Origin of the sequence: Anaerobutyricum hallii (assembly GCF_900209925.1) — a bacterium.
Classification (GTDB): Bacteria; Bacillota; Clostridia; order Lachnospirales; family Lachnospiraceae; genus Anaerobutyricum; species Anaerobutyricum soehngenii.
The window spans coordinates 1,203,874-1,319,216 of the sequence record NZ_LT907978.1 but is presented as its reverse complement, the minus strand read 5'-3'; the positions used below and the strand labels follow the sequence as shown (position 1 = coordinate 1,319,216).

The 115,343-nt window shown below is 38.6% G+C and carries 102 protein-coding genes, 10 tRNA genes, 3 rRNA genes, 7 pseudogenes and 1 riboswitch (1 of these 123 running past the window's edge); of the genes and pseudogenes, 19 read left to right on the top strand and 103 right to left on the bottom strand.

Annotated elements, in window-relative coordinates; genetic code table 11:
- Window positions 1-181: 181 nt before the first annotated feature.
- Window positions 182-1,042: an Rpn family recombination-promoting nuclease/putative transposase gene (locus EHLA_RS06100; RefSeq protein WP_096239768.1), complete on the top strand. Its 861-nt coding sequence runs from the start codon at window positions 182-184 to the stop codon at window positions 1,040-1,042.
- A 123-nt stretch (window positions 1,043-1,165) separates the two neighbouring features.
- Window positions 1,166-2,026 (top strand): Rpn family recombination-promoting nuclease/putative transposase, encoded by an 861-nt coding sequence (locus tag EHLA_RS06095; protein ID WP_096239766.1) that lies wholly within the window; start codon window positions 1,166-1,168, stop codon window positions 2,024-2,026.
- A 186-nt stretch (window positions 2,027-2,212) separates the two neighbouring features.
- Here EHLA_RS06095 and EHLA_RS06090 read toward each other — a convergent pair whose 3' ends face one another.
- The 22 genes and pseudogenes from EHLA_RS06090 to EHLA_RS05985 form a co-directional block, all read right to left on the bottom strand.
- On the bottom strand, window positions 2,213-3,367 hold the full coding sequence (locus EHLA_RS06090; protein WP_162290854.1) for a tetratricopeptide repeat protein: 1,155 nt from the start codon (window positions 3,365-3,367) through the stop codon (window positions 2,213-2,215).
- Window positions 3,368-3,441: 74 nt separating this feature from the next.
- Window positions 3,442-4,116 (bottom strand): hypothetical protein, encoded by a 675-nt coding sequence (locus EHLA_RS06085; RefSeq protein WP_123864845.1) that lies wholly within the window; start codon window positions 4,114-4,116, stop codon window positions 3,442-3,444.
- Window positions 4,117-4,333: 217 nt separating this feature from the next.
- Complete coding sequence (locus tag EHLA_RS06080; protein WP_096239760.1) at window positions 4,334-5,164, bottom strand: uroporphyrinogen decarboxylase family protein; 831 nt, start codon at window positions 5,162-5,164, stop codon at window positions 4,334-4,336.
- A gap of 43 nt (window positions 5,165-5,207) precedes the next feature.
- Window positions 5,208-5,390 (bottom strand): hypothetical protein, encoded by a 183-nt coding sequence (locus EHLA_RS06075; RefSeq protein WP_278277473.1) that lies wholly within the window; start codon window positions 5,388-5,390, stop codon window positions 5,208-5,210.
- 10 nt (window positions 5,391-5,400) lie between these two features.
- Window positions 5,401-5,631 (bottom strand): annotated as a pseudogene (locus EHLA_RS06070) (alcohol dehydrogenase catalytic domain-containing protein); the annotation flags it as partial.
- Between the two features lie 64 nt (window positions 5,632-5,695).
- Window positions 5,696-5,893: pseudogene (locus EHLA_RS06065) on the bottom strand (PfkB family carbohydrate kinase); the annotation flags it as partial.
- 221 nt (window positions 5,894-6,114) lie between these two features.
- A tRNA-Gln gene (locus tag EHLA_RS06060) sits at window positions 6,115-6,186 on the bottom strand.
- Between the two features lie 21 nt (window positions 6,187-6,207).
- Window positions 6,208-6,281: transfer RNA gene (locus tag EHLA_RS06055), tRNA-Arg, on the bottom strand.
- 15 nt (window positions 6,282-6,296) lie between these two features.
- Window positions 6,297-6,383: transfer RNA gene (locus EHLA_RS06050), tRNA-Leu, on the bottom strand.
- A 5-nt stretch (window positions 6,384-6,388) separates the two neighbouring features.
- Window positions 6,389-6,461 (bottom strand) — tRNA-Val (locus EHLA_RS06045).
- Window positions 6,462-6,468: 7 nt separating this feature from the next.
- Window positions 6,469-6,542, bottom strand: a tRNA-Met gene (locus tag EHLA_RS06040).
- Between the two features lie 30 nt (window positions 6,543-6,572).
- Window positions 6,573-6,646, bottom strand: a tRNA-His gene (locus EHLA_RS06035).
- 22 nt (window positions 6,647-6,668) lie between these two features.
- Window positions 6,669-6,742 (bottom strand) — tRNA-Arg (locus tag EHLA_RS06030).
- 3 nt (window positions 6,743-6,745) lie between these two features.
- Window positions 6,746-6,816 (bottom strand) — tRNA-Gly (locus tag EHLA_RS06025).
- A gap of 5 nt (window positions 6,817-6,821) precedes the next feature.
- Window positions 6,822-6,896, bottom strand: a tRNA-Pro gene (locus tag EHLA_RS06020).
- Between the two features lie 5 nt (window positions 6,897-6,901).
- Window positions 6,902-6,973, bottom strand: a tRNA-Gly gene (locus EHLA_RS06015).
- 62 nt (window positions 6,974-7,035) lie between these two features.
- Window positions 7,036-9,927, bottom strand: a 23S ribosomal RNA gene (locus EHLA_RS06010).
- A gap of 269 nt (window positions 9,928-10,196) precedes the next feature.
- Window positions 10,197-10,314: ribosomal RNA gene (gene rrf, locus EHLA_RS06005) — 5S ribosomal RNA — on the bottom strand.
- Between the two features lie 199 nt (window positions 10,315-10,513).
- Window positions 10,514-12,043 (bottom strand): 16S ribosomal RNA (locus tag EHLA_RS06000).
- Together the 16S, 23S and 5S rRNA genes with 10 tRNA genes alongside form the textbook arrangement of a ribosomal RNA operon.
- A gap of 697 nt (window positions 12,044-12,740) precedes the next feature.
- A complete protein-coding gene (locus EHLA_RS05995) occupies window positions 12,741-12,971 on the bottom strand; it encodes a DUF6718 family protein (protein ID WP_096239755.1) in 231 nt (76 codons plus the stop codon).
- A 248-nt stretch (window positions 12,972-13,219) separates the two neighbouring features.
- Entirely contained in the window at window positions 13,220-13,399 is a 180-nt protein-coding gene (gene rpmF / locus EHLA_RS05990) for a 50S ribosomal protein L32 (protein WP_096239753.1), read from the bottom strand.
- Between the two features lie 78 nt (window positions 13,400-13,477).
- A complete protein-coding gene (locus EHLA_RS05985; protein WP_021907342.1) occupies window positions 13,478-13,996 on the bottom strand; it encodes a YceD family protein in 519 nt (172 codons plus the stop codon).
- Window positions 13,997-14,117: 121 nt separating this feature from the next.
- On the opposite strand from EHLA_RS05985, the gene EHLA_RS16065 reads away from it, so the two are divergent.
- On the top strand, window positions 14,118-15,077 hold the full coding sequence (locus tag EHLA_RS16065; protein ID WP_123864844.1) for a hypothetical protein: 960 nt from the start codon (window positions 14,118-14,120) through the stop codon (window positions 15,075-15,077).
- 53 nt (window positions 15,078-15,130) lie between these two features.
- Here EHLA_RS16065 and EHLA_RS05970 read toward each other — a convergent pair whose 3' ends face one another.
- The 14 genes from EHLA_RS05970 to EHLA_RS05905 all read right to left on the bottom strand — a co-directional run bounded on the left by EHLA_RS05970 (window position 15,131) and on the right by EHLA_RS05905 (window position 27,303).
- On the bottom strand, window positions 15,131-15,748 hold the full coding sequence (locus tag EHLA_RS05970) for a hypothetical protein (RefSeq protein ID WP_096239747.1): 618 nt from the start codon (window positions 15,746-15,748) through the stop codon (window positions 15,131-15,133).
- A gap of 77 nt (window positions 15,749-15,825) precedes the next feature.
- Entirely contained in the window at window positions 15,826-16,308 is a 483-nt protein-coding gene (gene coaD, locus EHLA_RS05965; protein ID WP_096239745.1) for a pantetheine-phosphate adenylyltransferase, read from the bottom strand.
- Between the two features lie 70 nt (window positions 16,309-16,378).
- Window positions 16,379-16,933 (bottom strand): 16S rRNA (guanine(966)-N(2))-methyltransferase RsmD, encoded by a 555-nt coding sequence (gene rsmD, locus EHLA_RS05960; protein ID WP_096239743.1) that lies wholly within the window; start codon window positions 16,931-16,933, stop codon window positions 16,379-16,381.
- Window positions 16,934-17,104: 171 nt separating this feature from the next.
- Window positions 17,105-17,827 (bottom strand): tyrosine-protein phosphatase, encoded by a 723-nt coding sequence (locus EHLA_RS05955; RefSeq protein WP_096239741.1) that lies wholly within the window; start codon window positions 17,825-17,827, stop codon window positions 17,105-17,107.
- A 77-nt stretch (window positions 17,828-17,904) separates the two neighbouring features.
- Window positions 17,905-19,926: an ATP-dependent DNA helicase RecG gene (recG, locus tag EHLA_RS05950; protein ID WP_096239739.1), complete on the bottom strand. Its 2,022-nt coding sequence runs from the start codon at window positions 19,924-19,926 to the stop codon at window positions 17,905-17,907.
- Between the two features lie 185 nt (window positions 19,927-20,111).
- Window positions 20,112-21,821: a DAK2 domain-containing protein gene (locus EHLA_RS05945; protein WP_096239737.1), complete on the bottom strand. Its 1,710-nt coding sequence runs from the start codon at window positions 21,819-21,821 to the stop codon at window positions 20,112-20,114.
- A 115-nt stretch (window positions 21,822-21,936) separates the two neighbouring features.
- Window positions 21,937-22,293 (bottom strand): Asp23/Gls24 family envelope stress response protein, encoded by a 357-nt coding sequence (locus EHLA_RS05940; RefSeq protein WP_021907350.1) that lies wholly within the window; start codon window positions 22,291-22,293, stop codon window positions 21,937-21,939.
- 582 nt (window positions 22,294-22,875) lie between these two features.
- A complete protein-coding gene (rpmB, locus tag EHLA_RS05935; RefSeq protein ID WP_021907351.1) occupies window positions 22,876-23,061 on the bottom strand; it encodes a 50S ribosomal protein L28 in 186 nt (61 codons plus the stop codon).
- 100 nt (window positions 23,062-23,161) lie between these two features.
- Window positions 23,162-23,605 (bottom strand): GerW family sporulation protein, encoded by a 444-nt coding sequence (locus EHLA_RS05930; RefSeq protein ID WP_021907352.1) that lies wholly within the window; start codon window positions 23,603-23,605, stop codon window positions 23,162-23,164.
- A gap of 15 nt (window positions 23,606-23,620) precedes the next feature.
- Window positions 23,621-24,553, bottom strand: a complete 933-nt coding sequence (locus tag EHLA_RS05925; protein ID WP_096239735.1) for a DUF2953 domain-containing protein — start codon at window positions 24,551-24,553, stop codon at window positions 23,621-23,623.
- Between the two features lie 15 nt (window positions 24,554-24,568).
- A complete protein-coding gene (locus EHLA_RS05920; protein ID WP_021907354.1) occupies window positions 24,569-24,889 on the bottom strand; it encodes a hypothetical protein in 321 nt (106 codons plus the stop codon).
- Window positions 24,890-24,910: 21 nt separating this feature from the next.
- Window positions 24,911-25,726 carry a hypothetical protein gene (locus tag EHLA_RS05915; protein ID WP_096239733.1) on the bottom strand — a complete coding sequence of 272 codons (816 nt, stop codon included), beginning with the start codon at window positions 25,724-25,726 and terminating at the stop codon, window positions 24,911-24,913.
- A gap of 67 nt (window positions 25,727-25,793) precedes the next feature.
- The gene (locus tag EHLA_RS05910) at window positions 25,794-26,732 is read right to left on the bottom strand and encodes a magnesium transporter CorA family protein (protein WP_096239730.1); all 939 of its coding nucleotides are present in this window, start codon (window positions 26,730-26,732) and stop codon (window positions 25,794-25,796) included.
- 193 nt (window positions 26,733-26,925) lie between these two features.
- The gene (locus tag EHLA_RS05905) at window positions 26,926-27,303 is read right to left on the bottom strand and encodes a LysM peptidoglycan-binding domain-containing protein (protein WP_021907357.1); all 378 of its coding nucleotides are present in this window, start codon (window positions 27,301-27,303) and stop codon (window positions 26,926-26,928) included.
- Window positions 27,304-27,510: 207 nt separating this feature from the next.
- Here EHLA_RS05905 and EHLA_RS05900 point away from each other — a divergent pair, with 207 nt between their 5' ends.
- Window positions 27,511-31,737, top strand: a complete 4,227-nt coding sequence (locus EHLA_RS05900; protein WP_096239729.1) for a 2-hydroxyacyl-CoA dehydratase — start codon at window positions 27,511-27,513, stop codon at window positions 31,735-31,737.
- 136 nt (window positions 31,738-31,873) lie between these two features.
- Here EHLA_RS05900 and EHLA_RS05895 read toward each other — a convergent pair whose 3' ends face one another.
- The 4 genes from EHLA_RS05895 to EHLA_RS05880 form a co-directional block, all read right to left on the bottom strand.
- The gene (locus EHLA_RS05895; RefSeq protein ID WP_096239728.1) at window positions 31,874-33,772 is read right to left on the bottom strand and encodes an ABC-F family ATP-binding cassette domain-containing protein; all 1,899 of its coding nucleotides are present in this window, start codon (window positions 33,770-33,772) and stop codon (window positions 31,874-31,876) included.
- 2 nt (window positions 33,773-33,774) lie between these two features.
- A complete protein-coding gene (gene moaC, locus EHLA_RS05890) occupies window positions 33,775-34,263 on the bottom strand; it encodes a cyclic pyranopterin monophosphate synthase MoaC (RefSeq protein ID WP_096239727.1) in 489 nt (162 codons plus the stop codon).
- Between the two features lie 70 nt (window positions 34,264-34,333).
- Complete coding sequence (locus tag EHLA_RS05885; protein WP_096239725.1) at window positions 34,334-35,353, bottom strand: molybdopterin-binding protein; 1,020 nt, start codon at window positions 35,351-35,353, stop codon at window positions 34,334-34,336.
- A 41-nt stretch (window positions 35,354-35,394) separates the two neighbouring features.
- A complete protein-coding gene (locus EHLA_RS05880; protein WP_096239723.1) occupies window positions 35,395-36,417 on the bottom strand; it encodes an XdhC family protein in 1,023 nt (340 codons plus the stop codon).
- A gap of 395 nt (window positions 36,418-36,812) precedes the next feature.
- Window positions 36,813-36,910: riboswitch (glycine riboswitch) on the top strand.
- A gap of 236 nt (window positions 36,911-37,146) precedes the next feature.
- Here EHLA_RS05880 and EHLA_RS05875 point away from each other — a divergent pair.
- Entirely contained in the window at window positions 37,147-38,547 is a 1,401-nt protein-coding gene (locus EHLA_RS05875; protein WP_096239721.1) for an alanine/glycine:cation symporter family protein, read from the top strand.
- Window positions 38,548-38,953: 406 nt separating this feature from the next.
- On the opposite strand, the gene hisF is transcribed toward EHLA_RS05875, so the two are convergent.
- Together hisF and hisH are read right to left on the bottom strand one after the other, a co-directional pair.
- Entirely contained in the window at window positions 38,954-39,712 is a 759-nt protein-coding gene (hisF, locus tag EHLA_RS05870; RefSeq protein ID WP_021907363.1) for an imidazole glycerol phosphate synthase subunit HisF, read from the bottom strand.
- A 12-nt stretch (window positions 39,713-39,724) separates the two neighbouring features.
- Window positions 39,725-40,330: an imidazole glycerol phosphate synthase subunit HisH gene (hisH, locus tag EHLA_RS05865; protein ID WP_096239719.1), complete on the bottom strand. Its 606-nt coding sequence runs from the start codon at window positions 40,328-40,330 to the stop codon at window positions 39,725-39,727.
- A gap of 199 nt (window positions 40,331-40,529) precedes the next feature.
- On the opposite strand from hisH, the gene EHLA_RS05860 reads away from it, so the two are divergent.
- Window positions 40,530-40,742: a DUF6465 family protein gene (locus tag EHLA_RS05860; protein WP_096239717.1), complete on the top strand. Its 213-nt coding sequence runs from the start codon at window positions 40,530-40,532 to the stop codon at window positions 40,740-40,742.
- Window positions 40,743-41,307: 565 nt separating this feature from the next.
- Here the strand turns inward: EHLA_RS05860 and EHLA_RS05855 are convergent.
- The 12 genes from EHLA_RS05855 to EHLA_RS05800 form a co-directional block, all read right to left on the bottom strand.
- Entirely contained in the window at window positions 41,308-41,889 is a 582-nt protein-coding gene (locus EHLA_RS05855) for a DUF2284 domain-containing protein (RefSeq protein WP_096239715.1), read from the bottom strand.
- A 315-nt stretch (window positions 41,890-42,204) separates the two neighbouring features.
- On the bottom strand, window positions 42,205-43,770 hold the full coding sequence (locus EHLA_RS05850; RefSeq protein ID WP_242970679.1) for a HAMP domain-containing sensor histidine kinase: 1,566 nt from the start codon (window positions 43,768-43,770) through the stop codon (window positions 42,205-42,207).
- Window positions 43,771-43,829: 59 nt separating this feature from the next.
- Window positions 43,830-44,507, bottom strand: a complete 678-nt coding sequence (locus tag EHLA_RS05845; RefSeq protein WP_021906264.1) for a response regulator transcription factor — start codon at window positions 44,505-44,507, stop codon at window positions 43,830-43,832.
- Window positions 44,508-44,687: 180 nt separating this feature from the next.
- Entirely contained in the window at window positions 44,688-45,089 is a 402-nt protein-coding gene (locus EHLA_RS05840) for a hypothetical protein (protein ID WP_096239713.1), read from the bottom strand.
- A 138-nt stretch (window positions 45,090-45,227) separates the two neighbouring features.
- Window positions 45,228-46,262 (bottom strand): glucosaminidase domain-containing protein, encoded by a 1,035-nt coding sequence (locus EHLA_RS05835; RefSeq protein WP_162290853.1) that lies wholly within the window; start codon window positions 46,260-46,262, stop codon window positions 45,228-45,230.
- A gap of 216 nt (window positions 46,263-46,478) precedes the next feature.
- The gene (locus EHLA_RS05830) at window positions 46,479-47,762 is read right to left on the bottom strand and encodes an O-acetylhomoserine aminocarboxypropyltransferase/cysteine synthase family protein (protein ID WP_096239708.1); all 1,284 of its coding nucleotides are present in this window, start codon (window positions 47,760-47,762) and stop codon (window positions 46,479-46,481) included.
- Between the two features lie 31 nt (window positions 47,763-47,793).
- Window positions 47,794-48,480, bottom strand: coding sequence for a hypothetical protein (locus EHLA_RS05825; protein WP_096239706.1), 687 nt, complete (start codon window positions 48,478-48,480; stop codon window positions 47,794-47,796).
- A 1-nt stretch (window position 48,481) separates the two neighbouring features.
- A complete protein-coding gene (locus tag EHLA_RS05820) occupies window positions 48,482-49,345 on the bottom strand; it encodes a chorismate mutase (protein ID WP_096239704.1) in 864 nt (287 codons plus the stop codon).
- Between the two features lie 308 nt (window positions 49,346-49,653).
- On the bottom strand, window positions 49,654-50,529 hold the full coding sequence (locus EHLA_RS05815) for an adaptor protein MecA (RefSeq protein WP_157908555.1): 876 nt from the start codon (window positions 50,527-50,529) through the stop codon (window positions 49,654-49,656).
- Window positions 50,530-50,612: 83 nt separating this feature from the next.
- A complete protein-coding gene (locus tag EHLA_RS05810; RefSeq protein WP_096239700.1) occupies window positions 50,613-51,242 on the bottom strand; it encodes an SGNH/GDSL hydrolase family protein in 630 nt (209 codons plus the stop codon).
- Window positions 51,239-52,849, bottom strand: coding sequence for an AAA family ATPase (locus EHLA_RS05805; protein ID WP_096239698.1), 1,611 nt, complete (start codon window positions 52,847-52,849; stop codon window positions 51,239-51,241). The genes EHLA_RS05810 and EHLA_RS05805 overlap by 4 nt, the downstream gene beginning before the upstream one ends.
- Before the next feature lie 104 nt (window positions 52,850-52,953).
- Complete coding sequence (locus EHLA_RS05800) at window positions 52,954-54,138, bottom strand: AAA family ATPase (RefSeq protein WP_096239696.1); 1,185 nt, start codon at window positions 54,136-54,138, stop codon at window positions 52,954-52,956.
- Window positions 54,139-54,372: 234 nt separating this feature from the next.
- Between EHLA_RS05800 and EHLA_RS05795 the strand changes: the two genes are divergently transcribed.
- Window positions 54,373-55,311, top strand: coding sequence for an Rpn family recombination-promoting nuclease/putative transposase (locus EHLA_RS05795; protein ID WP_242970678.1), 939 nt, complete (start codon window positions 54,373-54,375; stop codon window positions 55,309-55,311).
- A 581-nt stretch (window positions 55,312-55,892) separates the two neighbouring features.
- On the opposite strand, the gene EHLA_RS05790 is transcribed toward EHLA_RS05795, so the two are convergent.
- From EHLA_RS05790 to EHLA_RS05780, 3 genes are all read right to left on the bottom strand, one after another.
- The gene (locus EHLA_RS05790; RefSeq protein ID WP_096239692.1) at window positions 55,893-56,927 is read right to left on the bottom strand and encodes a DnaJ C-terminal domain-containing protein; all 1,035 of its coding nucleotides are present in this window, start codon (window positions 56,925-56,927) and stop codon (window positions 55,893-55,895) included.
- A gap of 170 nt (window positions 56,928-57,097) precedes the next feature.
- The gene (locus tag EHLA_RS05785) at window positions 57,098-58,057 is read right to left on the bottom strand and encodes a calcium/sodium antiporter (RefSeq protein ID WP_096239690.1); all 960 of its coding nucleotides are present in this window, start codon (window positions 58,055-58,057) and stop codon (window positions 57,098-57,100) included.
- A 113-nt stretch (window positions 58,058-58,170) separates the two neighbouring features.
- Window positions 58,171-58,932, bottom strand: a complete 762-nt coding sequence (locus EHLA_RS05780; RefSeq protein WP_021906905.1) for a GTP pyrophosphokinase — start codon at window positions 58,930-58,932, stop codon at window positions 58,171-58,173.
- Window positions 58,933-59,241: 309 nt separating this feature from the next.
- Between EHLA_RS05780 and EHLA_RS05775 the strand changes: the two genes are divergently transcribed.
- Both EHLA_RS05775 and EHLA_RS05770 read left to right on the top strand, forming a co-directional pair.
- Window positions 59,242-60,489, top strand: coding sequence for a hypothetical protein (locus EHLA_RS05775; protein WP_096239688.1), 1,248 nt, complete (start codon window positions 59,242-59,244; stop codon window positions 60,487-60,489).
- Between the two features lie 102 nt (window positions 60,490-60,591).
- Window positions 60,592-61,416, top strand: a complete 825-nt coding sequence (locus tag EHLA_RS05770; protein WP_096239686.1) for a hypothetical protein — start codon at window positions 60,592-60,594, stop codon at window positions 61,414-61,416.
- Between the two features lie 248 nt (window positions 61,417-61,664).
- Here the strand turns inward: EHLA_RS05770 and EHLA_RS05765 are convergent, their stop codons facing one another.
- Genes EHLA_RS05765 through EHLA_RS05745 form a run of 5 tightly spaced genes read right to left on the bottom strand, consistent with a single transcriptional unit; the run spans window position 61,665 to window position 65,985 of the window.
- Window positions 61,665-62,921 carry a glutamate-5-semialdehyde dehydrogenase gene (locus EHLA_RS05765; protein ID WP_096239683.1) on the bottom strand — a complete coding sequence of 419 codons (1,257 nt, stop codon included), beginning with the start codon at window positions 62,919-62,921 and terminating at the stop codon, window positions 61,665-61,667.
- Window positions 62,918-63,691: a glutamate 5-kinase gene (gene proB / locus EHLA_RS05760; protein ID WP_096239681.1), complete on the bottom strand. Its 774-nt coding sequence runs from the start codon at window positions 63,689-63,691 to the stop codon at window positions 62,918-62,920. Before proB ends, EHLA_RS05765 begins: the two co-directional genes overlap by 4 nt.
- A 57-nt stretch (window positions 63,692-63,748) precedes the next feature.
- On the bottom strand, window positions 63,749-64,492 hold the full coding sequence (locus tag EHLA_RS05755) for an amino acid ABC transporter ATP-binding protein (protein WP_096239679.1): 744 nt from the start codon (window positions 64,490-64,492) through the stop codon (window positions 63,749-63,751).
- Window positions 64,492-65,160, bottom strand: coding sequence for an amino acid ABC transporter permease (locus EHLA_RS05750; RefSeq protein WP_005346457.1), 669 nt, complete (start codon window positions 65,158-65,160; stop codon window positions 64,492-64,494). Before EHLA_RS05750 ends, EHLA_RS05755 begins: the two co-directional genes overlap by 1 nt.
- A gap of 33 nt (window positions 65,161-65,193) precedes the next feature.
- Entirely contained in the window at window positions 65,194-65,985 is a 792-nt protein-coding gene (locus EHLA_RS05745) for a transporter substrate-binding domain-containing protein (protein WP_096239677.1), read from the bottom strand.
- Between the two features lie 267 nt (window positions 65,986-66,252).
- On the opposite strand from EHLA_RS05745, the gene EHLA_RS05740 reads away from it, so the two are divergent.
- The 3 genes from EHLA_RS05740 to EHLA_RS05730 all read left to right on the top strand — a co-directional run bounded on the left by EHLA_RS05740 (window position 66,253) and on the right by EHLA_RS05730 (window position 68,489).
- A complete protein-coding gene (locus EHLA_RS05740) occupies window positions 66,253-66,489 on the top strand; it encodes an HPr family phosphocarrier protein (RefSeq protein ID WP_157908554.1) in 237 nt (78 codons plus the stop codon).
- Between the two features lie 135 nt (window positions 66,490-66,624).
- Complete coding sequence (locus EHLA_RS05735; RefSeq protein WP_096239673.1) at window positions 66,625-67,950, top strand: alpha-amylase family glycosyl hydrolase; 1,326 nt, start codon at window positions 66,625-66,627, stop codon at window positions 67,948-67,950.
- Window positions 67,951-68,018: 68 nt separating this feature from the next.
- Complete coding sequence (locus EHLA_RS05730; RefSeq protein WP_021906896.1) at window positions 68,019-68,489, top strand: HD domain-containing protein; 471 nt, start codon at window positions 68,019-68,021, stop codon at window positions 68,487-68,489.
- Between the two features lie 109 nt (window positions 68,490-68,598).
- Here the strand turns inward: EHLA_RS05730 and hydF are convergent, their stop codons facing one another.
- The 3 genes and pseudogenes from hydF to EHLA_RS17005 form a co-directional block, all read right to left on the bottom strand.
- The gene (gene hydF, locus EHLA_RS05725) at window positions 68,599-69,825 is read right to left on the bottom strand and encodes a [FeFe] hydrogenase H-cluster maturation GTPase HydF (RefSeq protein WP_096239671.1); all 1,227 of its coding nucleotides are present in this window, start codon (window positions 69,823-69,825) and stop codon (window positions 68,599-68,601) included.
- Between the two features lie 422 nt (window positions 69,826-70,247).
- Window positions 70,248-71,273 carry a threonine aldolase family protein gene (locus EHLA_RS05720; RefSeq protein WP_096239669.1) on the bottom strand — a complete coding sequence of 342 codons (1,026 nt, stop codon included), beginning with the start codon at window positions 71,271-71,273 and terminating at the stop codon, window positions 70,248-70,250.
- Window positions 71,273-71,458, bottom strand: a pseudogene (locus tag EHLA_RS17005) (DUF6783 domain-containing protein); the annotation flags it as partial. The gene EHLA_RS05720 and the pseudogene EHLA_RS17005, both read right to left, overlap by 1 nt.
- On the opposite strand from EHLA_RS17005, the pseudogene EHLA_RS17000 reads away from it, so the two are divergent.
- Window positions 71,396-71,629, top strand: a pseudogene (locus EHLA_RS17000) (DUF6783 domain-containing protein). The pseudogenes EHLA_RS17005 and EHLA_RS17000 overlap by 63 nt on opposite strands.
- On the opposite strand, the gene EHLA_RS05710 reads toward EHLA_RS17000, so the two are convergent.
- From EHLA_RS05710 to EHLA_RS05690, 4 genes and pseudogenes are all read right to left on the bottom strand, one after another.
- On the bottom strand, window positions 71,554-73,026 hold the full coding sequence (locus EHLA_RS05710; protein ID WP_096239664.1) for an ATP-binding protein: 1,473 nt from the start codon (window positions 73,024-73,026) through the stop codon (window positions 71,554-71,556). The pseudogene EHLA_RS17000 and the gene EHLA_RS05710 overlap by 76 nt on opposite strands.
- Window positions 73,027-73,048: 22 nt before the next feature.
- Window positions 73,049-73,746: pseudogene (locus EHLA_RS16995) on the bottom strand (DNA alkylation repair protein).
- 60 nt (window positions 73,747-73,806) lie between these two features.
- Entirely contained in the window at window positions 73,807-74,454 is a 648-nt protein-coding gene (locus EHLA_RS05700; protein WP_096239662.1) for a helix-turn-helix domain-containing protein, read from the bottom strand.
- 459 nt (window positions 74,455-74,913) lie between these two features.
- On the bottom strand, window positions 74,914-76,500 hold the full coding sequence (locus tag EHLA_RS05690) for a hypothetical protein (protein ID WP_096239660.1): 1,587 nt from the start codon (window positions 76,498-76,500) through the stop codon (window positions 74,914-74,916).
- A 171-nt stretch (window positions 76,501-76,671) separates the two neighbouring features.
- Here EHLA_RS05690 and tnpA point away from each other — a divergent pair, with 171 nt between their 5' ends.
- Together tnpA and EHLA_RS05680 are read left to right on the top strand one after the other, a co-directional pair.
- The gene (gene tnpA / locus EHLA_RS05685) at window positions 76,672-77,106 is read left to right on the top strand and encodes an IS200/IS605 family transposase (RefSeq protein ID WP_096239658.1); all 435 of its coding nucleotides are present in this window, start codon (window positions 76,672-76,674) and stop codon (window positions 77,104-77,106) included.
- Window positions 77,107-77,288: 182 nt separating this feature from the next.
- Window positions 77,289-77,516, top strand: coding sequence for a type II toxin-antitoxin system MqsA family antitoxin (locus tag EHLA_RS05680; protein ID WP_096239656.1), 228 nt, complete (start codon window positions 77,289-77,291; stop codon window positions 77,514-77,516).
- A 67-nt stretch (window positions 77,517-77,583) separates the two neighbouring features.
- On the opposite strand, the gene EHLA_RS05675 is transcribed toward EHLA_RS05680, so the two are convergent.
- From EHLA_RS05675 to EHLA_RS05585, 19 genes are all read right to left on the bottom strand, one after another.
- A complete protein-coding gene (locus tag EHLA_RS05675) occupies window positions 77,584-78,021 on the bottom strand; it encodes a hypothetical protein (RefSeq protein WP_096239654.1) in 438 nt (145 codons plus the stop codon).
- 13 nt (window positions 78,022-78,034) lie between these two features.
- Window positions 78,035-78,526, bottom strand: coding sequence for a hypothetical protein (locus EHLA_RS05670; protein ID WP_096239652.1), 492 nt, complete (start codon window positions 78,524-78,526; stop codon window positions 78,035-78,037).
- A complete protein-coding gene (locus EHLA_RS05665; protein ID WP_157908553.1) occupies window positions 78,526-79,212 on the bottom strand; it encodes a HEAT repeat domain-containing protein in 687 nt (228 codons plus the stop codon). Before EHLA_RS05665 ends, EHLA_RS05670 begins: the two co-directional genes overlap by 1 nt.
- A 13-nt stretch (window positions 79,213-79,225) precedes the next feature.
- The gene (locus EHLA_RS05660; protein WP_096239648.1) at window positions 79,226-80,131 is read right to left on the bottom strand and encodes a hypothetical protein; all 906 of its coding nucleotides are present in this window, start codon (window positions 80,129-80,131) and stop codon (window positions 79,226-79,228) included.
- A gap of 2 nt (window positions 80,132-80,133) precedes the next feature.
- On the bottom strand, window positions 80,134-80,910 hold the full coding sequence (locus EHLA_RS05655) for a hypothetical protein (protein ID WP_096239646.1): 777 nt from the start codon (window positions 80,908-80,910) through the stop codon (window positions 80,134-80,136).
- A gap of 163 nt (window positions 80,911-81,073) precedes the next feature.
- A complete protein-coding gene (locus EHLA_RS05650; RefSeq protein WP_096241567.1) occupies window positions 81,074-81,733 on the bottom strand; it encodes a DUF4367 domain-containing protein in 660 nt (219 codons plus the stop codon).
- Entirely contained in the window at window positions 81,723-82,286 is a 564-nt protein-coding gene (locus EHLA_RS05645) for an RNA polymerase sigma factor (RefSeq protein ID WP_242970677.1), read from the bottom strand. Before EHLA_RS05645 ends, EHLA_RS05650 begins: the two co-directional genes overlap by 11 nt.
- A 69-nt stretch (window positions 82,287-82,355) precedes the next feature.
- Window positions 82,356-82,649, bottom strand: a complete 294-nt coding sequence (locus EHLA_RS05640) for a hypothetical protein (RefSeq protein ID WP_096239644.1) — start codon at window positions 82,647-82,649, stop codon at window positions 82,356-82,358.
- A gap of 88 nt (window positions 82,650-82,737) precedes the next feature.
- The gene (locus EHLA_RS05635) at window positions 82,738-83,241 is read right to left on the bottom strand and encodes a helix-turn-helix domain-containing protein (RefSeq protein ID WP_242970676.1); all 504 of its coding nucleotides are present in this window, start codon (window positions 83,239-83,241) and stop codon (window positions 82,738-82,740) included.
- A 77-nt stretch (window positions 83,242-83,318) separates the two neighbouring features.
- Window positions 83,319-83,648 (bottom strand): hypothetical protein, encoded by a 330-nt coding sequence (locus EHLA_RS05630; protein WP_096239641.1) that lies wholly within the window; start codon window positions 83,646-83,648, stop codon window positions 83,319-83,321.
- Window positions 83,649-83,837: 189 nt separating this feature from the next.
- On the bottom strand, window positions 83,838-85,202 hold the full coding sequence (locus EHLA_RS05625) for a PFL family protein (protein WP_021907615.1): 1,365 nt from the start codon (window positions 85,200-85,202) through the stop codon (window positions 83,838-83,840).
- 10 nt (window positions 85,203-85,212) lie between these two features.
- Complete coding sequence (locus tag EHLA_RS05620; RefSeq protein ID WP_005346363.1) at window positions 85,213-85,500, bottom strand: ACT domain-containing protein; 288 nt, start codon at window positions 85,498-85,500, stop codon at window positions 85,213-85,215.
- A 142-nt stretch (window positions 85,501-85,642) separates the two neighbouring features.
- Window positions 85,643-86,434, bottom strand: coding sequence for an MBL fold metallo-hydrolase (locus EHLA_RS05615; protein WP_021907614.1), 792 nt, complete (start codon window positions 86,432-86,434; stop codon window positions 85,643-85,645).
- A 67-nt stretch (window positions 86,435-86,501) separates the two neighbouring features.
- On the bottom strand, window positions 86,502-87,134 hold the full coding sequence (gene coaE / locus EHLA_RS05610; RefSeq protein ID WP_096239639.1) for a dephospho-CoA kinase: 633 nt from the start codon (window positions 87,132-87,134) through the stop codon (window positions 86,502-86,504).
- Entirely contained in the window at window positions 87,121-89,757 is a 2,637-nt protein-coding gene (gene polA, locus EHLA_RS05605) for a DNA polymerase I (protein ID WP_096239637.1), read from the bottom strand. The genes coaE and polA overlap by 14 nt, the downstream gene beginning before the upstream one ends.
- A 134-nt stretch (window positions 89,758-89,891) precedes the next feature.
- Entirely contained in the window at window positions 89,892-90,233 is a 342-nt protein-coding gene (locus tag EHLA_RS05600; protein ID WP_157908552.1) for an anti-sigma factor family protein, read from the bottom strand.
- 31 nt (window positions 90,234-90,264) lie between these two features.
- Window positions 90,265-91,641 carry an aminopeptidase gene (locus tag EHLA_RS05595; RefSeq protein ID WP_096239633.1) on the bottom strand — a complete coding sequence of 459 codons (1,377 nt, stop codon included), beginning with the start codon at window positions 91,639-91,641 and terminating at the stop codon, window positions 90,265-90,267.
- Between the two features lie 51 nt (window positions 91,642-91,692).
- Window positions 91,693-92,964 (bottom strand): M16 family metallopeptidase, encoded by a 1,272-nt coding sequence (locus tag EHLA_RS05590; protein ID WP_096239631.1) that lies wholly within the window; start codon window positions 92,962-92,964, stop codon window positions 91,693-91,695.
- Window positions 92,965-92,979: 15 nt separating this feature from the next.
- Window positions 92,980-96,546: a pyruvate carboxylase gene (locus EHLA_RS05585; protein ID WP_096239629.1), complete on the bottom strand. Its 3,567-nt coding sequence runs from the start codon at window positions 96,544-96,546 to the stop codon at window positions 92,980-92,982.
- Window positions 96,547-96,742: 196 nt separating this feature from the next.
- Between EHLA_RS05585 and pduB the strand changes: the two genes are divergently transcribed.
- Both pduB and EHLA_RS05575 read left to right on the top strand, forming a co-directional pair.
- On the top strand, window positions 96,743-97,531 hold the full coding sequence (gene pduB / locus EHLA_RS05580) for a propanediol utilization microcompartment protein PduB (protein WP_096239626.1): 789 nt from the start codon (window positions 96,743-96,745) through the stop codon (window positions 97,529-97,531).
- Window positions 97,532-97,621: 90 nt separating this feature from the next.
- Window positions 97,622-98,245: pseudogene (locus tag EHLA_RS05575) on the top strand (flavodoxin family protein); the annotation flags it as partial.
- A 192-nt stretch (window positions 98,246-98,437) separates the two neighbouring features.
- Here the strand turns inward: EHLA_RS05575 and EHLA_RS05570 are convergent.
- The gene (locus EHLA_RS05570) at window positions 98,438-99,052 is read right to left on the bottom strand and encodes an AAA family ATPase (RefSeq protein WP_096239622.1); all 615 of its coding nucleotides are present in this window, start codon (window positions 99,050-99,052) and stop codon (window positions 98,438-98,440) included.
- Between the two features lie 145 nt (window positions 99,053-99,197).
- Window positions 99,198-99,488, bottom strand: a complete 291-nt coding sequence (locus EHLA_RS16990) for a M20/M25/M40 family metallo-hydrolase (protein WP_278277472.1) — start codon at window positions 99,486-99,488, stop codon at window positions 99,198-99,200.
- A gap of 226 nt (window positions 99,489-99,714) precedes the next feature.
- Between EHLA_RS16990 and EHLA_RS05560 the strand changes: the two genes are divergently transcribed.
- Window positions 99,715-100,368 (top strand): helix-turn-helix transcriptional regulator, encoded by a 654-nt coding sequence (locus tag EHLA_RS05560; protein WP_173854268.1) that lies wholly within the window; start codon window positions 99,715-99,717, stop codon window positions 100,366-100,368.
- Window positions 100,369-100,419: 51 nt separating this feature from the next.
- Here EHLA_RS05560 and EHLA_RS05555 read toward each other — a convergent pair.
- The 12 genes and pseudogenes from EHLA_RS05555 to EHLA_RS05500 all read right to left on the bottom strand — a co-directional run.
- Window positions 100,420-100,710, bottom strand: a pseudogene (locus tag EHLA_RS05555) (solute carrier family 23 protein); the annotation flags it as partial.
- Window positions 100,711-100,950: 240 nt separating this feature from the next.
- The gene (locus tag EHLA_RS05550) at window positions 100,951-101,874 is read right to left on the bottom strand and encodes a bifunctional riboflavin kinase/FAD synthetase (RefSeq protein ID WP_096239618.1); all 924 of its coding nucleotides are present in this window, start codon (window positions 101,872-101,874) and stop codon (window positions 100,951-100,953) included.
- Window positions 101,875-101,923: 49 nt separating this feature from the next.
- Window positions 101,924-102,856 carry a tRNA pseudouridine(55) synthase TruB gene (gene truB, locus EHLA_RS05545; RefSeq protein ID WP_096239616.1) on the bottom strand — a complete coding sequence of 311 codons (933 nt, stop codon included), beginning with the start codon at window positions 102,854-102,856 and terminating at the stop codon, window positions 101,924-101,926.
- Entirely contained in the window at window positions 102,837-103,874 is a 1,038-nt protein-coding gene (locus EHLA_RS05540) for a DHH family phosphoesterase (protein ID WP_242970675.1), read from the bottom strand. Before EHLA_RS05540 ends, truB begins: the two co-directional genes overlap by 20 nt.
- Window positions 103,871-104,257, bottom strand: coding sequence for a 30S ribosome-binding factor RbfA (rbfA, locus tag EHLA_RS05535; protein WP_021907625.1), 387 nt, complete (start codon window positions 104,255-104,257; stop codon window positions 103,871-103,873). The genes EHLA_RS05540 and rbfA overlap by 4 nt, the downstream gene beginning before the upstream one ends.
- A gap of 16 nt (window positions 104,258-104,273) precedes the next feature.
- Complete coding sequence (gene infB, locus EHLA_RS05530; RefSeq protein WP_096239614.1) at window positions 104,274-106,754, bottom strand: translation initiation factor IF-2; 2,481 nt, start codon at window positions 106,752-106,754, stop codon at window positions 104,274-104,276.
- Window positions 106,755-106,757: 3 nt separating this feature from the next.
- Entirely contained in the window at window positions 106,758-107,051 is a 294-nt protein-coding gene (locus EHLA_RS05525; protein ID WP_096241561.1) for a L7Ae/L30e/S12e/Gadd45 family ribosomal protein, read from the bottom strand.
- A gap of 10 nt (window positions 107,052-107,061) precedes the next feature.
- The gene (gene rnpM, locus EHLA_RS05520; protein ID WP_096239612.1) at window positions 107,062-107,337 is read right to left on the bottom strand and encodes an RNase P modulator RnpM; all 276 of its coding nucleotides are present in this window, start codon (window positions 107,335-107,337) and stop codon (window positions 107,062-107,064) included.
- A 22-nt stretch (window positions 107,338-107,359) separates the two neighbouring features.
- A complete protein-coding gene (gene nusA, locus EHLA_RS05515) occupies window positions 107,360-108,574 on the bottom strand; it encodes a transcription termination factor NusA (protein WP_096239610.1) in 1,215 nt (404 codons plus the stop codon).
- 32 nt (window positions 108,575-108,606) lie between these two features.
- Window positions 108,607-109,068 (bottom strand): ribosome maturation factor RimP, encoded by a 462-nt coding sequence (gene rimP / locus EHLA_RS05510; RefSeq protein ID WP_021907629.1) that lies wholly within the window; start codon window positions 109,066-109,068, stop codon window positions 108,607-108,609.
- Between the two features lie 157 nt (window positions 109,069-109,225).
- Complete coding sequence (locus EHLA_RS05505) at window positions 109,226-111,703, bottom strand: hypothetical protein (RefSeq protein WP_162290852.1); 2,478 nt, start codon at window positions 111,701-111,703, stop codon at window positions 109,226-109,228.
- 30 nt (window positions 111,704-111,733) lie between these two features.
- Window positions 111,734-113,818 carry an efflux RND transporter permease subunit gene (locus tag EHLA_RS05500; protein WP_242970674.1) on the bottom strand — a complete coding sequence of 695 codons (2,085 nt, stop codon included), beginning with the start codon at window positions 113,816-113,818 and terminating at the stop codon, window positions 111,734-111,736.
- 194 nt (window positions 113,819-114,012) lie between these two features.
- On the opposite strand from EHLA_RS05500, the gene EHLA_RS05495 reads away from it, so the two are divergent.
- Window positions 114,013-114,624 carry a TetR/AcrR family transcriptional regulator gene (locus tag EHLA_RS05495; protein WP_021907632.1) on the top strand — a complete coding sequence of 204 codons (612 nt, stop codon included), beginning with the start codon at window positions 114,013-114,015 and terminating at the stop codon, window positions 114,622-114,624.
- A 227-nt stretch (window positions 114,625-114,851) separates the two neighbouring features.
- On the opposite strand, the gene EHLA_RS05490 is transcribed toward EHLA_RS05495, so the two are convergent.
- Window positions 114,852-115,343, bottom strand: partial view of a 5-formyltetrahydrofolate cyclo-ligase gene (locus tag EHLA_RS05490; protein ID WP_096239608.1) — the 3' portion only. 84 nt of this gene lie beyond the right edge of the window; 492 of the gene's 576 nt are visible here — the last part of the coding sequence; its start codon lies off the right edge, out of view; the stop codon is at window positions 114,852-114,854.

Below are 115,343 nucleotides of genomic sequence, written 5' to 3'. Positions count from 1 at the left end.
TCCTGCTGAATTGTAAAGAAACTATGACAAAGAAAAGAGAAAATACAATTCAGCTACATAACCTTTCTTTAGCTGTGTCTGTTCAAAATTCCGATTCAAATACTCATTGACTTTTATGTCAAATTATGTATATAATAGTCATATGATAATCGTTAATATATCATAATTGGAGGTAGCGTAAATGAAAGTTCCCACAATCTTACAGCCAGAAGGCTTAGAACAACGCTACGAAAGATATAAAGAAAAGATAAAGCACTTTACGATAATGAATGACATCTTTATGCGGAATGTTTTAAAGGAAACCGCATGTACTGAATATATTCTTCAGGTTATCATGAACAAAAAGGAACTAAAAGTAATCGACCAGACTTTACAGAAAGATTATAAAAATCTCCAGGGGCGTTCCGCCATTTTAGACTGCGTGGCAAAAGATGCAGAGAATAATTTTTTTAATGTGGAGATTCAGGGTGAGAACGATGGTGCGTCTCCAAAAAGAGCCAGATATCACAGTGGTCTATTAGATATGAATCTCCTGAATCCAGGCGATTCTTTTGACAGCCTGCCGGAAACGTATGTCATTTTTATCACTAAAAACGATGTCCTTGGATATAACCTGCCAATCAGCCACATACAAAGAAGAATCAAAGAAACCGAAGATATATTTCAAGATGGACAGTATATTTTATATGTAAACTCTAAGAAGCAGGATGATACCGAATTAGGCCGCTTAATGCATGACTTACATTGCAAAGACGCAGGCAAGATGTATAGTAATGTCCTGTCTGCAAGAGTACATCAGTTAAAAGAATCGGAGGAAGGAGTGAATCAAATGTGTCAGGAATTAGAAGAGATTTATAATGAAGGCGTTGAAAAAGGCGAGCAATTTGGATTTCTGCGAGGTGAACAATCTGGTGAACTAAAGGCCAAGAAAGAAACTACTCTTGCCCTTCTTGAAATGGGAATGTCTGCGGAACAGATTGCAAAAGCTGTAAATCTTTCTATAGAAACTATTCAGAGCTGGATATCTGAAGCATCGTTTTGATTTGTAGAAGAAACGAGCTCTCCCTCTCTATATATTCCAATCCTACAGATCAGTTGAAAAGATCTGAGGATGGCAACAGTAAGTAGCGTAACTATTGATATATCATAATTGGAGGTAGCGTAAATGACAGTTCCCACAATCTTACAGCCAGAGGGCTTAGAACAACGCTACGAAAGATATAAAGAAAAGATAAAACACTTTACGATAATGAATGACATCTTTATGCGGAATGTTTTAAAGGAAACCGCATGTACTGAATATATTCTTCAGGTTATCATGAACAAAAAGGAACTAAAAGTAATCGACCAGACTTTACAGAAAGATTATAAAAATCTCCAGGGGCGTTCCGCCATTTTAGACTGCGTGGCAAAAGATGCAGAGAATAATTTTTTTAATGTGGAGATTCAGGGTGAAAACGATGGTGCTTCTCCAAAAAGAGCCAGATACCACTGCGGTCTACTGGATATGAATCTACTGAATCCAGGCGATCTTTTTGACAATCTCCCAGAAACTTACGTCATTTTTATCACTAAAAATGATGCCCTTGGATATAATCTGCCAATCAACCACATAAGAAGACGAAGCAACGAAACCGGAGAAATATTTGAAGATGGTCAACATATTTTATATGTAAACTCGAAAAAACAGGATGATACCGAATTAGGCCGCTTAATGCATGACTTACATTGCGAAGAAGCGGATGAAATGTATAGTAATATTCTTGCAACCAGAGTACATCAACTAAAGGAAACTGCGGAAGGAGTGAATCAAATGTGTCAGGAATTAGAAGAGATTTATAATGAAGGCGTTGAAAGGGGCGAACAATCTGGATTTCTTCGAGGGGAGCAGTCTGGGGAATTGAAAAAAGCAAGAGAAACTACTCTTGCCCTTCTTGAAATGGGCATGTCCGCGGAACAGATTGCAAAAGCTGTAAATCTTTCTATAGAAACTATTCAGAGCTGGATATCTGAAACATCGTTTTGATTTGTAGAAGAAACAAACGCTCCCTCTCTGTCCTATATACAAACTGTTCATCCACAGCTTGAACTTGCTCTGAGGAGCATTTTTATATAGGGCAGAAAAGGAGTGTTCTATGTATTCCCATTCTACAAATTAGTTGAAAAAATCATAGGATAGCAAACGAAGATATTCTTTTATTTGCAGGTTATTTTATCTGATATCAAATTTATACTTTCCGATATCTTTTGTTTCTTTTTTGCTGACAAATACCCACTTTCCTTCATAATATGCAATCGTTACAATGGTATTGTATTCTAGTTTATCAAGAATCGGTACTGCCCAGCCTTGCGGGATCATTTCATATTCTTCCTGTGTTTTTATATCTGTCATTATATATATCTCATTATGCTTATGGGTATACTGTACATTTTTTAATACAACAGGAATTCTTGGATGTGGCTCATTCCAGGCTACTGTTTCATGGTTATATTCATCCTCGACCTGTGCCTGTATACTTTTTAAAGCTTCCTTACTCATGCTTCCATTATTACAATAAAGTATTGCTGTTTTGTTTTTCCCTGTAATAAGACTTACCAATGCTGCCGTATTACAGATTGCTCTTGCTTTCCCCCATCCTAGTTCTGTTTCATGATTTTCAGACTTTATTAATATGAATGGACTTTCTAACAGTTCGTCTTCTTTTAGGAAGATTGCTTCTCCTACTTTCATTTCGGAAAGGCAACGATACTTTCTGCGGTGATCTACATCTGATATCTTTACATTTCCTGTTTGTGTAAAGGATGTTTCCTCTTGTTTTATAGTAGCAGTATCTTTCTTTTCTTCTTCAATTATGGCAATTTCTTCCTCAACATTTTCTTCAGCGGCTTTTTGATACCATTCTTCCGCTTTTTCCATATCTTCCTCTACTCCGATACCATGCTCATAAAACTGTCCTAATTTATAAGCGGCATCCGGTCTGCCCTGTTCTGCTGCCAATGTATACCATCTTCTTGCCTTTTCCATATCTGCTTCTGTACCTTTACCCATCTCATAGCAGCGTCCCATATTATACTGTGCCTTTGCATAGCCTTGCAATGCAGCCTTTTCTCCCCAGTGAATCATTTCACCATAATCTTTCTCCACACCTTTCCCATAGCCATAAAAATGAGCAAGCAGGGCCTGGGCCGGCGCATATTCCTGCTCTGCTGACTGCACACAATACTCTACTGCCTTTTTCATATTCTGACTGGCACCTTTTCCGTTCGCATAGGCTCTCGCCAAATGATACTGTGCATCCATATCACCGGACTTTGCAAGCTTCTTCCATTCTTTGACCTGTTTGCTCTCAAAACTAAATAATCCCATATTCCGTCTCCCCCTATTACGGTGCATTGATTATACTTTAACAATGTTATTATAGCACAAAAAACAGAAAAAAGTTACATTTTCTTTAATATAATTCCTTTAATGTTAAATCCATACACAGATTTTTTATTCTTCTTCAATGTGAGAATTACTTTGCCAAGTGGCTGCATGCTATCTGTATAAGAGTCGTACATATTAACTTTAAAGACAACCTTCCACTTCTTCCCTTTCTTTGTCACAGACTTTAACTTATATACTGGTGACTCTTCTCCCCATTCTCCTACTGCTAATTTTACATAATTTGAATTACAACGCACCACTAATTCTTCCGGGACATCCGGCTCTGTCTTAAAAGGTAACGAGGCAATTCTCGCATTCGCACCAAAAAGTTCCTGCACTCTCTGTGAAAATGCAAAATTTGTAATACGGCTCTGTCCTTCTAAAATCTGTCTTCCTGCTGCAATATTCTGCTTTTCGAGAGAAGTAAGCTTTATCTTTTTTGATTCTCCGCTCTTCATACTGTAATTTAAACGAACACTGTAAAAAAGCTGTGTTGCTTCTAATATATTATTCATCGGTTTCTTATATTTTTCCGTCATATCTGTATTTTGAACATTCTTATTACTTTTTAAATCTGCAGAAGAGCTTTTTTTCGTCTTTGCGGCAAATCCTGTGGCAGGGAAAACAATAATCAAGATTAACACAAAAATAAAAAAGCTTCTAAAAAGCTTTGACATACTACATTTCATATCTTTCATCATCCTTTACTATCTATTGCATCTCTTTTTTATTACTTTTGCTATTTTATTCCTCTTCTGCAAAAAACTCAACCCAACGGCTTTCCTGATTTTTACTATTTACTTCCTGCTTATAAGATCTCTCTCTTTCATTTATTTCATCAAGATTTATTCAAGTCGAGCAGCCGTCACTCATCACCCGAAAGATGTTGTTCCCCTGTTAAATTAATTAAATTGTAAGAATATGAATTTTTTTTGTACTATTTTTCTTTTGATGAATACAATGCTGTCCCACAAAATGTATAGAGGGATTATGTGCCGCTTCTGTTAAACTCTCAAGATATTCTTCCCCGGTTACGAGGTATTCTTCTTCCTTTGCCATCTGTAAAGCAAGCATAGAGTTTGATAACTTACCACAAAGATGCACTACGCTGTTTTGTAGAAATCTCTCACTTTCTTTTAAAAGTAAAACTGCCGCTCTCCCACTACATTCTCTAAAATACTTTTCCCCGACCATATCTGCTGTTCCTACCGGTTCTGCTAAAGAAATTATATGGCAACCTGCATTGATGGCGGCTTCTAAATACTTTGCTTCCTCAAATGCGATTTTTTCTAATATACGATTTAAATGTTCTGTTTTTGTCTGCATCGATGCATATAGCTCCATCGGGTTAATGAGTGCCGATACTATAGAAAATGGCGCCTCTGCTTCAAGAATAACTGTTTCATTTTTTAACTGTTTTATAACCTCTATAACGGCTTTTATATGAGGATTTTTCATTAGTGTAAGCTGTTTCGGTTTTATTTCCTCTAAACTGGAAAATGGATACTCTCCTGTTGTCCAAAAGTTTTTTCTCTTTATAATACCGGCTCCAAGAACAGCTCCCTCTATATTCTGAACAAGCGGTACAACAATTTCTTTTCTGTTTTCTATCTGTTTCCATGTAAGTAAGACTCTTTTCATTGCCTCCGGCTTTGAAAGAATAGATAAATCTTCCTCCCAGATCTGTAAGGGCATCTTTCTTAAATCATTTCCACTGCATTTCCATGTTTGTTCCATATCTTTTTTCCTATAGCTGTTTCAATTACTGTATTTTACTTTTTTATAAAACGATTACCTGATTCTTCTGACATTCTTCTAAAAAATCTTCTGGCAATTTTCCATCGGAAATAATGAGATCCACATCTGAAATATCACATATTTTATAGGAACATTTTTTACCAACTTTAGATGAATCCATCAGAACAATCACCTGATCTGACTGATGCATTGCAGTAGATTTTATAAAGGATTCATACCTTTATGATATCACCGGCAAATTCATGTCCCATGATTGCCGGATGCTCTGCCACATCCTCATGAACACGTTTATGCTCTGTACCAAGAATAGCACATTTATAGGTAGACATACAGATACTATCTGAAATAACTTTTACAAGAATTTCATCATCTGTAATTTCCGGAAGTTCAAATTCCTCCAGACGAAGATCGTTAGCTCCATGAAGTCTTACACCTTTTGCTTTCATAAATAATTCTCCTTCCTATGATAACGAATAAATATAGTATTTTGCAATATATTTTTTATTTTTATTACATTGTATGCATTGCTACTTTTGAAATCAATTCACTGATTACTTCATACTCTGCAGCTTGTGTTCCACCGCACATTACATTTGCCGCCCCCGTTGCTGTAGAAAGACGAACGGTTTCTTCTAAACTCATTCCTTTTTCTTCTGAAAGTGCCAGTGCTGCAACAACACTGTCTCCTGCACCTACCGTACTTCCAACTGGTACTTTGTTAAAATAAAAAAATTTTTATTTTTCAAGAAATATACTTTTGAAACAACTATTTTAATACAAAAGAATACTCCATGTATTCCCGAAATCTTTTTTCAATATAAAATCAAAGAATGAGCATGCGTATTTTCGCAGAGTGTTTTTTCTTTATAAGAACGCAGTTTTCTTTCCTGTAAACAAAAAAAGACACTTCATGTGTCTTTTTACTAAAACAGCGCTACCAGGATTCGAACCTGGAAATGCTGGAATCAGAATCCAGTGCCTTACCATTTGGCGATAGCGCTATATTATGATATGTAATTAAACGTGGGCAAGAGGATTCGAACCCCCGACCTTTTGGTCCGTAGCCAAACGCTCTATCCAGCTGAGCTATGCCCACAAATTCTTTAAAGTATGCCGGCGATCGGAATCGAACCGATACGGGAGTATAAGTCCCGCAGGATTTTAAGTCCTGTGCGTCTGCCAGTTCCGCCACGCCGGCATATATGGGACCTACAGGACTTGAACCTGTGACCCTCTGCTTGTAAGGCAGATGCTCTCCCAGCTGAGCTAAGATCCCATGTAAGTAGCGGGAATAGGATTTGAACCTACGACACCGCGGGTATGAACCGCGTGCTCTAGCCAACTGAGCTATCCCGCCATATAAATATTTATAAAAATGGAACTACAAGGTGGGTAGAGGGATTCGAACCCTCGGCCTCCAGAGCCACAATCTGGCGCGCTAACCAACTGCGCCACACCCACCATATCAGAACCATCTGATAAACGTGCCTGGAGGGATTCGAACCCCCGACCCACGGCTTAGAAGGCCGTTGCTCTATCCAGCTGAGCTACAGACACAGAAGCGGGTGATGGGAATCGAACCCACGTATCTAGCTTGGAAGGCTAGTGTTCTACCATTGAACTACACCCGCAGATATCGGGGTGACAGGATTCGAACCTGCGGCCTCTTGATCCCAAATCAAGCGCTCTAGCCAAGCTGAGCCACACCCCGATAAAAGCACGAGACGGGATTCGAACCCGCGACCCTCGCCTTGGCAAGGCGATACTCCACCACTGAGCCACTCGTGCACATGATATGTACCTTCAAAACTACACACAAATCATCTTTTTTCTATTTCCAATCGCTTTTTAAGGTCAAGCTATCGACCGATTAGTAACAGTCAACTCCACACATCGCTGTGCTTCCATCTCTGCCCTATCTACCTCATCGTCTCTAAGGGGTCTCTCACTCTTTCGAGTCTGGATATCTCATCTTGAGGGGGGCTTCACGCTTAGATGCCTTCAGCGTTTATCCCTTCCCGTCTTGGCTACCCGGCCGTGCCATTGGCATGACAACCGGTCCACCAGCGGACGGTCCATCCCGGTCCTCTCGTACTAAGGACAGCTCCTCTCAGATATCCTGCGCCCGCGCCGGATAGGGACCGAACTGTCTCACGACGTTCTGAACCCAGCTCGCGTACCGCTTTAATGGGCGAACAGCCCAACCCTTGGAACCTGCTCCAGCTCCAGGATGCGATGAGCCGACATCGAGGTGCCAAACCACTCCGTCGATGTGAACTCTTGGGAGTGATAAGCCTGTTATCCCCAGGGTAGCTTTTATCCGTTGAGCGATGGCAATCCCACGTTATGCCACCGGATCACTAAGTCCTACTTTCGTACCTGCTCCACCCGTCGGTGTCGCAGTCAAGCCTCCTTCTGCCTTTGCACTCTCTGGATGGTTTCCAACCATCCTGAGGAGACCTTTGAGCGCCTCCGATACCCTTTCGGAGGCGACCGCCCCAGTCAAACTCCCCGCCTGACATTGTCCCCCGCCCGGGTCACGGGCGCAGGTTAGAAACCCAGTACTGCAGGGGTGGTATCCCAACACCGGCTCCCTTACGGCTGGCGCCATAAGTTCTTAGCCTCCCACCTATCCTGTACATGCAATACCGAATCCCAGTATCAGGCTGGAGTAAAGCTCCATGGGGTCTTTCCGTCCTGGCGCGGGTAACCAGCATCTTCACTGGTATTTCAATTTCACCGGGTGTGTTGTTGAGACAGTGCCCAAATCATTACGCCTTTCGTGCGGGTCGGAACTTACCCGACAAGGAATTTCGCTACCTTAGGACCGTTATAGTTACGGCCGCCGTTTACTGGGGCTTAAGTTCAAACCTTCGCTTGCGCTAAGCTCTCCCCTTAACCTTCCAGCACCGGGCAGGCGTCAGCCCATATACCTCACCTTCCGGTTTCGCATAGACCTGTGTTTTTGCTAAACAGTTGCTTGGGCCATTTCTCTGCGGCTGCTTGCGCAGCACTCCTTCTCCCGAAGTTACGGAGTCATTTTGCCGAGTTCCTTAACAACACTTCTCCCGCCGGCCTTAGGATCCTCTCCTCATCCACCTGTGTCGGTTTACGGTACGGGCCCTTGCTACACGATAGCGGCTTTTCTCGACAGGAAGGGGCCGCAGCTTCGCTACTTTGTTTCGCTCCGCATCACGCCTTCGTCTCATGCAGGACGGATTTTCCAATCCTGCGACTACTTCGCTTGCACCGGGCTTTCCATTCCCGGCTCTGCTTCCCTTCCCGTGTCCCCGCAGTTCTGATAACAAGGGGTGCAGGAATCTTTTACCTGCTGTCCATCGGATACGCATCTCTGCCTCTCCTTAGGCCCCGACTTACCCAGAGCAGATCAGCTTTACTCTGGAAACCTTGGATATTCGGCCGCAAGGATTCCCACCTTGCTCTCGCTACTCATTCCGGCATTCTCTCTTCTTAGCAGTCCACATCCCCTTCCGGTAATGCTTCCCTCCCCTAAGAATGCTCCTCTACCAACTCTTACGAGTTCCGCGGCTTCGGTGTGGTGTTTCAGCCCCGGACATTTTCGGCGCAGGACCTCTCGACCAGTGAGCTGTTACGCACTCTTTTAATGAATGGCTGCTTCTGAGCCAACATCCTGGTTGTCTTAGAGATCCCACATCCTTTTCCACTTAACACCCACTTTGGGACCTTAGCCGGCGGTCTGGGCTCTTTCCCTTTTGACTGTCCAACTTATCTCGTACAGTCTGACTCCCATACACCATCTGTCCGGCATTCGGAGTTTGATATTCTTTGGTAGGCTTTGACGCCCCCGCGGAAATTCAGTGCTCTACCTCCAGCAGACTTGTATGAGGCTAGCCCTAAAGCTATTTCGAGGAGAACCAGCTATCTCCGGGTTCGATTGGAATTTCTCCGCTATCCACACCTCATCCCCACCCTTTTCAACGGATGTGGGTTCGGTCCTCCATCGCCTTTTACGGCGGCTTCAACCTGGACATGGATAGGTCACCCGGTTTCGGGCCTGCACGTACTGACTAAACTCGCCCTATTAAGACTTGGTTTCCCTACGGCTCCGTACCTTAAGTACTTAACCTTGCCAGTACCCGCAGCTCGCCGGACCGTTCTACAAAAAGTACGCGGTCGTACCTAAGAAGTACTTCCACAGCTTGTAGACACAGGGTTTCAGGTTCTCTTTCACTCCCCTCCCGGGGTTCTTTTCACCTTTCCTTCACAGTACTATACGCTATCGGTCACTGAGTAGTATTTAGCCTTACGGAGTGGTCTCCGCTCGTTCCCACAGGGTTTCCCGTGTCCCGTGGTACTCTGGATCCTGCCAGGTCAGCTCTGACTTTGGATACGGGGCTCTCACCTTCTCCGGCCGGCTGTTCCAAAGCCGTTCTCCTGTCATTACTGAATCCCTTCTGCAGTCCGAACCCCGCGATGCACGCATCACGGTTTGGGCTCTTCCGCGTTCGCTCGCCGCTACTTACGGAATCGATGTTTCTTTCTCTTCCTCCGGGTACTTAGATGTTTCAGTTCCCCGGGTTCCCCTCCATAAGCTATGGATTCACTTATGGATGACTGTAGTCCATACAGCCGGGTTTCCCCATTCAGAGATCTCCGGATCAAAGGATATTTGCTCCTCCCCGAAGCTTATCGCAGCTTATCACGTCTTTCATCGGCTCTCAGTGCCAAGGCATCCGCCCTGCGCCCTTCTTCGCTTGACCTTTGTATGTCCATTTCCTAAGAAATGGCTGCCTCCTGTTCTTCCTAGCGTAGAGAACATTCGGCGTATGAGTTAAAACTCATGTTTTGTCTTTCGACTTGCTATTGGGAGAATTGATTTAGTCTCAATTCTTTCTTATCATAGAAATCTGATGTCGCTTTTCTTTTAAAGAAAAACTTCTCTGTGTGCAGTTTTCAAGGTACATCTTCCACTTCCGTATTGCCACACCTGCTTGGTTCCCTCAAAATCAACTAAAAGATTTTTTAAGGAACCGGGCAGCCACCTGCTCTCCCATGCCGTCTCCAGCATAGTACCATCGGCCGCTCAGGTCTTAACCATCGTGTTCGGGATGGGAACGGGTGTGTCCCCTGAGCGCATCGCCACCCGGAAGGGTTAGCTATCATTATGTCCGCCATGCCTGTCTCGAGTCCGCTGATGCTTCCTCTCGATGAAGGGCATTCACCCTATATCCACTCCTGCTTCCGAGCCGCCTTCCATGTAAACATGGGGCATCTCTCCTGCAGTCGTATCTGCATGGCTCACTTGATAACCAAATAACAAAACAACTCTCTACTTGTCTTCCTTAGAAAGGAGGTGATCCAGCCGCACCTTCCGATACGGCTACCTTGTTACGACTTCACCCCAGTTACCGGCTCCACCTTCGACAGCTCCCTCCATATGGTTGGGTCACTGGCTTCGGGCATTTCCGACTCCCATGGTGTGACGGGCGGTGTGTACAAGACCCGGGAACGTATTCACCGCGACATTCTGATTCGCGATTACTAGCGATTCCAGCTTCGTGTAGTCGGGTTGCAGACTACAGTCCGAACTGGGACGGCCTTTTTGTGGTTTGCTCCCCCTCGCAGGTTTGCCTCACTTTGTGACCGCCATTGTAGCACGTGTGTCGCCCAGATCATAAGGGGCATGATGATTTGACGTCGTCCCCACCTTCCTCCAGGTTATCCCTGGCAGTCTCTCCAGAGTGCCCAGCCTTACCTGCTGGCTACTGAAGATAGGGGTTGCGCTCGTTGCGGGACTTAACCCAACATCTCACGACACGAGCTGACGACAACCATGCACCACCTGTCTCTTCTGTCCCGAAGGAAGACTCCCATTACGGAGTGGTCAGAAGGATGTCAAGACCTGGTAAGGTTCTTCGCGTTGCTTCGAATTAAACCACATGCTCCACCGCTTGTGCGGGTCCCCGTCAATTCCTTTGAGTTTCATTCTTGCGAACGTACTCCCCAGGTGGAATACTTACTGCGTTTGCGACGGCACCGAAGCCTATACGGCCCCGACACCTAGTATTCATCGTTTACGGCGTGGACTACCAGGGTATCTAATCCTGTTTGCTCCCCACGCTTTCGTGCCTCAGTGTCAGTAACAGTCCAGCAGGCCGCCTTCGCCACTGGTGTTCCTCCTAATATCTACGCATTTCACCGCTACACTAGGAATTCCGCCTGCCTCTCCTGTACTCTAGCTATGCAGTTTCAAATGCAGCTCCGGGGTTGAGCCCCGGCCTTTCACATCTGACTTGCACTGCCACCTACGCACCCTTTACACCCAGTAAATCCGGATAACGCTTGCTCCATACGTATTACCGCGGCTGCTGGCACGTATTTAGCCGGAGCTTCTTAGTCAGGTACCGTCATTATCTTCCCTGCTGATAGAGCTTTACATACCGAAATACTTCTTCACTCACGCGGCGTTGCTGCATCAGGGTTTCCCCCATTGTGCAATATTCCCCACTGCTGCCTCCCGTAGGAGTTTGGACCGTGTCTCAGTTCCAATGTGGCCGTTCATCCTCTCAGACCGGCTACTGATCGTCGCCTTGGTAGGCCGTTACCCTGCCAACCAGCTAATCAGACGCGGGCCCATCCTGTACCACCGGAGTTTTTCACACAAGAGGATGTCCTCTCGTGCGCTTATGCGGTATTAGCAGCCGTTTCCAACTGTTATCCCCCTGTACAGGGCAGGTTACCCACGCGTTACTCACCCGTCCGCCACTCAGTCACCGATCAATCATCCGAAGAATCTTAAAAGGTGCTTCGTTCGACTTGCATGTGTTAGGCACGCCGCCAGCGTTCATCCTGAGCCAGGATCAAACTCTCAAATAAAGTGTTTAAGATGTCAGATCGAGGTCCAGAACCACTGGTTCTTTTCCTGTCTTTACTGTTTATTTAGGTTTTGAACTTTCGTTCTGTTCCATGGACTTTCCTGCAGACATCACTCTCAGGAAAACCCGAATGAAATTTTGAATCGACGTTCAAGGTTGTTTTGTTATTCAGTTATCAAGGTTTTGTGTTTTCTTTCGAAAACGCTTAATTATATTATCACATCTCCAAGTTCTTGTCAAGAACTTTTTTAAAAACTTTTTCTTCTTTTTAAGAAGCCCGTTCTCTCTATCAAATGTGAACTTTTATATTCTATCACACAACCTTTAATCTGTCAAGAAGTTTTTTAACTTTCTTTTAAGATTCTTTCCATTTTCCTAAGAAAAATGGGTTTCTCATGTGCAACGGATATCATAATATCACAACAGTATATATGAGTCAAGCTTTTTTTGAATAAATTTTATTTTTCTTAAAAAACGTTGTATACTGTACTTTTTTTGTATTTTTCTTTCCCGATGCGCTCTCTCTTTTTGATATATTGTTATTTTTTTATCATGATGGTTTTGTTTTTCAAAATTGATACCCCAGCTCTTCTATCGTTACAAAGCAAAAATCCCAGCAGGCTGTAATGCCCGCCGGGATTGAATTTTAAATATTGTGACAAGATGGATAACTTTTTTTGCAATTTACTAAAAGAATTCTACGGGCGCAACGCTTTAACGTTTTTTTCAAATTCCTGTTCTGTATCAACAAATTGATATGGAGCGTATTCTCCATAAGCTGTTGGCCTGCTAATCGTAACAAGTTGTACTCCTTTATAACCTACCGCTCTATTCAATTTTCGTTTTAGTTCTACAAGATGCTTACCATGTGTTGTCTTAAAAGCAAGACAACCATGAGATTCCCTATCTTTCGCAATCAGATAACACATTTTTTAATGTCTCCTCAAAATCATTTTTTGAACGTATGAATCCTTTTTCATACTTGTCTCACATAATCTTACCTATTTCAATTGGATATTCTTTCTTATACAAAATTAAACCTTTAGAATCTTCTCTGAAGTTTTCGCAAGAACCTTTTTGTTTTTTTAAACAAAAAAATAGGGATAACTTAATATCCCTATCTATCATGCAATATTGCCTTTTTAAAACCGCTTCACAGCTTATTGTTCGTCAACAATTAGTCAACAGAAACGATTTCTTTTTTATTGTAAGATCCGCATGCTTTGCATACTCTATGTGGCATAGTTAATGCACCACACTTGCTACATTTTACTAATGTAGGAGCAGTCATCTTCCAGTTTGCTCTACGGCGGTCTCTTCTTCCTTTAGAAGATTTATTCTTTGGACAAATTGACATGGTCACACCTCCTCTTGTAATTACTTCTTTTTGTGACGTTCGGATATATTTCTTATGCAGTATTCAATACTTTAATATCTAACGATTAAAGTCGCGGAAGATATCCTGAATAGCCGCCATCCGCGGGTCCAGACTCTCCTTATGACAATCACAACTGTGATAGTTTAAGTTGGTACCGCAGACGCTGCACAATCCTTTACAATCTTCCTTACAAAGAACTTTGGTAGGGAGTGCAACCACAATCTCATCTATAATGAGCTTGTCTACATCCAACATATATCCGTCTATGAAACTAAGTTCATCCACGTCTTCAATGCCATCTGACTCTGTATTGGGATTAACACTGCGATCAATCGTGATATGGAATGTATTCTCCACATCCTCCAAACATCGATCACATGGTATTATCAATCGAATCGTCGTCTCACCTGTAACATGAAGTTTATCCTCGACCTTGGAGACAGTCAAAAGAAAAGGCTCCTTATAGGATACCCGATAACTGCTTCTGCGAAGCTTAAGCTTCTCAAAATCAGGTTCAACTTTAAAATTCTTGATAACAGATGGATTAGATAAGATTTCCGATATATTTATCTTCATAATATCGCAACCTCTCTTTTCTCATACTCTTGGTATTATACACATTTACTTTTTCTTTGTCAAGAAATATTTTCACATATTCCGCATATATTTTAGCATAACAACATTTCGGAGAAATGCGTTGAAAAAACTCTGCTTTCGCTTTGTTCAAATGCTCTGTTTTCTCTTCTTTATAGCGATGCTGGCACAATATTCTCTTGTATCAAGTTATGCAAAAGACGGGATTTCTGTCTGGGCTTCTAATGTGCTTCCTCTGCTTCTGCCTTTTATTATCTTATCGAAATTCTGGATTCGATACAAAATACCGGAATTATTTTTCCGACAGGCACAAAAAATCTTTTCTGACAGTACCGGTATTGCCATATCCCTGCCTGTTTTCCTGCTTGGTTTATGTTCCGGATTCCCAATTGGGGCAATCTTTATCTCTTATTACTACCAGAATAAAACTTTAAGCAAAAAGCAAGCGGAATGTCTGCTCCCGCTTGCTTCTTTTCTAAACCCTATGTTTATAATGGGGTATCTCCGCTCACAGATCAACCTGCAGGGGCGGGCATGGCTTTGTTACTTTTTGTCACTCTATCTTCCTGTTTTTCTATGTTATGTGGGGATGCAGTGTTTTGACAGGTATCAAAATAATCACAGAAAAAAACAAACGATTCAAACCTTAGCAAAAAACAGCCTCTCACCAAGGAAGTGTTTTGGCTCTAAAAAAGCTTCTTTGTCTGATGATGTCTGGCTTCCTTCGATAGAAATTATCAGCATTATCGGTATTTACATAATGATCTTTTCGATTCTTTCTGGAATGCTTATGAGTCTTTCTCTGTTTCGTACGCCTATCTGTACTTTTCTTTTAGCTAATCTTGAAATCACGACAGGAATCCACCTTTTAGCTGTAAGTGACATATATTCTTTAAAAGCAATGTATGTCCTCAGTGCAATGGCCGCCTCTTTTGGAGGGCTATGTACTATGGCGCAGGTACAGACAGTGATCGCAGATACCGATCTGTCTTTGAAAAAATATGTAGCAATAAAAATAGTAACTGCTCTTTCTTCCGGCCTGCTATGTTCTATTCTGATCTGATACTATTTTATTACAGATTCCGCTAAACCACACAGGATAACCTGCTTGTGATCTTATTCTTCTGCCGGTTCTTCTTTCTTTTCAAAGTCTTCTTTTCGTCTTCCTGTACGTATACCGGCATTTAACTGCATATCGATTTCCTGTTTATCGGCAACGATCTGCTTATGTCCTTCTTTTAACTTTTCAAGTACAGAATTAAAGTACTCTTTTTCCTCTTTAATGATCGTACTGTACATATACTCCAGACCTTCTAACATATTCTGTGTATACTTTAAGGCTCCTGTCTGCACTTCTCTTGCTGCCTCTCTTGCTCTGCCGTTTAATTCATCGGCTTCTTTCTGTGCTTCTGATACGATGGAGTCCGCCCGCATATTTGCCATGGAAACGATTTCCTGATCATCAATCATCACACCGGCTTCTTTTGCCGCATCCTGCATGATTCGCTGTGCTTTTGCTCTTGCATCTGCAATAATGCTGTCCTTTGTCTTAACGATGCGCTTACTCTCTGCGATTTCCTTTGGCAGACGCATTCTCACTTCTTCAAGCATTGCGATCAGCTCTTCACGATTCACCTTGATCATATTTCCGCTACTTAACACACCTGCTGTTTTACAATTATCTATGTATATTTCAATTTCTTCAAGTAACTTTGCGCTATCCATATCCGCCATTCTAATATCCTCCCATAACTATGCTTTATGCACCTGATATCACGATAGGTCCACCTTAATATCAAAATACCAATACATTAAACCTGTTTAAACTTCTCATACACTCTCTTGCTGACCTCTTCCGGAACAAACTGTGTAATATCACCACCGAAAGCTGCCAGTTCTCTTATCATACTCGAACTGACAAAAGAATATTCTGCACTGGTAGCAAAAAACATGGTTTCTATATTTGCTTTTAACTGCTTGTTCGTCTGTGCCATCATTAGTTCATACTCAAAGTCTGATACTGCCCGGATTCCTCTGACAATAACATCTGCTTTCATTCTATCACTAAAATCTATCAGAAGTCCATTAAAAGATAAGATCTCCACATTCGGAATATCTCTTGTTACTTCTTTTATCAGATCAACCCTCTCTTCTATAGAAAATAAAGGCTGCTTTGACTTATTAATTAACACTCCGATAATTACTTTATCAAAAACTGCTGCTGTACGCTTTATAATGTCTAAATGTCCCAGGGTGATCGGATCAAAACTTCCTGGGTAAACTGCTGTTGCCATAACTTTATCTGTCCTCTTCTTTTATTCTTTCTTTTATTATTTCTTTTCGTGTTTCCTTCGATTCTCTTTCTTATTTTTTCTGAAGAAAAATATGTTTATTCGTCTTATAAATCTTTTCTCTCGTAATCCAAAAACCGGTATCCATTACCCATGAAAAATCTGTATCCAGATCTGACTCAATGATAATGGTGGTATCTTCATCACAAAGTGAAGAATCATCAAGGTAAAGTACTGCTTCTTTTTCTAAAAGCTTCCCATAGGGAGGGTCCATAAATATATAGTCAAATGTCTGCTTTTCATCATCTAATAAGCGCAGTGCTGTCATAACATCTTTAGACATCACAACCGCCTTATCGCTAAGATGTGTATGCGTAAGATTCTCTTTAATACAAGCTACAGCTTTTTTGTTCTGTTCCACAAAAACCGCCTGCTTAGCTCCTCTGCTCAATGCTTCTATTCCAATCCCGCCACTTCCGCTAAATAAATCAAGAAACCGACTGTCTTCCACATAAAAAGACAGCATATTAAATAAAGTTTCTTTGATTCGATCTGTTGTCGGCCGAGTGCCCATTCCTTCAATCGTCTTTAACTTTAAATGGCGTGCTGAACCTGCGATAACTCTCATAATATCTTCTGTCCATCCTTTTTCTTGTTATAATTGTATTTATTGTATAATATCTTCTGTCCTTTTTCAAGGGCATTCAAGTCGAGCAGTCACTCACCACCTGAAAGAGGTGGGAGTCTTCTCGACTGAGGTAAACCTTTTCACTCATACCAAGCGATGGGTATTTTATGCTTAATTACCTAATTTTTTCCGGACTTTCTTGATTTCCTTTTTCGTAAGTCCCGCTGCCATAAGATAAACTTTAAAAGAACCATAATGTTCTAGAATATGATCATATGCATTTTCAATCCATTCCGGTCTGGAAAACTCAAGTTCTTCAAGTCCATCATCAAGACGAAGCTTTACATTTTCTTTCAGATAGGTATGTGTCACTTCATAATTTGCAATAATATCTTCTTTTGATACTCCGGCAAGTCCCATAAGAATCATTGCAAGTACTCCGGTTCTGTCTTTTCCCGCCTGACAATGAAATAAAATACATCCGTCCAGGTTATCTAAAATAAAATGAAAAATCCTGCAGATCATTTCTTTATATTCTACCAGCTTTATATAAAAAACTCCGGGGTCGAATCCTTTTTCCTTTACTGCCCTTAAATCCAGTACATCCTCTGTGATCAATGGGCAATTCATATAGTTTACTGCCTCATTCCCCCGAAATGGATTTGGGTAAATAAGCGCCTCTTCTCTGCTTCGTAAGTCAATAATTGCTGACAGGCCATATTCTATCAGAAATGTTTTATCTTCTTCCGTAATATCTGTAAGATTCTCACTGCGAAGAAATTGATGGTGGTTTGTAACCGATCCTTTTTTTGTCGCATAGCCTCCCAGCTCCCTTACATTATATGCATTTTCCATTGGAAGACAGGCATAATTTAAATTTGGATTTCTTTTCATAAGTATAATTCCTCCCCCATTCTTTTATCTACTCTCGGAGTCTTTCCCTCCCTTGCTTTTGTGGCTGATTTTCAAGTTTAAATATTCTTTGCAAAATTCAAATTTTTCTCCAGCGAGTATTGGTGTAGTTTCTGAAAATTATAGCCTTCTTTTTTCAGATAATCTACCGATTCCGATGCCATTTTTAAAATATCTGCATTGGAATAAATGTCTCCTAGAGCAAAGTTCATCGTTCCGCTTTGCTTGACACCAAAAAATTCTCCGGGACCACGAAGTTTTAAATCCTCGTTAGCAATTTCAAACCCATCATTTGAATGGCCGATAATCGAAAGTCTTTCCATTGCCTCTTCTTTTTCTGAACCAGAAATAAATACGCAGTATGACTGTGCTTTTCCTCTTCCTACCCGCCCACGAAGCTGATGGAGCTGTGCAAGGCCAAAGCGCTCTGCATTCTCGATCACCATCACCGTTGCATTCGGAACGTCAACCCCTACCTCTACTACGGTAGTTGAAACCAATACCTGAATTTCATTTTTCGAGAAACGTTCCATAATCTCATTCTTTTCCGCTGATCGCATATGACCGTTTAGAGCGGCAACCGTAATGGAAGGAGGTAGTGCCTGCGAAAGCATACGTGCATACTCTTCCACATTTTCAAGGTCCATTTTTTCACTTTCTTCAATCATAGGACAAATGACATAGGCCTGATGCCCAAGTGCCACTTGTTTTCTGATAAATTCCCATGCCGCCGGTCGATAGGATGTTCCCACGACAGAATTTTTAATTGGCAGCCTTGATGCCGGCATTTCGTTCATAATACTAACATCTAAATCCCGATATAGAATAATTCCCAAAGTACGCGGGATCGGCGTTGCGCTCATGACAAGAACATGCGGATCTCTTCCCTTTTTCATAAATGCATCTCTTTGCTTGACACCAAAACGGTGCTGTTCATCTGTGACAATGAATGCAAGATTATCAAATAGTACATCGTCCTGAATCACTGCGTGTGTTCCAATTAAAATCTGAATCTCACCGGAAGCACATTTTTCTTTTATTTCTCTTTTTTCTCTGCCTTTTGTAGAACCAGTAAGCAGCGCAATAGAAATCCCAAGCGGTGACAAAAGATTCCTAAAGTTCTGATAATGCTGCTGTGCCAGTACTTCTGTCGGAGCCATCAGCGCCGCCTGATAACCGGAAAGTACTGCTGCATACATTGCCGTCATAGCCACGATTGTCTTTCCAGAACCAACATCTCCCTGTAAAAGACGGTTCATTGCCATCGTTCCGGAAAAATCCTGACGTATTTCACTCAATACTTTTTTCTGTGCTCCGGTGAGCGGATATGGCAGGCTTTCTATAAATCTTTTCACCGGTTCTTCCATAGGGATAATATAATGATTGAGTGCTTGCTCTTCCCTGTCTTTTACAAGTTCTAACGCACTGAAAAAGCGAAAGAATTCATCAAAAATAATTCTTTTCTTCGCTTCCATCAGATGTTCTGTTCCTGTAGGAAAATGGACTTCTTTCAGCGCCTTATCTACCGGTTCAAGATCATAATACTTCCGAACAGACTCTGGAAGATATTCTTCCTCTCTGTACATTTCAAATGCTGCTGCTTGTGCTTTTTGCACTGTCTTATTGGAAAGCCCAGTTGTAAGCGGATATATCGGTTGAAATGTTTCCATTAGCTGTATATATTTTTCTTTTTTACAATATTCCGGCTGCTCAAACATAAGGCGACCGTCCTTGTAGATTGGAGTCCCTGTAAAAATCCACCGTTCTCCCTGCTTTAATGTATTTCGCAGATAGGGCATATTAAACCATCGTACAAAAAGCTGTCCGCTGACATCGGCAATAAGCCCTGTACAAAGTTTTAATTTACGCACTGTTTTCAAATGAATCGGGGAAGAGATTTCCGCCTCAACAGAACATCTTTGTCCTGTCTTTATATCAGATATCGCGATCGGCTCAGGATACGTTGTATAACAGCGCGGATAATGATGCACTAACTGATCCACTGTCTCAATCTCAAGTCTTGCAAGCAGTTTTTCTGTCTTTTCTCCAATCCCTTTTATTTCTCTTACGGGTATTCCCATCCCGGCTCCTCCTTATCAAATTCATGTACTCTCGGATTCAAGAATTTCTTTTTTTAATGAAAAAGCAGGAAAGTCAAATAGCAAAATTCATCCATCTGCATTTGTAACCTTCCTGCTTTCTTACTTATTCAAAAACAACAGCGATTCCATGTCTTATTCACGAAATCGCTGTTGTAATGCTATGCTTATTCTACAGAAATCATATAATAATAAATCGGCTGACCGCCAAAGTTTACTTCTACTTCACATTCCGGGAACTTTTCTTCGATTTCATCAGAAAGTGCGTCTGCATCCTGCTTAGATACATCTGCTCCATAATAAAGACAGATCAGCTCTGAATCTTCATCCACCATAGTGGAAAGTAAGTCAATCGTTGTTTCCATCAGATCCTTTCCTACGGCTGCGATTCCGCCATCATTAATTCCCATGATGTCGCCATTATGAATCTCTTTTCCATCAATTGATGTGTCTCTTACAGCATAAGTAACCTGACCGCTTGCTATATCCTGGTAAGCATCTTTCATGTTCTCTGCATTCTCATCAACAGATGCCTCCGGCATATATCCGATCATCGCTGAAATTCCCTGAGGAATGGTCTTTGTAGGAAGAACAACAATCTTCTTATCTTCTGTTAAATCTCTTGCCTGCTCTGCTGCAAGGATAATATTCTTATTATTTGGAAGAATAAAAATATTCTTTGCATTCACCTGATCGATTGCATTCAGCATATCTTCTGTACTAGGGTTCATAGTCTGTCCACCTTCAATAAGGTAATCCACACCAAGACCTTTGAAGATATCTGTAAGGCCTTCCCCAGCAGAAACTGCGATAAATCCTACTTCTTTTGCAGGCTGTGCCTTTGCAGCTTCCTGTGCGGTAAGCTTTTCTTCTTCCGCTTCCTGCTGTCTCTGGCGGGCCGCCTCATTCTCAGCATCTTTAATCAGCTTCTCCTGATGTTCCAGACGCATATTATCAATCTTCATATTAGAAAGAGCACCAAATGTTAATGCCTTTTCAAATGCCTGACCCGGATGATTTGTGTGTACATGCACTTTACAGATCTCTTCATCTGCAACTAATACTAAAGAATCACCGATAGAAAGGAAAAACTTCTTCAGTCCCTTCTCGTCTTCCTTTGTAAGTGGCTTATCTAATAAAATGATAAATTCTGTACAGTAACCAAACTTGATATCTGCTGTGGAAATATCTGCCTTTGGTGCGCTAATAACTGCAGAGGACATAGACGCTGCTTCTGCCGGAACTTCAATCTCTGTCACCTTACCGGTAAGTGCATCTACAATTCCCTGTAACACTTCCATAAGGCCCTGTCCACCGGAGTCTACTACGCCCGCTTCTTTTAATACAGGAAGCATATCCGGCGTTTTCGAAAGGACTTCGTAACCGTATGCTACGATTGCCTCGCAGAATTCGATCACATCCATATCTTCATCCACTAATTCTTCTGCCTTATCTGCCATTCCTTTTGCAACAGTAAGAATCGTTCCTTCTTTTGGCTTCATAACTGCCTTGTACGCTGTCTCTACCGCTCTTGTAAATCCTGCTGTAATCTCATCTTTCCCAAGAGAATCCGCCTTGGAAACTGCCTTGGTAAAGCCACGAAACAGCTGGGAAAGAATTACACCGGAGTTACCACGTGCCCCACGAAGAGAACCATTACTGATTGCTTTACAGATCGTAGCCATTGTCGGTTCTTCAACTGCTCCAACTTCTTTGGCAGCCGCTAAAATTGTCAGTGACATATTCGTTCCGGTATCTCCATCCGGAACCGGAAATACATTCAGTTCATTAATATAATCTTTTCGTGAATTGATGCGGTTTGCACCAGCTAAAAACAACTTCTGAAAAGACTTTGCGTCTATGGTGTGACTGTTCACAACATTTCCTCCTTATTTACCTGTTTTATCTATTATTCTTATATTAATTCTTTTATTCTTAGTATTTATTCTTTTACAAAATTTTACAAAAAGAAAATTCAACGCAGATTCCTACTTAATCTACAATACGAACTCCCTCTACATAAATATTGATCTTCTCTACACTCATACCGGTAAACTTCTCAACACGATACTTTACATTCTGGATTAAATTCTCTGTAACTGTAGCAATAGAGACACCGTATACTACAATAATATGAAAATCTATATAAATCTTATTATCATTCACCTTAATATGAACACCTTTGCTTACATTATCTCTCTTTAAGAGCTGGGCAAAACCATCCTTTACATTAACGGATGCCATTCCAACAATACCAAAACATTCTAATGCATTAATTCCGGCGTAAGTTGCAATAACCTCTTCATCTATAATAACCTGACCTAAATCGGTGTGCATTTGTCCTTTCATATACTATCCCTCCGTTTATTATCGTTTTATATAGTATAACCTCTTTTCGGTGAAATTGGAACCACAAATTTTAAGTCGAGCAGCCGCGAGACTTGGCGCGTGATTCTGATCAGCATAAGCTGACATATTCTTTACAGAATCACTGCGCATCCCCGCGGAGCGTTTATCTCCCATTCCGTATCTTAATTTTGCATCTTAACTTTGTATTATATAAGATGAAACAAAACTGCTGCATACTCATATAGTATTATAAGGAACATAAGGGGGAGTTTTATGAAAAAATTATGCGGGTTCGCTCTTTTTTGTTTTTCCTTCGGTCTGTTCCTAAGCTGCTTTCTCACCGGTTTCGCAGTAAAATTTATTCTTCTGGTTATCAGTACCCTGTTAGGATATCTGCTGTTCTGTGAGCATGTCTGACAAATGTACTCTCGAAGCCTTCACTGCTCTTGCTTTTATGAGAAGATTCCGAGAGTACATATAAAGAAAAAAGAGGGAATCACTGATTCCCCCTTAACTCATATCTGCATACATTCCTGTAAGGACAAAGATTAGAGTCTTCTTTCATCCTCAGTGACAGTAAAACTACGCACGTTCTACTTTACCTGATCTTAAACAAGAAGTACAAACATACATTTTCTTAGAAGCTCCGTTCACTTTCACTCTTACAGACTTAATGTTGGATTTCCACATTTTGTTTGATCTTCTATGTGAATGACTCACTTTGATACCGAAATGAGCACCTTTGTCACAAATAGCGCATCTTGCCATGATAGCACCTCCTCGCGAATATACTTAAGTCTGACAGACTTACAACGAGTCTATACTATCAGAAATCAAAACAAATTGCAAGGAAAACTTTTAAAAATCTTTACTTTTTTTCGGAATCAATAACATCTACTACGGAACTCTCCGCCTGTGCTGCCTTATTGACAGCCGCTTCCACTTCCGGATCTACTTTATTCTCCGCCGTATCGCCTTTAATAATGGAAACCACTTTATTCACAGCATCCGGCACCATATCAAGCACCTTTGTTATCGCATCCTGGTCTCGGATATTCACAAGCTTTGTCTGTCCGTTATGGATAACTAAAATAGCACTAGGGGACATCTTACCACCAATTCCTCCGCCTGCGCTGTTTCCTTTTTCTTTATTAAAAGCTCCTGCGCCCATTCCAAAGGAAATGTCTACAAGTGGAAGGATAATGGTATCTCCAATCACCTGTGGTTCTCCTACAACGGTCTTTGATGATAATACATGATCCATTCCACCAAATAAAGAATTCACTGTTGTATCAAAATTCTGCTTATCCATAGTATACCCTCCTGTTTAATCTAAAATCATACGTTTAATCATTATTCTCACACTTTTTTCTCTTAATATAGAAACAACCAGAACAAGTATATATCCCAGTCGAATTCTTCCCTTTCCTTCACACTGCGCCGCAAACACCTTGCGTTCAAAATCCGGATATAAAGAAAAACTCTCTCCATATTTTGGATAAAACACAGCAGCTATTCCGGTCACATATCCTGTATCTGCCGGATCAGAAAATCCAAAAGTAATCGTTCCCCGGAGTTTCTGTGGAAGAACATGCTTAAAGAAACGGATCACAATATCCTTTCCAAGCTCCAGCCACTCTCTCCATGGAAATTGATCTAAATTAGACTTTGCATCTTTTAAACTTTTTATTCTCGCTTTCCCTTTTTTAAAAAAGGAACCCTTTCTTTTTGATGATTTGTCTGTCTTTTCTTTTACCTGTTTTTCTGTTGATAATTCCTTATTGGAAGCCGCATCCTTTACGCTCTCCCCACTGTAACTTCCTTCTGACTCTTTTTCTTTCAGGAGATCTTCTTCCGGTTTTTCTGTTGCAGAGACTTTCTCTTCCGATATTGTAACAGGCAGTTCTTTTTCTTTCTTCTGTGATTCCTCCTTCCTGTTCTCTTTTTCTTTTCTACGTTTTTCCTGCGCTTTTTCTGCCTTTTTCTTTTGCCTTTCAAGAAATTCCTTTTGATTTCCGGCAATCTGATGCCCCAGTATTCTTATTCGATAATCAAATGCCTTCTCTATGTAGCTGGCCTTAAAATAAAAAAGCCAGCACAGCCAGGTAACTCTTACCGAAAACTCTGGCGAAACCTGCTCTTCTTTTTCTAACTTAAAAGAATACCGAAGAGGTGCCAGCAGCACGAGCAGTAAAACTCCGACAAGCAACAGGAGCAGTATCCCAAGTATTTTCAATAATATAAATAATACATGCAGCACATTTTCCCTCCTGTTTTAAAACTTCTCCAGATATTCCTTCATCTCGTAGATACAATCATTATTATACCCTGTCTGCACAAGTTTTAACACAATCTCGTACGCTTCTTTTATAGAACCTGCTATTCCCAATAATCGTAGATTGTTATTTTGATAAAACTTCTGCCGCATCTCTCTTGACGAAAGAACATACATGATCGTATCTCCACTACAGGAAGTAGTGATTCCATACCAGAGTCCTTTCTTCCATATAAAAGGATGGCGGACTCCCCGCAAGATACTTTTCGCATCATGGGAAATCGTCTCACCGATTATGATGTTTTCCGATATAGTCACCATAAGACCGCCTCCTGTCACTTTTTATTTTACATGAGTATGTGTAAATAAATGCTCATTACAATACTCATAATTCCCATTACACTTTGAACAATAACGAAATTCTAAATTAGGGTCATCAAGTTCTGTCTTCCCACATACGGCACATTTATGACGATATGGCTTATTTAATACCGCGGAAGATGCTTTACGATATGCCCGCTTTCTTTGAATCTCTTTTGGCGAAACTCTTTTATAATTCCTTGAAGAAATGTAGAACAAAAGAAAGTTTAGTAAACTGACTACGATTGCAACTTTAGATCCTATATTGCCAGTCATAAAATTATATGCTAGGAGTGCAACATCCACCCATGCCAGCCACTTTACTTTAACCGGCACAATTCCATAAAGGTATACCCGCATCTCCGGAAAAATCGTTGCATATGCTAAAAACATCGACAGATTCAAATAGAATGTATCCATAAAGATCATCGTAGACGGATAAATAAAATATACAACAAAGGATGCTGCAATTGTTGCGATCACTCCGAGGAAAATATACATATTAAAACGGAATGCTCCCCACACCTGCACCAGTGATTCCCCTATGGAGTAATAAAACATTAATACAAATATAATAAAAATAATATTGGCATTCGGTGGTACAATGAGGAAACCAAGCAGTCTCCAAACCTGTCCATGAAGTATCATATACGGGTTCAATGCAACATAATAGTAATAAGAACCCTTTGTCATAATATTAAGCACCGCTCCTATCGCATAAAGCATCACAATATACAGCGGCAGATTACGTATCGCATATCTTCCAAATTTACGTTCCAGCTTGTCTAGCCAGTTCATAGCACGCCTCCTTTAATATTTTTTATGATATAAACATCAGCAGCCGGAAATTCCGGCTGCATCCTGTTTATTTAAAATGTTTGTTTTTTGCAATGATCGCCCCGGCAGCTAAAGTCATCAATAAAGAGATTCCCACAACAATCCAGAAACCATATGGGTTGTTTGCAAAAGGAATTCCGCTGACGTTCATGCCAAGCGCACTTGTAACGATTGTCGGCACTGTAAGTACGATCGTGATAACAGATAAAAACTTCATCGCAATATTTAAGTTATTAGATATAACAGAAGCGAAGGCATCCATTGTTCCACTTAAAATATCACTGTAAATTTTTGCCATCTCTATTGCCTGTTTATTTTCAATGATAACATCTTCCAGCAATTCTTCGTCATCTTCATAGCGTGGAATCGATGTGTTACGCATCAGCTTCTCAAGAACAACTTCATTACCTCGTAAAGATGTTGTAAAATACACAAGGCTCTTTTCAAGATCAAGCATCTCTATCAATTCCTGATTTCTCTGAGAAATATGAAGCTTCTTCTCCACTTCATCGCTTTTCTTGTCAATAATCTTCAGATACTGCAGAAACATCGTTGCATTACGATAAAGCATCTGATAAATAAAACGAGTTCTTTTAAACGTATAAAAATCCTTCACTCTTCCATCCATAAATACGGTCAATACCGGTGAATCTACAAGACAGACGGTGAATATATACTTATCGGTAAAGATAATTCCAAATGGTATCGTATAAAAATATTCCCTGCCTTTACGCTCTTCTATCGTCGGAATATCCAGGATAATTAATGTATAATTCTCCTCCACCTGTATACGGGAACGTTCCTCTTCATCCAAGGGGCTTTTTAAGTCGTCAACATCAATGTTGAACTGGTCTGCTATCGTAGTTAATTCTTCTGACGTAGGGTTGGTAAGAGCTATCCAGCATCCTTCTTCTGCCACTGCAACCTTGCGAATCCCTGAATCGGTCGTTTTAAAAATTCTTATCATGAGACTTCCCTCTTTCAACAGTTTATAAGATTCCAGCCGGTGCTTCTTTATCTTGGTCTTAATCTTAGTCTTAATCTTATACTTTTCACCTTGTCAAAACGAAAGAAAGAGCCCGTTTCGCGGACTCTTACAGGACTGAAACCGTTTGATTTTATTATAAGAAATATCTAATACTTTGTCAAACGCATTTCTGTTATTTTTCCTCTTTTTTACCCGGTATCAAAAGAATCGTTCCAGCGGGTACAATAAGGTTATATAAAATCCGGTTTACTTTTGCCAGTTCTTCAAAACTCATCGAAACATTTTTCAGAATACCTCCTAAGGTATCTCCTTCTTTTACTACATACGGCCGGAAGTCTACTTTTCCCTGTCCCCTGCAATCTGGCACGCAGATTTCTTCGCCAGGCTGTAAATTATATATATCTACAAAAGGATTCAGATCAAGCAGCGTTCGTACCCGGCAATGGTATTTCTGTGCAATAGAATAGAGCGTATCTCCTTTTTTTACCGCATATACCGGACCGGGACATTTTCTCTTGTCACATATGTTTACATACACTTTTTCGCTCATAAATGCTCTTCCTTTTTACTTCCTCAATTATAAAATATGATGCTGTTACAAAAGATGTTCCCGCCATACCCAAATAGGTACGCTCGGAATCTTTTTTCAAAATTTGTTGTATTTTACGTCCAACTCGTTTATAATAGTTTGGATATTTGGAAAATTACTTACCTTATTATTAATACACATTTTACTAAAGGAGATGATTGATTAATCATGAAACACGCATTAGGAATTGATATTGGTTCTACTACAGTTAAGGTAACCGTCATTGATGAGAGCCATACTATCCTTTTTTCAGATTACAAACGACATTTTGCAAATATTAAAGGAACATTACAAACTTTATTATCTGAAGCCAGAGCGAAACTTGGGAATCTGACAATTCATCCGACGGTAACCGGTTCTGGTGGAATGTCTATTTCAGAGTATTTACATATTCCGTTTTGTCAGGAAGTAGTCTGTGTGGCAAATGCATTGCAGGACTATGAGCCAAAAACAGATGTTGCAATTGAACTTGGCGGTGAAGACGCCAAGATTATTTATTTTAATAACGGAATTGAACAGCGTATGAATGGTGTATGTGCCGGTGGTACCGGCTCTTTTATTGACCAGATGGCCAGTCTTTTACAGACAGATGCTACCGGTCTTAATGAATATGCCCGTAATTACGATACGCTTTATCCGATTGCTGCCCGCTGTGGTGTTTTCGCAAAGTCTGATATTCAGCCTTTAATTAATGAAGGAGCTACAAAAGAGAATCTTGCTGCTTCTATTTTTCAGGCAGTAGTAAACCAGACGATCAGTGGTCTTGCCTGTGGTAAGCCGATCAAAGGTTACGTTGCATTTCTCGGCGGACCTCTACATTTTATGCCGGAATTAAAGAATGCTTTTATCCGTACTTTGAATCTAGATGAAGAACATATTATAGACCCACCATATTCTCATCTTTTTGCTGCAAAGGGCGCTGCTCTTAATGCAAAGGAAGAATGCTTTTTTACAATGGATGAGCTTTTAAAAGAATTTGAATCTGACATAAAGCTTGCTGTAGAAGTTGAACGTATGGAGCCTCTTTTTAAAGATGAACAGGAATATGATGCATTTATTAAAGAGCATAATCAGTTCAAAGTAAAAAAAGCGGATTTAGCTACATACAGCGGCAAATGCTATCTTGGTATTGATGCCGGTTCCACAACAACAAAGCTTGCTTTAGTCGGAGAGGACGGTTCTCTTTTATACCGTTTCTATGATAATAACAACGGAAGTCCATTAAACACAACAATTCGTGCGATGAAGGAATTAAAAGAACTTCTTCCTCCTTCTGCTAAGATTTCCGGTTCCTGTTCTACCGGTTACGGTGAGGCATTGATTAAAGCCGCATTACAGCTTGATCATGGAGAAGTAGAAACGATGGCACACTATTATGCCGCTGCTTTCTTTGAACCGGATGTAGACTGCATCTTAGATATCGGCGGTCAGGATATGAAATGTATTAAGATCCGCAATCACGCTGTGGATAATGTTCTCTTAAACGAGGCCTGCTCTTCCGGATGCGGTTCTTTCATTGAAACTTTTGCGAAGTCCTTAAATTATTCTGTTGCTGATTTTGCCAAGGTTGCTTTGTTTGCTCCGTCTCCAATTGACTTAGGTTCACGCTGTACTGTGTTTATGAATTCCAAAGTAAAACAGGCACAGAAAGAAGGGGCAAGCGTTGGTGATATTTCTGCCGGTCTTGCTTATTCCGTTATCCGTAACGCTTTATTAAAAGTAATTAAGCTTACGGATCCAAAACAGCTTGGTAAAAAAATCGTAGTACAGGGTGGTACGTTCTATAATGATGCGGTTCTTCGTAGTTTTGAGCGTATATCCGGCTGTCATGCTGTTCGTCCGGATATTGCCGGTATCATGGGCGCTTTTGGTGCTGCTTTAATCGCAAGAGAGCGAGAAGATGAAACGGGTGATACAAAGATGCTCTCTATTGATGAGATCATCCATCTTGAATACACTACTTCCATGAGCCGCTGCCAGGGATGTAACAACCACTGTATTCTTACTATTAATAAGTTTAACAACGACCGTCAATTCATTTCCGGCAATCGTTGTGAACGTGGTCTTGGTCTTGAGAAAAATCATGAACATGTACCAAACCTTTATGAATATAAATATAAACGTATTTTCGGATATAAATCTTTAAAACCAGACGAGGCAAAGCGTGGTGTGATCGGTATTCCAAGAGTATTGAACATGTATGAGAATTATCCATTCTGGCATACATTTTTCACAAATCTTTCTTTCCGGGTTATGCTTTCTCCAAAGTCATCCAGAAAGATTTACGAGCTTGGTATTGAATCCATTCCTAGTGAGTCTGAATGTTACCCTGCCAAGATTGCGCATGGACATGTTATGTGGCTACTGCAAAAGGGAATTCAAACTATTTTTTATCCTTGTGTTCCTTATGAAGAGAATCAAATGGAGGGCTCTAACAACCACTATAACTGCCCTATTGTAACTTCTTATGCAGAAAACATTAAAAATAACATGGAAGAACTTCGTGATCCGGATGTTCTCTTTATGAATCCATTCCTGGCACTTGATAATGAAGAAGCTTTAAAAGTACGTTTGTACGATGAATTATCGAAACATTTTGATGTGACAAAAGAAGAAATCAGCCATGCCGTTGAGGAAGCATATAAAGAAGCCGCACAAGTAAGAAAAGATGTACAGGCAAAGGGAGAAGAAACTCTTGCATACCTTGCTGAAACCGGTAAAATGGGTATCGTCCTCTGTGGCCGTCCATACCATATCGACCCGGAAATTAATCATGGTATTCCGGAACTGATCAACTCTTTCGGCATCGCCGTATTAAGTGAAGATTCTATCTGCCATTTAGGTCATGTAGAACGTCCGTTAATCGTATCTGACCAGTGGATGTATCATTCCCGTCTATATGCCGCTGCAAACTATGCAAAGAAGAATAAACAGCTTGAAGTTATCCAGCTTAACTCTTTCGGCTGTGGTCTTGATGCCGTAACAACGGATCAGGTAAATGATATTATGACCAATTCCGGACGTATTTACACTGTCCTTAAGATTGATGAGGTTAACAACTTAGGTGCTGCCAGAATCCGTATCCGTTCTCTGATTGCTGCGGTAAAGATCAGAAATCGTAAGCACATTGAGCCACATCCGGTTCCGGCAAATATTACAAAAGTAGAGTTTACAAAAGAAATGAAGAAGGATTACACGATTCTGATCCCACAGATGTCTCCAATTCATTTTGACCTGCTCACTCCTGCCTTCCGCCACTGCGGATACCATGTAGAAATTCTGCCGGAAATGGGAAAACAGGCTGTGGATACCGGCTTAAAATATGTAAATAACGATGCCTGCTATCCATCTCTTATCGTAGTCGGCCAGATCATGACTGCCTTAACTTCCGGTAAGTATGACCTCAACAAAACTGCAGTTATTATCTCTCAGACAGGAGGCGGCTGCCGGGCAACGAACTATATCGGCTTCATCCGTCGTGCATTAGAAAAGAATGGCTACGGTCAGATTCCAGTTATCAGTTTAAGTGTACAGGGAATCGAAAAGAATGAAGGATTTAAGTTTACGCCTGCGCTCTTAGTTCGCGCACTCCAGGGTGTTATCTACGGAGATTTATTTATGCGTGTTCTTTACCGCGTCCGCCCATATGAGAAGGTAAAAGGTTCTGCGAACCACTTACATGAAGTATGGAAGAAGCGTTGTATTAAATCTCTTGAAAAGGCACGTTACGGTGAATTTAAGAAAAATATTCGTGGAATCATCCATGACTTTGATAAACTGCCAATTACCGATGAAAAGAAACCTCGTGTTGGTATCGTTGGAGAAATCCTCGTAAAATTCCTTCCGGATGCAAACAATCATCTGGTAGAACTTTTAGAGGAAGAAGGAGCAGAAGCAGTAATGCCTGATTTATTAGACTTTATGTTCTACTCTTTCTATAACAGTAATTTTAAGGCAGAGTACCTTGGAAAGTCTGCTAAGGCTGCTAAGTTATGTAATATGGCAATTTCTGCACTGGAGACTTATCGAGGCTTCCTTCGAAAGGAATTAGAGCGAAGCGAACGTTTCACTGCACCACCTCATATTAAAGAGCTTGCCGAATACGCAAAACCTATTGTATCGCTCGGAAATCAGACCGGAGAAGGATGGTTCTTAACCGGGGAAATGGTTGAACTTATCAAACAGGGCGCACCAAATATTGTCTGTACCCAGCCTTTTGCCTGTCTTCCAAACCACGTTGTTGGTAAAGGAGTTATCAAAGAACTTCGCCGTAAATATCCAGAATCTAACATTGTAGCAATTGATTACGATCCGGGAGCAAGTGAAGTAAACCAGATCAATCGAATCAAACTGATGTTAGCAACAGCACAAAAAAAGTTAAATACTGATCTCTAAAGTAAAAATTTTTTAATTTAAAAAACAAAAAAGCTACATATCCTCTGTGCTTCAAAAGCGTACAGAGGATATATAGCTTTTTTATGTAAAACTCACTTTTTCTTTTTCCTTTTTTCCTTTTCACTTTTTCCTTCTTTTAAACATAGTCAAGAAAAGCTTCTTCATATTCCTGCCATTTTTCATACCATATCAGACATTGTTCCTGGTATTCTTCTGCTATTTTTTCAAACTGTTTTTGCAATTCTTCTTTTTTTATTTTCCAATTACCCGATTGATATTCTTCAAAAGTAACGGTCTGCTCTGCGAATTCTATTTCTTCCTGCTGTTTTTCAAGCTGTATCTCATATTTTTCCAGCTCTTCTTTTGCAAGAGCCAGCTGCCAGTCTGTATAGGATTGTTCTGTACTAAATCTTGCAGTCTGATGCCTTTCTTTTGATGGTACAGCGAAAAGTCCTTCTACTAACGCTGTATTTTCTGCTTCTACTACCTCCGCCCATGTCTGGGTTCCCTCTCTTTTTTTCTTTAACATATGAAGGTAATGTTCATAGCCAAACGGATAATACTTTACACCATCTTCTTCAAATAATAAAAGGGCATCCGCAATTTTACTGACAAAATATCTGTCATGGGAAATAAAGAGCATCGTACCGGTATACGCTGCAAATGCAGATTCCATCGTTTCTTTTGCCGGCAGGTCCATATGATTTGTCGGTTCATCAAGCACCAGAAAGTTTGGACGGCTTTCAAGAATTTCAGCTAATACTAACCTGCTTTTTTCCCCTCCGGATAAATCAGATATTTTCATATTTGCTTTTTGTGAACGAAATAAATACTTTCCCAAAACCTGACGTTTTTCTTTTTCTGTCAACTTAGGAAAACATTCTCCAAAATATTCTTCTACTCTTTTTTCCGAGGATATTTCTCCTGAATGCTGGTCAAAATATCCCGTCATAATTCCATTACCAATCACGTATTTTCCTGAAATTGGGGACAGTTCTCCAATAATTGTTTTGAAAAATGTACTCTTTCCCGCTCCATTCGCTCCAAGAACAGCAATTTTTTGTCCTCGTCGTATTCGCAAAGTGAGTTCTTTGAGCGGATGTTCTATTGTATATCCAATTTTTAAATGCTCTGTTTCTAATACATTTTTAGCTCCCAATGTAATCGGTTCTAACTTTTCTTTAAAAACATATGCCTCTTCTTTATCAGGTCTTTCCACCCGCTGCATCCGTTCCAATACTTTTTTCTTTGAGCGAGCCATGGATGCCTTTTTCGGCTTATGTTTAAACTTTTCAATCAGTTCATTTAGTCTCGCAATTTCTTTTTGCTGTGCATCGTATTTTTTTTGCTGCACTTCCCGCTGCTTTTCTTTTTGTCTTTTATATTCTGTATAATTTCCAACATAGCGTGTCAGCTTTCCATCGGCAAGTTCATAAATAATTTCTGTTGTGCGATCAACAAAAAAACGATCATGTGAAACCATAATGACTGCCTTCTCATAGGAAGTCAGATACTCTTCCAGCCATTCTACAGATGCTATATCCAGATGATTTGTCGGTTCATCCAACAACAAAATATCCGGTTTTGATAATAAAAGTTTGATAAGTGCTAACTTTGTCTGCTCTCCACCGGAAAACTGTTTGATCTTTTTCTTTTTATCTTCTTTTTGAAATCCAAATCCAGTAAATATCCGGTCATATTCTTTTTCAAAATAATACCGCTCTCTCGAAAAAATATCCTCTTCATTAATAAGAGATATGATTTCCTGCTCTACCGTTTTTTCTACATCCTGAAAACTTTGCTGATGCAAAAACCCAATCGAAAGTTCTCTATCGGTCTTTATTCCTTTTCCAAAGTTTTTATCATCTCTGTCAAGAGATAATTCCCCACTGATAAGACGCAAAAGTGTCGTTTTCCCTGCTCCATTTCGCCCAACGACCGCTACTTTTTCCCAACCTTTTACAGAAAAATCAATATGATCAAGAACTGTCTTTCCTCCAAGAGAAACTGTTCCATTTTCAATCTGATAACGCATTACTATTCTCCTTCGGGCAGCCGGTATACGACATCTCCACTTTTACCACCCGATTTACTGCACAGACAAACACCATAAATTTCCATCGTTTTATCTACAGCTTTACACATATCATAAATGGTAAGAAGCGCAATCTGCACTCCGGTCAGTGCTTCCATTTCTACTCCGGTTTTCCCTGTAGTTTTTGCCTCACATACTGCCGTTACGCTGCAGCTTTCTTCCTGCATAATAAAATCCACTGTTACTGAAGTAAGATTTAAAATATGACATAACGGAATCAATTCGGATGTTTTCTTTGCCCCCATAATTCCGGCAATACGGGCAACTCCCAAAACATCTCCTTTTTTCATATCCTGATTTTTTATTTTTTCGTAACATTCTCTGCTCATACGGATCGAGCCTCTGGCAACGGCGGTTCTCTTTGTTTCAATCTTATCGCTCACATCTACCATAACTGCATTTCCATTTTGATCAAAATGCGTATACTCCATGTTTTTTCCCTTCTGTTTTCTTTCTTATATTTTTCTTCTATTTTTGTTTTTATTTTTTCGTATTTCTTTTTTATTTTCCAAAACCGCAATTCGGGAACGTGCAGACGGAACAGTTTAAGCACAGTCCTCCTTCTCCTAATTCTGCCAGTTCTTCTGCTGTTATTTTATCATCTGCCATCATTCGAGGAAGCGCCAGATCAAAAATCGTTCTTTTTGCATACATAACACACCCCGGCAGGCCGACAATTGGAATATTCTCATTATAATAACTTAATAAAAACATAGCGCCCGGCAGTACCGGTGCTCCGTAAGAAACAATTTTGGCACCGGTATTTTTAATGGCAAGCGGTGTTTTATCATCAGGATCCACACTCATGCCACCTGTACAAAGAACCAGATCCGCTCCTTTTTCGATGAAAGAAAGAATTGCTTTTGTAATCTTCTCATGATCGTCATTACAGATTACCTGTCCGATCACTTCCGTATCATATTCTGCCAGTTTTTCTTTAATTACAGGGGTAAATGTATCTTCGATCCTGTGATAATATACTTCATTTCCTGTAGTAACAATTCCAACTTTTTTATGGACAAACGGTTTTAACGAAAGAATGGTCTGACCTTCACAGACAGCCTTTGCACTTTCCATCTTTTCTTTTTCAATCACGAGCGGAATAATTCTTGTTCCGGCAAGCTTGTCTCCCTTTTTTACCGCAAAATTTCCATGACGGGAAGCAATCATCATCTCACCCATACTATTTACTTTTTTGATTTTATCACTGTTTACTTTCAGCAGCCCATCTATATCTGCCACCAGCTCAATCTTTCCTTCTTTCACCGGTGTCGGATGCATATACTTTCCCTGACACATCTCTCTTAAAATTTCTGCTGCTTCATTCTCATGCAGTTTCTTCTCGCCTTTTTCCCAAATATATACGTTATCCTTTCCAACACTGAGTAATACGGGAATATCCTCCTCCGTAATCACATGTCCTTTCCGAAAAACAGCGTCTTTTGTAACTCCTTTTATAATCTGTGTAATATCATGACACAATACCTGACCTACTGCATCCTGTGTTTTCATTAATTTCATTCTTTTTTCCTCTTTTATATTTATATGCTATAATGTTGGGGTCAAAACTTAACATCTTCAATCAATATGTCAAATGTACCGCCACATGCCATTCCAACTCTGGCTGCTACATCTGCATCCATGACAAAATGAAATAGAAAAGCCTTTCCGCTTCCGATGATTTCACATCCTTTTTCAATGACCTTACTTTCTGCCAGACCACCTCCAACACTTCCCAAAATAGACTTATTTTCAAAAATCAGCATCTTTGCCCCTTCTTTTCTCGGCGAAGATCCCTGTGCTTTTAATATTGTTGCCATTGCGCACGGACGACTTTGTGAAAGCCACTCTGAAAGCACTTCATAATCTAATTCCGTCTGCACTTTTCCATCTGTCTTTTTCGTTCTTTTTGTCAAAATAAGCTCTGCAAGAATCGATACTGCAATTTCTGGCGGCGTTACCCCTTTAATCGGCAGCCCGATCGGATTGTGAACCTGGGCAATTTTTTCTTCTGAAATCCCCATGCCTTTAAACATCGTAAACTGGGCACTTACTCTTCTTTTTGAACCAATCATGCCAAGATATCCCGGCATTTCATGCGTTAAAATATAATAAAGGCAGTCCCCGTCACAACTATGCCCTCTCGTAACAATTGCCACATAATCATTTTTATTAATATGTAATTCCGGAAGCACAGTTTTAAACTCACCACAAATTACATTCTTTGCCTCCGGAAAACGTTCTTCGTTGGCAAATTCCTGTCTCTCATCGATCACCCAGACAGCAAATCCTGTTTTTGCGGCAAACTCACATAGATACTTGGAAATGTGGCCACCTCCAAGAATGATCAGACGTTCTTCTTTCGCAATCGGCTCAAAAAACCTCAGTGTATTCTCCTCTTTTAAAAGAAGCGGCTGATAAGAAAATCCAGGTTCTGCCGGCTCTATAATACTTCTTCGCAAAAAAACTTCTGTATTAGGTGCCGGAACACTCTCTCCTTCTGTTGAAAAAATTTCTGTCACAAGATTACAGACTTTATCTTCTAATAAATACTTTATCAGCTTCTTTTTTAACTGTCCTTCCATCTGTCAAATGTCTCCTTTAATTTTCACTTTCTACATTATAATAACATTATTATAACAACAATATTCTTTTATCTCAAGTTCTACTCTTGCATCACTCGATTAGAAAAACTTTATCTCAGTCGAGAAGACTCCCACCCCTTTCAGGTAGTGAGTGACAGCAAATTTGTCTCAGTGGGAGGCCAATCTCCGACTGAGATAAACGCTCCGCGAGGATGCGCAGTGATTCTGTAAAGAATATGTCAGCTTACGCTGACCAGAATCACGCGCCAAGTCTCGCGGCTGCTCGACTTGAATATTTTGCAATTTTACCTGCATATTCTTGCATTTTTAAAAAAACATATTGAAATACTTTTCATTTTATGATACTTTAGTATTGTTTGCTATATAACAATACAGCATTACTCTCTGGAGAGTCTTTACCGCGATGTAAAGCGCCGAAGGTGTACGGCAGTATATCTGCTAATCTCTCAGGCAAAAGGACAGGGCACTATATATGCATGTTTAACTCTTTTGAGGGCTGATGATGGGTATCAGTCCTTTTTGTGTCTTTAGAAAACTGTAGATTCTTACTTTGCAAAGGCAGTTTCCCCTTTTCCGAGATGATTTTTCAGGAGAATCAATTGTAATATGGTTATTCATATTGTATTTCACACAGAAAAATCTATTAAGAAAGGAAAGATAGAATTATGCCTTTCATGCAATCAGGCATAGTCTGTCAAAACAAGTAATATGTTTGGAACAATCAACACAATCTTAACAAAGATTGACGATTTAGTATGGGGTGTCCCGTTAATCGTCATGATTCTGGCAACTGGTATCTTTCTGACAATCCGTTTGAAAGGTATTCAAGTTCGTAAACTTATCCTCGCTTTTAAGTATATGTTCTCTAATGAAACGGATGGAGAACATGGAGAAATTTCCAGTTTCGGAGCATTATGTACCGCTCTTTCCGCTACGATCGGAACCGGAAACATCGTTGGTGTTGCTACGGCCATCGTTGCTGGTGGACCGGGAGCACTTTTCTGGATGATCGTTGCTGCCACTGTTGGTACAGCTACAAAGTACTCCGAATGTCTTCTCGCCATCAAATACAGAACGGTTGCAGACGATGGACATATTGTCGGCGGACCATTTTATTACATAGAAAAAGGTATGGGCGAAAACTGGAAATGGCTTGCGAAAATCTTTGCTGTTTTCGGTGTTCTGGTAGGTCTTTTAGGTATTGGTACCTTCTCACAGATCAATGGTATTACCAGTGCGGTAAATAATTTCTTTGATGCAAACAATGCATGGACCGTACAGTTATTTGGACGAGAATATTCCTGGACAGTAGTCATTGCCGGAATCATTTTAACTATTTTCGTTGCTTTCGTTATCATCGGAGGACTTCGAAGAATTTCTGCTGTAGCACAGGTTGTTGTTCCATTTATGGCTGCCGCTTACATTATGGCCGCTGTTGTAATTTTAATCCTTAACTATAAAGCTATTCCTGGCGCTGTTGTAGAAATCATTCAGAGTGCTTTTGGTATACGTGCGGTTGCCGGTGGTGCTCTTGGTGCTATGATGCTTGCTATGCAAAAAGGTATTGCCCGCGGTATTTTCTCTAACGAGGCCGGTATCGGAAGTGCACCAATCGCTGCTGCTGCTGTACAGACTACAGAACCTGTAAGACAGGGACTTGTATCTATGCTTGGTACGGTTATTGATACTATCATCATTTGTACAATGACTGGTCTTTCCATTGTCATCACCGGAAGCTGGGACAAGGGACTTGAAGGTGTTGCTGTTACAACAAGAGCATTTCAGGTTGGACTTCCTTTCCCTGGAAGGGTATCCGCTTTTATCTTAATGCTCTGCCTTGTATTCTTTGCATTCACTACTATTCTCGGATGGGACTACTACAGCGAAAGATGTCTTGACTATCTTACAGGAAACAATAAAAAAGTAGTTCGTACTTACCGCTGGATCTACATTGCCTGCGTATTTATCGGACCGTACATGACTGTTTCTGCTGTATGGACAATCGCAGATATTGTAAATGGTCTTATGGCGATTCCAAACCTGATTGCCCTTCTTGCCTTAAATGGTGTAGTTGTGGCCGAAACGAAAAAGTATTTTCAAAAATTCTGATTGATAGGCTAAGGAAACGAAAACCAGAAATATTATATAGACTAAAATGTGAAGATAGTCGCGGCGTAGAAAATGCCTGACCGGCATTTTTACTTGCTCCGACATCACATTTTAGTCTATATAATATTTCTGGTTTTCTGTCCTTTGGCTCCAGATGAAATCCGTATTTTTGTCTATGGGAAAGAGGGGATTATCCAAAAGTCTACGATTTTATACCAACTGTTGGTTTAGGATAGACAAAAAAAAGAAAAAATGATACATTCCATCTGCTCTGTAGTCGCTGTATTTAAGATGCTCATTCGCATCTCAATCACGCTCCGAAGCCACATCTGGAATGTATCATTTTTTCTTTTTTCTGTCTAATTTAAATCCACAATTGGTTCATATCCTTCTATATATATCTATCTTATATCCTTACTGAAATTCCTTTTTCTCTAAGATATTTTTTCAGGTCCATTATTTCCAATTCTTTGAAATGAAATAAAGATGCTGCTAATGCTGCATCTGCTTTACCTTCATTAAATGCATCATAAAAATGTTCTTTTGTTCCTGCACCACCGGAAGCAATGACCGGAATCGATACATTTTCTGAAATCATACGTGTCAGTTCTAGATCATAACCTGCTTTTGTTCCGTCACAATCCATACTGGTAAGAAGAATTTCTCCTGCTCCAAGCTTTTCTGCTTTCATCGCCCATTCTACGGCATCAAGACCCATATCCACTCTTCCACCGTTTTTAAAAATATTCCAGCCTCCATCTTTTCTTCTTTTTGCATCAATAGCAACAACCACACACTGGCTTCCAAATTTATCTGCTGCTTCGCTGATCAGTTCCGGTCGCATAATTGCTGCTGAATTGACAGAAACTTTATCTGCTCCTTCACGAAGAATTGCTTTAAAATCATCTACTGTTCGTATTCCTCCACCAACAGTAAACGGAATAAAAACCTTTTCTGCTACTTTTCGCACCATGTCCACTACGGTATTTCTTGCATCAGAAGATGCTGTTATATCGAGAAATACAAGTTCATCTGCCCCGGCCTTATCGTATGCTTCTGCAATAGCTACCGGATCTCCAGCATCGATTAAATTAACAAAATTCACACCTTTTACTACTCTGCCGTCATTAACATCAAGACAGGGAATAATTCTTTTTGTAAACATATATATCTCCTTTTATAACTCCACAAAATTCTTGAGAATCTTCAGACCAATCTCACTACTTTTTTCCGGATGGAACTGACAGGCAAATACATTGTCATGTTCTACAGCCGCATGAATTAATGTAGAATACTCTGTCGTTGCCGCTACATCTTCCTCTCTTCCTGCTTTCAGATAATAAGAATGTACGAAATAGACATAAGAGTCCTGTGGAACATCCTTAAAAATCCTTGCATCTTTTTTTATTTTAACAGAATTCCATCCCATATGCGGAATCTTAATCCCCTCTTTATCTGGAATCCTTAAAATCTCTCCCGGCAAAACTCCAAGGCCTTTTACACCTGGTGTTTCATCACTTTTTTCAAAAAGAAGCTGCAACCCAAGACAAATCCCCAAAAATGGAATCTTTCTCTCTACTACCTCGTAAATTACTTTATCAAGTCCATATGAGCGAAGCTTTTCCATGGCATCTCCAAATGCCCCAACCCCCGGTAAGATAACTTTATCACTATTTAAAATCTGCTCACGATCACGTGTGATTATTACCTCTTCTCCAAGATGTAGTAATGCTTTTTCTACACTTTTAATATTTCCGGCATCATAATCGATAATTGCAACCATCTTCTTCATCCTCCTGTACTTCATTCCTTTTTATTCTAGTTGAAAAACATTTATTTTGCAAGATTTATCTATAAAAAATTCAAATCTCTATCCTCATTCCTTGTCGAAATTTCATCATTGATTTTTGGTAAGATTTGTTATATGATATTTGTAACAATAGTACATTATAATAATTCCAATCAGGAAAGGGGATACATAAATGAAATCAACATATAATGTAGAATTTGCAGGAAACCAAATTGAAAGCAAAGAGGTTATTGCAAAAGCAAAAAAAGTCTGGGTAGATGCAGGTAATAAAGACCGCAAAGTTAAAGATTTAAAAACGATGGATTTATACTTAAAACCAGAAGAGAACGCCGTATACTACGTATTCAACGAAGAAGAATCCGGAAGTTTTCCACTATATGAATAATTCTGATCTGTAGATTTGGTAGAAAAAAAGGAAACTACCATATCCCATCTGCTCTGTAGTCGCTGTGTTTAAGATGCTCGTCCGCATCTTAAACACGCTCCGAAGCCGCATCTGGGATAGGGTAGTTTTCTTTTTTTCTGACTATCGCAAATCCATAGCTGGTAAAAATGGGAATTCTCCAGAGGGATACGGCTGTCCATGAATTAAATTCTAAAGGATTGACATTCAAATGGTTGGTTCAAGGATGCCCCGGCATTCTTGCTGCGAGATGGGAGTCATCTCACATCGGATATACAGATTTTTATTTGAATGAAAATCATAGATTTTAGGACAAACAAACCCCTTATTTTTCAACTGATCTGTGGGATAATGTTAGACAGGCACTGAAGAAATATCTATTATTAAACTGTGGATTTAGATTAGGCAGAAAAAAGAAAAAAGGATATATTCCAGATGCGGCTTGGGAGTGGGTTTAAGATGCGGATGAGCATCTTAAATCCAGCGACTACAGAGCAGATGGAATATATCCTTTTTTCTTTTTTCGTCTACACCAAATCTACAAAATCTACAAAATCAACAGTCCATAAATCAGCATAAAATATTCTGGGAGTTTCCCTTCTTCTACCCACTGTAATTCCTGATTGAGATACTTAGTTACCGTTTTACCAACATTTCCTCCTAATGATTCTATCGAATAACGCATTTTATCCTGAAAACGGCAAGGTTCACCAGATACGCGTGTACATTCTGCTTTTTTACAATGCAGACAGGCACCACTACTTAAAGAAATACTTCCGGAATATTTCTGCTCTAATTTCAAGATTTCCTCTTCTAATTCCTCTTTATAAGGGCGAAGAAATTCTTCTGTTACTTTCCATTGTTCATTTTCCACATAGGACTGACTTGTAAGTTTTTTTGGCAGATATAATTTTCGTCCCATAATTTGAATTTTACGATACTTATTCCAATAATCCTTCTCCACATCAAATGTATATGGTGGACAACACCATAGCTTCCCATAGTTTGAACATTCCTTGCAAAATTCAAGAAACGTCGCAACATCCACACATTCTTTCACATATTCTTCCATAGGAACTTCTACCTGAAAATTTTCTATCTTTTCAGCAGCATATTTCTTCTCTTTCATTGTTTTCCCCCTATTTTACTAAATGTACTCTCGGAGTTTTTCTTGCACTTGTACGTTTTCATGATAACAACGTATTTTCTGCAAGAATTCAAGAATGCCTCGGCATTCTTGCTGCGAGATGCGCGTCATGCAATGCATGACATACTTCTTCTGCGCATCTCTGCAATCCTGCCGGAGGCTATATCAGATGGGGGATTGACTCCCCCACTGATACTGATTTGTTGCTCGCTACCTACAGAGGTGGGAGTCATCTCACATCTGATATAAACTTTTTTATAAAAAGACTGTCGGACTTAACTGATTTATGGGATTAGGTTAAGATTTAATTTTAGCATCTAAATCAAAGTAGAAGTCTACTCCATTTTCTTTATTTGCTACTCCAAAGTCCTTTCCATGTGCTTTCATTGTTGCTGCTACGATAGATAGACCGATTCCGTTTCCTCCGTATTCTCTCGTTCTAGCTTTATCAACTTTATAAAACTTGATCCAGAGCTTATTGAGTTCTTCTTCCGGAATGCATTTACCGTCATTATATACATGAATACGAAGGTTACTATCCATACGTTCAAACCAGATTCGAATCGTACCATTTTCATAAACGTGATTCAATGCATTAGACAGATAGTTACTGAATACTTCTTCAATCATTAATTCATCAGCCCAGGCGTATACCGGACCTTGTTCTTCAAAGAGAACCTTATTATTCTTCTTTTTGAAAAGTATCTGCGATGAATTGATCTTATTTTGAATCATCTGACATACATCAAAGCGCTGCATACTGAGCTGATTATTGCCAAATTCGATCTGATTGAGCGTGAGAAGCTTTTTGACCATTGCATTCATCTTTTTCGCTTCGTCTGCGATTACTTCACAATAGAAGTCCTTGCTTTCTTCGTCATCTGTAATATTTTCTTTTAAGCCTTCTGCATAGCCTTGAATCAGGGCAATCGGTGTTTTTAGTTCATGACTGACGTGGGAGAGGAATTCCTTCCTCATATCATCAATCTTTTCTTTTTTCTCAATATCCTTCTTCAGTTCCAGGTTTGCCGATTTTAAATCTGCGATTGTCGATTCCAGCTTTTCCGATAACTGATTCATTGAATTACCCAGTTCTCCTAGTTCATCATCCTGCGTGACTTCAACCTTCGCATCAAAATCCAGATTAGCCATTCGATTAGCAACAGATGCCATATTTTTAATCGGCTTTGTAAAACTGGATGCAAAAATAAAGATAATCAGACTTCCCAGTATGATACCGATCATTCCGATATATATCATAAATCGGCTGCTGATATCTGCACTGGCCCGTATTCCTTCAATTGATACGCGCATGGCGATCAAATAATCGTTATCTGTAAATCCAAAGAGATAAATGCCATTCTGCCCACTGGCCTGATCTTTTAACTGCGTTACAAAATATCCTTTATTTATCAGTGTAGAAAAGTTATTCTCCTCTGTCTTTTCCCATGGCAGGATATGCTTTTTATTATCCCCCCAGAAATAGTTTCCCTTATTACCAAGAATAACCTGGCTTCGAATCTGATCAAGGTAACCAAGAATCTCTTCGTACGTTTTACTTCCGTCTATCAGATTACTAAATATTACATTTTGACTATAATAATAGTTACTGGACTGCGCGATCATCATCTTTATATTTGTCTTATTAGAAATCTGTTCCATTTCCTCATCAATGGTATCCTGATCCTCTTCATTCTTTAAGATATTCTTGACTTTATTAAAAGTCTCCACGATGGATTCTTTTTCAGATGACACATAATATTTTTCTGAAAATGTATGATTCAAAAGCCATGTAAATACAATGACCCATCCTACAATCAGGATTAATATTGATGTCATCTTAAATCGTATTGAATTTCTCATACTGTACTCCTAACCATTCAAGAATGCCCCGGCATTCCTGCTGCAAGATGCCACCTTACTTAATCTACCTCAAACTTATAGCCCATTCCCCAGATTGTCTTGATATACTCTCCCTTTTCGCCCAGCTTACTACGCAGCTTTTTGACATGGGTGTCAATCGTTCTGGCATCTCCAAAATAATCATAATTCCATACGTTATTAAGAATCTTTTCTCTTGAAAGTGCTACTCCCTGATTCATTACGAAATAGTTCAGTAATTCAAATTCTTTAAAACTTAATGTAATCTCCTTTCCATCAATTCTGACTTCGTGTGCTGCAATATCAAGTTCAATACCGCCCGCTTTCCGTATTTCTCCTGTAGAAAGATTATTACTTCTTCTTAAAATTGCCTCAACTCTGGCAACAAGAATCTTTGGGCTGAATGGTTTGGAAATATATTCGTCTACTCCAAGGTCAAATCCATTAAGCTCATCGCTCTCCTCGCCCTTTGCAGTCAGCATGATAATCGGAACCTGTGAATACTGGCGAATTTCTTTTACTACATCAAATCCATTAATTTTAGGCATCATTACATCACAGATGATTAAACTGATGCTTTTATCTTTAAAAAAGATATCCAGGGCTTCTTCGCCATCTGCGGCTTCTACAACTTCAAAGTCCTTCTTTTTCAGGAAATCCTTTACCAGTTTCCTCATTCTGCTCTCATCATCTACGATCATTATTTTTAATTTATCCATGAAAAAGCCTCCCTCATTCTTGCTTAATTTTCTTTTCTTCTATATCATACACTAATTTTCTGAAAATTGTATGAAAAAAATGCAGAAAAAATATGAACAGAAAAAAAGAATCCCTTTTACAGGATTCTTGATCTGTTGCTCGCCACCTACAGAGGTGGGGTCATCTCACATCTGATATATCTAATGTCTTCCTATCTTTCGTAAAAGATTAACAATAGCAAGAATAATTTCTCGAATGACTGCAAATATAGCAAACATTAGTAAAAATCCTGCAAGTCCAAATACAATATCTGCAAAATCCATTGTTCCGGTACCGGAAATCTTCTGTCCAATCTCAATAGCAAAGGTTATAACAACAATAACTGTGAATACATAAATAAATGCAATCGCAAGGATATGATTTTCACTTAAAATCTTAAATAGCGGATAGATTACTGCTAAAATCAGCATACCTATAATCCCGATTACAAGGAAATGCAGTTGTTTGTCTGTAAAGTTCTTCTCGTAGGCATCATTCAATGACAAAATATAATTATGTATTCTGGCTATAAAGATGACCATTCCTTCTAACATTCGTTCCATAATTGATCTCCCCTTATAAATAGTAACCTGCTTTGATAAGATTCCAAATATCAAAAATTCAAAAAAGCAGGCCGAAACCTGCTTTTACTATAATACACTTTCTCTATAGGGTCAAATACTGTCTTTATAAATATTTACTTATTTATCCCATTTTGTAAGATGATATGTACGGATTACTCTGCACAGATCATTCACATAAGAACCGGATGTAGCGTATCCTCCCTTTTTAATTATCTGAAGCTGCTTTTTATAACTCTTTGTCTTCGTCAATCCTGCATATCTTTTTCTGCTTCCGCTCTTCGCCCCTAAAAGATAGGCGGAGTGATCTTCAATAGAGTCTTCCACACAGGAATACTTACGGAACTTCGCTTTGATCGAATATCTGCCACCGCCTCCATATTCATATGTAGACTTCTTATAATAGTTGATTCCATCCCATGCAGAACCAGCCCAGTTATTACCGGATAAACTAATCTTCATTCCAAAAAGATTATTCCCATTCTCTGCTAATGTAGACTGGCCCCATCCGCTTTCCAAAATAGCCTGTGCCATTGTTACAGAAGCAAGAATTCCTGTACGTTTGTAGTTAGCCCTTGCAAGCGGTCCGATCGTATCAATAAACTCATTCTTATCCACACTTCTTGTCTGTGTCGCAGATTCTTCAATTCCATTACGAAGCCCCAGTGTTACCAGACGCGCATCACTGCGATAACTATATTTTAATCCAAGGAAAGAAGCTGCCTGCTTTGCAGGAACAAGAAGATCTCTTACATTACTCCGCTTATATGTAACAAAATATGGCTTAACTTTTAAGCTCATCTTCTTTCCGTTCACCTTTGCATACTTCTTATTCGCATAAAAAATAACCTTTCGCCTTCCATGTCTTAATGTGACTTTATTTCCATCTGCTGCATAAGCTGCATGGATTCCATTATCAGAAAAAAGCGTTTTGCATGGTACAAAAATATCAGAACCAATCTTAATAGATGGTGCCGCTGAATTATCTGCCATTGTCACTGCTGTTCCTCTGTACTTCACATTAATGATGGTTCCTTTTAAATTTGTTGACTTGCCTGCACGAATTACCGGTACTTTCGCTGCGGATACCGGCTTACTAAGAACGAATAACCCACACAGAAGCAAGAATGTAAATAGTGTCTTTTTATGTTTCAATTGTAAACTCCTCTCGCAATAATTGTTGTGTAAATATATATTATTTGTTAACAACTTGTTACAAAAGGCATTATACATTTAAAATGTGTGCAAAATAAGACTTCTTTACTTTTTCTTTTTCCAATTTGTCCCTATTACAAAAAAGCTGTAGTGGGTATTGCATCTTTATGTAAATGTTTTCTTACCTCTACAGCTTTCTATATCTGAATCTGAATATTAAATCTGCTCTAATGCCTGAGAAAGATCTGCAATTAAATCTTCTGCATTCTCTAAACCACAGGAATAACGAATTAAGTCTGGTTTTACGCCACATGCTTCTAACTCTTCATCATTCATCTGACGGTGTGTTGCACTTGCAGGATGAAGACAGCAGGTTCTCGCATCTGCAACATGTGTTTCAATTGCCGCGATTTTTAAATGTTTCATAAAATTCTCTGCTGCTTTTCTTCCACCTTTTACACCAAAGCTTACTACACCACAAGAACCATTTGGAAGATACTTTTCTGCCAGTTCATGATAAGCATCTCCTTCAAGACCACAGTAATTTACATAGGTAACTTTTTCATGCTGCTGTAAGAACTTTGCAACTGCCAGTCCATTTTCACAATGACGTTTCATACGGACATGAAGACTTTCTAATCCAAGATTTAAAATAAATGCATTCTGTGGAGACTGCATTGCTCCGAAATCTCTCATAAGCTGTGCTGTTGCTTTTGTTATATACGCTCCACCGATACCAAAACGCTCTGTATAAATCACACCATGGTAGCTGTCATCTGGTGTACACAGTCCCGGATATTTCTCCGGATACTTTGTCCAGTCAAAGTTTCCACTGTCTACAATACAGCCTCCTAAGCCTGCGGCATGGCCATCCATATACTTTGTTGTGGAATGTGTAACGATATCTGCGCCCCATTCAAACGGACGGCAGTTTACCGGCGTTGCAAAAGTATTATCTACGATTAAAGGTACCCCATGTGCATGTGCTGCGCTGGCAAACTTCTCAATATCTAATACCGTAAGTGCCGGATTCGCAATGGTCTCTCCAAAAACCGCCTTTGTGTTTGGCTGAAAGGCTGCATTCAGCTCTTCTTCTGTACAATCTGGGGAAACAAATGTAAAATCAATTCCCATTCTTTTCATTGTTACTGCAAAAAGATTATATGTTCCACCATAAATAGAAGATGAGGATACAATGTGGTCTCCGCACGAAGCAATGTTAAACACCGCATAAAAGGATGCTGCCTGACCGGAAGAAGTAAGCATTGCCGCACTTCCGCCTTCTAACTCACAAATCTTTCTTGCAACCGTATCATTCGTAGGATTCTGTAATCTAGAATAAAAATATCCCTCTTCTTCTAAATCAAAAAGACGGCCCATTGCCTCACTTGTCTCATATTTAAATGTTGTGCTCTGTATGATCGGAATCTGTCTTGGCTCACCATTACCAGGTGTATAACCTCCCTGTACGCACTTTGTTCCTAATGAATATTCCTTCATTCGTTTTCCCTCCATAAAATATTAAATGCTATTAAATTGAAATTATATGTGAAACAGGCACCGACTTTTCCACATCATAATAAACAAAGAAATCCTGCGGTCCCCGTCCAGCTTTATAAACTCTCTGATAGATCGGATAAAACAATACATCTTCGTATTGTTCTACCTGCTGCCTGTAAAACAGGTCATGTTCTGTATGTCCTTCATCACCATAAACAGTAAATGCATGAGGAAATTCTTTCTTGAAAGCTTCAAGGCCTTCAAAATCTCCCTTTTTTTTCAACACCTTTGCATAATTATATAAAAGAAACAGCTTTGATACCGGTTTATAAATCGTCCCATCCTGTGTCATGATCACTTTTGGTGCTTTTCCATCATATTGAAAATTCTCTGTTCCAATCTTTCTAAGCTGCTCTATTCCTTCTTCTAACTTACCTGCCAGCAGCAACACAACAGACTGATACGCCCGGCAAATATTAATATAAGGCACATCATGCGGCAAATGATACAGACACTTCTCTATTAATTGTTCATTCCAGTGAATATATTCTTCCATCAGTCCCACGCAATCTTCTATCCCTCGTTCTTCCACAATATAAGGGAAAAGGAAATGCAACATTTTCTCATACATGACCGCATCCCGGTCATCATAATGAATGCGGCGGATATAGGTATCATACTGCTCCCGGTCAAATACTTTTTCTTCTAAAAAATCCATTTTAAAAATCTCCTTCACAGGCATAGCTTCCAAGAATCTTTAAATATTCTGTTTCCTGGGAAAGCTGGTATAGTAATGCACGTATTTCTTTTGTATCAATATTGGCATTCAGCTCAGCAAAAAACTTATAGTTCCAGCTATTATCCTTCCAAAACGGACGGGAATGAATCTCCGTCAGATTGACTCCATAATCAGAAATCATAGATAAAATACTGCTGATACTTCCGCTGTGATTCGGACATTCAAACATAATCTTTACACGATTATGCGATGGCAGTACAACAAGCGTATCTACAAAAGTAACGACCTTACGGCGCACGCCCCCGTCTTCCTGCACTTTACAATGCGTGATATACAGCTCCTTCTCTGCAAGCAGATTATGAAGTTCATCTGATACTCCGATTCCAACTTCCTCAATAATACCGATTCCCGCATCTGCCTTGCCTTCTTTAATATAATCCGCCACTTCTTCATAAGAGGCTACCGTAATCACCTTATCTTTTGAATAGTCTTCACAGGTATATAATTCTTCTCTTACCATTGCCGGTTTTAAGATTACCGCAGGCACCTTCGTATATTCAAATGGAAAACACTGACGAAGCTCTAATGTTCTTCCATATTGATACTTACGGCTTACTTCCATAATTCTCTTGATCAATGCTGTATATTCTCTTACTAACTCCGGCTTCATTCCTTCTGTCTGTTTCTTAATAATGATTTCTTCCCTGTCCGGTTTATAAATTTTATCTTCTGTTTTCGCTTTAATACAGGCAACCTGATCTGCCAGAGTCATACGTTCTACGAAAAGTCTGCGAATCTCTCCATCTACGCGGTCAATATTCTTTCTTACATCTGATAAATCCATATCTGTTTTCGTTCCTTTCTTTTACAACTGCTTAATCATCCTCTGTCACTTCTCCTGTAAAACTCAAACGCAATACAGTTATTAATCAATCACCACCTGAAAGAGGCGGGAGTCTTCTCGACTGAGATAAACAAAAACAAGGAATCTGTTTTGCAACCGACTCCCTGTTAGTATATCATAATTCTTCTTATTTGGTTATGTATAATTCCCGCTTTCTCATAAATTCAAGAATGTCCCGACATTCTTGCTGTCTGATATAGCAAAAAATCATAACACATTTTACTATGATACTCTGTTCATTTACAAAATCAATTCATACGATAAAGCGTTTCTACTGCCTTATCTTTAATAAGTAACGTTGCATGTTCTGACAAATAATATCCCTCAAGCCTTTGGTTTGAACATTCTGCTCCATATTCTTCTGCTGTAATCATAAAAGTGATTATCTTTGAATTATCCATCTCTATCGGAAATTCTACTAACAAAATATATTCCTCTGAATCTTTATAGAGACTTGACGGAATAAAGTAATCTTTATTCAAAAGAGAACAAAAATCAATCAGATTACGGAACTCTTTAAAAATCAGCTTCTGGGCCGGAATATGTGGTCTTACCGCCTGTTCTGGGCCTCCCTGTTCCGCTGCTTTAGAAGATGCCATATCTTTAGCAAAGTCTTTAGGCGTTTCCAAAGATACATTCCCTGCCCCTGTCGTCTCTGCTTCCTTTGTTTCATTTGTTTCGTTTTTTTCTTTTTCTTCTTTTTCTGTTGTATTTCCCATACATACATCATGGAGATCTTTTGCTAAAGCCTCAAACTCCCGTTCCTTTTCTTCTCCGCTCATAGAGTAAATACTATCAATCCGGTCATCAGAAATCCTCTCTCTTAATGCCGTCGTCATCTTCTTTATCTGATCTAAATCCCTGTCAATCGCTACATCCTGAAAAGTACAACTAATCGTAATGAGAAACTGTTCCGAAGGTAATGCTCTTGCAATATAATTCTGCACACCATTATCCGTATTCCAGTTAATATAATTCTTAGAATTCGCGATAATCGCATTAAGAAATTCTTCCATCAAATCATTATCCGAACTCAATTCATTTAAATCAAAACCCATCTGCCCAATCTCTTCTTTATTAATAAGGCACCTTATCGTCTCATCATCTATTTTCCAAAAAAACATAATATCCCTTCTTTCAAGGCCATTTGCTTTGCCTAACTTTATTATACAGATATTATTAGCCATGTCAATAGTCGAGTGCCAATCTAAAAAGAAATCCTATCATAAAACGCTTCTGCTAACTTCTTATGTGCCTCTGGCATCAGATGTAAAGAATCTACTCTTGATGACTCCACTACCTTTGCCGCATCAAAGAAAATACAACCATACTTTTTAGCAATTCTCTCATATAAAACAGAGAGTTCCCTTGAACGAATAATCGCATCTTCATCAAATGAACGTGCAAACTCTGATGCCGCAATATCTTTTCCAATCTCCGGCGGAGACACCAGAACTACCTTTGGAATATATCCCTGCTTTTCTTTTGTAAATTCCTTTATGACCTTGACCAGTTCTTCTGCCCCATCCGCAATTTCCTGTGCAGATGCATGAAACATCCTTTTTAAATCATTACTTCCAAGCATCATGATCACAAAATCAATCGGTTTATGCGTATTAAGACAAGGCCTTAAATATCCAAGACCCGCCTTCCATGGCTCCTTTGCATCCTCAAAAACTGTTGTCCTTCCGTTGCAGCCCTCTTCTATCACCTCATACTCCTCTCCGAGCATCTTCTGTAATACACCTGTCCAACGTACATCTTTTGGATAACGCAAACCATTTACCGGATTATAACCGTATGTGTTTGAATCTCCATAGCATAAAATTGTTGTCATTTTAGCACCTCTACTTTACAACTATGTTCCTTTGTCTGTTTATCGTAACCTATCCCTACCGCAAGAATTCGTCCTGTATATTTAGGCTGTTCTTCTAACTTTCCCTGAAACTTTAAGGCATATTTTTTATCCTTAATCTGAGAAATTGCCTCTTCTGGAGTATGGTCTATCTTTAATTCTAAAATAATTCCATCATCTTCTTTTCTAACAGGATAGAAAATGAAATCTACAAATCCCTTCCCTGCTTTATCTTCTCTTTCCACTCTATATCGATCTCTGGCTGCAAGATATACAAGATTTACAATAGCTGTCAATTCTATTTCTGCATTATAAGATAATATTGGTACCTCCGTATTATGTGCATACTCTAAAATAGATGCCATGGTATCTACATCACCTGCCAGCGTTGCCTGAAGCATTTCTTCCGACCGCCTGGCTAGTCTGTATACATACCCCAGCGAATCCTCACTTTGAAGTAACTCGTCATACTTTAGCATAAGCTCTTTATTTGGAATAAAAACCTGTCCATTATCATAAGTAAGCAATCCATAAATGACCATTGCAGAATAAATCTGATTTTTTGTTTTTAATTCCATTGATACCGCCGCAAAATCTCCTATTTTCGCATTAATCCTCTCTCCGATCACCATCAACGCCAAATCATTTCTAATATTTTTTATATCATTTCTGACATAATAAAAAATCTCATCATACGGTCCGGAACTTGTCCAGTAATTTGAAAGCTGGTTATCGGACAAAGCACATACTATAGAGCGCGGATTATATATTCTTTCTCTTGCCGCTGTATAATATCCATCATACCATTCTCGCAGCTCCTCTCTTGTAATACGAGGTTTCCTTGTATACTTTCTGTATCTGTCATAAAGTCCGTCCACTTCCTCATCAGAAAATCCAAAATATTCACTGTACTTTATCTTTGTTGCCATATCATATTCTAAAAACATATTTAGCTCTGAACCACTCGAATACTTTGCAATAGGAAGAACCCCTGTCATATAAGCAAGCTCAACATAACTCTTTCCTTTCAGCAATAATTTCAGAAATAAAAGATAGCTTTTCCTGTCATTTTCCGTTACAAATTCCATATTAAACGGGGCATCCCATTCATCCATAACAAAAATAAACTTTTCACCCGTCTTCTCAAACACATCCGATAACAAATCCCATATAGAAACTTTTCTCTGTAAACCTATTTCTGAAAAAGTATCCTGTAAATCACTTTTTATTCCATCCGATATTCTTTTTATATAAGAATTATAATCTTTGCAGCCTTCCGGTATTTCACTAAAATCAATGTAAATAACATTATATTTTCCAATATGTTCTTCGTATTGCTCCGCTTTAGAAATCGCAAAAGAATCAAAAATCTTTCTGTTCTCTATTCCTTTTTCAAAAAAAGCACCAATCATATTTGCCATAATGGTCTTTCCAAACCTTCTCGGTCTGGTAATACATATAAACCGCTGTTCCTGCCCCAATAAAGGAATGATTTCTTCCAATAATGCTGTTTTATCAACAAAGTATTGTCCCTTGGTTACTGTCTTGTATCTATCATAAATTCCTATGCTATTTAAAAACAGTCCCATTTTAACATCCCCTTTCCTGTCTATTTTATTTCAAATTATATTCTACCTTCTCTATCAGGCAAGTATGCTTTTTTGTTTTTTATCATAATTAATTCCTGCCAGAATTAAATTACCCTTGAATTATTTATAGAAAAAATTACCTCTTTCCAATCCATCGTACTGATTGCATTAATATATTCCTGCGCCACCTCTTTATTCGGAATTCTAACGGATTCTTTTTCTACATCATAAGTAAGATATCCCAAATGCACAAGCAGCGTCAAAATATCATCTCTCGTTGCAAATGTCGTCATATCATTATGAAAGGTACCTATATTAATTCTTACGCTATTACCCGCAAGCATTTCAATGATAGCATCTTTTAAGCCATCCATATTCATCTGAATATATACCTTAAGTGCTTCATATGTCTCTGTCTGATTCCAGTAGTTTCCAAATCTGTGACGTAACATTGCTTCTACAACTGACTTTGGATTGTAAATAGAATATAAAATATCCTCCTGTTTGTTATGGTCATAAAGACCGTACCCATTATACCATGCTTTTGTTTCCTCTATACTCATTCCATATTCTATGCAAAGATTCTCTACTTCCTTTTCTGTGAAACCAAAATATTCTGCCATATTTCCAGAATCTGTCATCGAATATTCCATAAACATATTTAATGCAGAATGCGTTCCGTACTTTTTAACCGGAAGAATTCCTGTCATATAGGCAAGAGCGATGTATGCTTTATCCTTTAGCCATACCCTTAAAAAATCCAGATATTTTCTCTGTGCCTCTTCATCCTGTTTATATTCACGAAACAAGCAATCCCATTCATCAATCAAAACAATAAAGGATTGTCCTGTATAAGAGAAAATATCCTGCATGGCAAACACCAGATTATCACAATCTACATATTCTGGATAGTTATATTTTAATTCTTTAATCAGTCTTTTCTGAAGTACTTTAAGCATCTCATCTACATTCTGTGTCATACTTAAAAATTCCTGCACATTTATCTTAAAAACATTATATTTATTTAAATGTGTGGAAAATGTCTCACAATGACTAATTTCTAATCCATCGAACAGTGCCGCCGAATCATAATCCTTTCCGTAATACGCCGCAAGCATATCTGCCGCCATCGACTTTCCAAATCTTCTCGGCCGGCTGATACACATATACTTTTGTTTTGTTCTAAGAGCTGCATTTGTTCTCTCAATAAGCATTGTCTTATCTACATATATTTCTGAATTTATACTTTCCTGAAATTCTATTGTCCCTGGATTCAAGTAAATTCCCATAACTGCACCTCTTTTCTTAAAAATATGTTATATCTAATATTATACTTGCTTTAATGAGGTATCGCAATAAGAGAAATACCCTATATTAAAAACTAGTTTCTGAAAAATGACTTGACAAAAAATATCAATAATTTTTATGGAATATATTTACTTTCTATCTTTTATATGGTAATATATGTTTATATATCAAAATAGCAACACCTATAGTATACTAATAAAGAAAGGAAGGTGACAGTGACGGCGATTCGTAATAAAGTGAAACCGGACACTGTACTAAAGAATTTCTGGAGAGATAATCAGCGATTTGCAGATTTATTTAATACCATTTTATTTAAGGGAAAGCAAGTATTAAAACCAGAAGATTTAAAAGAAGCAGATACTGATATTTCTTCTGTAATAAAGTTTAACAACCACGCAGAAACCGTGCAGCGAATCTTAGATGTTGTCAGAAAAACTGCGAATGGAACGGACTTTATCATCTGGGGTTTAGAGAATCAGGAAAAAATTCATTATGCCATGCCACTCCGGCACATGATCGCCGATGCATTAATCTATCTCAAGGAATATAATGAATTATCTGCCAGAAATAAAAGAGAAAAGAACTATAGCTCCTCCGATGAATTTTTATCCGGACTGACAAAAACAGACCGACTACATCCTGTAATTGGTCTATGCATATACTATGGAGAAGAAGAATGGGACGGTCCAACTAATTTGGTAGATATGATTCAAGTCACCGAAGATTTAAAACCTATGGTATCTGATTATAAAATGAACCTGTTACAAATACGAAGCAGTGAACATTTTCAATTTCAAAATAATGATGTTCAAACCGTATTTGATATGGTGCGCCTCATTTACGAAGAAGACTATACTAACTTTAATAAACGATACAAAAATAAATCCATACCTGCTGAATTAGGCTTAACAATTGGCTCTATCGTCAATTCTCAGCGAATCATAAACCAGTCATTAATTATGGAAGAAAGGGAGAGTGAGATAGATATGTGTAAAGCTTTAGAGAACTTAGTTAACAACAGCAAACTTGAAGAGAAAAAAGAAACGGTTCTTCGCCTTTCTGATATGGGAATGCCCATTGAACAAATTGCACAAGCAGTAAAAATTGCAGTAGAAGATGTTCAAAGCTGGCTGCAGGAAAGCTCACAGCAGTAGACACAATCCATTCCTGTAGATTTCGTATAGACGAAAAAAGGAAAAACAATATACCCCATCTGCTCTGTAGTCGCTGTATTTAAGATGCTCATCCGCATCTTAAATACGCTCCCAAGCCGCATCTGGGGTATATTGTTTTTTCTTTTTTCTGACTATCCTATATCCACAGTTGGCGAGAATGGGACTTCTCCAGAAAGTTATGTCTCTCCATGGAATTAAATTCTAAAGGGTTGACATTCAAATTGTTGTATATACTTAAAATTTTATTTTTTTCATATCTTTTTATCAACTAATCTATAAGATAAAGTTAGACAGCCGTTGTAATAGAACTTCCTGTTGAATTGTAAGGAAACTATGGTAAAGAAAAGAGAATCTTTATAAATATTGCATTTTATAACTTTACGCTGTGGGGTTTTTGCGCGGATTTAGAGTAGCCAGAAAAAAGAAAAAATACCATATCCCAGATGCGTCTTCAAAGCGCGTTTAAGATGCGGACGAGCATCTTAAACGCAACGACTACAGAGCAGATGGGATATGGTATTTTTTCTTTTTTCGTCTCCATCAAACCTACAAACCAGGCCTTAAGCTGCTTTACAGGCATCTTCAAATTCTCTGAGTTTCTGTTTTGCACTTGGTGTCAGGTTCTTCGGTACCTGAACCTCCACTGTTGTGTACTGATCACCATATACAGAAGAATTCTTCATGGATACAATACCTTTACCACGCAATCTGAGTTTACTTCCTGACTGCGTTCCCGGCTTAATATTGCAGCGAACATTTCCATAAATTGTCTGTACAGTTACATCACCACCGAGTACGGCAGTAATAAATGGAATAGAGACGGTATTATATAAGTTTTGACCTTCTCGTTTAAATCCAGGTTTTTCTTTTACAGTAACTTTCAGGAACAAATCGCCTGCACTACCACCCTGATATCCCGGAGAACCTTTTCCTTTTAATCGGATGTTCTGTCCTGTTTCGATTCCTGCCGGAATATTAACTTCTAGTGCCTGTATCTTTCCCTGATCATCTTTTAAATGAATGGTTTCTTTTTTACCAAAGGCGGCTGCATCAAAACTTACATTGATTTCAGCATGAATATCGGAGCCTTTTGTCTGATAATGCTGCTGATTTCCAAAACCTCCGGTTTGTTTGAAATCATTCTGAAATCCAGACTTTTTGAAACCTCCACCAAAGAAGTTTTCAAAGATATCTCCCATGTCTCCACCTTCAAAATGGAATTCCTGATATCCGTTACCATTCTTCGTACGATAGGTTCCTCCATGGAATCCGCCGGCTCCATTAAATCCATTAAAGCCGTTAAAGCCTTCAAAGCCTTCAAAGCCGCCGGCATTGCCATACGCACCTGACTGCGCTCCTCCTGTTCCATCAAAAGCGGCATGACCGAACTGATCATAAAGTTTTCTTTTTTCTGGATTGCTTAAGATCTCATAAGCTTCTGTAACTTCTTTAAACTTTGCTTCTGCATTGGCATCTCCCGGATTAATATCCGGATGATACTTTTTCGCCAGTTTACGGTATGCTTTTTTAATTGCTTTATCATCTGCGTTTTTATTTATTCCAAGAACTTCATAATAATCCTTTTTTATTGACATAATCTTCACCCTCTCGTTGTGAATTCTATTTGTTCTATTTGAAATATAACACCATAGTTTCTTCTTGTCAACTATATTTTCTCATGTTTCGCAGATTACAAAGTCAAACTCCTTATCGTTCATGCACGAACGACGTTTGACCCTTTTGACCCTTTGACTTTAACTTGATATCACAAATTACCCCGACATATATATATCAAATAGCTGCTGTAGATTAATAATGTAAAGACTCCGTCTATTCTTGCTATTTTATTCCGATATAACATGGGAAATAATGCCACAACTGATACTAAAATACATACTGGCATATCAATCAATGCCATCTGCGTAGAAACAGGAAGACTTTTCCCTCCGAGTAATGTACATACAGGAAGGATAAATGCCGAATCGATCATGTTTGCTCCCACAATATTCCCTACAGATAAAGAAGATTCTTTTTTGATGATTGCGGTTACTGTCGTTACAAATTCCGGGAGGGAAGTTCCCATTGCAACGATTGTAACAGATATGATTTCTTCACTGATATGTAATTTTTCTGCAATTTCGCATGCGGATTTTACTAAAATTTCTGAACCAGCTACAATAGCGACCGCACCTATGAAAAACCAGACAAACATTTTCCAGCATTCTTTTTTCTGTGTTTTACTATCGTTTTTCTGATTTTTTCTTTGAAAGCCCTTATTTCTTTCTTGAAATGCATTTTTTATATTCATTATTAAAAATAAAATTCCGGCAAGTAATAGTAATATGCAGTCTGACCAATCAAATACTCTGTCTTTGAAACTTATCAGAAGTAATACGAGGGTTCCTACATATAAGATTGTTTTTATAATATAATCCTGTCTTTTGATTGCTGCCGGAAGAAAAAACAGACTGATTGCAAGAATAATTCCAGTATTTGCCGAAACAGAACCTACTGCATTTCCAATCGCCATAGCGGAATGTCCTTTTAATGCTGCGGCAGCCGATACGATGATTTCCGGCATTGTTGTTGCAAAACTTACTATCGTTGCTCCCACTACATATTTCGGAATTCCCAGAGTTTCAGATATTTTTGATGCGGCATCAACAAACCAGTCTCCTCCTTTACATATAAGAATCAATCCAATAAAAAAAGACATATAAATCATATACACAGACCTCCTGCTTATATCATTTAACTATGTCTTTTTTCTTTATTTATACCTATTTATAGCTGATTTACAATCAATTTATTTCCAGAGAATATATCATTACAACTTCTTCACTGACTCTTACCATCTTCCGCTTTTGCAAGAGGTGTCTTTAACACTTCTATTTCCTTACGAATCCGGTCCATCTTTAAATCAAGTGCTGCACTCTCATCTGCGCACAGTTTCAGATCAGCCGTTAACTGATCCGATACAATATCCTTCTTATACTTTAACTTATGTTCAAGGCTTGCCCAGAAATCCATAGCAATTGTTCGAAGCTGTACTTCTACCTTCATCATCTTCTTCTTATGTTCTAGAAAGATTGGCACTTCTACAATAAGATGCAGGCTTCGATATCCATTCTCCTTTGGATTTTCGATATAATCCTTACGCTGAACTAGAGTAACATCATCCTGCTCTAAAAGGCAGTCCGCAAGAAAATAAATATCTTCCCTAAAAGAACAGATAATACGGATTCCTGCAATATCTGTCAGATTCTCTTCGATACTTTGTGTTGAAAAAGGAAGATTTCTCCGATTTAACTTCTCTGTTATACTTTCAAGACTCTTTACTCTCGTTTTAATTGATTCAATAGGATTTCTATCGTGAACAAGAGAAAACTGCTCGTTTAATACACGAAACTTTGTCTCTACTTCCATCAGCGCACATTGGTAATATGCCATTAATTCTTTATAGGGTTTCTGCTCTTTCTGCAGCATATCATGTATCTCTTTTGTAGATAATTCCCGGAACATTCTTTCCCGAAGTCTCTCACCTATTGGAGAGCGCATTAAATCATCTAATGCTCCAAAAATTCTTTTTCTTTGTTCCATTGTCTTCATTCCTTTCGTTCTGTATTTCTATAACAAAATCATAGAAAGAGTTCATTTGTGAAATACTTTGTATAATTTTACCATGAATTATCATTTATCTCAATCTCTTTCATCGGAATTATGCCATAATATCCTATACATTTTATGCAATATGTTTGTTTTCATTTTTGATATTTCATGGTATAATAATGCGCAATGTAACATATATTTAATATTTTTAAGACTTTTGTAAAATGTAACATACTCTCTCGGAATCATAAGAATATCAAGAATACCGAGAGTACATGAAAAACAAACGGAGGGCTATCTTTGAAAAAACATTCTATTTTATTTTTACTTTTGATTATTTGCGGATGTTTTCTCATTCCATCGAAATCATTTGCATTTCAGCATGGGTATGAGAGCCATTCTGATTTCATTTATGCTTTGGCGCGTAATGAATTGTCAGTATATATTTCTGACTATAGTGAAGATTTAAAAACGATGCTTCCTAAATACAGTGGAGTAAAGGTTGTAGGTTCTTCTGGTTCCTGGTACGAGATTCAGTACACTTCTAAAAAAGGGACTAGTAATTATGGCTGGATCACAGGGGAAGAGTTTCAATCAAACTGCCTGATTTATGACGGACGGGAAAAAAGACCTTTTGCGAATGGAACATACCATCTTTCTTTTTATCAAAACCAGAATTCTTCTACTTTTTCTACAGATAGCTATCATGCATATGCCGATACACTCACTTATACCTTTAAGTATGTCGGAAATAATTGCTACACTATCAAAAAAGCAAATGAAGATAAATATCTAAAATCGGATACCTTGCAGGAAACTAACCCTTATATTAATGAACTTTGGGGAACTGAAAAGGAAGCAGGTACTTTCCGCATTACCAGAAAAGGGAATTATTATATTATCTGCGATGTAAATACCAAGCGAATTCTGTCTGAAAATGACAGCAATCTTTTAGAATTTACCAATAACCAGAATGCTTTATGGCGTCTTACCAGAAATAAAAAGGCAATTGAAAAGGGAAATCTTCAGGTTTTTGTCCAATTTGATCCCCTTTGGGGCAAGCATCATTACGGAAATGAAACAACACAAGATACAGAAACAAATAATTTTTGTACTTCCGGATGTGGAATTTTTGCTACAGTAAATGCTATTTACTCATTAAGCGGTCACTTCCCTGATCCATATGAACTGGCAAAATACGCTTCTGATAAACGCTATCGTATTGAAGATTGTGGAACTGACAGCGGATTTTTTAAGGCGGCGGCTGAAAAGTTCGGTTATAAATATGGATTTTCTTATGACGGATGCGGAGAATCTTTTAAGGAATTAAAGCAGAAATTAAAAGCTGGCGATACTGCCATTGTATATCTGCCGGGACACTACGGAACAATTGTTGATTACAATGCAAAAAAAGATAAATACCTGTTAATGGATCCACATTATCTTCCAAAGCGTGGCACTTCTTCCTTTGGAGACTGGGTCAGCCAGAAAGACTTAGAAGAAGGCGCTCTCACAACGCAAATGTTCTTTTATTATAAGGCAAATTAATAAAATCGCAAGAATTTATCCTTTTTCTTTTTATTATAGCGTTGTTATTTAAAAAGCATTGTTATATAATATAGACAATTAGGTAAGGAAGGCGGGTTACATATGAATCTAAGACAGATTAATGATTTATGGAATGAATATAAAGAAAAGTATGATTTGCCGGAAGATATTCAGATTTCGGCAGTACAGTATGATGCGGAAAAATATGTTGAAGGTTTTTTTAATATCCTTGAACTTCTTGAGGGTAAGTATATTTTGCATCTGAACCCTCGCTTTCATCTTTATAGTGACAGTTATGCCCGCTTTATTCTTTTCCATGAGTTTACTCATTTTTATGATTTCATAAATAGTTCCTATGATGAGACGGAAGATTTATTTGTTTATATGAATGCTTATTCCGAATTCCATGCCTGTCGTGTTACACTCGCCCGTTTTATGGAGCGCCTCACGTTAAAAACCGTACATATCGATAAGATTCAGATTCCTGGTCCATTCAATGAGATTTCTATCCGCCATCTTTTAGAAGAAGGACTATGGAGAGTGAAGGTCAGTTTTGAGCAGTTCCTTGAAACATTAGAACCGAATGACTTTATTATGACCTTCCGCCAGTTAATGTATTTGCTGGGTTATATATCTCTCTTTGAGAATGATGACGTTTTATTAGAGCAGACTTTACAGTTTGCACATCTTGATACCGATGATTTCTTTGATTTATATCACGCTTTAAAAGAGATTAATTATGAAGAGATTTTAAGACTGACAAGAAAGATTTATAATTCTGCTTTTCTCATTTATTTAAGAGGCTTTTTCCGAAGAAACTACGACAGACGTATTCTTCCGGATGACGAGCTTGAGAATATCACAGCAGATAATTGCGATGAATATAAAGCAATACTTGATCAAAGACAGCAGGAGTTTGCTGCTTAAGGTTTGGAATAAAGAGACGCCCTTATAAGTTCTTATTATATAAAAATGCTTCGTATCACTGCACTCAAAATACGTAACCGTATTTTGAGCTTGCTCTAAGGCGCATTTTTATATAATAAGAACTTATAAGGGCTGTTTTATTTTTGACCTTAATGCAGTATGAATATGAGGGAGATAATTGAAAAATCAGAAATTCCGAAAGTCAAATCTTTTGGGACTGATTTATAGAATTTTTAGCCTATAAATTACTATCGAATCTGTCCTTCTCCCCGGATGATATATTTATAAGTACATAATTCTTCTAAGCCCATTGGTCCTCTGGCATGGAGTTTCTGCGTGGATATTCCCATTTCGCAGCCAAGTCCAAATTCTCCTCCATCTGTGAAGCGGGTAGAAACGTTCACATATACTGCGGCACTGTCTACTCTCATCGTAAAATAGTCTGCTGCTTCTTTTGATTCTGTGATAATTGCCTCACTGTGACCCGTAGAATGTTTTGAAATATGTTCTACTGCTTCTTCCACGCTATCTACTACTTTTACCGCAAGAATGTAATCTAGGAATTCTGTATCGAAATCATCTGCCCCAGCCGGTGTTCCTGAAATAATTTTAGCGGCTCTGTCACAAAGACGAAGTTCCACTGGAATTTCTCCTTTTTCTTTGCGGTCTTCCACTAATTTTTTCTGTAATAATGGCAGGAACTGTTCAGCAACTGCACTGTGAACGAGTAAAACTTCTTCTGCATTACAAACACTTGGACGGCTTGTTTTTGCATTCTCGATAATGCCCAATGCTTTATCAAAGTCTGCTTTGGCATCGACATAAACATGACAGATTCCTGTTCCGGTCTGGATACATGGAACTTTTGCATTCTCCACACAGGAGCGGATCAAACCAGGACCTCCTCTTGGAATTAAGAGATCGACATATCCTACTGCCTTCATTAATTCTACGGAACTTTCTCTGCTTGTATCTTCGATAAGCTGAATTCCTTCTGCTGGAAGTCCGGACTTTCTCATTCCTTCTTTTAGTGCTTTTACAACTGCATCTGCACTCTTCCATGCTTCTTTTCCACTTCGAAGAACACAAACATTACCACTCTTGATACAAAGTGCTGCCGCATCGCTTGTTACGTTTGGACGACTCTCATAAATGATTGCGATTACTCCCATAGGAGCAGCCGTTTTTTCAATAATGATTCCGTTTGGACGTTCTACCGTTCTTATTACTTTCCCTGCCGGATCTTCCAGGCAGATCAATTCTCTGATTCCCTTTGCCATTCCTTCAATTCGTCCGGCATCTAACATCAGACGATCGATCATTACATCGGAAATCTTTCCTTTTGCCGCTTCTACATCCTGCTTGTTTGCCTCTAAAATGGCATCTGTATGAGCTAAAAGCTCATCTGCCATATTGGCAAGTGCTTTATTTTTGGTCTCTGTATCTGCTGAGTTGATCGCAATTTTTGCTGTGACTGCCTGTTTCAGAATCTCTCTTGTTGTCATCCTTTTTTCCTCCCGATAAACTTTGTTCCAACTTTATCTCCATCAAGAATTTTATAAAGCAGTTCCGGTCTTGTTCCATTAGCGATAATCATATCAATTCCGGCATCCATTGCTATTTCTGCCGCATGAATTTTAGTGATCATTCCACCTGTACCAAGAGTTGTTCCCTTTGTTCCTGCTAATTCTTTTATTTCCGGAGTAATAGAAAATATAGTATCAATGAGCTGTGCATCTGGATTATTACGCGGATCTCCTGTATAAAGACCGTCTATATCACTTAGGATAATTAATAAATCTGCCTGAGCGTTTTCTGCAACGATTGCTCCCATCGTATCATTATCCCCCACAGAAATTTCCTGTGTCGCAATAGTGTCATTCTCATTAATGATCGGAATAACATTCAATTCTAAGAGACGATTTAATGTACTCTGAAAGTTACTATGACTTTCTTCATTGGAGAAATCTAACCCTGTAATCAACATCTGTGCAACAATATGATTATATTCTCTAAATAACTTGTCATAAAGATACATCAACTCGCACTGTCCTATCGCTGCTGCCGCCTGCTTTGTGGGCATATCTTCGGGCTTACTTTTCATATTCAGTTTTCCTACACCCATGCCAATAGCACCAGAAGAAACTAAAATAAGCTCATGTCCTGCATTTTTTACATCACTTAAAATCTTACAAAGCTTTTCTGTTCTTCTGATATTAATTCTTCCACTAGTATGGGTTAATGTTGATGTTCCCACTTTTACAACGATTCGCATAACAACCTCCTAAAAAAGGCACCTGTCAGAAACAGATGCCTTTTTATTTAAAATGTTTTATAATACTTTACTTAAGAAACTCTGCGTTCTCTCATTCTTTGGATGATCCATAACCTCTTCCGGGGTTCCCTGTTCCATAATAACACCCTGATCAATGAAAAATACTCTGTCTGCTACATCGTGAGCAAATCCCATCTCATGAGTTACCACGACCATGGTCATTCCCTCTGCAGCCAGTTCTTTCATAACATCAAGAACTTCACAAACCATCTCTGGATCTAATGCTGAAGTCGGTTCATCAAACAGCATGATGTCCGGTTCCATCGCAAGAGCACGTGCAATTGCCACACGCTGCTGCTGTCCACCGGAAAGCTGTTTTGGCTTTGCATCTGCTTTCTCTGCCAGACCAACACGCTTTAACAGCTCAAGAGCCTTCTTTTCTGCTTCTTCTTTAGACTTTAACTTAAGTTCTACAGGAGCAAGCATAATATTCTCTTTTACTGTATAATGAGGGAACAGGTTAAACTGCTGGAATACCATTCCGATATGCTGACGAATCTTGTCAATATCTGAACTCTTTTCCGTAATACTCTGTCCATCTACAAGAATCTCTCCGGCTGTTGCTTCCTCTAAACGATTCAGGCAGCGAAGAAATGTTGACTTACCGGAACCAGAAGGTCCAATGACACAGATTACCTCACCGGCTTTAATCTCTGCATCAATTCCCTTTAAAACATGTACATGTCCAAAACTCTTCTTCAGACCTTTTACATGAATCTTTACATCTTTCTCTGTTGTCATTACGCATTCATCCTCCTTTCAACATATCTTGAGATAAATGACAGAACTGTCACTATCAAAAGGAAGAAGACTGCTACCCATGTATATGTTGCAAATGATTCCATCGTTCTTCCTACATAAATCTTTGCATTATACATAACCTCTGATAAACCGATTGCGTAAAGAATCGTAGAATCCTTTAACGTAATGATAAACTGGTTTACAAGAGATGGGAGACAGATACGCACTGCCTGCGGAAGAATAATCTTCTGCATTGACTTTGCATAACTTAAACCAAGACTTCTTGCCGCTTCCATCTGTCCTTTATTAACGGACTCAATAGAACCTCGGAAAATCTCAGAAATATAAGCGCCTGCATTCAGGGCAAGTGTAACTAAACTGGCTGTAAATACGGTAATGCGGAACTGTGAGCCTGTAACCGCCTGAACTAACTGTGGCAGAGCAAAATAGAAATAAAATGCCTGCACCAGCATCGGAGTACCACGAATCAGCCAAATATAAAACTTTGCGATTCCACGTAATACAATATTACTGGAAATATTCATAAGACATACGAAAATACCGATAACCAAAGCGATGATCAGAGATAAAATCGTAATCTTAACTGTCATAGTAAGTCCAGTCAACAATGTTGGATAGACTTCACTTAAAACTCCAAATAGATTCATAAATTAACCTCTTACCTAACCTTTGTCTCTCAATTATTTCGCTGAGGTATATTTTGCAACGATCTCATCATAAGTACCGTTCGCTTTAATATTCTTTAAACCTTCGTTAAACATCTTGAGTAAATCTGCGTTCTGTCCTTTTAATACGGCAAAACCATAAGGTGTGGAGAAGTTATCTTTCTCTTCTGTTACGATCTCAAGACCATTACCCTGAGAAACACCATAAGCCATTACAGGCTGATCTTCGAAACATGCAACAGTGTTGCCTGTCTTAACATCCTGGTACATTGTTGCGGAATCATCGAAATATGTGATATCAAATCCATATTTATCTTTTAAAGACTCAGCACAGTCAGCTCCCTGTGTACCTGTCTTTGCTGCAACTTTCTTACCTTTTAAATCTTCATATCCTTTGATGCTGCTGCCTTTCTTTACAGCCATACATACATAGGAATCATAATAAGCTTCAGAGAAGTCATATTTTTTCTGTCTTTCTTCTGTAATAGACATACCGGCAATTGTTCCATCTGCCTGTCCGGACTCAAGAGCAGCTACAGCGGCATCAAAACCAAGAGACTGTAATTCATACTTAAATCCCTGATCTTTTGCGATCGCAGCTAAGATATCTACATCAATACCTACGAATTCATTTTTATCATTTGTGAATTCAAATGGTGCAAAAGTTGTATCTGTCGCGATAATATAAGTCTTATCAGAAGCACTGCCTCCTTCTGAACTGGATTCTGCCTTGTTTGAGCTGCTTCCACATGCTGCTAATGATAACATCATAACTGCTGCTAAAGCTACAGATAAGAATTTTTTCATAATGTATCCTTCCTTTCTTAATTCTTATTATTTTATACTCACCATTCTATTATATCTATTTTGAATAAAAAATGCAAGAAGCTTTCAAAATATGTTCACTTTATTTTTTTTACGATTTTCTTTCTTCTGAAAATTTTTCTTGACTTTTTGCCTTATATGAAATATTATAAGCCAAAATCGTCAAAACGATTTATTAAATATTTATTTTTTATACCGACAATCTGTTTACCGGTATAATATACATTTATGATAAGGAGATGTAGAATTATGAAAACAGTCACAATCAAGTTTGGCTCTGTGGATAATGCGACATCATTTGTAAAAGCTATTGAAGATTTTGAAAGCCACTTTGACTTAATTTATGGACAGTACGTTGTAGATGCCAAGTCTCTTCTTGGAGTAATGACTATGGATATCCGCAACAAAGTTGATTTAAGAATCATGGAAAGAGAAAATGAGATGCCAACGATCATGAAGGCAATCTCCCCTTATATCACAGCATAGTTTTTTCTTCAAATTGTATGCCTAAATTGGACCTTCCAATTTGAATCTTGACAGAATTTATGCTATAATGAAAATGCTCGGAGGCTCAATTTTTTAAGGCTGACGAGCATTTTCTATATTTAGGAGGGACAGCTTATGTGGTTCGATGAAGCAGTAGTTTACCAGATTTATCCATTAGGACTCTGTGGAGTTTTAAATGAAGAAAGAAGCAGCGATGACAGTGTCGTGAGACATTCCATCCTTGAAGTAAAGGACTGGATTTCTCATATTAAAAAGCTCGGTGCTACCTGTGTTCTCTTTAATCCTCTCATGGAAAGTGACTATCATGGATATGACACCAGAGATTACTACACCCTAGACCGCCGTCTTGGCACGAACGATGACTTAAAGGAAGTATGTGATGCTATTCACGAGGCAGGTCTTAAAATTTTATTTGACGGTGTATTTAATCATGTTGGCCGCGGTTTCTGGGCATTTAAGGATGTGCAGGAAAAGAAATGGGACAGTCCTTATTGTGCCTGGTTTCATTTAAGTTTTGATGGCAATACAGAATATAATGATGGATTCTGGTATGAAGGATGGGAAGGACATAACGAACTTGTTAAGTTAAATCTTGATAATCCGGATGTCAGACAACACCAGTTCGATGCAATCAAACAGTGGACAGACCTTTATGGTATTGACGGTCTCCGCCTTGATGTTGCTTACTGTTTGAGTGATTTTTACTTAAAAGAGCTACGCCGTTTTACCAGTACTCTGAAAGAAGATTTTGTTCTTATGGGAGAAACATTACATGGCGATTATAATATGTATATGAATGATGAGAAGTGTCATTCCGTTACAAACTATGAATGTTACAAGGGATTGTATTCCAGTTTCAACTGTGCGAACATGCATGAAATCAGCTACAGCTTAAACCGCCAGTTTGGTTATGAAAACTGGTGTATTTACCGCGGAAAGCATCTTCTCTCTTTTGTAGATAATCATGATGTCAGCCGTATTGCCACTATATTAGAGGATAAACAGCAGCTGCCTGTTATTTATGGCCTGCTATTTGGAATGCCAGGTGTTCCTTCTATATATTATGGAAGTGAATGGGGCATTGAAGGTAAAAAACAGGGTCGTGATGAAGAGATTCGTCCTCGTCTTGAAAAACCGGAATGGAACGAACTTTCTGATGCAATTGCCGCTTATGCGAAAGCACACCACACTCACCCGGCTTTATACAACGGTGGCTATGCAAATCTTCTTGTAAGAGATAAACAACTCATTTTTGAAAGAAGCTGTGATGAGGAACGTGTTATTGTTGCAATCAATGCTGATTCCAACACATTTCATGCTGATTTTAATGCGCGCTCCGGTCTTGGAACAGATCTTGTTACAGGAGAAACTGTTGACTTTGGCGGTGGCATGGATCTTCCTCCATATAGCGCTGCCTACTGGAAGACAGAAGTAATCTAAGTCCAAATATTTTCAACAGATTGTAACAGGGCTATAATATAAATGATGATTTTAAAGGATGATTTTATATGAAGTTAAGCAATACAGAAATTCAGGAAATTCATACAATATTAGAAAAATACTGTAATAGTAAAGAAGCACGTTCCATGAAAAGTTTCTGTCAGCATGGCAGCGTAAGTACGTACGAGCACGTTATGTATGTTACAAAAGTATGCTATTACTTAAATAAACGCCTGGGGCTTGGTTCTAACGTAAAGTCCCTTGTCATTGGTGCTTTTCTTCACGACTTTTATCTTTATGACTGGCACGAGAAAGATGACAGCCATAAGTGGCATGGATTTTCTCATGCACACACTGCTCTTCTCAATGCCAGCACCCGCTTTTCTTTAACCGATAAAGAAAAGGACATTATCGCACACCATATGTGGCCGCTGAATCTTACCAAAGTGCCACGAAGTCGTGAGGCACTCCTGGTATGTCTTGTAGACAAATATTGTTCTACTGTAGAAACTCTTACAAAGCGTTCTGCACAGGCTTGATTTGTGTGATTTTAATACAATAAATACACATAACAGAAAAACGATATCCCTAAGATAAGATGCACATTCAGCTATCTAAGAGATATCGTTTTTTTGTTGATTTTAAAATCTACAGATCAGATTTTATCTTTTTAACAAGATCGGGGAATACTTGAATACTTCTTTCTAAAATTCCCTGCATATGTGCAATGGCAATTCCATAGTTTGTGAATGGGATATGCTGATCTTTTGCACACTTCATACGATACTTCATTTCACGTCCATTGAGCATACAGCCGCCACAGTGAATAATTAATGAAAACGGAGAAAGGTCTTCTGGAAATTCCCGACCGGAGGAGGTTTCAATTATAAGATTCTTTCCTGTATAATTTTTCAGCCACCGAGGAATCTTTACCGTTCCGATATCATCACATTGACGATGATGTGTACACCCTTCTGAAATGAGAACACGATCTCCATCTTTCAGTTGTCGGATCGCTGCCGCTCCCTGTACCGCTTCATCTAAAAATCCCTTATATCTTGCCATTAAAATAGAAAAGGAGGTAAGCAAAATTTCTTCCGGTACCACCTGGCTCACCTGAGCAAACGCCTGGCTGTCCGTAATTACCATACTCGGACGATTCCCCAGATCAGTAAGTAGTTTCGAAAGTTCTGTTTCTTTCACACATATAGCCGCCCCTCCCGCTTCTAATATATCGCGGATAACCTGCTGCTGTGGTAAAATCAGTCTTCCCTTCGGCGCAGCAGAATCAATTGGAATAACCAGTATAATGAGATCAGAAGGCTGAACAAGATCTCCAACAAGCTGTAATGTCTGATCTTCTGTTTTTATCTGTTTTGCAAGTTTTTCTTTTAATTCCTGAATATGCGTCTTTTGCAGGGCACTCACATATACCACATTGTTATTGTCCTCTACCAAAGGATCCTTTTGCTCTTCCTTAAGCATATCTTCTTTATTGTATACAAGTAAATACGGTATATCTTTTTCTTTAAAAATAGATAGCAATTCTTCATCACATTGCTTTAAACCTTCTACCGCATCTATAACAAGTACTGCAATATCTGTTTTGTTTAATATCTGCTTTGTTTTCCGCACACGAAGTTCTCCAAGCTGTCCTTCATCGTCAAATCCAGGTGTATCAATAATCAGAACCGGACCTAACGGCAAAAGCTCCATTGCTTTAGAAACAGGGTCTGTTGTTGTCCCCTTTGTATCTGAAACAACTGCCAGCTCCTGACCGGTCACCGCATTTACCACGCTAGACTTTCCGGCATTTCGTCTGCCAAAAAAACCAATATGTATTCTTTCCCCGGATGGGGTATCATTTAAACTCATAAAATGCTCCTTTCAAACTATACTTGTCTACAGACGATTTTAAGAAAAAAATACAAAGTATTTTTATTCCGTCACGTTAAACATTCCATTCTGCCCCAAAACAAAACTTCTCGATAACTCTCTCGAAGTTTTTGGTCAGAATTCCATAACGTGAAAGTCATAAAAATATCTTTGATTCTTTTCTTAAAATCTGTCTTTGTAATAGATACTTTTTTCTTAAAAATATTCAAGTCGAGCAGCCGCGAGACTTGGCGCGTGATTCTGGTCAGCGTAAGCTGACATATTCTTTACAGAATCACTGCGCATCCTCGCGGAGCGTTTATCTCAGTCGGAGATTGGACTCTCACTGAGACAAATTTGCTGTCACTCACCACCTGAAAGAGGTGGGAGTCTTCTCGACTGAGATAAATATACTCTCTAATTTATAAGATTTCAATCAGTGCTTTGATTTCTTCCTCTTTTGTAGCCCAGCTTGTAGCAAGGCGAATGATCGTGTGGTTATCATCTGCCTTTTCCCAAAAGCTGACTGCTGCTTCTTCCTCTAACTGTTTTAATCTTTCATCTTCTAAGACCAGAAAGATCTGATTTGTTGGAGAATCTATATAGAAAGTATACCCCTTCTCTTTTAGAGCCTCTTTCAATGTATTCGCTGTTTTAATCGCATTTTTACTAATTGTAAGATATAAATCATCTGTAAAAAGAGTATCAAACTGTACACCAAGCAATCGTCCTTTTGCAAGAAGTGCTCCATGCTGCTTTATGATTGTCATGAAATGCTTCGGTGCATTATTCTTCGGAAATACAACTGCCTCTCCGCATAATGCTCCAACCTTTGTACCACCGATGTAAAATGCATCACATAAAGAAGCAATGTCCGCTAGTGTTACATCGTTTTCTTCACTGACAAGACCATAGCCAAGTCTCGCACCATCTAAATAAAGTGGTGCATCATATTCATGACAGACTATAGACAACTCTTCCAATTCTTTTTTACTGTAAAGTGTACCGTATTCTGTCGGATGGGAAATATACACCATTCCCGGAAATACCATATGTTCATGGTTGCCATCTGCATAAAAATCTGCAAAATACTGTTTTACGGCTTTTGCAGTAACTTTCCCGTTCTTATGCGGAATTGCCAACACTTTATGGGCGGATGCTTCAATTGCTCCTGCCTCATGTGTACTGATATGTCCTGTATCTGCAGATACAACTCCTTCGTACTGCTCAAGCAAAGCATCAATAACCGTAGCATTCGTCTGTGTTCCGCCAACTAAAAAATAAATATCTGCCTCTGGACATTCACAGGCTTCCCTGATTTTCTGTTTTGCTGACTCACAATATTGATCTGTCCCATAGCCAGACAGCTTTTCCATGTTAGTTTCTAACAATCGCTGTAAAATCTTTTCATGGGCGCCTTCTGAATAATCGTTTACAAAATCTAGCATTATATGTCTCCTCTAAAAAAAATTATTTTTATTATAGCACAAAATATAACAAAAAAAGTAGAGAAAACACACTTGGTAAAATACATTTTTTTAGAGCGTGTTCGAAAAATGCTTTCTGCAAGATGTGCGTTACAATTTGTGGGAGATTTCGCCTGAATGAGGGCGGCGTAGCGGGCTACGTCAACTGAATGAAGGCAAAATATACCGCAAATTGGGGCGTACAGATTGTAGGAATGATTTTTCAAACACGCTCTAGCGCTTCCCCATTATTTTCTTTTGTTTATAATAACTCCAGCAACGTATTATATACTTTCTCATTTTTCTTTACTACCAAAGCTATACTTTCCTTTGCATGATTCAACCTGTGAAAAATCTTTCTTACATACGAACTTCCATTTTTCATAAAACAGGCTGCCCTTAGATATCCTTCTTCATCATAATAATACCGCTCATCAAGAAGAAGAACTATTTTATCCATATCTCTGACCGCCTGCATTTTTAAATCTGCCTGTGCTTCCTGCCTCTCTGATTCTTCTATTTCAATCCACTGATATCCCTGCTTTATATAATCACTTAGCAAATTCTCTGCCTCAACATCATCATTTGCATATACTACAAAAATGTGCGGATATCCCCGCGAATTCATTCTTGGCGGCAAATGCATCATATTCTGAATAAATGTAGAAAGTTCCGCATTCGTCCGAATACGATTTGTCAATCGAAACACCTTAATATCTGTCTGATTTTCCAACTTTTTTATATTTTCTTTATCCATTTCTTCTGTTGAGATAACATCTTCGGAATCACTGGAAAATATCACAGGCTGCTCTTTGCTTAACTCTAACAATCTCTCTATCTTATCTTTGGAAAGCAAATGTGCCTCATCAACTAAAATCCCTCTATATTTTTCAAGCGGTATTTGTGTTCCGGCTTTTCTTTCTTCGATGCGAATCTGCTCATCTGCCAAAAAATCAATTCTTTGCAAGCGTTCATGTAATATTCTCCACTTTTCTCCATTCTCCTCGCAATGTACCATACAGATTCGATGGCGAACAGACAGCTTCATAGCAATATCATAAAGAAGCAAGGTTTTTCCTGTTCCCGGAATTCCACTAAACCAAAAACATCCTGATCGCTTTGCATAAATATCTCTTAAAATCTTTTTCTCAATATCTCTTTGCTGAGAAGTCAGGAAATATTCCTTTTTTAAAAAACGGACAGGGTCTGTTATCGGTGAAATCAAATATAACTCCGCCCGAAATAAATCTTCGATATTTCCTTCATAATTCGTACCTTCTTTTTGTAAATCCTCACATAATCTTTCCCAGCCTGCATCCACGATATGATCATGATGTGTCAGACGAACCAGCCTGTTCTGGCTGCTAATATAGGTATAAGATTGAATTGGTCTTCCTAAAACAGATAAATAATAGCGGTTCTGAATCAGCTGCTTACGAATTGCCTGATCCGAAACTACCCCACTCTTTAACTCAATATTTACGATATAATTGTCCTTAATCTGAAGAAGATCAAACTCTTTTCCCAGTCTTGGAATCTGGAAAGAATAGAAAAAACGGAGGGAATATACTTCCTGCATATGCATTTCCAACTGAGCTGCCAATGCCCTCATACTCCCCCATTCCCAGGTACGTATTTTTAAAGGAAACTTCCTTCCGGATAACTGTCTTTCCAGTTTTGATATATGCTCTATACTCTGATTTCTTGTAAGTGTATAAATTGATAGTGATTTCACTTTGTCACCTCGAATGGAATCATTACTTTATTTTTAATGTTCTAAGATACATTTTTTGCTCCGGTGTTATCCGATAACTCTCAATTGCTTTTTGAATTGTTTTATTATGTGTCCAGACATCCAGCTTTTTATCCTCTATAAATGGAAGAATGTTCTCATATTGTTTTGCAAGTGCCGTAGCAAAATACCATGCCCGCATCATATTCACATAATACTCTTCCGAACAAATCTGCATCACCTTTTCCGGATACTCCATCTGAAAATTTTCATCCAGATAATATCGCATCAACATACCAATTCCAAATCGTATCGTATATGTATGCTGTGATTGTATCCAGCGATACACCTCTTCTATAAATACATCAAGATGCTTTTTACCGTACGAACAACAAGCAAATCACAGGTTGCCCAATTATCTATAAAAGGCAGAAATCGTTCCAGCTCCTGTAGACACTTTTCGTAATCCTTTATCTGCTCTAGTAAAAGACCATGCAGATTATTTTCTTCATAATATGAATGTGGAAGCACTTGCAAAAACAGCTTTGCCTCTTTAGTTTTACCAAACTCCTTTGCAAATGAACGCAGTACAGGAATCCGAACTCCAATAATCTTCTCCTTATTCACCGTCGGCATAAGCTTCGCATGAAAATCCCGATACTTTATATCCTGAAGTTCAAAAAGTTTTGACTGTATATCTTTTACTATATTTTTCTGGTTCATGATTTTCCTTTCTGACGCTATATATTTATGGTACTGCCAAAAATAAAAAGCATTAACTTTTTACAGTTCCGGATTTTCTAACAAATCTTCGATGCTGCATCCTAATACTCTTGAAAGCTTGTAAAGGGTTCTCGCCTGTGCTTTATCAATATCATTTACTTTTTGCTCATACATTTGTATCGAACGAAGTTTTACACCTGAAAGTGCTGCAAGTTCTACTTGAGATATGCCACGATTTTCACGAATTGTTTTTAAATGAATTTCCTGTGTTACGCTCATATATTTTTTATTTATATCTTCAATGAAATGCCCTATATCCATTTCATGATATACGCTATACATTGTAACAATTTCTGAAAGAGGTATTCTTGAAAAAATATCTTTGAATCGTCTACAGGTAACCCACTGATACTCTGCCAAAGCCCAACCAGCCCAATAGAATTCCGAACGTTCCTCGGAAAATATTTTTTTTGGAAATTTGTAATTCATATAAGCATACATAATGATTTCTTGAGCCAGTTCTATCCCAGATATTCCTGAAACAATCGCTGGATTTCCACGCTCAAATTTGTCTGCATATCCAGATTGGACAAACAGCCTTGAAAATATATCTGCATTAAAACGACAATTGCTAATCGCATAATCAAAACATTCAGCCAGATTTTGCTTCGCATCATATAGATAAGATTCGCTGTATGCGTGAATCATTGTCCTTCATCTCCTCTCTGAGAATATCCAAAACAAAAATATCATTTTTATAATAATGTCTGTTACGAATTTCTTTTCGATACGTTTCTCTCGCATTAGAATCCCTTGCATTGAACTACCATGCCTTAACTATCTACGATAGTTACGACATGGATTCGGTCTGAAAAGAAAATTGCAGGGCAATCTTTTTTCAGAGAGAACCCCCGGCTTTACAATCTACGGGGTATACAAGATTTAGCTCGTGTCTATGGGTCCAGACCAACCATCACCAACTTTAACAGGTGTGCCTGTTTTGGCATGGGTCAGGCTTTCCGGCTCTGCAGCATCTGCTTCCTCCTGTTGGGAGCCTGCCGCATCCATCCGTTTCCCGCCAGTCCCCTAACCTTGGGGAAAAACGAGAGAGCGGTACAGCAGGCTCCATGTTTTCAGTGACATATATAAGTGAACAGTTACAAAGTTTTATTGCATGGAATAGGATTCTTTCCACAAGGAATAGTTTTCGTTATAGTTATGTACATTGGCATCAAATTGTTTCCATTTATCCCATACAGGCAGATTCTTCCGAAAGTAGGAAGGACCTGCCTTTTTTGCGTGGGTAAAGACGGTTCTCCAGCGGTTTTTCTGTGTCTTTGGCACAAGACAGTTGAGGTAAGATGGTAGTTTTTCTAAAAATCCCATCCCCCTGCGCCCGATTACATAAGCTGCGGCACAATGGATAGACAGATTCTTTAGTTTCATGTATTTTACTTTAGCGATAAGGCTGGTATACGCCGGGTTTACTTTAAGTACAGCGGTATCTTCCCGGTATTCCATCTGTGCCTTCTTCCTTACAAAATCAAGGTCTTCCCGGACGATCGGTTTCTTCCTGTCTGTAGCAAGAGCAACCAGCTTCTTTACTGCAGTACCTAAGATTTCTTTTGCATGACCGGAAGATAGCCCATCCAGCGTAAACGGGATCACCCCTGCTTTGATGAGGTTTCCATCTGACGAAACATCTGCCCATGCGATATGGTCATAATTAAAGTCGTAAGCAAGGACTCCATCGGATGTACTGTAGTTAAGATTGTCTTTTTTCACCGTCAGGGCTGCCTTAAAGATAAGATATTCCCTGCCGTTCCCGTCTTTCTTGCGCTCCATCATATAGCCAACAGAGCCTTTCCGTTCTTTAAGGTACTGTGCCAGTTCTTCTCCACGGTAAGGAAAATGAACTTCATGGAACAGGATCTTCTCTCCATTGATCATTGTTACTTCCAGAGTGTGCCCCTCTGCATCATATTTACAGAGGTAATTCCCATCTGGGGAAACAGCACGACCGGAGAAGTTTACGATACGGTTTCTTGCAAAGTCACGCTCCTGGTGCCATGCCCTTAATTCTTTTCCCGTAAGGGAAAGGGTATCTTTCTTCTTGTACTGTTTCTCAGAACCGAATGTGATGCGGGAGGGAATCCTGCCAGCTTTTTCATCTGTCCGGCGGATCTTGTCTTCGATCTGTGCGATATGGGCTTTTGTCTGCCGGATCCGTTTCTCTAGTTCCCGTTCATAGACAAAAGGCTCCGCTTCTACGAGTTGGTTCTTTTTTCCACGATAGAAAAGTTTTCCGCTAGAATAAGTGAATCCCTGCTTTTGTACAGACGGGGCTTTTGGCTCTGTTCCTTTCCCAGCAAGATACCGCCCAAAGGCTTTCAGCCAGTCTTTCCCTGCCTGCATCCGCACAAGGCGTTCTTTTAAGGAATCTGCTTTCTCCCGGCGGTTCTCCTGCCGCTGCATCCGTTCCTGCTCCGCAAGCTTTAATAATTTCTTCTGGGATTTCCTCATTCCATTGACAGAAGAAAACAAGGATGTGACATAATAATCAGACAGCTTTCCTCCGTACAAGACACGGTAATGTTCTTTGAGAAGAGCAGTCTCTGTCTTGCCATCTACGGCAAAAGGAATCCCCAGATATTTTTCATTATAAGACTGGTTATAGTACCATTCCTTCATGCGGTTATACCGGAGAAAAGTCAGCCGGACCATATCCTGCTCTACAGAAGATAATTCATCCATATATATCCTTGCAGATGGGATTGTGAATGTACTTTTATACTCTATAGTCTTACTCCTTTCCAGTTAACCATACGATTGTAAATATGCTTTATTTATGCTATAATTATAGCACAAAACAGATAACTTATCAATATCAATAGAACATATTTTCGTGGAAGGAGATCAAGGATCATGAAGATCAGAAGAGAACGCCACCGTGTATGGAGTTTATCCTATCACGCTGTTTTTGTTGTAAAATACCGTAAGCCGTGCATTACAGATGAGATCGCAGATTTTTTGTTAGACGAGATGCGTCATCTCCTGGAAGGATGGGGCGGAGAACTTATCGAGGGAAAAGCAGACAGGGATCATCTGCACCTGCTGTTCAGCCTGCCACCTGATAAGGAGCTGGCAAGATATATCGGACTGATGAAACAGGTCAGTGCAAGACAGGTACGTAAGAAATATAAGGAGCAGCTTAAAGAATATCTGTGGGGAGATTCTTTTTGGACAGACGGCTATTATCTTGGCAGTACTGGAGGAGCAAATCTGGAAGTAATCGAAGAGTATATCAAGAAGCAGGGACAGCCTAAGAGGAAGTATGTCCGCAAGAGTGAGCTGTCTTAACACCAACTGGACGATTCATCCCAGCCTTAGCATAGTTACGACTGGGTCTTCTCGTCCATAAAAGATAAATATCTCCATATAGTGATCGGACAACACGATGCTGATTTGTTTCTTATAACTGCATATTTTCCTGATATTAATAAATGGGAATCTGATTTCAAAACCAGAAAGGAGAATGATAAGTGACTTGCTTTTATTGTAAAGGGAATATTGAAACTTCTACAACAACGTATATGACTGATTATCATGATTGTTATATTATTATAAAAAATGTACCTTGTGAAAAATGTACCCAATGCGGAGAAGAATATTTATCAGGAGAAACTTTAGAAAAAATTGAAAATATTATTCAAAAAATTAAAGGAGTATTGACTGAAATTGCGGTAGTAGATTATCAACAAACAGCATAAATTTATTTTTTAATGAAAGGGCATATGTAATACTGCATATGCTCCTTTTTTGGAGACTGTCAATATTCTATTCTTTGCTTTCCAAAAGCTCAACATACATCCCTACTTCTTGTTCATTAAGCTTCGGTAGCTGCTTAGCAAAATTATAAAGCAAACCCACTTCCGTTTTTATCGGGAACTTGCAATTATAATTACATTTTGCATTTTCTTCAATTGATTGTAACTGACATGATATATTTAACACAATATGTCCCGATATATCTTTTATAAATGATTCTATGATAATTTTAGGGCAGCTATCCGAATCTTCTTCTCCTATCTCCCAGTAAAATCCTATATCGTTTTTCACATAATCTAATATTTTTTGTGAAAGAGCATTAATTTCTTCATCAACGATATATGTCTTTATCTTACAATGAATTTGCTCCGTACTCATTATAATCTGCACTTCATAGAAGTCTTCATCATACCATAGTTTCTCTATTGAAATATTGCCGTTCATCATCTACTTCTTCCCCCTATGGATGTTCTCTCGTTTCCGCATATTCATCTAGTATATATCGTGCATAATTTGTTGCCTGCCTCTCTTGTCCAATCGGTGTCAGTTTTAATGCATTAATCCACTGAAAATAATGGGTAAGTTCATGTGCTATCGTAGATAGTATCGCTGTTAACGCACTATCTTTTCCCCATTTATGGCACAAGTCCATGTAGTCTCCTGCTGCTACACGAATATGTGGTTCAATATTATAGTCATCATACATACTCCAAAATGTCCCATACGCCTTCTCTCCATCCATCGCAATAAGTTTCTTAACATTTCTTATGTAAACAACTACCCGGATTGGGAAAAAATATTCTCTCCTCAAAAATACAGCAAACTCTTTACAAGCTCTGCGAACTTCGCTGTCAATATCTTTATCAAATCGTAACCGGAGTCCTGTTCGATGCCCTTCTCTGGTCAAATCAATATTTTTCTCCCAGTCATCTATGGTCCATATATGCCACATTATAGCCACCTCATTACTTCTTCTGCCTGCTCTTTTACTGCATTTGTTTTTTCCCTTTTTAAAAGTTTTGTAAGTGTAGCTTTTATTTTTCTTTTACATTTTTCTGTGCAGTTTTCGTCTTCCAAAATCAATTGAATGATAGATAAAACACTACACCGTATATGATAATCTGTATTCTTGATATAATTAAGGATTTCATCCAAAGCAGCTCTCTCTCCGAAAGAATATTTCCCATACAGACAATTCAAGATACAATTATCATCTCGTTCCTTTTCTAATATAGCATTCAAATATCCAATAACTTCTGTCTCGTTTGTACACAAATGCTGTTGTACATAAATCCACGAATCAATTGCATAACTTCTTGCCAACCCATCTTTTTCCGATAAAACAGCTTTTTCAAGACTTTTTACCACGCTTTTTTCACAATAGCAACCTATAGCATCATAAGCTTCTGTTCTTACCAGCTCATTTTCTTCATGACATAATTGCAATAAAATCTCGATGGCTTCCTTCCGTTTTGCTGTATTTACAAAACGTGAAAGTACACTGGCAGTAAAAATTTTAACTGTATCATCTTTATCAGAGGCGAACTTTTTTAAATCTTCAAAACAGTCCTCTTTAAATTCTTCCGCTGGTAACTCTTCATATTTTTGTATTAATGTCAGCTTTTCTTCGTCAGTCATGAATTGCCCCTCTTTAAAATGTAATTTCATATACTCCCCTATCCGTAAAAATAGCTCCCTTATTTTTCGTTAGGAAAGTAGCACTATATATCGTTCCTTCTGGTTCATATTTTTCCAAAGCTTTTCTTGATGGAATATCTATTACTTTCACATATTTGGGATTAGCAGCAAGGATTTTATTTCCCTCTAGCATTGTATGTCCATACAATTCCCATGCCTCATCTGTAATAGGATATATTGGCACAAATCGTTTATTTTCCGGTTCAAAAGCTACATAATAATCGCCTACATATTTTGTGTTTGTCTTTGCTCCTACCATTACTGTTTTTCCATCAAAATCTCTTCTTACATACCCCATAAAAACATACGGTCTTTCTCCCCATTCAAACTCATATTTTAAATCTCCATTTTCATCGATATGATAGCAGAGTATTTTTACATAACCTTCTATTTCTATTCTCCTTCTCATATCTGTAAAAATATATAGTTTATCTTCTACTTGTATCACATTTACAACTCTACGTTCCTTATCTTTTAATATCTGCTTTGTGCTTCCATCTTTTATATCAAGACGGCGTAGACAAAAATTCGTGTCTGGATACCAATAATAATCTCCTTTATGTGCAATATTCTCCGGCTCCAAATCCATTGCCCTCAAATAAAGTTTTTGTGACAAACGCTTTCCTTCCGGCATCTGATATAAATAGGCATGCCCCGATGTATTATAGACAAGTAATTGTTTCGTGTCTTTATCATAATAAAAATTACACATATTCGATAATTTATCTGATAAAAATATCTGTTCATATCCGTTATTCATATCTAATCCTACAATTTGCGTTTGCAAAGTAACAAATAATAAGTTATCTTCTATTTTATTACCCGTATACGCTCTTTTCTTAATGATTTTCTTAAGCATTTTTACCCCTCAATACTTTCTGTCATTCTATAACCTTCCTGTTTCTCATCTATCAATTGACGTAATGCCGCTCTCTGATATTCTTTTGTTAAATCCTTTATTTTGCCTGCCCATTTATCCGCATATGAGCTGCAATAAATGAAAACTGTTATTCCCATCAATATGACAGGAATATAATAATTATCTACAAATTTTAATACCCATAGCACAGGTAAAAAATAGACAGATTGTATAATATCTTTTTTGAAAACTTCCCGTTTATAAGTATGGAAATCTTCTTCATTCCATACTCGTGTCTCTTTTAATTCCTCATTCCAAAACTCCCAGTCTGGCTTATCCATATGCAGGCAATATATCTGAAAAATGGCTTCTACTTCAGATGTATATTCTATTCTTTTACACACTTTCTCAAATTTTCTGTGGGATTTCGGTTTTTTTGAAAAGTATAGGAATTTTTCTTTTTTATTCTCAGATTCCTCCCCTTCTTTATAACAAATTCCACAGTAAGGGAACTCATCCCATGTATACTTTCTAGTAAAAATCATCCTTCGGCATATAATCCCAGACTCCGATAAAATATAGTCATCATCCCATATCAAGAAAATATAAATAAAACTCATGACTGCGCAAAAGGCAAACCATCCCCAGGTTGGTGCAGTTCTTGAAAAATTCTCTGCCACATCTTCTCTGGTCAAGCCATACTGACATATAAACATAAATATTGTAAAAAAAGCTACTGCATCTCGTATTTTTCTGGAATATATTATTTCAAATTTCATTTGTTCCTCACTTTAGTTTTTATTTATATGCATTTTTATTAAATGCTTGGAATCTTTTATAGCAGTATGTATTTTATTTCATTAATTACCATATTCCTTGCTTTTCCTGCAAAATTTCTTTCCTCTATACAAGACACAATTAAAGTAAGTAAAGTGTGACACTTTATTTCAAACTTTTTAGCATTTTTATTAATTCCGACTCTTTTTCTGTACCAGACAGAGTAATAAAATATTCTCCATCTTCATAATAATAAGAGGTTATGTTCCCATCTTTAATCATATAGATTTCTTTTCCATTTACCCGAATCTTTTTCCTTCCTGTCCCATCATAAGTAATATGTACATCTACATTTTCTTTAAAGCCCTGCGTAAACGCAATGTAATTATCATTTGAACCTTCATAATAAACATCATACATAGTCGTAGGATTCTCTGTCTCATATAGTATATGATACCCTTCCGGTACATAGCCAAGATGCATCTGCCGAAATATTTCTTCTGAATCTGCTATTTCTTTAGAACTGCGTATGTGAACATTATCATCAAAAAACTGAATGATAAGCTCTCCCACTTTTTCTCTCAAATCATCGTTTGCTAGAACAATTCCTGCATTCAATATCAAAATAATCGCTGCCACCAGTAAAATATACCATCGTCTTTTCTTCTTTGCCTTTTTCTTTTCCTCATGAATCACTCCATTCATTTTCTGGATAAACGCTTTGGAATATTTGTAAGAATAATCTTTTGTTTTTTCTGTTACCTCTTCATAATCCTGTCTGGCAGCCTTCCTCGCTTCCTGCTCCAATAATTTTTCAAAATCCATATTCACAAGTATATCCTTTCTTTTGCATCCCTTTTTTCAGCTGTTCTCTCGCCCGACTTGAAATTTTTCTTACATTCGCAGGACTGGTCCTAAGAAGTTCTGCAATCTGGCGGCTATTTAACTTATTATGATATTGAAGATAAATAACTTCCCGGTAAGGATATTTTAATCCCTTAATCAGAGTATTTAAAAATTCTTCCGCCTCTTCTTTTATTAACTGGTTTTCTAATAAATTATACATTTCAACAGGCTGTTCAAAAACTTCTTCGTCTTCCGTCAATTCTATTCTCTTATTGCGCTTCAAAAAGTTATAGCACTTATTTTTTAAGATAGTAACAATATAATTCCATGTTCCAACTGAATCTTTTTCATCAATCCGATCCAGATAATCTATCAGCGTAAGAAAAGTATCATGAACTATATCTTCCGCCTCTATCTCACTTTTTAAAAGAATACTGGCAGTATAATGCATCCGATTTCTGTACTCCTCATATAGCCTAACAAACTTTATCCTCTCCTCCTCGGTATCTAATGCCATTAAATATATCAACATGTATGTAATCTCCCTTGTATTTTGAAAATATCTTATCATGAGTGTTCTTTCTTTGTATATAAGAATCTTCTATTCGCCAATTAACTTGTATTTTTTTATTAGATTCTTATAGGTTTGATTCTTCTCTATCTTCTGAAACACTGGTACTGTATCCTCTTTTGTCAAAACATATTTATCTGCAGTAACAAATGCCAAAAACAACATAATACAAATAATCAAACGCAGCCGAAAAAACAAAAAAGACGGGAGAGATTCATATTCCTCCTGTCTTTTTCGATTCGCACTATATCTTTTATGTTGTTTTCGATAATTTCCTGTCCGATAAGTGTAATTTTGATAATGCATATACTTTTCGCCTTTCATCTTCGTCTCTACAAATATTATGAAGGAGACTCCAATTTCATTCTGAAAATATTAAATTTTGAATTCTACGAACTGGAAGTTCGCAACACTATTCTTCCAACATAATAGTCTCTTCGTGTGTCTGAACATCCTCTTTGGTCGGGTAAACAGAAAAAGATGCAATATTCATAACTATAAGAATAATATATACAACAATGATTACTGCAAAGGCTATTCCTATCGTTTTCCATATTCTTTTACGTTGACGATTTCTGACTGCCATCTGTTCAGCAATATGTGCTAGTTGCTCTGCATAAACATTCTGTTTTTCTTCTGTTGTTTGCACATCACTATCTACCTTTACTCCAAGTAACTGACTTGTTTGAACCTCTAATACATCTGCTAATTTTACAAATACTTCAGCATCTGGAACCGAATAGTTTTTCTCCCATTTTGAAATAGTCTGTCTTGTCACATGAAGTCTGTTGGCAACCTCTTCTTGTGTATATCCTTTTTTCTGTCGATAAGTTTTTATATTTTCACCAAGCATCTCTAGCTGCTCCTTTCGTTTGATAAAGTTAGTATACTGATTAGCCATCAATACATCAAGCAACGCAAATTAACATTCATGCAACGCCCAATATTTCAAGGATTCATTAAGTCCTCTACAAATTTGAAGTTGTTGTTCAGTCAAATTCCATAATGAATAACCCATTTATTTTTGTCCAATGCCTTTTTTAACAGTTTCTTTAATTCGCACAATTCAGGAATATCAGCAATAATATCAATAAATGCCTTTAATGAGCAAGGCGGAACAAGTGTAACGCCATAATATGCAAGCCCCTTGTTTTTAGCTGAAAGCGTATGCCAATAGGAATCAACGAAGGTAAGCCTTTTAACAGCATTTTCTAAATCTTTATCATCAACAGAAATGCAGTCGTATTTCCATGGTTCATATTCGTCATATCGTTCGCTCTGCTGAGGAGTATTCATCATAATTCCAAACTCATGTTTTGCCATATACCATCACCTCACAAATTCCGATTTGTATTTTCGTTACTGCATGACTGGTTGCCCAACTGTCAATGGCAATCAAAGTCCACATAATTCCTTGAATTATCTGTATCATACCTTTAACAAAAAACAGCTCCCCCAGAGAGAAGATATCTTCTCTCTGGGAGAGCGTCTCCTTGCCTGCGGCAATACTATTTAATTCTTAAAACTATGGATTGGTGCAGGGATTCTTCCGCCTCTGTTTACGAATGCGGAACAGTCAAACTGATTCACTGGCATGATTGGAGCATAACCTAAAAGTCCTCCAAACTGTACCGTATCACCAACGCCTTTACCGATTACAGGAATAATGCGGACTGCTGTTGTCTTCTGGTTTACCATACCGAGTGCCATCTCATCTGCGATAATTCCGGAAATCGTTGTTGCCTTTGTATCTCCAGGAATAGCGATCATATCAAGTCCAACAGAACATACACAAGTCATTGCTTCTAACTTCTCTAAAGTAAGTGCTCCTGCCTCTACTGCATCGATCATTCGCTGATCTTCGCTTACCGGGATAAATGCACCACTTAAACCGCCAACATAAGAGGAAGCCATAACGCCGCCCTTCTTTACCTGATCGTTTAAGAGTGCAAGTGCTGCGGTTGTTCCTGGTGCTCCAGCATATTCCAGACCGATTTCTTCTAAGATTTCTCCAACGCTGTCACCGACTGCAGGTGTTGGTGCAAGGGATAAATCAATAATACCAAAAGGTACATCAAGACGCTTAGAAGCTTCTTTGGCTACAAGCTGTCCTACACGAGTTACTTTAAATGCTGTCTTTTTAATTGTCTCACAAAGTTCTTCAAAATTTTTGCCACGAACATTTTCAAGTGCACGCTTTACAACACCCGGTCCACTGACACCGACATTAATAATCGTGTCTGCTTCTGTAACACCATGGAAAGCACCTGCCATAAATGGGTTGTCATCCGGTGCGTTAGTAAATACAACAAGCTTGGCATTACCAATACTGTCTTTATCTGCTGTCTTTCTGGAAGTTTCAAGAATTATCTCACCAAGCATCTTTACTGCATCCATGTTAATTCCTGTTTTCGTAGAACCAACATTAATGGAGCTACATACTCTGTCTGTTACAGAAAGTGCTTCCGGGATAGATTCCATAAGATATCTGTCTGCTTTTGTCATTCCTTTATTTACTAATGCAGAATAGCCACCGATAAAGTTCACGCCTACTTCTTTCGCACAGCGGTCTAACTCTTTTGCAATGCGGACAAAGTCTTCCGGACCTTTACAGCATGCACCACCTACTAATGCGATCGGTGTGATAGAAATACGCTTATTAACGATAGGTATACCGAATTCTTTCTCGATCTCCTTACCTACCTTTACAAGATTCTTAGCCTTTGTTGTAATCTTCTTGTAAATATTCTCGCACACTTCATCAAGAGATTCGCTGACGCAGTCTAACAGGCTGATACCCATTGTGATCGTACGAACGTCAAGGTTCATCTCATGAATCATCTTATTGGTTTCAATTACTTCATTTATGTTTAACATAGCAGGCCTCCTAGATACGGTGCATCATTTCAAAGATTTCCTGGTGCTGTGCCTGAATCTTAACACCAAGCTCCTCACCAATCTGCTCAAGCTCGCTTGCCATAACAGGGAAAGTCTTAACTACTTCTTCAGACTCAACAATCATCATCATGTTGAAGAAACCGCCGGTAATGGTCTGATTAATATCAAGAATGTTTACATTATTGTTTGCAAGATACGTACAAACCTTTGCAATGATTCCAACAGAATCTTTTCCGAGTACGGTGATAATTGATTTCTTAAGCTTTTTTCCTTCCATAGTAAATACTCCTTATGTATGTATAAATATTAAAGTAATTAGTAAAAGCAATCAATTCTTACTCTTAATAATTACAATTCAACCTTTTTTCCTGATGTACTGACCTCTGTATAGATTATAATCAATCATACTGATACGAACGCTAAATAACACAGGTAGGCGCTGTTCTGCTTGCTACCTGAAGTGTAAAGTCTGCTTTATTAAGATCAATATTATGTAATAAAAGCTCTACCTTTACTGTTTCGTAAGCCAGTTCACCATAGTTATTCTCTTTACTAAGATGCCCCAGAAAAATATGTTTACACTCTTCTCCAATTACCTTTGACAAAAACTGTCCGGCTCTCTCGTTTGAGAGATGCCCCTTATTCCCCATTATTCGCTTCTTGAGAGGATACGGATACGGACCAACCATGAGCATATTTAAATCATGATTCGACTCCACCAAGAGGGATTCACATCCCTGCATCTTCTCTACTAAATACTCATCATACGTTCCAAAGTCAGTTGCTACCCCAACTTTAGATTCCGTATCGCTTACTGTGTAACAGACCGGGTCTGCCGCATCATGAAGGATACGGGAGGCTTCTATTTTAATTCCATCCATATAAATTGGCTGGTCGGGTGTGATACTCTCAAAAAGATTCTTGTCCACCTTTCCAAGCGAAGATGTACTTAAAATCTCATCTATTGTTCTGGCTGTAGCAAATACAGGAACCGGATACTTTCTAAGGAACACACCAAGACCACTGATATGATCCATATGTTCATGTGTCACAAAAATGCCCTGTATCGTCTCCGGTGCTACTTCCATCTGTGACAGCCCCTCCACAATTCTCTTTCTGCTGATTCCCGCATCAATGAGAAAATGGGACTTTTCATTACCTACATATATACAATTACCGCTGCTTCCGCTAGCGATGCTCGCTAAATTCATCTATTTACCATCCTTTTGGCTCAAATTTACCAACCATTATATACTAAATTATCTTATTAGTAAAGAGTTAGTAAAGAGAAAGCAGGCTCTCTACCGCCGTTTTTATCTGATTTTCCGTTTCAGAGATTCCTAAATGGTTGTCGATCACTGTAGAACATTCCTTCCGGAATGCTTCTTCCGGAAGTTGTTTTGCCATAATTTCATGACATTTTTCTTCGGTATATCCACGACCTTCTTTCAATCTTTCGATACGGGTTGCCTCATCAACATACACATACCACATCGTATCAAAATCATTTTGATAACCTTCTTCTAAAAGGAGCGCCGCTTCCACCGCAATGAAAGAGGCTTCTCCTTTTTCTTTTATCCTTTGAATTCTCCGAAAGATTTCTTTCTTTACATTTGGATGTGTAATGGCATTTAAACGGCTAAGCTTTTCCTGGTCTCCAAAGACAAGCTTTGCTAATGCCGGACGGTCTATTGTTTTATCTTTGGCAAGAACTTTCTCTCCAAATGCCTCTACAATATCTAAATAATTCTGCTGGCCTGGCTCCATTAAATCATGTGCCACTAAATCAGCAAGAATAATTTCTGCTCCATATTTTTCTTTTAAAATATTCATGACAACACTTTTTCCGGAACCGACTCCGCCGGTAATGCCAACAACTTTTATATCATTTCGCTTCTTATTTTGCTTCATACCAGGTCTTTCCTTCTTCAATATCAATAGACAGCGGAACTTTAAGCTGTGCCGCTCCCATCATCTCTTCTTCTAGTATTTTACGGACTTCTTTTCTTTCATTCTCTTTTGTTTCAATCAAAAGTTCATCGTGAATCTGTAAAATAAGTCGGGATTCTAAGTTTTCTTCCTGCAAGCGTTTACTTACCCGAACCATCGCAATCTTAATAATGTCGGCTGCTGTTCCCTGAATAGAAGAGTTCATTGCCACTCTCTCTCCAAAACTTCGTTGCATAAAGTTACTAGAAGAAAGCTCTGGAATCGGACGGATTCGTCCGTATAAAGTCTTTACATAACCTTCTTGTTTTGCAAAAGCCACATTACCGTCAAGATACGTTTTAATTCCCGGATACGTTGCAAAATATTTATTAATATAGTCACTTGCTTCTTTCCGGGAAATCTTTAAGTCCTGACTAAGTCCAAATGCGCTGATACCGTAAACAATACCAAAGTTTACTGCCTTCGCACTTCTTCTAAGCAGCGGAGTGACCTCTTCAAATGGTACGCCAAATACCTGAGATGCAGTCATACGGTGAATGTCTTCTCCATGCCGGTACGCATCAATCAGGTGTTCATCCCCTGCCATATGTGCAAGTACACGAAGTTCAATCTGTGAATAATCCGCACTGACAAAGACATAACCGGGATCTGGAACAAATACTTTGCGGATTGCCCTTCCAAGCGGCATACGAATCGGAATATTCTGCAGGTTTGGATCAGAACTTGATAATCTTCCGGTTGCGGTTACTTTCTGATGAAAAATACTGTGAATCTTTCCATCTTCCTGAATGAATGCGGCAAGTCCGTCTGCATACGTTGACTTTAACTTTGTAAGCTGACGATACTCTAAAATCTCTGATACAATTGGATAATCCGGTGCAAGCTTTTCTAAAATATCTGCATTTGTTGAATAACCCGTTTTTGTCTTTTTCGCAAAAGGCATTTTTAAATCTTCAAATAAAATCACACCAAGCTGTTTTGGAGAATTGATATTAAAAGTCTTACCTGCTTTTTCGTAAATATTTTGCTCTAACTCTTCAATTCTGCCAATAAGCTGGTCTCCATACTCCTTTAAAGCATCTTTCTCAACTGTAATTCCATACTTTTCCATGTCATAAAGTGTAGCAACCGTCGGACGCTCGATGGTAAGATACAGTTCTTCCATCTCCTGCTCTTTTAACTTTTCAAAAACAAGTGGGTAAGCATGAAATGGAACATAAGAAAGATACGCAGCCATCTGTACTGTCTTTTCTTCTTCCGCTTCAAATACTTCTTCTATTGCTTTCTTTCCACAGATTTCTTTTCTTGATGGAAGCATCTGTCTAAGGTAATCTCTTGCAATATCTTCATAATCATAAGCAGACTGCAGCGGATTCAAAAGATATGCCTGAATCCCAACATCCTGAATCTGGCTTTCATACCCTCTGACTTCTTCTACGAAATGAAGCAATGCCTTATAATCAAGGACAATAAGTTCTGTCCCCTCTTTTAAAAGTTCTACAATCTTTTCTTTTAAATAATCTTCTGTGACAAATCCACCGATTAATGCCAGTACGGTACCCTCTTTCCAGGTAAGAGAAATTCCTTTACAATTTCCGCTGACACCAATCACACCAAGCCCTGCCTGTCCACTCTTTTTAATAGAAGAAAAGAGATTCTCCACTTCTCCCAAATCAGAAGTTGTCACTACTTCTAGTGTTTCTTCTTCCTTTTCTTCTTCATCAAAATACTTAAACAGACTTTTTAATTCAAGCTCTTTAAATAACTGGTATGCTTCCTTTGTAAAAAGTGTTCCAATCTTTGCATCCTTAAAATCATAAGAAAGATCGCAGTCTTTTTTAATTGTCGCAAGATCTTTACTCATAATTGCCTGTTCGTAGTATTCCTGCAAATTATTTTTAGCACGTGCAGGCTTAATTTCTTCGATATGGTCATGAGCATTCTCAATAGAATGATATTCCTTAATAATCTTTGCCGCCGTTTTCTCCCCGATTCCAGGGACTCCGGGAATATTATCAGAAGTATCTCCCATAAGCCCTTTCATATCAATAAATTCTGTTGGGCTCACGCCGTAAAGTTCCCGGACATCATCCTCATAATAATCTTCCGTCACTGTTCCGGATGCCTTTGTTTTTGGAATCTTTACTTTCACTTTCTTCGTTGCAAGCTGCAATAAATCCCGGTCTCCCGATACGATTGCTACATCAAAACCGGCTTCTTCCGCTTCTTTTCCGATTGTTCCCAAAATATCGTCAGCCTCAATTCCCGCCTGTGTGATAATTGGAATTTCCATCGTCTTTAAGACTTCCTTCATTAACGGAACCTGTTCGTGTAACTCTGCCGGCATCGGCTTTCTCGTACCTTTATATTCTTTATATTTTATATGACGGAAGGTCGGTTCTTTCCGGTCAAATGCCACCAGAAGATGCGTCGGCTTCTCCTCTTCTACATAACGAAGCATAATATTTAAAAAACCAAGTACTGCATTCGTATGCTTTCCTTCGGCATTCGTCAGATCCGGCAGACCGTAAAAAGCCCGGTTCAACAGGCTATGTCCGTCTAACAGCATAATTTTATCTGACATATTTCCTCCTATAACACAAAAACCTGCGACTGAATTCAGATATTTTCTTTCTTCAGTGCAGGTTAGCTGGCATATTGAAGGATTGTCATGCTTTACTTAACACTTCGATCCTCTACTCTGCCAGACTTTACAATTTAAAGAAACATCGCAAAAACCAGATACACAAACATCCAGATAAGCATTACCGCTATCGTAAGAACGATTACGATCTTTGCCGCATACTTCCGCTTAGAATTCTTTTCTATTTCCAGATAACGGCTGTCCACTTCATTCTGAAGCTTCTCTTTAAAATCAGCGGCCAGTTCTTCTCCTTCATCAAGCTGTTTTAAACCGATCAGCATAACATAATAGATTTCCAGTTCCTCCCAGCAATCTTTACAACTACGGATATGCTCAATGAATTCTTTGGTTTCTTCTTTATCTAACTTATTATTAATGAAATTCAGTACCATGGACTGTGCATTCTGACAATTCATATGTTTCTCCAGTTCAAGATTATTTTTACACTTAAGCATTCTTTAAAAAGGCAAGATATCCTTTTTTCGCCTCATATAAATCAGACTTGCTGATAATCTCCCAAGGCGCATGCATACTTAAAACAGCAACACCGCTATCTACAACCTCCATACCATAAAGGGCTGCAATGTAGGCGATTGTTCCACCTCCGCCATAATCAACCTTTCCAAGCTCTGCTGTCTGAAAAGCGACTTTATTCTCATCAAAAATACGGCGAAGTCTCGCAAGATATTCTGCATTCGCATCGTTAGAACCAGACTTACCTCTTGCTCCGGTATATTTATTAAGAACCATTCCTTTTCCAAAATAAGCACAGTTCTTCTTCTCAAATGCTTCTGCATAAGCTGGGTCATAGGCAGCGCTTACATCAGAAGAAAGCATCCTTGAACGAGCCAGTGTTCTTCTTACTGCCAGATTAGAATCCTGTCCCATCAATGCAAGAATCTCTGCAACGGTATTCTCAAAAAACATCGACTGCATACCCGTTGCTCCCACACTTCCGATTTCCTCTTTATCTACCAAAAGACAACAGGAAGTTCTGTCAACATGTCCCGTCTCCATCATTGCCGCAAAAGATGGAAATGCACATACCCTGTCATCATGGCCATATCCTGCGATCATACTGCGGTCAAGTCCACAGTCTCTTGCAGGACCTGCCGGTACTACCTCGATTTCTGCAGAAAGAAAATCTTCTTCTTCTATCTGATATTTTTCTTTTAAAATGCGTAAAATATTTGCCTTTACTGCATCTTTTTCTTCTCCGGCAAGAGGACGGCTTCCTACGAGAATATCCAGATTCTCACCTTCGACAACGACCGATCCCTTTTTCTCCATCTGCTTTCCTGCAAGATGAATCAAAAGATCTGTCACGTAAACAACAGGATCTGCCGGGTCTTCTCCTACATTGACAGAAATTACTGTTCCATCTTTCTTGGCCACTACGCCATGAAGTGCAAGAGGAAGTGCAACCCACTGGTACTTCTTAATACCGCCATAATAATGTGTATCCATAAAAGATAATTCTGTATCCTCATATAACGGATTCTGTTTCAAATCAAGACGTGGAGAATCGATGTGCGCACAAAGGATGTTCATTCCCTCGGTAAGCGGCTGCTTTCCAACCTGGAAAAGAGCGATCGTCTTACCCATGCCAACACCATATACCTTATCTCCGGCTTTTAAACGGGTTCCCTGTGCGATCAGTTTATTAAGATCCTGATAACCGCAAGCTTCCGCTTCTTTAGTAAAATACTCTGTACATTCCCGTTCTGTCTTACATTTGCTTAAAAATTCTTTATACTCTCCGGCGAGAACTTCTACATTCTTATCATCCTCATCCGTATAACTAAGCCATGAATTCTCTCTCATAACATTACACCTCCATAAACGACTTTATTATATCCCAAGAAACGTTCCGGGTCAATCTAACGTACAAAGAATCTTGGAAAGACGCTCCTTATCTACCTTTTTCTTCTTTCCTTTTATTGTCAGTAATATATTACTTTGTCTGAATACTTCCCGGCAGATCTGTGTCATACGCTCCGTTGTGACACTTCGGTAAGACTCTGTTCGTTCCTCGATATCTTTATAGTATACGTCAAGAATATGTCCTTCATAAGCTCTGACCCAGTTAAATTCTTCCGTATCATCCAATAAAAAGCCTGCATTATCTATATAGTGAGGCAGAACATAAGAAAGTTCATCTGTAATTCCTTCTTTCATAGACTTTAATACTTCTATAACTGTTTCTACAGAATCATAAAGATGTTTCGGTAACACCTCATAAACAAGAGTCATCTGCCCAATGTTATTATAATGCTGAAAACATGGGTCATAACTATATACATAGCCTTTTTTCTCTGAAAGTTCCTGATGGATTTTACAGAATTCTCCCTCAAATAAAATATCAAATAACAGATTTTTCTCTGCCAGCGTATAGCGGGATGCATCAATATCTACAGAAAAACAGACACAGGTTTTCTTGCTGTTTTTCACATAAATCTTTGGCTTTCTCTGTCCAAATCTCTTTGGCACCGGCGCGATATTCTCCCGTTCTTCTTTTAAAAAAGAAAAAGAATATGGCTCTAACAGCCTTGTCAATACAGATAGAGAAGATTCCGGGTAATTTCCACTGATATAAAAGAAAATATTATTGGCAGCCAGTACCTTTTTTTGAAAAGCACAAAGCTGCTTTCTTCTTATTTTATTGAGTGTCTTTTTCTTTCCGGTAATCGTTCTCTCTAACGAAGTATCTTTCCACGCAATCTGTTTTGTAAAGTAATTCAGGCTGCTCTCCTCATCTTCTTCACGAATTTCTGCTTTAATACGCTTTCTTTCTGTATCGATTGCTTCTTCAGGCAGAGTAAACGGTGCAAATATTCCTGTCAGAATTTCTGCTGCTTCCTCAAAATGTGCCGGGGCACCTGTAATAATAAACTGAATAAATTCTTCATAGGTAGATGCATTAAAATCAAGTCCACACCGATCTAAGGTCTGATACAGATTCTCTCCCATGGCATAATGAATATTTTTAAATACGATATGTTCAAAAAAATGAGAAATTCCATTCTCTTTCTTTGTCTCAAACAGTGATCCTGCCCGCACATACAAGCACAGGCAGAAACTGTGAATATTTTCATTTTTATCGTGAAATACAGATACTCCTTGCGGAGTAATATGCTCTCTTTCCATCCACACCTCCAAAATTCATTTATTTTCTTTTTCAGCCACTTCGACTGTTTTGAATTCATCCTCTTCTAAGGATGCAAGATCCATCTTAGGAAGTTCTGGATGCACTTCTTCCGGCTGTTCATCTGTATCGATAATAAACGATGCGAGAAGGGTATCCTCATTCACTTCCTCTCCATCCTTTACATAAATCTTATCAACAATACCATTCACTTTTGAAATGACAGTTGTTTCCATCTTCATGGCTTCAATCACCATAAGCGGCATATTTTTCTGAACGCGGTCCCCTTCTTTAATCCGGATATCACAGATTGTTCCCGGTAAGGTCGCCCCAAGATGACCCGGATTCTTCGGATCAGTCTTTAACTTTCGATCTGCCTTTACTTCAAAATGCTTATCAAGAATCTTCACTTCGCGTAAAAATCCATTCACTTCAAACTGTAAAATACGATATCCTTTTTCATCTGGTTCTGACTTGCCGATAAACTTAATCAACGTATCATTCCCTTCTTCAATCTGGATCGTTGTTTCCTCTCCCGGACGAAGACCATAGAAGTAAACATGACTTTCTAACTTCGATACATCATTATATGCCTGGAAATGCTCGCAATAGTCCTCATATACCTTTGGATAAAGGGCATAACTTAATACTTTCTGCTCCATAACTTCCGGCTGTTCCATGGATTCCATGTAGTAATTCTCCCGCAGGTACGCTCCGATTGCATCAAAATCCACATCCGGAAGTAAGATTCCCGGACGTACCGTAATCGGTTCCTGTCCTTTTAATACAATCTTTTGCAGTTCCTCCGGAAATCCTCCTTCCGGCTGCCCAAGTGCACCCTTGAAATACTGTACGATGGAATCTGGATAAGATAAATCTTTTCCTTTCTCTAAAATATTATCTTTTGTCAGATCATTTTTCAACATAAAAATTGCCATATCACCGACAACTTTTGATGTCGGAGTTACTTTAATAATATTTCCGAGAACTTCATCTGCCTCTTTATAAAGACGTTTAATATCATTAAAATCATTGCCGGCACCCATTTCTTTTACCTGAGCGGCAAAATTAGAATACTGTCCACCCGGAATCTCGTATTTATAAATCTCCGGATTTGGAGAATCCATATCACTCTCAAATGGCTTATAAATCTTACGTTCATGTTCGTAATAATCATTTAAAACAAGTAATCCGTCCGGGTCAATTCCTGTATCACGCTTTGTTCCCCGCAGTGCTTCCACTAATGCATTCATTGATGGCTGGCTGGTAAGGGAACTCATCGAACCGATCGCACAGTCTACGATATCCACCCCTGCTTCTGCCGCCATCAGGTATGTTGCAATTCCATTCCCTGTCGTATCATGTGTATGAAGATGAATCGGAACACGTACTTCTTCCTTTAAAGCTTCGATCAGCTTCTTCGCTGCATATGGCTTTAATAAAGAAGACATATCCTTTAATGCGATCACATGGCATCCCATCTTTTCTAACTGCCTTGCTTTTTTACAATAATAATCTATCGTATATTTCAGTTCCTTTGGATTTAAAATATCTCCGGTGTAGCAGATGGCTCCCTCAACAATCTTTCCTGTCTTTAAAGCTTCTTCTACCGGAAGCTTCATGTTTTCCATCCAGTTCATACTGTCAAAAATACGGTAAATATCTACACCATGGTCACTGGATACCTTAATAAACTTCTTAATAACATTATCCGGATAGGTACTGTATCCAACCACGTTTGAAGCACGAAGCAGCATCTGTATCATAACATTTGGCATACGCTCTCTTAAAATATCCAATCGTTTCCATGGAGATTCTTTTAAAAAACGATACTCCGTATCATATGTTGCCCCTCCCCAGGCTTCAATTGAATACGCATCCTTTAAATACAGGTTTGTCGCTCTTGCCGCACCTGCCACTTCTTTTGTCCGCATTCTTGTCGCAAGTAACGACTGCTGTCCGTCACGCATCGTCGTATCCGTCACATACAGCTTCTGACTCCGATAAACTTTCTGGGTAAATTCTTCCGCTCCTAATCGCAAAAATTCATCTCTTGTACCATATAGCTTTCTCTCTGTATCTACAACCGGCACTTTTCGATCTTCTAAAAATGGCTTTGGTCCCGGATTAACATTAACCATCTTGTTTGCAAGGAACTCTAATATCTTTGTTGTACGGTCTAATTTATAATGTAATTCAAATAATTCCGGTGTTTCTTCTATAAATGTAGTAAAACACTTTCCCTGATGAAATGTCTCATGATTCAATACATTAATCAGAAATGTAATGTTCGTCTTTACTCCATGAATACGAAGTTCTTTTAATGCACGTACTGATTTATGAATCGCATTCTCAAACGTCCTGTCATGAGAAACAACTTTTACAAGTAAACTGTCATAATGCGGTGTAATGATCGCACCTGTATAAGCAGTACCGCCATCAAGACGGATCCCCCCACCAGAACCAGAACGATACAGATCAATCTTTCCTGTATCCGGAAGGAAATGATTCGCAGGATCTTCTGTTGTCACTCTTGCCTGTAAAGCATAACCGTTACACTTCACTTCATTTTGCGAATAAATATGAATCGTCGGAGAATTTAACGGATAGCCTTCCGCAACAAGAATCTGTGAAATAACAATATCGATCCCTGTTACCATCTCCGTCACCGTATGTTCCACCTGGATTCGTGGATTCATTTCGATAAAATAAGGTCTTTCCTCCTCATCTACAAGGAATTCCATCGTTCCTACATTCGTATAACCAACTCTTCTTGCCAGTCTTTTTGCAGAATCTAAAATCTTCTTTCTTGTCTCATCAGAAATTGACCATGCCGGGGCAAATTCAATTACCTTCTGATTCCTTCTTTGTAAAGAACAGTCTCTATCATAAAGATGAACGATATTACCGTAATTATCTCCAAGAATCTGCACTTCAATATGCTTTGGATGGATCAAATACTTCTCAATAAAAAGCTTTGACTCGCCAAAAACACGTTTTGACTCATTCCTTGACTTCTCAAAAGCTTCCTCCATCTCTTCCGGACTCTTCACGATACGCATTCCTCTGCCGCCGCCGCCATTACTTGCCTTTAACATGACTGGATAACCAATCTCGTCTGCAACCTTACTTGCGGTATCTGCATCATGAATAATAAAATCACTGCCATCTATAATCGGAACTTTACTTTCCTCTGCTGCCTTCTTCGCGGAAATCTTATCTCCCATGATATTCATCGCATCAACTGTCGGCCCGATAAAAACAATATCATTCTTCCGACACGCTTCTGCAAACTCCGGACTTTCTGACAAAAATCCATATCCCGGATGAATGGCATCTGCCTTCTTCTCCTTTGCAATTCGGATAATTGTCGGAATATCCAGATAAGCATCCACCGGTCCTTTATCTGGATTTAACGGATATGCCTCATCTGCTTTTGTTCGAAACAACGCATACCGATCTTCCTTTGAATAAACCGCTACTGAGCCGATTCCAAGCTCACTCAATGCCCGAAATACACGAATCGCTATCTCTCCTCTGTTTGCGACAAGTACTTTTTTGAACTTCTTTACCTCCATTATCATAATTACCCCTCCAAAACTACAATATTTTTCACTCAAAAGTTATACTTCTTTCAAAACAAAAAAATTCTTCGCATTCAAAATCTTATTACATAAGTATACCTGTATATTTTTACAAAAACAAGGTGATTTTCTGGCATCATATATACATTTTTCCCAGTCCATGCTATACTATTTAAAGATTTAGGAGGAGATAACAATGAACGTGAATAATTTTTTGCAGTCCGAAGCAGCCCAGTTCGTCGGCACTGCTGCAGCAAACACCATTGGTCTTGTTATCGGAACAATTCATGAAGATATTAAGGCGCTTCTGCAGATTCCGGACGAATATCAGGCTATCAGTATTGTATCTTCCCGAACCGGAACTGTCGCACAGGCGATTGCGATCGATGATGCTGTAAAAGCAGTGAATGCGAAGCTGCTTCGTTTTGAGATGGCAATTGATGCTGGCAAACAGTGTGGACAGGGGTGTCTCTTTGTCCTTGGTGCAGAGAATATTTCCGATGCCAGAAGACTTGTAGAGATTGCCTTAAAGCAGATTGATTACTGGGCTGCCTGCATTTATATTAATGAAGTAGGACATATGGAATCCCATGTCACTCCACGTGCCGGCGAGATTCTCCATGAGATTTTTGGCACACCACTTGGCAAGGCATTCGGCGTAATTGGTGCCGCTCCTGCCGGAATCGGTATTGTCGCCGTTGATCAGGCAATGAAGGCTGCTCCCGTTGACATCGTATGGTACGGCTCTCCATCACATAATCTTACAATGATGAATGAATTTTCCGCAGGAATTTCCGGAGATGTATCCGCTGTCCAGAAGGCTTTAGAAGCCGGAAAACAAGTTGGTTGTGAACTGTTGCGTGTCTGCGGCATTACGCCAATTTCTATTACTAAAGTTCATGAGGTCTGCGGACCGGATTATGTAAAAGAGAACTATACACCAACATCCTGTTTAAAAACAGATAATACATCAGATGAGCGATGAGTCCCATCTGATATAGTCTCCGGCAGAATTACAAAGCTGCCGAAGCATTGCCAGAAACAAAAGAACTTATAGAAAGGGTTGGGATTATTTATGAAGGTATTACTTTTAAATGGAAGTCCACATCCTAACGGATGTACTTTCCGCGCACTCTCTGAAGTGGAAAAGACACTTCAGCAGGAAGGCATCGAAACAGAAATATTTTTTATCGGTCATGATCCGATTCGCGGCTGTATGGGCTGTGGTATGTGCCGTAAGAACAAACTTGGAAAATGTATTTTTGGAGAAGATGCTGTTAACGTAGTTATTAAAAAGATGGAAGAATGTGATGGTCTTATCGTTGGTTCTCCTGTTCATTATGCCGGAGCAAGCGGTGGAATCACTTCTTTCCTTGACCGTATGTTTTACTCTACCGGAGGTTTCCCTTACAAGCCTGGCGCCGCTGTTGTAAGCTGCCGTCGTGCCGGCTCTACTGCCGCTTTAGAACAGCTTAATAAGTATTTTATGATGAATAATATGCCTCTCGTCCCTTCCGCTTACTGGAACATGGTACATGGAAACTCACCGGAAGAGGTCGAACAGGACTTAGAAGGTCTTATGGTTATGCGTACCTTAGGCCGCAACATGGCCTGGCTGTTAAAGTCTATTGATGCCGGAAAAGCGCATGGAATTTTAGCACCAGCAGCAGAACCTAAGACACGAACGAATTTTATCCGCAAGTGTGAGCCGGCAAAAAAAGAAGATGAGGAGAAGAACTTCGCACCATATTTTATTTCTTATAATAAGGTGAATAAAGAATACCAGGAAGAAGAATAGAATTCTAAGTTGCTATAGACAAGATAAAGTTAAAGAAACCCGAAAGACAAATGCTTCTGCTTAGTCTTTCGGGTTTCTGTTCTCTTTTATTTTTTACTTCTCTTTTAATGCTACTGCCTGTTTAATCAGTTCTATTGTTCCATCAATACCTAAGATACTGCTGTCAATGCAAAGATCATAACTCTTTAAATCCCCCCACTTTTTAGAAGTGTAGTAATTATAATAGCTTGCTCTCTGCTTATCTGTCTTGATAGCTACATCCTTCACTTTCGCTTCTGGAATCTCGTACTGTTCCTGAATACGGGACTTCTTAAAGGACATTGGCGCATGAACGAAAACATTCAGCTTATTGTCATAATCTTTTAAGGCGTAATCTGCACAGCGGCCTACGATAATACATGGACCTTCGTCTGCTACCTTTTTGATTGCATCAAAGGAGGCAAGGAATACCTTCTGATTCAGAGGCATATCAAAGGATGTTGCATTATAACCTAATGCATATGGATCCATTACAAGAGAATAGAGAAAACTTGTTGTAGGCTTTTCATCAAAGTTTTCAAACATCTCTTCGCAGATACCGCTTTCTTTCGCTGCTACTTTTAAAAGTTCTTTATCATAAAATGGTATGTTGTAATATTGGGCGAGCTTCGTTCCGATTTCTTTTCCGCCACTTCCGTACTGTCTTCCTATTGTGATTATTGTGTTCATGACACCACCCCTTTTGTCGTTCTTTTCAGAAAATGCTTACGCCTGCTCTTATTATAATTAAAGAATGTCTCGGCGGTTTTGCATTTGGTTACATTATACACTAATTTTCAGACAATTTCCACAAAAACATTTTGTATATGTTTGTTTATCTCTCCCCACACAGGGACATTACCAGATAATTTATCACTTTTTCACACCTTATTATATCCCGAATTTCTACAAATTCATCTGGTTTATGTGCATATTGCAGGCTTCCTGGACCGTAGGACATACATTCTGTATTATGCAGCTTTCCTGCGATGACTGCAGTATCTGTGTAGCCGGTAAAGGCTTTGACCACAGCTTTTTGTTTTGTCTCTGCTTCTATTGCTTCTTTTAAGTTTTTAAGAAGTACGGAATATGGATTTTTTTCGATATATGGCCGGTTTCCTGTAATATCGTAAGAAATCGTTATTCCTGGTCGCGTGTAATTACTCTTCCGTTTCCTATTAATAACATTTAGCTGTCCTCCTAAATTTTTTTTAGATTAGAAATTGAATTTATTTTTTTTAACTGATATAATGAAATACACTATTTAAATTCTTTTGATTTTGTCTGCTTTATCCTATGATAACAGACTTAAATAGTTATAAAATATTCCATTCAGAAAGGTTTTATTGATTATGAAAAAATCTCTTATTGAATTCTACACAAGGCTTGCTCATGGTCTGGCTGTACAGTTCGGCTCTAACTGTGAAGTTGTTGTACATGACCTGCAGGGAAAAGACATAGAACACTCTATCATCGCCATTGAGAATGGACACGTAACTGGAAGAAGAATCGGTGACGGACCTTCTCAGATTGTTCTGGAGTCTCTTCATAATAGTAAGCAAAACTTAAAACAGGAAGATAAGCTCGCCTATCTCACAAAAACAAAAAATGGAAAAATCTTAAAATCAAGTACAATTTTTATTCGTGATGATTCTGATAAAATCATTGGAATTTTCGGAATCAATTATGACATTTCCTTAATGCTTGCTATGGAAAAAGAGCTATCTTCCTTCACTGGTACTATTGAAGAAGATACTACCAAAGAACCTATTGCTGTAAATATCAGCGATTTATTAGACGAATTAATCTCGCAGAGTGTACGGCATATCGGTAAGCCAGTTACCTTAATGACTAAGGAAGATAAGGTGCAGGTTGTCCGCCTTTTAAATGAAGCTGGTGCTTTCCTGATTACCAAATCCGGGCCAAAGGTCTGCCAGTTCTTAGGAATATCCAAATACACTCTGTATAGTTACTTAGATGAAATAAAATCGAAAAATACAATCTAATATATTTATAATCTTCCAGAATCATCATTATTGAAATTATATGATTCTGGATGACCCTAATTTAAAAATTCCCTTTGTAAAATTACTTAAAATAAGAACAACTCCAAATGTACAAAGAGCAACAACCCAATTCTTCATACTTCCGAATTCTTTTGATCCGGCTCCCCCAGCCATGTATTTTATCGCGGTTGGATAAAGAGAAAGACCAATTGTAAAAATTACAGTTCCAGTAATGACATCCGGGAATAGTTTTCTAATCTCTTTTACAAAAATTCCAAAGATGATTGCAACGATACCGCCGATAATTTCGGCACCAAGTATCGTTCCCATATCAAATTCACCACAATGATATTATAATTTCAACAAGATACTTCTGCAAATTCTTCCTCAAAAGAACCCGTAAAAATTAGATAAATAAAAAATTTTGCAATAAAAAAGAAGTCTCTGATATTTTCAGAAACTCCTTTTTTCTGTTATTCTAAAAGACATGGGTAAATTCTTATTGTTTTCCAGTAGCTTTATATGATTCTACATTTTCTCAATGCTTGTCATAACTCCGTCAAACTCTGCTTCCCTAGTATCTTACCTAATCTTTGCAACAAATTGCTTTCCAAATTCAATATCTTTAAAAAGCTGTGTCTGCAATGCTTCTACGGAAGAAAAACGGCTTTCTTTTCTGTGATAATGTAAGAGTTCTACAACCATCTTTTCTCCGTAAACATCCTTATCAAAATCAAATATATTGGTTTCGACTGTTTTTTCATTGGTGTCGTTTACGGTCGGCTTGGTTCCGATATTGGTAATGCCATAATATACTTCATCATTCCAGTGAATTTTTGAAACATATACGCCATTTGGCGGCAGTAATTTAAAGGATGGCACTTTCTGATTTATTGTTGGAACCTGTATCGTGCGTCCTAGCGCATTTCCATGAATAATCTCTCCGGAAACACTGTAGTTTCTGCCTAAAAGTGCACTGGCTTCTTCCATGTCTCCTTTTTCAAGAGATGCACGAATTCTTGTGCTGCTGATATCTTTTCCGTCTAACTGCAGTTTTTCAACAACGATAAGATGATATCCACATTCTTCTTCTAGGTTTTCTAAATCTAAAATACTGCCGGACCGGTTCTTTCCAAAATGAAAATCTGTTCCGACAACAATGACCTTTGCCCCTACTTTTTCTACAAGAACTTCCCGGATAAATCTCTCCGGAGTAAGTGCAGCAAATTCTTTTGTAAAAGGATGCTCAATCAATATATTGATTCCTCTTTTTTCAAGAATTGTTTTTCTCTCTTCTTTTGTATAGATCTGTTTATATTTTGTATCACCGGTAAGGGTTAGTCTGGTTGGACGGTCAAAAGTAAATACAACGCTTTGAAGTCCATGAAGCTCCTGTTTTTTTACTTCGTCCATTAAAAGCTGATGTCCCCGGTGAATTCCTTCAAACTTTCCAAGTGCAACTGCGGTGTTTTTAAAATGAAAGTCTGAGCTTGTTATATATTCCATTTTTCCCTCCGAAACCGCTAGTCTTTTGCGGTATGGATTTTGTGAGTATTTACAGAAACAATTTATAAGGCTTTAATACCTGGTTTTCCTGAAGCTGATAAATCCCTATAAAATTATGGTGACTGTCATATACACGTACTCTGTCACCGACTGTGTATATGTACTCCTGCTTTTCATTTGCGTTCTGTCTTTCTGCTGATGGTTCTTTTTCGTATAAATCTACAGCAATTGGATTCCCGTTATAAAGAAGTTTTTCTCCCTTTTCTTTTACAAAAACAGCTGGCAGATGTAAAAAAACTTTGTCAACTGGTATGATATGTTCTGACAGTGTATCTCTGTCCCTCATTTCTTCTACTTCTGAGAGCGTAAATCCTTCCTCAATTCTAAATGAAGAAACTCTGGTACGGATAAGACCTGCCATGCATCCTCCACATCCTGCTTTTACCCCTATATCGCGGCAAAGGCTTCGGATATACGTTCCTTTTGAACAAGTTACTTCAAAAGTAACATAAGGGAGTTCTATCTTTTTAATGTGAATAGAAGAAAGCGTAACCGGACAAGGTTTTCTTTCAATAACGATTCCCTGTCGTGCCAGCTCATAAAGCTTCTTTCCATTTACCTTTTTAGCTGAATACATGGGTGGAATCTGGTCATACGTACCCTGAAAAGAAAGTATAATGTTTTGTATTTCTTCTTCTGTGACTGTCACTTCTTTTTCCTCAAGAATCTTGCCACTGGTATCTTCAGTGTCTGTTTCTTTTCCAAGGAGAAGAACTGCCTCATAAGTTTTATCCCAGTCTCCAATAATATCACAAAGCTTGGTTGCCTTTCCAAGACACACCGGAAGTACTCCTGTCGCATCCGGATCAAGCGTCCCTGTGTGTCCGATTTTCTTCTGATGTACAATTCCGCGCAACTTTGCTACTACATCATGGGAAGTAAATCCTGCTTCTTTTTTTATATTAAGAATTCCGCTTATCATAAATTGATTCCTGCTTTTCTCCTGATTCATTTAACTGATGCTCTACCATATGTGTGATATTCATAACGATATCTCTTGGCTGTCCATGCACAGTGCAGCCGGCAGCTTTGATATGGCCACCACCACCAAAAATCTGAGCGATCGCGCTGACATCTACCGCATCATTAGAACGCATACTTACTTTGAAGTTACCATCTTCTTTCTCATAAAGAAGAATGGCACATTCAATGCCCTCTGTTACACGAAGCTGATCAATGATACCATCAAGATCACTGCTGTTAATTCCGTAAAAATCAAAATCTCTTTTACGGATAATCGAAAAGATTACTTTTCCATGTAAGAGTACAATACTTTCCATAAGTGCTCTTCCAAGTATCTGATTCTGCACATAAGATTTTTTGTAAAATGTTCGATCAATGATATCTTCTGAATGGATTCCTTTTTCAAGTAAAGCACCTGCTGTCTCCATCGTCTTTCTTGTTGTATTGGTGTGTTTGAATACACCTGTATCATGAACAATACCCATATATAAATCCTGTGCACAGGCAAGGGAAATCTTTTCCCAGTCAAACATAGAAAATAATACTTCACAAGTAGAAGAAGCATCCGGTACGATAAATTGCAGATCACCAAATCCCTGATTGGTAAAATGATGATCTACGCATATCTTGTATTTTGCTTCTTCAAAATATTTTTTAAATTCATGAAGACGTTCTGTATCGGAACAATCAAGAGAAAAAAACAGGTCATACGGTTCCGTACTTTCTTTTTTTTGAGTAATCTGATCCGCATATTTCAAAAAAGAAAACTTTTCCTGTACCGGTTCTAATAATAGTGTTACCTGTTTCTCTGGATACTGTTCCACAATATAGGTATAGAGTCCAAGACAGGAACCGATACAGTCCCCGTCCGGATTCATATGACCGGATATGGCAATTGTCTCTGCGTTCTGAATCTGAAGTTCAAACTCTTTTTTTCTTTCGGCAAATGTCATATTTTCTCTCTTATCTGTACTCATTCTTCGGATGCCTCCTTTTCTTTTGCATGCATTGCTGCATTAATCTCATCAATCTTCTTTGACATATTTACGCCATATTCTATCGACTGATCAAGAATAAAACGAACATCCGGTGTGTTTCTTAAGTTAATACTGCGGGCTAATTCACGACGGATATAGCCATGCGCACTTCTAAGCCCCTCTAGAGTAGATTCCTGTGCTTCTTTATCACCAAGTACACTGATATAAGCTTTACAGGTCTTTAAATCCGGAGCCACCTCTACGGATACAACAGAAGTCATAGGAGCAATTCTAGGGTCCTTGATCTCTCTGGAAATAATCCGGCTTAATTCTTTTAATACCTCAGAATTAATTCGGGTATTTTTTACACTGTTTTTTCTCATATAACAGTACCTCCTGTTATCTAGGAATTTCTTCCATTACGAAAGCTTCGATCTGATCGCCCTCTTTAATATCATTATATTTTTCGAAAACGATACCACATTCGAAACCTGATTTTACTTCTTTTACGTCATCTTTGAAACGCTTCAGAGATGCCAGTTCTCCTTCATAAATAACGATACCGTCACGAACGATACGTGATTGTGCATCTTTTGTGATAGAACCGTCAAGTACGTAACATCCAGCGATTGTTCCAACTCCAGAAGCTTTGTAAATCTGACGTACTTCTACGTGACCGATTACTTTTTCTCTGTAAACAGGATCTAACATACCCTTGATCGCTGCTTCAATATCTTCAATCGCATTATAGATGACACGATATAATCTCATATCAACCTTTTCTCTTTCTGCGGCAGCCTTTGCCATCGCATCCGGACGTACATTAAACCCGATGATGATCGCATTCGATGCGGAAGCTAAGATTACGTCAGATTCATTAATGGCACCTACACCACCATGAACAACCTTGATCATAACTTCTTCGTTAGAAAGCTTCATGAGACTCTGTTTTACTGCTTCTACAGAGCCCTGTACATCGGCTTTTACAACGAGATTTAATTCTTTTACATTACCTGCCTGAATCTGATCGAACAGGTCATCAAGAGATAACTTATTCTTTGTCTCTTCAAGCATTTTTTCTCTTCCATAAGCAATAAATGCATCTGCTGTTGCTCTTGCCTCTTTTTCATTTCCATGAGCCATGAGAACTTCACCGGAGAATGGTACATCGTTAAGACCAAGAATCTCTACTGGTGTAGATGGGCCTGCTGCCTTTACACGATTACCTTTATCATCCATCATTGCACGAACACGACCAAATGCGTGGCCTACATTGATACTGTCTCCTACATGAAGAGTACCTTTCTGAATAAGGATTGTTGCTACCGGACCACGACCTTTATCAAGCTTCGCCTCGATAACAAGACCTCTTGCTCTTCTCTTTGCATTTGCCTTAAGCTCTAATACTTCGGCAGTAAGAGAAATCATCTCTAAAAGTTCATTAATTCCTTCACCTGTCTTAGCAGAAACCGGTACAAATACTGTACTTCCACCCCAGTCTTCTGCAATAAGACCATACTCTGTAAGTTCCTGTTTTACACGATCAACATTTGCGCCCTCTTTGTCAATCTTATTAACAGCAACGATAACTTCTACTTCGGCAGCCTTTGCATGGTTGATTGCCTCGATTGTCTGTGGCATAACACCATCATCTGCAGCAACAACTAAAACAGCAATATCTGTTGCCTGCGCTCCACGAAGACGCATAGAAGTAAATGCTTCATGACCAGGAGTATCTAAGAATGTAATCTTTTCTCCATTAATCTCTACTACATACGCACCGATATGCTGTGTGATTCCACCTGCTTCGCCTGCTGTAACATGTGTAGAACGAATTGCATCAAGAAGAGAAGTTTTACCATGGTCAACATGACCCATAACACAGACAACTGGTGGTCTGCTTGTTAAGTTTCTCTCATCCTCTTCTTCCTCTTTTAAGAGTTCTTCGATCACATCAACTTTTACTTCTTCTTCTGCAATACAGTTGTATTCTAAAGCAATCTCTGCTGCATCATCAAAAGAAAACTCTGTGTTGATCGTAACCATCTGTCCAGCCATGAAAAGCTTTTTAATGATAACTGATGGCTGAATCTTACAGGCATCTGCTAAATCTTTTAAAGATACTGGATCTGGCAGAGTAATATTACGGATTACATCTTCCTTTGGCTCTTCCTGTTTTGGTGGCTGTACAGGAGCCTGCTGCTGTTTCTTATTGTTCTTCTGCTTTCTCTGTCCGCCAAAATCATTGTTGCGATTATTGCGGCGGTTATTCTTTCCACCACGATTTTCATTTCTGTTATTTTCTTTATTGTCGCGGCTGTGTTCACGATTAATATCATGACGGTTTTCTTTACCGTTTCTTGTTTCCTTTGCGTTAATCGGAGTATCTCCCATAGAAGACTTATTTCTTCTGTCATTACCGCCGCGGTTATTGTTTCTGTTGTCCCCACGATTATCATTACGGCCGCCACGATTATCGTTATTACGATTATTGTTTCTGTTATCTCCACGATTATCGTTACGATTTCCTCTGTTATCGTTACGGTTGCCGCGGTTATCGTTATTACGGTTATTGTTTCTGTTATCCCCGCGATTATCATTGCGGTTTCCGCGATTATCGCGGTTATTGTTTCTGTTATCTCCACGATTATCGTTACGATTTCCTCTGTTATCGTTACGGTTACCGCGGTTATCGTTATTACCTCTATTATTGCCAGATTCTTTTTTCTGGAATTCTGCTTTTAATTTTTCTACATTTTCATCTGATACCGTACTCATATGACTCTGTACTTCAACTCCCTGCTCTTTTAACTTTGTAATAATTTCCTTGCTGCTTTTATCTAATAACTTTGCTACTTCATGTACTCTCATTTTTGGCATACACTATCCCTCCATATTCAGATTTATTTTCTTAACGATCGATTTTGCAAAACCTTCATCCAAGATACAGATGGAAGCCCTGTACGCTTTACCTATCCAATGCCCTAGTTCTTCCTTTGTCGCAAATATCTCCATAGGCACTTCATAATACTTACACATGTTTCGGAACATTTTTTTCGTATTGTCAGAAGCGTCTTCTGCTACAATTACCAGACAGGCATTGCCAGATTTCACTTCTTTTTCAGTAGAAAATTCTCCACTGGCAACTTTACCAGCCTTTGCTGCAAGTCCAAGCATGGATAATACTTTACTGTTTTGTGTCAAGTTCCTTCAACTCCTCTTCTAATCGGTCATATATCTCATCAGGAATGGAAATCTTTAAAGAACGTTCCAGTCCTTTTGAACGTCTTGCTTTCTGAAGACATTCCGCACAAAAGCAAAGATAAGCACCTCTGCCATTCTGCTTTCCTTTCACGTCAAGGACAACTTCATTCTCCGGCGTTTTGATCACCCGGATCATTTCCTTCTTTGTCTTCATCTCACGACAGCCTACACACTGTCTAAGTGGTATTTTCTTTCCCATAGCTGTTCACCAGATTCCGTTCTTACTGTTCTGGTTCTTCTGGGATTTCTTCCTCGAAAGATTCCTCTTCTTCAGAACTGCTTTCTGCTACTTCTGTCAGCTCAGATACTTCTTTTGTCTCTTCTGCAGGTGCTTCGAGATCGAAATCTTCCATCTCATCAAAATCACCAAAATCATCACCAAAGTCTAACTCTTCAGAAAGTTCTGCTGCCTGGCTCTCACTCTTAATATCAATCTTATATCCGGTCAGTTTTGCTGCAAGACGTGCATTCTGTCCTTCTTTACCGATTGCAAGAGAAAGCTGGTAATCCGGAACAACAACACGTGCACTCTTTTCTTCCTCATCTACCTCTACAGAAATAACATTTGATGGGCTTAATGCATTCTCAATTAATACTGCCGGATCATCGTTCCATTCAATAATATCAATCTTTTCTCCGCGAAGATCACTTACGATTGCATTAACGCGGGCTCCGTTGATACCTACACATGCTCCTACAGGATCTACGTTAGGGTCATTGGATGCAACTGCAATCTTTGTACGAGAACCTGCCTCACGAGCAATACTCTTAATTTCCACTGTTCCATCATAAACTTCTGCAACTTCTTTTTCAAAAAGTCTCTTTACAAGCTCTGGATGTGTTCTGGAAACTAAAATCTTTGGTCCCTTGTTTGTATCTTTTACTTCTACGATGTAAAGTTTAATACGGTCTGTTGGTTTAAATATCTCGCCTTTTACCTGCTCTTTTTCTGTGAGAACAGCATCGGTCTTATCATCAAGACTTACACTGATATTCTTTCCATTACAGCGCTGTACTACACCTGTTACGATGTCTTTTTCTTTATGTGCAAAATGTTCAAATACAACTCTTCTTTCTTCTTCTTTAATCTTCTGCACAATAACACTTCTTGCATGCTGTGCTGCGATTCTTCCAAAGTTCTTTGGAGTAACTTCGATATTTACTACATCCCCAAGTTCATAATGGAAACGAATCATCTTTGCATCTGCCAAACTGATCTCTGTTGCAGGATCTTCTACTTCTTCTACTACAGTCTTTTCTACATAAACAGAGATATCGCCTGTTTCTCTGTCCATATTTACCTTTACAACTGCGTTCTTACCAAAGTCACGATTACATGCTGCAACTAAAGAATCTTCAATCGCCTGCATGATTACTTCTTTTTCAATATGTTTCTCTTTTTGTAATTGATTTAAAGCATCAATTAATTCACTCATTTTCTCGTATCCTCCTGTTTATCTATATTTCTTTAAAACTCAATCGCAAGACGGATCATGGCAATATCCTTACGGTCTAATACCAGATCTTTTTCGTCAATTTCAATCGTAACGGTATCTTCTGTAAAGTCTTTTAAGACTCCTTCAAATTCTTTTTGTTTGTCAATGGCTTTATAAAGCTTGCACTCTACTGCCTTTCCAATACTTCTCTTGAAATCTTTTTCTTTTTTTAATGGTCTTCCAAGACCCGGAGAACTTACTTCTAAAATATATGCATCAGAGATAAAATCTTCTGCATCCAGTTTCTCTTCAAGAGCCCTGCTGATCAAAACACAGTCATCAATGTTGATACCGCCTTCTTTATCTGCATATATGCGCAGATACCAGTTCGCACCTTCTCTTACATACTCCACATCTACAAGCTCAAAATGATTCTCTTCAATAATTGGAGTTACAAGTTCTTCCGTCTTTGCAACAATCTCTGTTCTTTTCATGTTGATTCTCACCTCTTTCCCAGACATACAATAAGAGTGGGCAACCACCCACTCTTATCATCTACAGTATACTATTTGTAGTATAACAGGTTTTTCTCTATTTATCAAGGGATTTCTTTAAATTTTACCTGTTATCTCTCGTTTTTATGCGATTTACCTACTCATCTTCTGTTTCGATCGCATCTGTTTCAATAACAAACTTCACACTGCCTTCTGCACCTTTTTTAATTCCACCGAAGGACTGATATCTCTTATCTGCCTTTTTCACTGCCTTAAAATGATTGATCACACTGTCAAGATCATCTCCTGCAAGATCAGAAAGCTTACTGATTCCATCATTATTAAATGTTTTTAATCCCTCTGTAAGAGTATCACTTCCTGTTGCAAGCTTATCAATACCGGAAGTAAGCTGGCCACCTGCGGAATCTAACTTATTCATTCCGGTGGAAAGACTCTGTATGCCGATTGCTGCGGCATTCACACCCTGTGCATATGCTTTAACACCTGTTACTAACTTTTTACTTCCTTCTACAAGTTTGCCTGTTCCTTTATCTACAGAATCTGCTCCGGTCGTAAGACTGTTATTATTACCTGTTAAAGTAGCTGCTCCTTTTGTCATTGTATCAAGACCATCGGAAAGGCTGCTAAGACCGGAAGTGAGATCTTTCATACCGCTTGTAAGCTTTTTATTATTTGCTGTAAGAGCCTTCGCTCCACTGTTTAAGTCACTAACACCTTTGATCAATGCTGGAATCTCACCTGCTGCATCAGATAAAGAACCGGTATTTGCCGCAAAATTCTCTAAGATAGCAGCCTGTGTCTTCATATCTTTCAAAAGAGTCTCGATATCTCCAAGACTGACCTTCAGTTCACCAAGCGTAAGCTTATCTGCACTTGGAGCATCTCCTAATGCATTTTTAGCATCACCTGTCAGGCCACTAATCTTAATACTCTCTGGCCCTACACTCACACTAACCTTACTATCAATCGCACTCTTTAATGCACTCTTCATCTCCGGTGTTAAGCCTTCCATATCTACACTGTCAATCGCTGACTTCGCTGCTGCTTTGGCATCTGCTGTTGCTTTACTGCTCATAGAATCTTTCTTATCAGAAATCTGTTTATTTGCCTCTTCTGTTGCCTTACTGTCTACATCTTCTAACGCTTTCTTTGCACTACTGAACTTCTCAGAAACCTCTTTATTATGTGCATCGATTTTACTATTATATGCATCTACCGCTGCTGATAGCTGATTCATCTTCTCAATCGCACTCTGAAGCGTTGCCGCAGATTCCTGTAATTTCTTTGCGTCGCTTTCCAATGAAGAAGATGCACTCTTTACTGCTTTTAACTCTTCCTCACTTGGAAGCTTTAAGTTACTCATTCCGGAAACCTTGCCATTTAACTTTGCGATTCCATTTGCAAGATCATTGGCTCCCTCTGTATAGCCTGTAATGCCTTTAGAAAGAGCACCTGCTCCCTGTTGTAACTTATCGGTTCCACCTGCTGCTGACTGCAGACCGGCATCTAAACTAGAAACTCCCTTCGTATAAGAAGAAATACCGGAATTTAATGCCTTTGTTCCTTTTTTCAGTGCCTTTAAACCTTCATTTAAGGACTCTACACCAGATTCTAACTGACTGCTTTTAGAATTTAATGTATTAAGACCGGATACAAGCTGTTTTACACCGGCATTTGCAGTAGATACACCCTTGGTATATTCTCCAGCAGAAGAAGAAAGGGTTCCCATACCTTCTGATAATGCTTCACTTCCATCAATCAGCTTATCTGTTGCATCCGTCAGCTTATCCATATTTTCTTTTAAATCATCGACATCATTTAAATCACTTGTATCGATATTTTTTAATGTTCCTGTTGTTGCCGCTGTCGCTGTCAAAGCAAGTTCAAACTTATCTGCTTTGGCAGTTACTTCTACGTAGTCTGGAATATCTACATCTTCTAATTTATCATAAGAAGCAAGATTCAGACTGCTCTTTAAACCAGGGAATGCCAGACCAACTACAACACTCTTATCTCCGTCACTGATTACTTTACCATTCTTAACTTCGATGTTAGAAAATACATCGGAAGAAAGAATCATTCCAGTAACCATTGTAAACGGTGTCTTTATATTGTATTTTTTCCCTTTTACTTTTACTGTTTCGTTAGAATTATTGTAATAATCAAAACGAATCTTGACTTCACCGCTCTTACCTGCCATATCTTTCGGATCCATCTTCTCACCATCAAGATAATAACTTACCTTCATAGTAACAGGAAGTTCCTCATTTGTTTCTCCCTGATAATAAATATCATTACCTTTTGAATCCCAGACGATAGAACCGTCTGCATTCTGGGTAAATGTCTCATCACCTTTTACATTTTTAATATTCGTAAGATTAGAAAAATCTTCTAATGTATCACTGCTTCCATGGTTCTTTAACCAGTCACTTACTGTAATTTTGTCTACACTTCCGTCTGCATTCGCATTCACATAAACAGTTTCTGACTTATCTACTTTTGTCTCTTTCTTCTCTGCGGCACTTACCGGCATTGCAATTCCTACTGCCATCATAGCACTCATAAGAATGGCAAATGCTTTTGAAGTATGCTTTATAAATCTTTTATTTCTCATCTTCATCACTCCCTGAATTGTTTGATATATTTAGTTATCAATATGTTTCATTCCACCTGTCGTCTTACAGATTACCTTATCAAAAATAAGGAACATCGTTGGCAGCAAAGTTAAAACAACGATCATACTTATAACAGCACCTCTTGCTAATAAAGTACAAATGGAACCGATCATATCTACCTGTGAGTAACAGGCTACACCATAGGTCGCAGCAAACAGACTCAATGCACTCGTAATAATAGAAAGCATATTTGACTTGTGTGCAATGCTGACTGCCTCTAATTTATTCTTACCATTTCTTCGTTCCTTCAAATACCGGCTTGTATAAACAATCGCATAATCTACGGTCGCTCCAAGCTGTATTGTTCCAATAACGATGCTGGCAACAAACGGAAGACTTACACCCTGATAATAGGGCACCGCCATGTTAACCGCAATCGCAAATTCAATAATCGATACCAGGATAACCGGCAGGGATATTGATTTAAATATAATAAGAATGATAATAAAAATCGCTGCGATTGAAGCAACATTTACATTCTGAATATCAATATTGGTAACATCTTCAAGATCCTTCATCAAAGGAGCTTCTCCAATAACCATCGAAGTTTTATCGTAGGACTTCGTTATCTTATTAATCTTTGCAATCTGTTTATTTACCTGCGGTGTTGCTGATTCATACTCAGAACAGATAAAGGCAAGTTCATGATCGCCACTTTGCAGCATACTCTTTATATCCTTTGGAATCATTGATTCCGGGACAGTTGCTCCAACAAGTGAATTCATGCTGATCGTCCACTTTACACCTTTTACATTATCAATGGCATCTAACATATCCCTTTTATCTTTGGAATCCATGTTGCTGTCCATCATAATCATATGCATCGTACTCATATCAAAGTCTTCTTTTAATTTATCTGTTGCCACATTACTTGGAAGAGTCGATGGCATTGACTTTGCAATATCATAATAAATCTTTGTATTATTATTTCCATGGATTGCCGGAAGTAACATCACAAGGAATACCAGCAGCCATATCCAATGATTCTTAATAATAAAGTTTGATGCACCATCTACGCTCTTAATCAACGGTCTGTGCTTTGTCTTCTCAATCTGTTTATCAAATGCAAGAATCAGTGATGGAAGAATCGTTACACAACATACTACACCGATGATAACACCCTTTGCCATAACAATACCAAGATCTCGCCCCAGCGCAAATGTCATAAAACAAAGTGCTGCAAATCCGGCTACGGTTGTGACAGAACTTCCGACAACGGCTTTAAACGTACTGGCAATCGCATGACCCATCGCCCGGTTCTTATCTTCTGAATATTTTTCTTTATACTCCTCGTAACTATTTAGCAGGAAAATGGAATAATCCATCGTAACTCCAAGCTGCAGAACCGCAGTCAGTGCCTTTGTAATATAAGAAACCTGCCCTAAGAATACGTTACTTCCTAAGTTATACAAAATAGCAATTCCGATACTTAATAAGAAAAACACCGGAACAAGGAAAGATTCCGTAGTGAATTCCAATACAAGAAAAGATAATACTGCTGCAATTACAACATAAATTGGCAGTTCATCTAACGCTACATCTTTAATATCGTTAACAACTCCTGACATACCACTGATAAAACACTGCTTATTCGCCAGTTTCCGCATCTCAGCAACCGCATTCATCGATTCATCTGACGATGTCGTATTATCAAAAAGTACGATCATCATCGTGGCATCCCCTTTAAAAAATGCTTCTCTTAAATTCTTTGGTATCATCTGGATTGGAAGATTCAGATCTGCAATATCATCGTACCAGAGAACATCCTTTACATGATCAACTGCCTCAAACTTTCTCTCAAGCTTCTGTACATCTTTCAGTTCCATATTCTCGACAACAACCATCGAGAATGCACCCATACCATACTCATCCACCAGAATATCCTGACCTTTTACCGTCTCAAGCGTATCCGGCAGATAACTAAGTAAGTCATAATTAACCTTTGTTGTTACTGTTCCTATTAAGGAAGGTATCAGTAACAAAAATCCAATAAGCAATATAAGAAACTTATGTTTCGCAATCTGCTTACCCATCTTAATCAACAAACTTATCATCCCCTTCTTCAATCTATTTTATTTTCCTAACCAATATTATATGCAAAAAATGACCATTGGTCAACACTGAGTAACGCACAATTTTCCTCAATAAGCGAAACTGAATTTTGGTCATTTTTACGTTATTGACTTTTAGTCATTTTTGTTGCATAATGTACCCAAATACATTCAACATCGTTTAAGGTGGTATTATTATGGGAAAAGTTGAGACAAATAAAAAACAAAAGAATACAACATTATTGCAGACCTCTTTTGAACTGTTTACCGAAAAGGGTTTTACTAAAACAACCATTTCCGACATCGTAAACCGGGCAGGTCTTGCAAAGGGAACTTTCTATTTATATTTTAAAGATAAATATGATTTAAGAGACCGGCTTGTAACATATAAAACAAGCCAACTTTTTGGGAATGCGCATACGGCTTTAATAGAACAGAATATTCAGGGTTTTGAAAACCAGATGTTTTTCGTCATTGATCATATCATAGACCGATTAGAAAAGGAACCGAAGCTTCTTCAGTTCATCTCTAAGAATCTTTCCTGGGGAATCTTTAAAAATGCTTTTGAGAAGACTGTCCCGGAAAATTCTCGACAGTTTTATGATTACTATCAGGATATGCTGACACAGAATCATATCTCCTGCGAGAATCAGGAATTAATGCTTTTTACAATCTTAGAGCTGGTAGGTTCTACCTGCTATAGTTGCATTTTATATCAGCAGCCAGTATCCATGGAAGAATATCTTCCTTATTTACATCAGACAATCCGGCAGATATTTATAACCTTCACAAAGCCGATGGCTGATTAGTTGGGAGTAATTTGGGGATGAGAGACTTCTGATTTCAACCTCAAATCTTTCCCATGCACTATTTAATTTAAAAATCTAGCCAAAGACAGCCCTCGAAGAGAAAAGCGCCTCTATATTTGTGGCCTCGGAGCAAGGTTTGGATGCGAGCGCATAAGCGAACATCCAAACCGCCGCGACTAAAGTCACAAATATAGAGGCGCTTCTCTCTTCGGGGGCGTCTGTTTTGCCTAATAAATTAAATAGTCCATCCTCCTATCATGGGATTCGGACGGTACTTTTTCTACGATTTGAAAGTCATACCCCAATGCCGCTGTTATAATCTCCTCATGGGATGCGAGATATTTATCATAAAATCCACCGCCGTATCCAAGACGATTTCCGTTTTTATCAAAGGCAAGTCCTGGGACAAGCATAAAGCCTGGAGTTGTGATTCTGTCTTTTTCTTCTCCTGTTGGCTCAAGGATACCAAATGCTCCGGGAACACAGTCAGATAGCGCAGTGATTTCATAAAAATGCATAATTTCTCCTTGTACTTTTGGAACGGCAACATGCTTTCCATGAGAAAGACACCAGCTAATAATGTCTGCGGTTTCTAATTCATTCCGGCAGGCGATATAGGCATATATCCTGTCTGCATTCATAAATTCCGGCAGTTCTTTTAATTTTGACAGGCAGTTTGCTGCGGCATGTTTTTTTTCTTCATCTGTCAATGCATTTCG

What these genes read in the sequence shown, in the direction of transcription:
- EHLA_RS05765 (WP_096239683.1), bottom strand. Translation starts at nt 62,921, where the DNA reads ATGACAACAAGAGAGATTCTGAAACAGGCAGTCACAGCAAAAATTGCG.
- EHLA_RS05995 (WP_096239755.1), bottom strand. Translation starts at nt 12,971, where the DNA reads ATGTGTTATCTGATTGCGAAAGATAGGGAATCTCATGGTTGTCTTGCT.
- EHLA_RS05750 (WP_005346457.1), bottom strand. Translation starts at nt 65,160, where the DNA reads ATGAATCTATTTGGAGTTTTAAGTGAAGTCTATCCAACATTGTTGACT.
- polA (WP_096239637.1), bottom strand. Translation starts at nt 89,757, where the DNA reads ATGTCAGATAAAATTATGCTGTTAGACGGACATAGCCTGTTGAACCGG.
- EHLA_RS05790 (WP_096239692.1), bottom strand. Translation starts at nt 56,927, where the DNA reads ATGTCAATAAAAAAGGATTATTATGAAGTTCTTGGAATAAATAAAAAC.
- EHLA_RS05780 (WP_021906905.1), bottom strand. Translation starts at nt 58,932, where the DNA reads ATGGAACAAAGAAAAAGAATTTTTGGAGCATTAGATGATTTAATGCGC.
- EHLA_RS05630 (WP_096239641.1), bottom strand. Translation starts at nt 83,648, where the DNA reads ATGGCAAAACATGAGTTTGGAATTATGATGAATACTCCTCAGCAGAGC.
- rimP (WP_021907629.1), bottom strand. Translation starts at nt 109,068, where the DNA reads ATGAAAAGAACAGAGATTGTTGCAAAGACGGAAGAACTTGTAACTCCA.
- EHLA_RS05810 (WP_096239700.1), bottom strand. Translation starts at nt 51,242, where the DNA reads ATGACAACAATTTTATGCTATGGAGATTCAAACACATACGGTTATAAT.
- EHLA_RS05885 (WP_096239725.1), bottom strand. Translation starts at nt 35,353, where the DNA reads ATGAAATTAATGAAAACACAGGATGCAGTAGGTCAGGTATTGTGTCAT.
- EHLA_RS05525 (WP_096241561.1), bottom strand. Translation starts at nt 107,051, where the DNA reads ATGCTTGGACTTGCAGCAAAGGCTGGTAAAGTTGCCAGTGGAGAATTT.
- EHLA_RS05570 (WP_096239622.1), bottom strand. Translation starts at nt 99,052, where the DNA reads ATGAACACAATAATCACAATAGGAAGACAGTACGGAAGTGGCGGAAAA.
- EHLA_RS06085 (WP_123864845.1), bottom strand. Translation starts at nt 4,116, where the DNA reads ATGAAATGTAGTATGTCAAAGCTTTTTAGAAGCTTTTTTATTTTTGTG.
- EHLA_RS05670 (WP_096239652.1), bottom strand. Translation starts at nt 78,526, where the DNA reads ATGTGGCATATATGGACCATAGATGACTGGGAGAAAAATATTGATTTG.
- EHLA_RS05845 (WP_021906264.1), bottom strand. Translation starts at nt 44,507, where the DNA reads ATGGATAAATTAAAAATAATGATCGTAGATGATGAGAGCAGAATGAGG.
- EHLA_RS05660 (WP_096239648.1), bottom strand. Translation starts at nt 80,131, where the DNA reads ATGCTTAAGAAAATCATTAAGAAAAGAGCGTATACGGGTAATAAAATA.
- EHLA_RS05500 (WP_242970674.1), bottom strand. Translation starts at nt 113,818, where the DNA reads ATGATAAGTTTGTTGATTAAGATGGGTAAGCAGATTGCGAAACATAAG.
- EHLA_RS06080 (WP_096239760.1), bottom strand. Translation starts at nt 5,164, where the DNA reads ATGGAACAAACATGGAAATGCAGTGGAAATGATTTAAGAAAGATGCCC.
- EHLA_RS05540 (WP_242970675.1), bottom strand. Translation starts at nt 103,874, where the DNA reads ATGAGTACAGATAAGAGAGAAAATATGACATTTGCCGAAAGAAAAAAA.
- recG (WP_096239739.1), bottom strand. Translation starts at nt 19,926, where the DNA reads ATGGGAATACCCGTAAGAGAAATAAAAGGGATTGGAGAAAAGACAGAA.
- EHLA_RS05690 (WP_096239660.1), bottom strand. Translation starts at nt 76,500, where the DNA reads ATGGATGAATTATCTTCTGTAGAGCAGGATATGGTCCGGCTGACTTTT.
- EHLA_RS05800 (WP_096239696.1), bottom strand. Translation starts at nt 54,138, where the DNA reads ATGGGAATTTACTTGAATCCAGGGACAATAGAATTTCAGGAAAGTATA.
- EHLA_RS05930 (WP_021907352.1), bottom strand. Translation starts at nt 23,605, where the DNA reads ATGGATAAGCAGAATTTTGATACAACAGTGAATTCTTTATTTGGTGGA.
- EHLA_RS05600 (WP_157908552.1), bottom strand. Translation starts at nt 90,233, where the DNA reads ATGAATTGTCAGAATGCACAGTCCATGGTACTGAATTTCATTAATAAT.
- EHLA_RS05730 (WP_021906896.1), top strand. Translation starts at nt 68,019, where the DNA reads ATGAAGTTAAGCAATACAGAAATTCAGGAAATTCATACAATATTAGAA.
- moaC (WP_096239727.1), bottom strand. Translation starts at nt 34,263, where the DNA reads ATGGAGTATACGCATTTTGATCAAAATGGAAATGCAGTTATGGTAGAT.
- rnpM (WP_096239612.1), bottom strand. Translation starts at nt 107,337, where the DNA reads ATGGGAAAGAAAATACCACTTAGACAGTGTGTAGGCTGTCGTGAGATG.
- EHLA_RS05625 (WP_021907615.1), bottom strand. Translation starts at nt 85,202, where the DNA reads ATGTTAAACATAAATGAAGTAATTGAAACCAATAAGATGATTCATGAG.
- EHLA_RS06100 (WP_096239768.1), top strand. Translation starts at nt 182, where the DNA reads ATGAAAGTTCCCACAATCTTACAGCCAGAAGGCTTAGAACAACGCTAC.
- EHLA_RS05495 (WP_021907632.1), top strand. Translation starts at nt 114,013, where the DNA reads ATGGGAAAAGTTGAGACAAATAAAAAACAAAAGAATACAACATTATTG.
- rpmB (WP_021907351.1), bottom strand. Translation starts at nt 23,061, where the DNA reads ATGGCAAGATGCGCTATTTGTGACAAAGGTGCTCATTTCGGTATCAAA.
- EHLA_RS05875 (WP_096239721.1), top strand. Translation starts at nt 37,147, where the DNA reads ATGTTTGGAACAATCAACACAATCTTAACAAAGATTGACGATTTAGTA.
- EHLA_RS05785 (WP_096239690.1), bottom strand. Translation starts at nt 58,057, where the DNA reads ATGATTTATATGTCTTTTTTTATTGGATTGATTCTTATATGTAAAGGA.
- EHLA_RS05665 (WP_157908553.1), bottom strand. Translation starts at nt 79,212, where the DNA reads ATGACTGACGAAGAAAAGCTGACATTAATACAAAAATATGAAGAGTTA.
- infB (WP_096239614.1), bottom strand. Translation starts at nt 106,754, where the DNA reads ATGCCAAAAATGAGAGTACATGAAGTAGCAAAGTTATTAGATAAAAGC.
- EHLA_RS05915 (WP_096239733.1), bottom strand. Translation starts at nt 25,726, where the DNA reads ATGAACTGGCTAGACAAGCTGGAACGTAAATTTGGAAGATATGCGATA.
- EHLA_RS05905 (WP_021907357.1), bottom strand. Translation starts at nt 27,303, where the DNA reads ATGAGCGAAAAAGTGTATGTAAACATATGTGACAAGAGAAAATGTCCC.
- EHLA_RS05900 (WP_096239729.1), top strand. Translation starts at nt 27,511, where the DNA reads ATGAAACACGCATTAGGAATTGATATTGGTTCTACTACAGTTAAGGTA.
- pduB (WP_096239626.1), top strand. Translation starts at nt 96,743, where the DNA reads ATGAACGTGAATAATTTTTTGCAGTCCGAAGCAGCCCAGTTCGTCGGC.
- EHLA_RS05755 (WP_096239679.1), bottom strand. Translation starts at nt 64,492, where the DNA reads ATGACAACAGAGAAAGATGTAAAGATTCATGTAAAAGGTCTGAAGAAG.
- EHLA_RS05590 (WP_096239631.1), bottom strand. Translation starts at nt 92,964, where the DNA reads ATGGAAAGAGAGCATATTACTCCGCAAGGAGTATCTGTATTTCACGAT.
- EHLA_RS05850 (WP_242970679.1), bottom strand. Translation starts at nt 43,770, where the DNA reads ATGAGAAATTCAATACGATTTAAGATGACATCAATATTAATCCTGATT.
- EHLA_RS05895 (WP_096239728.1), bottom strand. Translation starts at nt 33,772, where the DNA reads ATGCGTTATCAGATTGAAAATGGAACAGTTTCTCTTGGAGGAAAGACA.
- EHLA_RS05910 (WP_096239730.1), bottom strand. Translation starts at nt 26,732, where the DNA reads ATGATAAGAATTTTTAAAACGACCGATTCAGGGATTCGCAAGGTTGCA.
- EHLA_RS05505 (WP_162290852.1), bottom strand. Translation starts at nt 111,703, where the DNA reads ATGAGAAATAAAAGATTTATAAAGCATACTTCAAAAGCATTTGCCATT.
- hisH (WP_096239719.1), bottom strand. Translation starts at nt 40,330, where the DNA reads ATGGTTGCAATTATCGATTATGATGCCGGAAATATTAAAAGTGTAGAA.
- EHLA_RS05640 (WP_096239644.1), bottom strand. Translation starts at nt 82,649, where the DNA reads ATGAAAGGCGAAAAGTATATGCATTATCAAAATTACACTTATCGGACA.
- EHLA_RS05620 (WP_005346363.1), bottom strand. Translation starts at nt 85,500, where the DNA reads ATGGAAGGAAAAAAGCTTAAGAAATCAATTATCACCGTACTCGGAAAA.
- EHLA_RS05560 (WP_173854268.1), top strand. Translation starts at nt 99,715, where the DNA reads ATGAAAAAATCTCTTATTGAATTCTACACAAGGCTTGCTCATGGTCTG.
- EHLA_RS05615 (WP_021907614.1), bottom strand. Translation starts at nt 86,434, where the DNA reads ATGAATTTAGCGAGCATCGCTAGCGGAAGCAGCGGTAATTGTATATAT.
- EHLA_RS05675 (WP_096239654.1), bottom strand. Translation starts at nt 78,021, where the DNA reads ATGATGAACGGCAATATTTCAATAGAGAAACTATGGTATGATGAAGAC.
- EHLA_RS05700 (WP_096239662.1), bottom strand. Translation starts at nt 74,454, where the DNA reads ATGATTCACGCATACAGCGAATCTTATCTATATGATGCGAAGCAAAAT.
- EHLA_RS05645 (WP_242970677.1), bottom strand. Translation starts at nt 82,286, where the DNA reads ATGTTGATATATTTAATGGCATTAGATACCGAGGAGGAGAGGATAAAG.
- EHLA_RS05830 (WP_096239708.1), bottom strand. Translation starts at nt 47,762, where the DNA reads ATGAAGGAATATTCATTAGGAACAAAGTGCGTACAGGGAGGTTATACA.
- EHLA_RS05720 (WP_096239669.1), bottom strand. Translation starts at nt 71,273, where the DNA reads ATGCTAGATTTTGTAAACGATTATTCAGAAGGCGCCCATGAAAAGATT.
- EHLA_RS06095 (WP_096239766.1), top strand. Translation starts at nt 1,166, where the DNA reads ATGACAGTTCCCACAATCTTACAGCCAGAGGGCTTAGAACAACGCTAC.
- EHLA_RS05920 (WP_021907354.1), bottom strand. Translation starts at nt 24,889, where the DNA reads ATGGTGACTATATCGGAAAACATCATAATCGGTGAGACGATTTCCCAT.
- EHLA_RS05740 (WP_157908554.1), top strand. Translation starts at nt 66,253, where the DNA reads ATGAAAACAGTCACAATCAAGTTTGGCTCTGTGGATAATGCGACATCA.
- EHLA_RS05595 (WP_096239633.1), bottom strand. Translation starts at nt 91,641, where the DNA reads ATGAGAGAGAATTCATGGCTTAGTTATACGGATGAGGATGATAAGAAT.
- truB (WP_096239616.1), bottom strand. Translation starts at nt 102,856, where the DNA reads ATGATAAGCGGAATTCTTAATATAAAAAAAGAAGCAGGATTTACTTCC.
- EHLA_RS05940 (WP_021907350.1), bottom strand. Translation starts at nt 22,293, where the DNA reads ATGAAAGGACAAATGCACACCGATTTAGGTCAGGTTATTATAGATGAA.
- proB (WP_096239681.1), bottom strand. Translation starts at nt 63,691, where the DNA reads ATGCGAATCGTTGTAAAAGTGGGAACATCAACATTAACCCATACTAGT.
- EHLA_RS05805 (WP_096239698.1), bottom strand. Translation starts at nt 52,849, where the DNA reads ATGGGACTGTTTTTAAATAGCATAGGAATTTATGATAGATACAAGACA.
- tnpA (WP_096239658.1), top strand. Translation starts at nt 76,672, where the DNA reads ATGAAGATCAGAAGAGAACGCCACCGTGTATGGAGTTTATCCTATCAC.
- EHLA_RS05815 (WP_157908555.1), bottom strand. Translation starts at nt 50,529, where the DNA reads ATGTTTTTTTGGAAAATAGATGATGAGACGATAAGGTGCCTTATTAAT.
- EHLA_RS05770 (WP_096239686.1), top strand. Translation starts at nt 60,592, where the DNA reads ATGAATCTAAGACAGATTAATGATTTATGGAATGAATATAAAGAAAAG.
- EHLA_RS05585 (WP_096239629.1), bottom strand. Translation starts at nt 96,546, where the DNA reads ATGATAATGGAGGTAAAGAAGTTCAAAAAAGTACTTGTCGCAAACAGA.
- EHLA_RS05550 (WP_096239618.1), bottom strand. Translation starts at nt 101,874, where the DNA reads ATGGAATATATAACAAGCTCAGACTTTCATTTTAAAAACACCGCAGTT.
- rsmD (WP_096239743.1), bottom strand. Translation starts at nt 16,933, where the DNA reads ATGAGAGTTATCGCAGGTTCAGCACGCCATTTAAAGTTAAAGACGATT.
- EHLA_RS05860 (WP_096239717.1), top strand. Translation starts at nt 40,530, where the DNA reads ATGAAATCAACATATAATGTAGAATTTGCAGGAAACCAAATTGAAAGC.
- EHLA_RS05650 (WP_096241567.1), bottom strand. Translation starts at nt 81,733, where the DNA reads ATGGATTTTGAAAAATTATTGGAGCAGGAAGCGAGGAAGGCTGCCAGA.
- nusA (WP_096239610.1), bottom strand. Translation starts at nt 108,574, where the DNA reads ATGAGTGAATTAATTGATGCTTTAAATCAATTACAAAAAGAGAAACAT.
- coaE (WP_096239639.1), bottom strand. Translation starts at nt 87,134, where the DNA reads ATGAAGCAAAATAAGAAGCGAAATGATATAAAAGTTGTTGGCATTACC.
- EHLA_RS05820 (WP_096239704.1), bottom strand. Translation starts at nt 49,345, where the DNA reads ATGGATTTATCAGATGTAAGAAAGAATATTGACCGCGTAGATGGAGAG.
- rpmF (WP_096239753.1), bottom strand. Translation starts at nt 13,399, where the DNA reads ATGTCAATTTGTCCAAAGAATAAATCTTCTAAAGGAAGAAGAGACCGC.
- EHLA_RS05735 (WP_096239673.1), top strand. Translation starts at nt 66,625, where the DNA reads ATGTGGTTCGATGAAGCAGTAGTTTACCAGATTTATCCATTAGGACTC.
- EHLA_RS05955 (WP_096239741.1), bottom strand. Translation starts at nt 17,827, where the DNA reads ATGAAAAGAAATCCAAATTTAAATTATGCCTGTCTTCCAATGGAAAAT.
- EHLA_RS05655 (WP_096239646.1), bottom strand. Translation starts at nt 80,910, where the DNA reads ATGAAATTTGAAATAATATATTCCAGAAAAATACGAGATGCAGTAGCT.
- EHLA_RS05985 (WP_021907342.1), bottom strand. Translation starts at nt 13,996, where the DNA reads ATGAAGATAAATATATCGGAAATCTTATCTAATCCATCTGTTATCAAG.
- rbfA (WP_021907625.1), bottom strand. Translation starts at nt 104,257, where the DNA reads ATGAGAAAAAACAGTGTAAAAAATACCCGAATTAATTCTGAGGTATTA.
- hydF (WP_096239671.1), bottom strand. Translation starts at nt 69,825, where the DNA reads ATGAGTTTAAATGATACCCCATCCGGGGAAAGAATACATATTGGTTTT.
- EHLA_RS05880 (WP_096239723.1), bottom strand. Translation starts at nt 36,417, where the DNA reads ATGGAAGGACAGTTAAAAAAGAAGCTGATAAAGTATTTATTAGAAGAT.
- coaD (WP_096239745.1), bottom strand. Translation starts at nt 16,308, where the DNA reads ATGGCAACAGCAGTTTACCCAGGAAGTTTTGATCCGATCACCCTGGGA.
- EHLA_RS05855 (WP_096239715.1), bottom strand. Translation starts at nt 41,889, where the DNA reads ATGAAAGAGAAGAAATATGCTGCTGAAAAGATAGAAAATTTTCAGGTA.
- EHLA_RS05840 (WP_096239713.1), bottom strand. Translation starts at nt 45,089, where the DNA reads ATGGAACGAATGTTAGAAGGAATGGTCATCTTTATAGCCAGAATACAT.
- EHLA_RS05970 (WP_096239747.1), bottom strand. Translation starts at nt 15,748, where the DNA reads ATGGCGGATATGGATAGCGCAAAGTTACTTGAAGAAATTGAAATATAC.
- hisF (WP_021907363.1), bottom strand. Translation starts at nt 39,712, where the DNA reads ATGTTTACAAAAAGAATTATTCCCTGTCTTGATGTTAATGACGGCAGA.
- EHLA_RS05825 (WP_096239706.1), bottom strand. Translation starts at nt 48,480, where the DNA reads ATGGATTTTTTAGAAGAAAAAGTATTTGACCGGGAGCAGTATGATACC.
- EHLA_RS06090 (WP_162290854.1), bottom strand. Translation starts at nt 3,367, where the DNA reads ATGGGATTATTTAGTTTTGAGAGCAAACAGGTCAAAGAATGGAAGAAG.
- EHLA_RS05745 (WP_096239677.1), bottom strand. Translation starts at nt 65,985, where the DNA reads ATGAAAAAATTCTTATCTGTAGCTTTAGCAGCAGTTATGATGTTATCA.